Annotated in this window: 102 protein-coding genes (1 of these 102 running past the window's edge); 65 read left to right on the top strand and 37 right to left on the bottom strand. The window is 34.1% G+C overall.

Annotation, left to right across the window (positions count from 1 at the left end):
- The 7 genes from G3A47_RS16455 to G3A47_RS16425 form a co-directional block, all read right to left on the bottom strand.
- Positions 1-699: the 5' portion of a substrate-binding domain-containing protein gene (locus G3A47_RS16455; protein WP_166924302.1), read on the bottom strand. It extends 153 nt beyond the left edge of the window; 699 of the gene's 852 nt are visible here — the first part of the coding sequence; its start codon is at positions 697-699; its stop codon lies off the left edge, out of view.
- 61 nt (positions 700-760) lie between these two features.
- On the bottom strand, positions 761-1,234 hold the full coding sequence (locus tag G3A47_RS16450) for a DUF4265 domain-containing protein (RefSeq protein WP_166924300.1): 474 nt from the start codon (positions 1,232-1,234) through the stop codon (positions 761-763).
- Positions 1,234-1,626 (bottom strand): VOC family protein, encoded by a 393-nt coding sequence (locus G3A47_RS16445; RefSeq protein WP_166924298.1) that lies wholly within the window; start codon positions 1,624-1,626, stop codon positions 1,234-1,236. Before G3A47_RS16445 ends, G3A47_RS16450 begins: the two co-directional genes overlap by 1 nt.
- Before the next feature lie 38 nt (positions 1,627-1,664).
- Positions 1,665-2,105, bottom strand: a complete 441-nt coding sequence (locus tag G3A47_RS16440) for a DinB family protein (RefSeq protein ID WP_166924296.1) — start codon at positions 2,103-2,105, stop codon at positions 1,665-1,667.
- Complete coding sequence (locus G3A47_RS16435; RefSeq protein WP_166924294.1) at positions 2,106-2,978, bottom strand: nucleoside phosphorylase; 873 nt, start codon at positions 2,976-2,978, stop codon at positions 2,106-2,108.
- 157 nt (positions 2,979-3,135) lie between these two features.
- Positions 3,136-3,468, bottom strand: a complete 333-nt coding sequence (locus G3A47_RS16430; RefSeq protein WP_166924292.1) for a translation initiation factor — start codon at positions 3,466-3,468, stop codon at positions 3,136-3,138.
- Between the two features lie 112 nt (positions 3,469-3,580).
- Positions 3,581-4,531 (bottom strand): isopenicillin N synthase family dioxygenase, encoded by a 951-nt coding sequence (locus tag G3A47_RS16425; protein WP_166924290.1) that lies wholly within the window; start codon positions 4,529-4,531, stop codon positions 3,581-3,583.
- A gap of 690 nt (positions 4,532-5,221) precedes the next feature.
- Here G3A47_RS16425 and G3A47_RS16420 point away from each other — a divergent pair.
- From G3A47_RS16420 to G3A47_RS16390, 7 genes are all read left to right on the top strand, one after another.
- On the top strand, positions 5,222-5,971 hold the full coding sequence (locus G3A47_RS16420) for a 4-hydroxy-tetrahydrodipicolinate reductase (protein WP_166924288.1): 750 nt from the start codon (positions 5,222-5,224) through the stop codon (positions 5,969-5,971).
- Positions 5,972-6,164: 193 nt separating this feature from the next.
- Positions 6,165-8,141, top strand: a complete 1,977-nt coding sequence (locus G3A47_RS16415) for an alpha-ketoacid dehydrogenase subunit alpha/beta (RefSeq protein ID WP_166924286.1) — start codon at positions 6,165-6,167, stop codon at positions 8,139-8,141.
- A 47-nt stretch (positions 8,142-8,188) separates the two neighbouring features.
- On the top strand, positions 8,189-9,931 hold the full coding sequence (locus G3A47_RS16410) for a DUF885 domain-containing protein (RefSeq protein WP_166924284.1): 1,743 nt from the start codon (positions 8,189-8,191) through the stop codon (positions 9,929-9,931).
- Positions 9,932-10,396: 465 nt separating this feature from the next.
- Positions 10,397-10,966 carry a hypothetical protein gene (locus tag G3A47_RS16405; RefSeq protein WP_166924283.1) on the top strand — a complete coding sequence of 190 codons (570 nt, stop codon included), beginning with the start codon at positions 10,397-10,399 and terminating at the stop codon, positions 10,964-10,966.
- A 61-nt stretch (positions 10,967-11,027) separates the two neighbouring features.
- Positions 11,028-12,446 (top strand): hypothetical protein, encoded by a 1,419-nt coding sequence (locus G3A47_RS16400; RefSeq protein ID WP_166924281.1) that lies wholly within the window; start codon positions 11,028-11,030, stop codon positions 12,444-12,446.
- 78 nt (positions 12,447-12,524) lie between these two features.
- On the top strand, positions 12,525-13,562 hold the full coding sequence (locus G3A47_RS16395; protein WP_166924279.1) for a hypothetical protein: 1,038 nt from the start codon (positions 12,525-12,527) through the stop codon (positions 13,560-13,562).
- 141 nt (positions 13,563-13,703) lie between these two features.
- Positions 13,704-14,489, top strand: coding sequence for a hypothetical protein (locus G3A47_RS16390; RefSeq protein ID WP_166924277.1), 786 nt, complete (start codon positions 13,704-13,706; stop codon positions 14,487-14,489).
- A 146-nt stretch (positions 14,490-14,635) separates the two neighbouring features.
- Here G3A47_RS16390 and G3A47_RS16385 read toward each other — a convergent pair whose 3' ends face one another.
- A complete protein-coding gene (locus G3A47_RS16385; RefSeq protein ID WP_166924275.1) occupies positions 14,636-15,049 on the bottom strand; it encodes a thiol-disulfide oxidoreductase DCC family protein in 414 nt (137 codons plus the stop codon).
- A gap of 300 nt (positions 15,050-15,349) precedes the next feature.
- The gene (locus G3A47_RS16380; protein ID WP_166924273.1) at positions 15,350-17,515 is read right to left on the bottom strand and encodes an endonuclease MutS2; all 2,166 of its coding nucleotides are present in this window, start codon (positions 17,513-17,515) and stop codon (positions 15,350-15,352) included.
- Between the two features lie 111 nt (positions 17,516-17,626).
- On the opposite strand from G3A47_RS16380, the gene ung reads away from it, so the two are divergent.
- Entirely contained in the window at positions 17,627-18,298 is a 672-nt protein-coding gene (gene ung, locus G3A47_RS16375; protein ID WP_166924271.1) for a uracil-DNA glycosylase, read from the top strand.
- A gap of 203 nt (positions 18,299-18,501) precedes the next feature.
- Here ung and G3A47_RS16370 read toward each other — a convergent pair whose 3' ends face one another.
- The 14 genes from G3A47_RS16370 to G3A47_RS16305 all read right to left on the bottom strand — a co-directional run bounded on the left by G3A47_RS16370 (position 18,502) and on the right by G3A47_RS16305 (position 33,505).
- On the bottom strand, positions 18,502-18,876 hold the full coding sequence (locus G3A47_RS16370; protein ID WP_166924269.1) for a DUF4258 domain-containing protein: 375 nt from the start codon (positions 18,874-18,876) through the stop codon (positions 18,502-18,504).
- Between the two features lie 37 nt (positions 18,877-18,913).
- Positions 18,914-20,113, bottom strand: a complete 1,200-nt coding sequence (locus G3A47_RS16365; RefSeq protein WP_166924267.1) for an alanine dehydrogenase — start codon at positions 20,111-20,113, stop codon at positions 18,914-18,916.
- Positions 20,114-20,243: 130 nt separating this feature from the next.
- The gene (locus G3A47_RS16360; protein WP_166924265.1) at positions 20,244-20,717 is read right to left on the bottom strand and encodes a GNAT family N-acetyltransferase; all 474 of its coding nucleotides are present in this window, start codon (positions 20,715-20,717) and stop codon (positions 20,244-20,246) included.
- A gap of 7 nt (positions 20,718-20,724) precedes the next feature.
- Positions 20,725-21,132 carry a tRNA (adenosine(37)-N6)-threonylcarbamoyltransferase complex ATPase subunit type 1 TsaE gene (gene tsaE / locus G3A47_RS16355; protein ID WP_166924263.1) on the bottom strand — a complete coding sequence of 136 codons (408 nt, stop codon included), beginning with the start codon at positions 21,130-21,132 and terminating at the stop codon, positions 20,725-20,727.
- A gap of 96 nt (positions 21,133-21,228) precedes the next feature.
- A complete protein-coding gene (porX, locus tag G3A47_RS16350) occupies positions 21,229-22,782 on the bottom strand; it encodes a T9SS response regulator signal transducer PorX (RefSeq protein WP_166924254.1) in 1,554 nt (517 codons plus the stop codon).
- A 184-nt stretch (positions 22,783-22,966) separates the two neighbouring features.
- On the bottom strand, positions 22,967-23,530 hold the full coding sequence (locus tag G3A47_RS16345; protein ID WP_166924252.1) for a hypothetical protein: 564 nt from the start codon (positions 23,528-23,530) through the stop codon (positions 22,967-22,969).
- A 38-nt stretch (positions 23,531-23,568) separates the two neighbouring features.
- Positions 23,569-24,162: a hypothetical protein gene (locus G3A47_RS16340; protein ID WP_166924250.1), complete on the bottom strand. Its 594-nt coding sequence runs from the start codon at positions 24,160-24,162 to the stop codon at positions 23,569-23,571.
- A gap of 106 nt (positions 24,163-24,268) precedes the next feature.
- Positions 24,269-24,844, bottom strand: a complete 576-nt coding sequence (locus G3A47_RS16335) for a hypothetical protein (protein ID WP_166924248.1) — start codon at positions 24,842-24,844, stop codon at positions 24,269-24,271.
- A 276-nt stretch (positions 24,845-25,120) separates the two neighbouring features.
- Positions 25,121-25,705 (bottom strand): hypothetical protein, encoded by a 585-nt coding sequence (locus tag G3A47_RS16330; protein WP_166924247.1) that lies wholly within the window; start codon positions 25,703-25,705, stop codon positions 25,121-25,123.
- A 42-nt stretch (positions 25,706-25,747) separates the two neighbouring features.
- Positions 25,748-27,130: a type III secretion system effector protein gene (locus G3A47_RS16325; RefSeq protein ID WP_166924245.1), complete on the bottom strand. Its 1,383-nt coding sequence runs from the start codon at positions 27,128-27,130 to the stop codon at positions 25,748-25,750.
- A gap of 173 nt (positions 27,131-27,303) precedes the next feature.
- Positions 27,304-28,704 (bottom strand): efflux transporter outer membrane subunit, encoded by a 1,401-nt coding sequence (locus G3A47_RS16320; protein ID WP_166924243.1) that lies wholly within the window; start codon positions 28,702-28,704, stop codon positions 27,304-27,306.
- Positions 28,694-31,870, bottom strand: coding sequence for an efflux RND transporter permease subunit (locus G3A47_RS16315; protein WP_166924242.1), 3,177 nt, complete (start codon positions 31,868-31,870; stop codon positions 28,694-28,696). Before G3A47_RS16315 ends, G3A47_RS16320 begins: the two co-directional genes overlap by 11 nt.
- A gap of 8 nt (positions 31,871-31,878) precedes the next feature.
- On the bottom strand, positions 31,879-32,997 hold the full coding sequence (locus G3A47_RS16310) for an efflux RND transporter periplasmic adaptor subunit (protein WP_166924240.1): 1,119 nt from the start codon (positions 32,995-32,997) through the stop codon (positions 31,879-31,881).
- A gap of 16 nt (positions 32,998-33,013) precedes the next feature.
- On the bottom strand, positions 33,014-33,505 hold the full coding sequence (locus G3A47_RS16305) for a GbsR/MarR family transcriptional regulator (protein ID WP_166924238.1): 492 nt from the start codon (positions 33,503-33,505) through the stop codon (positions 33,014-33,016).
- 235 nt (positions 33,506-33,740) lie between these two features.
- Between G3A47_RS16305 and G3A47_RS16300 the strand changes: the two genes are divergently transcribed.
- The 20 genes from G3A47_RS16300 to G3A47_RS16205 all read left to right on the top strand — a co-directional run bounded on the left by G3A47_RS16300 (position 33,741) and on the right by G3A47_RS16205 (position 59,117).
- Positions 33,741-34,970, top strand: coding sequence for an HD domain-containing protein (locus G3A47_RS16300; RefSeq protein ID WP_166924236.1), 1,230 nt, complete (start codon positions 33,741-33,743; stop codon positions 34,968-34,970).
- A 40-nt stretch (positions 34,971-35,010) separates the two neighbouring features.
- Complete coding sequence (gene lpxD, locus G3A47_RS16295) at positions 35,011-36,054, top strand: UDP-3-O-(3-hydroxymyristoyl)glucosamine N-acyltransferase (protein WP_166924234.1); 1,044 nt, start codon at positions 35,011-35,013, stop codon at positions 36,052-36,054.
- The gene (locus G3A47_RS16290) at positions 36,047-37,435 is read left to right on the top strand and encodes a bifunctional UDP-3-O-[3-hydroxymyristoyl] N-acetylglucosamine deacetylase/3-hydroxyacyl-ACP dehydratase (protein WP_166924232.1); all 1,389 of its coding nucleotides are present in this window, start codon (positions 36,047-36,049) and stop codon (positions 37,433-37,435) included. The genes lpxD and G3A47_RS16290 overlap by 8 nt, the downstream gene beginning before the upstream one ends.
- Positions 37,436-37,509: 74 nt before the next feature.
- Positions 37,510-38,295 carry an acyl-ACP--UDP-N-acetylglucosamine O-acyltransferase gene (gene lpxA, locus G3A47_RS16285; RefSeq protein WP_166924230.1) on the top strand — a complete coding sequence of 262 codons (786 nt, stop codon included), beginning with the start codon at positions 37,510-37,512 and terminating at the stop codon, positions 38,293-38,295.
- 133 nt (positions 38,296-38,428) lie between these two features.
- Complete coding sequence (gene efp, locus G3A47_RS16280; protein WP_166924228.1) at positions 38,429-38,995, top strand: elongation factor P; 567 nt, start codon at positions 38,429-38,431, stop codon at positions 38,993-38,995.
- Between the two features lie 118 nt (positions 38,996-39,113).
- On the top strand, positions 39,114-40,043 hold the full coding sequence (locus tag G3A47_RS16275; protein WP_166924226.1) for a UDP-3-O-(3-hydroxymyristoyl)glucosamine N-acyltransferase: 930 nt from the start codon (positions 39,114-39,116) through the stop codon (positions 40,041-40,043).
- A gap of 1 nt (position 40,044) precedes the next feature.
- Positions 40,045-40,407, top strand: a complete 363-nt coding sequence (locus G3A47_RS16270) for a nuclear transport factor 2 family protein (RefSeq protein WP_166924224.1) — start codon at positions 40,045-40,047, stop codon at positions 40,405-40,407.
- 85 nt (positions 40,408-40,492) lie between these two features.
- Positions 40,493-41,365: a succinate--CoA ligase subunit alpha gene (gene sucD, locus G3A47_RS16265; RefSeq protein WP_017497509.1), complete on the top strand. Its 873-nt coding sequence runs from the start codon at positions 40,493-40,495 to the stop codon at positions 41,363-41,365.
- Between the two features lie 158 nt (positions 41,366-41,523).
- On the top strand, positions 41,524-41,952 hold the full coding sequence (locus G3A47_RS16260; protein ID WP_166924222.1) for a hypothetical protein: 429 nt from the start codon (positions 41,524-41,526) through the stop codon (positions 41,950-41,952).
- A gap of 782 nt (positions 41,953-42,734) precedes the next feature.
- Entirely contained in the window at positions 42,735-43,346 is a 612-nt protein-coding gene (locus G3A47_RS16255) for an RNA polymerase sigma factor (RefSeq protein ID WP_166924220.1), read from the top strand.
- 89 nt (positions 43,347-43,435) lie between these two features.
- Positions 43,436-44,548: a FecR family protein gene (locus G3A47_RS16250; protein WP_166924218.1), complete on the top strand. Its 1,113-nt coding sequence runs from the start codon at positions 43,436-43,438 to the stop codon at positions 44,546-44,548.
- A gap of 314 nt (positions 44,549-44,862) precedes the next feature.
- Positions 44,863-48,588: a SusC/RagA family TonB-linked outer membrane protein gene (locus G3A47_RS16245; RefSeq protein ID WP_166924216.1), complete on the top strand. Its 3,726-nt coding sequence runs from the start codon at positions 44,863-44,865 to the stop codon at positions 48,586-48,588.
- Between the two features lie 11 nt (positions 48,589-48,599).
- Positions 48,600-50,081, top strand: coding sequence for a RagB/SusD family nutrient uptake outer membrane protein (locus G3A47_RS16240; protein ID WP_166924214.1), 1,482 nt, complete (start codon positions 48,600-48,602; stop codon positions 50,079-50,081).
- A gap of 24 nt (positions 50,082-50,105) precedes the next feature.
- Positions 50,106-50,966, top strand: coding sequence for a zinc-binding metallopeptidase (locus tag G3A47_RS16235; RefSeq protein ID WP_166924212.1), 861 nt, complete (start codon positions 50,106-50,108; stop codon positions 50,964-50,966).
- A gap of 35 nt (positions 50,967-51,001) precedes the next feature.
- Positions 51,002-52,348 (top strand): DUF4302 domain-containing protein, encoded by a 1,347-nt coding sequence (locus G3A47_RS16230; protein ID WP_166924210.1) that lies wholly within the window; start codon positions 51,002-51,004, stop codon positions 52,346-52,348.
- Positions 52,349-52,976: 628 nt separating this feature from the next.
- The gene (gene fabG, locus G3A47_RS16225; RefSeq protein WP_166924208.1) at positions 52,977-53,723 is read left to right on the top strand and encodes a 3-oxoacyl-[acyl-carrier-protein] reductase; all 747 of its coding nucleotides are present in this window, start codon (positions 52,977-52,979) and stop codon (positions 53,721-53,723) included.
- Positions 53,724-53,788: 65 nt separating this feature from the next.
- Positions 53,789-55,816, top strand: coding sequence for a hypothetical protein (locus tag G3A47_RS16220; RefSeq protein WP_166924206.1), 2,028 nt, complete (start codon positions 53,789-53,791; stop codon positions 55,814-55,816).
- Between the two features lie 95 nt (positions 55,817-55,911).
- On the top strand, positions 55,912-56,808 hold the full coding sequence (locus G3A47_RS16215; protein WP_166924204.1) for a LysR family transcriptional regulator: 897 nt from the start codon (positions 55,912-55,914) through the stop codon (positions 56,806-56,808).
- 74 nt (positions 56,809-56,882) lie between these two features.
- Positions 56,883-57,848, top strand: coding sequence for a YeiH family protein (locus G3A47_RS16210; RefSeq protein WP_166924202.1), 966 nt, complete (start codon positions 56,883-56,885; stop codon positions 57,846-57,848).
- A 270-nt stretch (positions 57,849-58,118) separates the two neighbouring features.
- Positions 58,119-59,117 (top strand): zinc dependent phospholipase C family protein, encoded by a 999-nt coding sequence (locus G3A47_RS16205; protein ID WP_166924200.1) that lies wholly within the window; start codon positions 58,119-58,121, stop codon positions 59,115-59,117.
- A 123-nt stretch (positions 59,118-59,240) separates the two neighbouring features.
- Here the strand turns inward: G3A47_RS16205 and G3A47_RS16200 are convergent, their stop codons facing one another.
- Positions 59,241-61,331 carry an LTA synthase family protein gene (locus G3A47_RS16200; protein ID WP_166924198.1) on the bottom strand — a complete coding sequence of 697 codons (2,091 nt, stop codon included), beginning with the start codon at positions 61,329-61,331 and terminating at the stop codon, positions 59,241-59,243.
- Between the two features lie 210 nt (positions 61,332-61,541).
- Here G3A47_RS16200 and G3A47_RS16195 point away from each other — a divergent pair, with 210 nt between their 5' ends.
- From G3A47_RS16195 to hisIE, 10 genes are all read left to right on the top strand, one after another.
- A complete protein-coding gene (locus G3A47_RS16195; protein ID WP_166924196.1) occupies positions 61,542-62,204 on the top strand; it encodes a response regulator transcription factor in 663 nt (220 codons plus the stop codon).
- 3 nt (positions 62,205-62,207) lie between these two features.
- Positions 62,208-63,608 carry a sensor histidine kinase gene (locus G3A47_RS16190; RefSeq protein ID WP_166924194.1) on the top strand — a complete coding sequence of 467 codons (1,401 nt, stop codon included), beginning with the start codon at positions 62,208-62,210 and terminating at the stop codon, positions 63,606-63,608.
- A 310-nt stretch (positions 63,609-63,918) separates the two neighbouring features.
- Positions 63,919-64,776 (top strand): ATP phosphoribosyltransferase, encoded by an 858-nt coding sequence (gene hisG / locus G3A47_RS16185; protein WP_166924192.1) that lies wholly within the window; start codon positions 63,919-63,921, stop codon positions 64,774-64,776.
- Positions 64,777-64,897: 121 nt separating this feature from the next.
- Positions 64,898-66,187, top strand: coding sequence for a histidinol dehydrogenase (gene hisD, locus G3A47_RS16180; RefSeq protein ID WP_166924190.1), 1,290 nt, complete (start codon positions 64,898-64,900; stop codon positions 66,185-66,187).
- 99 nt (positions 66,188-66,286) lie between these two features.
- The gene (hisC, locus tag G3A47_RS16175; protein WP_166924188.1) at positions 66,287-67,333 is read left to right on the top strand and encodes a histidinol-phosphate transaminase; all 1,047 of its coding nucleotides are present in this window, start codon (positions 66,287-66,289) and stop codon (positions 67,331-67,333) included.
- Between the two features lie 251 nt (positions 67,334-67,584).
- Complete coding sequence (gene hisB, locus G3A47_RS16170; protein WP_166924186.1) at positions 67,585-68,721, top strand: bifunctional histidinol-phosphatase/imidazoleglycerol-phosphate dehydratase HisB; 1,137 nt, start codon at positions 67,585-67,587, stop codon at positions 68,719-68,721.
- A 107-nt stretch (positions 68,722-68,828) separates the two neighbouring features.
- Positions 68,829-69,410 carry an imidazole glycerol phosphate synthase subunit HisH gene (gene hisH / locus G3A47_RS16165; RefSeq protein ID WP_166924184.1) on the top strand — a complete coding sequence of 194 codons (582 nt, stop codon included), beginning with the start codon at positions 68,829-68,831 and terminating at the stop codon, positions 69,408-69,410.
- Positions 69,411-69,491: 81 nt separating this feature from the next.
- Complete coding sequence (gene hisA / locus G3A47_RS16160) at positions 69,492-70,238, top strand: 1-(5-phosphoribosyl)-5-[(5-phosphoribosylamino)methylideneamino]imidazole-4-carboxamide isomerase (RefSeq protein ID WP_166924182.1); 747 nt, start codon at positions 69,492-69,494, stop codon at positions 70,236-70,238.
- A gap of 109 nt (positions 70,239-70,347) precedes the next feature.
- Positions 70,348-71,103 (top strand): imidazole glycerol phosphate synthase subunit HisF, encoded by a 756-nt coding sequence (hisF, locus tag G3A47_RS16155; protein WP_166924180.1) that lies wholly within the window; start codon positions 70,348-70,350, stop codon positions 71,101-71,103.
- Positions 71,104-71,194: 91 nt separating this feature from the next.
- Complete coding sequence (gene hisIE, locus G3A47_RS16150; RefSeq protein ID WP_166924178.1) at positions 71,195-71,794, top strand: bifunctional phosphoribosyl-AMP cyclohydrolase/phosphoribosyl-ATP diphosphatase HisIE; 600 nt, start codon at positions 71,195-71,197, stop codon at positions 71,792-71,794.
- Between the two features lie 276 nt (positions 71,795-72,070).
- Here the strand turns inward: hisIE and G3A47_RS16145 are convergent, their stop codons facing one another.
- On the bottom strand, positions 72,071-72,769 hold the full coding sequence (locus G3A47_RS16145; protein WP_166924176.1) for a carbohydrate-binding family 9-like protein: 699 nt from the start codon (positions 72,767-72,769) through the stop codon (positions 72,071-72,073).
- A 169-nt stretch (positions 72,770-72,938) separates the two neighbouring features.
- Between G3A47_RS16145 and G3A47_RS16140 the strand changes: the two genes are divergently transcribed.
- A complete protein-coding gene (locus tag G3A47_RS16140) occupies positions 72,939-74,594 on the top strand; it encodes a M1 family metallopeptidase (protein ID WP_166924174.1) in 1,656 nt (551 codons plus the stop codon).
- A 118-nt stretch (positions 74,595-74,712) separates the two neighbouring features.
- Here G3A47_RS16140 and G3A47_RS16135 read toward each other — a convergent pair whose 3' ends face one another.
- On the bottom strand, positions 74,713-76,257 hold the full coding sequence (locus tag G3A47_RS16135) for a hypothetical protein (RefSeq protein WP_166924172.1): 1,545 nt from the start codon (positions 76,255-76,257) through the stop codon (positions 74,713-74,715).
- 156 nt (positions 76,258-76,413) lie between these two features.
- Here G3A47_RS16135 and G3A47_RS16130 point away from each other — a divergent pair, with 156 nt between their 5' ends.
- The 7 genes from G3A47_RS16130 to acs all read left to right on the top strand — a co-directional run bounded on the left by G3A47_RS16130 (position 76,414) and on the right by acs (position 87,026).
- Positions 76,414-77,589: a 2-isopropylmalate synthase gene (locus G3A47_RS16130; RefSeq protein ID WP_166924171.1), complete on the top strand. Its 1,176-nt coding sequence runs from the start codon at positions 76,414-76,416 to the stop codon at positions 77,587-77,589.
- Between the two features lie 39 nt (positions 77,590-77,628).
- Complete coding sequence (gene leuB, locus G3A47_RS16125) at positions 77,629-78,747, top strand: 3-isopropylmalate dehydrogenase (RefSeq protein WP_166924169.1); 1,119 nt, start codon at positions 77,629-77,631, stop codon at positions 78,745-78,747.
- Between the two features lie 267 nt (positions 78,748-79,014).
- Positions 79,015-80,688, top strand: a complete 1,674-nt coding sequence (gene ilvD / locus G3A47_RS16120) for a dihydroxy-acid dehydratase (protein ID WP_166924167.1) — start codon at positions 79,015-79,017, stop codon at positions 80,686-80,688.
- 168 nt (positions 80,689-80,856) lie between these two features.
- Positions 80,857-82,545 carry a biosynthetic-type acetolactate synthase large subunit gene (ilvB, locus tag G3A47_RS16115; RefSeq protein ID WP_166924165.1) on the top strand — a complete coding sequence of 563 codons (1,689 nt, stop codon included), beginning with the start codon at positions 80,857-80,859 and terminating at the stop codon, positions 82,543-82,545.
- 76 nt (positions 82,546-82,621) lie between these two features.
- Positions 82,622-83,143: an acetolactate synthase small subunit gene (gene ilvN, locus G3A47_RS16110; protein WP_166924163.1), complete on the top strand. Its 522-nt coding sequence runs from the start codon at positions 82,622-82,624 to the stop codon at positions 83,141-83,143.
- 43 nt (positions 83,144-83,186) lie between these two features.
- A complete protein-coding gene (ilvC, locus tag G3A47_RS16105; RefSeq protein WP_166924161.1) occupies positions 83,187-84,656 on the top strand; it encodes a ketol-acid reductoisomerase in 1,470 nt (489 codons plus the stop codon).
- A gap of 462 nt (positions 84,657-85,118) precedes the next feature.
- Positions 85,119-87,026, top strand: coding sequence for an acetate--CoA ligase (gene acs / locus G3A47_RS16100; RefSeq protein WP_166924159.1), 1,908 nt, complete (start codon positions 85,119-85,121; stop codon positions 87,024-87,026).
- Positions 87,027-87,077: 51 nt separating this feature from the next.
- Here the strand turns inward: acs and G3A47_RS16095 are convergent, their stop codons facing one another.
- Both G3A47_RS16095 and G3A47_RS16090 read right to left on the bottom strand, forming a co-directional pair.
- Positions 87,078-87,674: a 3'-5' exonuclease gene (locus tag G3A47_RS16095; protein ID WP_166924157.1), complete on the bottom strand. Its 597-nt coding sequence runs from the start codon at positions 87,672-87,674 to the stop codon at positions 87,078-87,080.
- A 3-nt stretch (positions 87,675-87,677) separates the two neighbouring features.
- A complete protein-coding gene (locus G3A47_RS16090) occupies positions 87,678-89,594 on the bottom strand; it encodes a DUF294 nucleotidyltransferase-like domain-containing protein (RefSeq protein ID WP_166924155.1) in 1,917 nt (638 codons plus the stop codon).
- 597 nt (positions 89,595-90,191) lie between these two features.
- Between G3A47_RS16090 and G3A47_RS16085 the strand changes: the two genes are divergently transcribed.
- From G3A47_RS16085 to G3A47_RS16045, 9 genes are all read left to right on the top strand, one after another.
- Positions 90,192-90,518 carry a hypothetical protein gene (locus G3A47_RS16085; protein ID WP_166924145.1) on the top strand — a complete coding sequence of 109 codons (327 nt, stop codon included), beginning with the start codon at positions 90,192-90,194 and terminating at the stop codon, positions 90,516-90,518.
- An 83-nt stretch (positions 90,519-90,601) separates the two neighbouring features.
- Positions 90,602-91,795, top strand: a complete 1,194-nt coding sequence (locus tag G3A47_RS16080; RefSeq protein ID WP_166924143.1) for a hypothetical protein — start codon at positions 90,602-90,604, stop codon at positions 91,793-91,795.
- 277 nt (positions 91,796-92,072) lie between these two features.
- Positions 92,073-92,792: a hypothetical protein gene (locus tag G3A47_RS16075; RefSeq protein ID WP_166924141.1), complete on the top strand. Its 720-nt coding sequence runs from the start codon at positions 92,073-92,075 to the stop codon at positions 92,790-92,792.
- A gap of 3 nt (positions 92,793-92,795) precedes the next feature.
- The gene (locus G3A47_RS16070) at positions 92,796-93,305 is read left to right on the top strand and encodes a hypothetical protein (RefSeq protein WP_166924139.1); all 510 of its coding nucleotides are present in this window, start codon (positions 92,796-92,798) and stop codon (positions 93,303-93,305) included.
- A gap of 111 nt (positions 93,306-93,416) precedes the next feature.
- Positions 93,417-93,809: a hypothetical protein gene (locus tag G3A47_RS16065; RefSeq protein ID WP_166924137.1), complete on the top strand. Its 393-nt coding sequence runs from the start codon at positions 93,417-93,419 to the stop codon at positions 93,807-93,809.
- Positions 93,810-93,912: 103 nt separating this feature from the next.
- A complete protein-coding gene (locus G3A47_RS16060; protein ID WP_166924136.1) occupies positions 93,913-94,089 on the top strand; it encodes a hypothetical protein in 177 nt (58 codons plus the stop codon).
- The gene (locus tag G3A47_RS16055) at positions 94,082-94,627 is read left to right on the top strand and encodes a hypothetical protein (protein WP_208328373.1); all 546 of its coding nucleotides are present in this window, start codon (positions 94,082-94,084) and stop codon (positions 94,625-94,627) included. The genes G3A47_RS16060 and G3A47_RS16055 overlap by 8 nt, the downstream gene beginning before the upstream one ends.
- A 157-nt stretch (positions 94,628-94,784) precedes the next feature.
- Positions 94,785-95,306: a hypothetical protein gene (locus G3A47_RS16050; protein WP_166924134.1), complete on the top strand. Its 522-nt coding sequence runs from the start codon at positions 94,785-94,787 to the stop codon at positions 95,304-95,306.
- A 6-nt stretch (positions 95,307-95,312) separates the two neighbouring features.
- Positions 95,313-96,164 carry a hypothetical protein gene (locus G3A47_RS16045; protein ID WP_166924132.1) on the top strand — a complete coding sequence of 284 codons (852 nt, stop codon included), beginning with the start codon at positions 95,313-95,315 and terminating at the stop codon, positions 96,162-96,164.
- Positions 96,165-96,401: 237 nt separating this feature from the next.
- Here G3A47_RS16045 and G3A47_RS16040 read toward each other — a convergent pair whose 3' ends face one another.
- The gene (locus G3A47_RS16040) at positions 96,402-96,623 is read right to left on the bottom strand and encodes a hypothetical protein (protein ID WP_166924131.1); all 222 of its coding nucleotides are present in this window, start codon (positions 96,621-96,623) and stop codon (positions 96,402-96,404) included.
- Positions 96,624-96,780: 157 nt separating this feature from the next.
- Between G3A47_RS16040 and G3A47_RS16035 the strand changes: the two genes are divergently transcribed.
- The gene (locus tag G3A47_RS16035) at positions 96,781-97,188 is read left to right on the top strand and encodes a hypothetical protein (protein WP_166924129.1); all 408 of its coding nucleotides are present in this window, start codon (positions 96,781-96,783) and stop codon (positions 97,186-97,188) included.
- A gap of 247 nt (positions 97,189-97,435) precedes the next feature.
- Here G3A47_RS16035 and G3A47_RS16030 read toward each other — a convergent pair whose 3' ends face one another.
- The 4 genes from G3A47_RS16030 to G3A47_RS16015 all read right to left on the bottom strand — a co-directional run bounded on the left by G3A47_RS16030 (position 97,436) and on the right by G3A47_RS16015 (position 100,682).
- The gene (locus tag G3A47_RS16030) at positions 97,436-98,008 is read right to left on the bottom strand and encodes a DUF5683 domain-containing protein (RefSeq protein WP_409994010.1); all 573 of its coding nucleotides are present in this window, start codon (positions 98,006-98,008) and stop codon (positions 97,436-97,438) included.
- Positions 98,009-98,066: 58 nt separating this feature from the next.
- Positions 98,067-99,101, bottom strand: coding sequence for a hypothetical protein (locus G3A47_RS16025; RefSeq protein ID WP_166924127.1), 1,035 nt, complete (start codon positions 99,099-99,101; stop codon positions 98,067-98,069).
- A gap of 685 nt (positions 99,102-99,786) precedes the next feature.
- Positions 99,787-100,170: a hypothetical protein gene (locus G3A47_RS16020; RefSeq protein WP_166924125.1), complete on the bottom strand. Its 384-nt coding sequence runs from the start codon at positions 100,168-100,170 to the stop codon at positions 99,787-99,789.
- Positions 100,171-100,268: 98 nt separating this feature from the next.
- A complete protein-coding gene (locus G3A47_RS16015) occupies positions 100,269-100,682 on the bottom strand; it encodes a hypothetical protein (RefSeq protein WP_166924123.1) in 414 nt (137 codons plus the stop codon).
- A 141-nt stretch (positions 100,683-100,823) separates the two neighbouring features.
- On the opposite strand from G3A47_RS16015, the gene G3A47_RS16010 reads away from it, so the two are divergent.
- The gene (locus G3A47_RS16010) at positions 100,824-102,053 is read left to right on the top strand and encodes a multidrug effflux MFS transporter (protein ID WP_166924121.1); all 1,230 of its coding nucleotides are present in this window, start codon (positions 100,824-100,826) and stop codon (positions 102,051-102,053) included.
- 230 nt (positions 102,054-102,283) lie between these two features.
- Here G3A47_RS16010 and G3A47_RS16005 read toward each other — a convergent pair whose 3' ends face one another.
- Both G3A47_RS16005 and menD read right to left on the bottom strand, forming a co-directional pair.
- Positions 102,284-102,625: a DUF2853 family protein gene (locus G3A47_RS16005; protein WP_166924119.1), complete on the bottom strand. Its 342-nt coding sequence runs from the start codon at positions 102,623-102,625 to the stop codon at positions 102,284-102,286.
- Between the two features lie 106 nt (positions 102,626-102,731).
- Positions 102,732-104,393: a 2-succinyl-5-enolpyruvyl-6-hydroxy-3-cyclohexene-1-carboxylic-acid synthase gene (menD, locus tag G3A47_RS16000; protein ID WP_166924117.1), complete on the bottom strand. Its 1,662-nt coding sequence runs from the start codon at positions 104,391-104,393 to the stop codon at positions 102,732-102,734.
- 278 nt (positions 104,394-104,671) lie between these two features.
- Between menD and G3A47_RS15995 the strand changes: the two genes are divergently transcribed.
- From G3A47_RS15995 to G3A47_RS15985, 3 genes are read left to right on the top strand one after another with little or no spacing between them, the layout of a single operon-like run.
- Positions 104,672-105,847 carry a thioredoxin family protein gene (locus G3A47_RS15995; protein WP_166924115.1) on the top strand — a complete coding sequence of 392 codons (1,176 nt, stop codon included), beginning with the start codon at positions 104,672-104,674 and terminating at the stop codon, positions 105,845-105,847.
- A 24-nt stretch (positions 105,848-105,871) separates the two neighbouring features.
- Complete coding sequence (locus G3A47_RS15990) at positions 105,872-106,369, top strand: GNAT family N-acetyltransferase (protein ID WP_166924113.1); 498 nt, start codon at positions 105,872-105,874, stop codon at positions 106,367-106,369.
- A gap of 55 nt (positions 106,370-106,424) precedes the next feature.
- Positions 106,425-106,865: a hypothetical protein gene (locus G3A47_RS15985; RefSeq protein ID WP_166924111.1), complete on the top strand. Its 441-nt coding sequence runs from the start codon at positions 106,425-106,427 to the stop codon at positions 106,863-106,865.
- Positions 106,866-107,151: 286 nt separating this feature from the next.
- Here G3A47_RS15985 and G3A47_RS15980 read toward each other — a convergent pair whose 3' ends face one another.
- A complete protein-coding gene (locus G3A47_RS15980) occupies positions 107,152-107,739 on the bottom strand; it encodes a glutathione peroxidase (RefSeq protein WP_166924109.1) in 588 nt (195 codons plus the stop codon).
- An 851-nt stretch (positions 107,740-108,590) separates the two neighbouring features.
- On the opposite strand from G3A47_RS15980, the gene G3A47_RS15975 reads away from it, so the two are divergent.
- The 3 genes from G3A47_RS15975 (at position 108,591) to G3A47_RS15965 (ending at position 110,386) form a co-directional block, all read left to right on the top strand.
- Positions 108,591-109,121 (top strand): RNA polymerase sigma factor, encoded by a 531-nt coding sequence (locus G3A47_RS15975; RefSeq protein WP_166924107.1) that lies wholly within the window; start codon positions 108,591-108,593, stop codon positions 109,119-109,121.
- The gene (locus G3A47_RS15970; protein ID WP_166924105.1) at positions 109,121-109,909 is read left to right on the top strand and encodes an anti-sigma factor; all 789 of its coding nucleotides are present in this window, start codon (positions 109,121-109,123) and stop codon (positions 109,907-109,909) included. The genes G3A47_RS15975 and G3A47_RS15970 overlap by 1 nt, the downstream gene beginning before the upstream one ends.
- 93 nt (positions 109,910-110,002) lie before the next feature.
- Entirely contained in the window at positions 110,003-110,386 is a 384-nt protein-coding gene (locus G3A47_RS15965) for a DoxX family protein (protein WP_166924103.1), read from the top strand.
- Positions 110,387-110,458: 72 nt separating this feature from the next.
- Here G3A47_RS15965 and ccsA read toward each other — a convergent pair whose 3' ends face one another.
- On the bottom strand, positions 110,459-113,668 hold the full coding sequence (ccsA, locus tag G3A47_RS15960; RefSeq protein WP_166924101.1) for a cytochrome c biogenesis protein CcsA: 3,210 nt from the start codon (positions 113,666-113,668) through the stop codon (positions 110,459-110,461).
- A gap of 323 nt (positions 113,669-113,991) precedes the next feature.
- Here ccsA and G3A47_RS15955 point away from each other — a divergent pair, with 323 nt between their 5' ends.
- Entirely contained in the window at positions 113,992-114,753 is a 762-nt protein-coding gene (locus tag G3A47_RS15955) for a Rossmann-like and DUF2520 domain-containing protein (protein WP_166924093.1), read from the top strand.
- The gene (locus G3A47_RS15950; RefSeq protein ID WP_166924091.1) at positions 114,737-115,264 is read left to right on the top strand and encodes a KdsC family phosphatase; all 528 of its coding nucleotides are present in this window, start codon (positions 114,737-114,739) and stop codon (positions 115,262-115,264) included. The genes G3A47_RS15955 and G3A47_RS15950 overlap by 17 nt, the downstream gene beginning before the upstream one ends.
- Positions 115,265-115,343: the final 79 nt, after the last annotated feature.

Below are 115,343 nucleotides of genomic sequence, written 5' to 3'. Positions count from 1 at the left end.
TTGATTAAAAAGCGATGATAGAGTTTGGTCTATACTCGGAATCTGTTTAAAATCGGAAGTCGTTCTATTTATGATTTCCAGTATTTTTTCAACGGTTTTTGTGTTCTCTTTCAAAAATTCATCGCGAACCGTAATTACAAAAGAAGGCCACGGAGTAGGGCAGTCACCAATTCTTCTGAAAATCCCTTGATCTACAAGAGGTTTTGTCATAAAATGTTCCCACATAAAGTAGTCCGCCGATCCGTTTGTTAAAGCTTCAACAGCACCATCGATTGTATTCACAATCTCAAATTTCAAATCATTGGTCTCCCAGCCTTGCTCATTTGCATTTACGTAGGCCATAAGCTGCGATCCCGAACCTAATCTGGAAATGGCCGCTTTTTTATTTTTAAGGTCTTTCAGGCTATGAAAATCGGACTTAGAAGCCACATGAATCCCCCAAATCAAAGGAGACTGTACATAAATCTGAACTATTTTAGAAGGATTACCGGCCGCAATATCTTTTACAATTCCTTCGGTCAGGATAACGGCAATATCAGCTTCTTCATTGCGAAGCATCTGACACATTTTGCCCGTGCCTTCCGGAATGTTTGTCCATTGCAAATCAATATTTTCTGCTTCAAACTCACCATTTTCAATACACAATTGCCATGGAAGGTTAAAATGTTCAGGGACACCTACTATTTTTACAGTTTTCATTATTCTCTAAGTTAAATTTGGTATGCGTATTCTAATTTTGTTGTTTCCGGGTTACGTTTTACTAGTTTTTTAGTAAATCAGCCCTGTGTTTCTCTGAAAGACAAGGTTCTGCAAACTCTATAACAGAAAGTGTTTCGTATTCGTTTAACAAACTTTTGACAATTGAGTAATCTACCTCTCTTACTATTTCAACTGAGAAAAATGTATCGTTTAAGCTTTCAGACAAACAATTCATTGCTTTTAATTTTTCTCTTATAATCTCTTTGTCAAAGTCTTTCTCTAAAACAATAACCTGCACAATTGAATTCCCGGAACTTTGTATTGTTTTTTTATAAATCAAGTGCCCTTCCTTTGCATCATATTCTGCATAGAAAAGATCATCTGTCGCAATTAATGGGCCGAAAAAAGGAATATTATCCAGTTTAAAGTACCCTTGCTCCAAATCAATGATTTCTGCCCACATCGTCTCTACAATCATATCTTCTAAATAATCACTGTAGTACCTGAACAAGATTTTTTTATGCGTATTTTCCATTATTCAATTTCGTTTATTTCTGCTTTTAAGGGTGAGATTACGATGCGATAGCCGTCGGGATCCTGATACATTTTACCATTCTCATTCCAAAACGGATTACTCGCCTTTATAGTTGATATACCATTATTTAAAAGTTTATCAGTTAATTCGATATAATCTATAATTCTTTCCGGATAGAGTACGATAACATCATCTTCATCAAAGACATGTTTGGCTTTGGTCTCGGATTGTGTAAATTCGAAATGCCAGTCTAAACCGGCCTTTCCGATAAAAACACCGTCATACTTATTGTGATTCTGAAAACCGCCCAAACGTTCAAAACCCAAGATATTGACATAAAAATGTTCTATTTTCTCCAGATTATCGGTATGTCGCGCTACTCGTAAAGTCATAATCTAAATTTAATTAATTCAAAACTTACATAAAAGATCTAATTTCTAATCTGTTTAATATGATGCTCTAAATGTTCCACATAATCTGTCATTAAAAACTTTAAATCAATGACAGACTGATCCGCCAATATAATTTTATAGTCTAAGGCTTCTTTACTTACACTTTTAAACAGTCTTATAATTTGTTTATTTAAAGAAAGCCAAAGCTGTATTAGCTCTCCAAAATCCATTTCCTGATACTGATTTAAAACAACCAAATCATTTTGATGATACGGTCGATGATGATATGGTTTTTCAAGATAATTAATTTCTGTAAAGCGAACCAGATTATGAATGGCAGAATCTGTCAAATGGCCTAAAATTTCTTTTTTTGACCATTTTCCAGTTTTCCTTGCTTCTAAAATTGAAGTGTCAATTGTTGGAAAATAAATCGCATTTTCGCAAAGTAATTGTTCAAATTTAAGAATCGCTTCCTGCATTTAGATTGTGCTTGAAAGTTTATTTAATGTATAAGTAATCAACTCATCTACCGCCTTGTAAGGATCTTCACTAAAAGTTCCCGAAGCACGATTGGCGATAATAGCATTCAACGATAAAGCATTATGTCCTAAAAGAGCCGAAAGCCCATAAATAGCTGCCGTTTCCATTTCTAAATTCGTGATTCTGCTGTCGTTAAAATTAAAATTATCCATTTTGGCATTTAATTGCTCATCCTGAATATTCAAACGTAAAACACGTCCCTGTGGACCATAAAAACCACCTGCAGTTGCTGTAATTCCTTTGAAGATGCGATCAGATTCAATCACTTTTTCTAATTTTTCAGAGCAGGCAATTACATAAGGTCTTCCTTTTCTGCTATCCCATTGCGTATGGGCTATAAAAGCATCCTCAAGTGCAACATTCGAAACTTCATCAATTAAATAGGAGCGAAGCATATTGTCTAAACCTAAACCGAATTTAGACATTACAAAACTGTCCACAGGAATATCAGCTTGTAAAGATCCCGAAGTTCCAATTCTGATAATATTCAGTGAAGTCAGATTCTTTTTTGGCTGACGCGTTTCCAGATCGATATTTACTAAAGCGTCTAATTCGTTCAGTACAATATCAATATTGTCCGGGCCGATTCCGGTTGACATTACAGTAATTCGTTTTCCTTTGTAGATCCCGGTTTGGGTTTTAAATTCTCTTTTTTGAGTTGAAAATTCAATTGAATCAAAAAACTGAGTGATTTTCTCGACTCTGTTTTGGTCTCCAACAAAAATGATGTCGTTGGCTATGTGTTCAGGACGAAGGTTTAAGTGGTAAACACTTCCATCCGGATTTAATATTAGTTCTGATGCTTGTATCATTCTTTTTTCTAGTTTCTAAGGTTTTGAGATTCTGAGGTTCTGAGGTTCTGAGTTTTTTTGTTTCAGGTTTCAAGTTTCAAGTTTCAAGTTATGAAAACCCAAAACAAATCTCGATTAGTTTGGAATTTGGAATTTAAAAAAAATTGGAATTTAAAATTTACCCCCCAACTCTCTTGGTTTTAAAGCCTTTTTCTTTTAAAATAGCCATAATCTTGTCGCGATAATCTCCCTGGATGATGATGGATGCATCTTTAAAAGTCCCGCCAACACTTAGTTTTGTTTTGATTTCTTTGGCCAGAATCTTAAAGTCTTCATCGCTTCCTTCGTAGCCTTCAATTATGGTGGTTGCTTTTCCTTTTCGCTTTTCAAACTTGCAGATCATAGGCTCTTTCTGAATGTAAAGCACATGATCCTGCTCCTGAACTTCTTCGGGCTCATTTGATTCGATATGATCAGGAAATAAATTCTTTAATTGATCGTGTAAATCCATAATATTTTATTCTAAAAAATAAATTCCAATTCTTTTTATTAAAAATTAAATTCCAAATTCCAAGTTTGATAATTTTGGAATTTGGAATTTAAAAAATGGAGATTTAAGTTTTTTATTTTTTTATTAAACCTAAATCTACCAGACGTTCATACAGGTAATCACCTGCTGTGATGTCTTCAAATTTCTTAGGATTCTCGGCATCAATACAGTTTTCTAAACAATCCAGACGCATATCGCTTACCGGGTGCATAAAAAACGGAATAGAAAAACGAGAAGTTCCCCATAATTCTCTCGGTGGGTTTACCACCTGATGAATTGTTGATTTTAGCTTGTTATTCGTATGTCTTGACAACATATCTCCAACGTTAATTACTAACTCATCGTCTTCAGCAATAGCATCAATCCATTCGCCATCGTGATTTTGAACTTGTAATCCTTTCCCCTGAGCCCCCATTAAAAGTGTAATCAGGTTAATATCACCATGAGCCGCTGCACGAATTGCATTTTCCGGTTCAGTAGTAATTGGCGGGTAATGGATAGGTCTTAAAATTGAATTTCCGTCTTTTGCGTACTGATCAAAATAAAATTCATCTAAACCTAAATGCAAAGCCAGTGCTCTCAACACATAAACGCCTGTTTTTTCAAGCATTTGATAAGCTTCTTTACCCACAACATTAAAACGTGGTAATTCTTTTACTTCTACGTTATCCGGATATTCCGAAGCGTATTTGGAATCTTTGTCAACATACTGACCAAAGTGCCAAAATTCTTTTAAATCTCCCTCTTTACGTCCTTTGGCATGTTCTTTTCCAAAAGAAACATAACCTCTTTGTCCGCCAATTCCGGGAATTTCATAATTATGCTTGGCTTCTAATGGTAAAGCGAAAAATTTTCGAATTTCACCATATAATTCGTCTACCAACTGATCATCAAGAAAATGACCTTTTAAGGCTACGAAGCCAATGTTTTCAAATGCACTGCCGATTTCATTTACAAATTTTTGTTTACGTTCCGGGTTGTCCGAAAGGAAATCACGTAAGTCTACACTAGGAATGTTTTGCATACTTTACATTTTTTATTAAAAGAGAAAAGACCATAGATAAGGTCTTTCAATAACAAAGGTATATAATATTTTATATTCGAATTTTAAATTTTAGTATAAAATTAGCCATTAGACCTAATTATTCTTTAACATCCGGAATTGTAAAGTTTTTTTATTCGCGCAGATTTAGCAGATTTAACAGATATTTTTGTTTCGTTATTTCGATAAAAAGAATCTGCTAAAGCTACGTGAGAAAATCTTTGAAGGTTTGGCTAATGCCCTTTTATACTTAATCAATTCCTGATCTCCAGTTAAAACTGAAGGCAATTGATTGAACATGTTACATGTTCAAAAAAAAACTAAATGAAGAAATCTAAATGATCCTAGAGACTACAGTTATAGAAGTATCTAGTTGAGTCCGAATTATTCGCATCCTCGTACGCTTAGCTATGTGAAAGAAATTTGTTTCTCTTCTACAACCTTTTTTTTTAAATAAAACCTATGTTTCTATGTGTTAAATATAATTTTGGCAGCTACCCACAAAGGAGTATAAAAATACTTTCAATATAATATTATGACTAACGGAACACCAAATTATTTTTTTGATTATACCACAATTTTCAGGCAATTATAGCACCCAATTATGTTAATTATTCTAAAAAACACTCTGATTACCAATAAAAAAAGCCTAAGTTTATAAAAAACAACATCATGAAAACAGGACTAATTGGATTTGGAAAAACAGGAAAAGCAGTAGCATCAGTAATTTTACAAAACAAAAATCTCTCTCTTTCATGGGTGATGAAAAAAAGCCATGCTCTCGAGAATCGGACTGCTGCAGAATATCTCGGAATTGATTCTGAGGAAACAGGAAAAATATATTCCAGCGCCTCTATTTCTATAGAGGAACTATTAGACAATCAACCCGTTGACGTTATAATTGATTTTTCGTCAAACTCGGGAATTTATACTTACGGAAAAGCGGCCGGAGAACGGAAAATAAAAATCATTTCGGCAATTTCACATTATACTGATAAGGAAAAAAAACTTCTAAAGTCACTTTCAAAAATCACAACCGTATTCTGGAGCCCCAATATTACGTTGGGTGTCAATTATTTACTTTTTGCCTCAAAATTTTTAAAGAAAATAACTCCTTGGGTAGATATCGAAATAATCGAAGAACATTTTAAAGGCAAAGACGGGATATCGGGAACGGCAATAAAAATTGCAGAAGCGCTTGATCTCGAAAAAGAAGATATTAATTCTGTTCGTGCAGGTGGAATAGTGGGCAAACACGAAGTCGTTTTTGGATTTCCGTTTCAGACCGTCAGACTTGTACACGAAAGTATCTCTCGTGAAGCATTTGGAAGCGGCGTTGTATTCGTAGCCGAAAATCTGGTCGACAAAAAGGAAGGCTTTTTTAATTTTGAAGATATACTTTCGCCTTATTTTGCTGTCTAAATCAACTTCAAATTATAGGGATAAATTCCAAAATTGACAGAATTCACTCTTTTTAACCAAATTGAATGTGATATTCCTATTTTTTTCTACTTTTAATGCTGCTAATTATTAATTTTCACTCTGTTAATTATCTAACAAATAATGTTAAAATTGTTATATTTTTATATATTTGAAAATTATAAAAAACAACCAAATGATCTTCAATAGACAAGAACTAACCGATTCACAGCTTTTAGATTTATATAAAAAATTATTAAAACCCCGTTTAATCGAAGAAAAGATGCTCATCTTGATTCGGCAGGGAAAAGTGTCCAAATGGTTCTCCGGAATAGGACAGGAAGCAATAGCCGTAGGTGTTACAGCCGTATTGGATGAATCAGAATACGTGCTGCCAATGCACCGAAATCTGGGTGTCTTCACCACAAGAAATATTCCATTGTATCGCTTATTTTCACAATGGCAAGGAAAAGCAAATGGCTTTACAAAAGGGAGAGACCGAAGTTTTCACTTTGGAACTCAGGAATACAATATTATTGGAATGATCTCACATCTGGGCCCTCAATTGGGAATTGCAGATGGAATTGCTCTGGCAGACAAACTTCAAAACAACAAAAAAATTACAGCTGTTTTTACGGGTGAAGGCGCTACAAGCGAAGGGGATTTTCACGAAGCTTTAAATATTGCCGCTGTTTGGAAATTGCCGGTAATGTTTGTTATAGAAAACAACGGTTATGGACTTTCGACCCCTACAAATGAGCAATATTTTTGCGAGAATCTTGCCGATAAAGGTATTGGTTACGGTATGGAAAGCCACATTATAGACGGTAACAATATATTGGAAGTATATACAAAACTGGCGCAGTTAAAAGCAGAAATGCAGGAGAATCCACATCCGGTTTTGTTAGAATTTAAGACCTTCAGAATGCGTGGCCATGAAGAGGCGAGTGGTACAAAATACGTTCCTCAGGAATTAATGGACGAATGGGCTGCTAAAGACCCTGTTGCGAATTACCGAAAATATTTAACAGAAACAGGTGTTCTAACAACCGAATTTGACGAAGCGCTACGCAGCGAAATAAAAAAAGAAATCGACGATAATTTAGCCATAGCAAATGCTGAACCTGAAATCGTTCCGACTTATAGTGGTGAATTAGATGATGTCTACAGACCTTATCAACACGAAGAGGTTAATCCAACTGCATCATCAGAAAATATTCGTTTTATTGACGCCATACGCAATGGTCTGAATGAATCTATGCAGCGTCATAAAAAACTAGTAATTATGGGACAGGACATTGCCGAATATGGTGGTGCCTTTAAAATTACAGATGGTTTTGTGGAACTTTATGGCAAAGACCGAGTTCGCAATACTCCAATCTGCGAAAGTGCCGTAGTTTCTGCCGGAATGGGATTATCGATAAATGGTTACAAAGCAATCGTGGAAATGCAATTCGCTGATTTTGTTTCGACAGGATTTAATCCAATTGTCAATTTATTGGCTAAATCGCATTATCGTTGGGGAGAAAATGCCGATGTTGTTGTTCGTATGCCTTGCGGCGGAGGGACACAGGCAGGGCCATTTCACTCTCAAACCAATGAAGCCTGGTTTACCAAAACTCCCGGATTAAAAGTGGTTTATCCGGCTTTCCCTTACGATGCTAAAGGATTATTGAACACCTCAATAAACGACCCGAATCCGGTATTGTTTTTTGAACACAAACAGTTGTATCGCAGCGTATATCAAGATGTTCCAACAGATTATTACACCATTCCATTTGGAAAAGCCGCTTTGTTAAAAGAAGGAAAAGCAGTAACGATCATTGCATTTGGAGCTGCCGTGCATTGGGCATTGGAGACATTAACTAAAAATCCGGAGATTGAAGCTGATCTGATCGATTTAAGAACGTTGCAGCCTTTAGATACCGAAACTATTTTTGCATCGGTTAGAAAAACTGGTAAGGTAATTATTTATCAGGAGGACACTTTGTTTGGAGGAATTGCAAGCGATATTTCGGCTCTGATTATGGAAGAATGTTTTGAATCTTTAGATGCTCCGGTGAAAAGAGTTGCGAGTTTAGACTCTCCAATTCCGTTTACAAAAGCCCTTGAAGATCAGTTTTTAGCTAAAAATCGTTTTGAAGAAGTTTTATTGGAATTATTAAAATATTAGACTTATTTTACCTTCATTAAACTTGTACTACCCAAAAACAATACATCATGAAAAAACTGTTTCTTTCTTTTTGCGCAGCTTCCTTACTGCTTTCCTGTAATAAAAGTGGTAAAACCACTGTCAATGCGTCTTTAGACAAAAAATTCGATCAATATAAAGAAGGTTTTGTTACCTCTTTATGGGAAATAAATCCGGACTGGGCTTCCAATGTCGGATACCATAAATTTGATAGCGTTTTAGTAATTCCGGACAGTAAAGAAGAAAAAAAACAACTTGATTTTGCTACAGCGCAATTAGATTCTTTAAAACAATATGATATTGACGAATTGTCTGATAAGAACAAAACTGATTTTTACATGATAAAAAATCATTTAGAAGACATTATTTTCAGTACTAAAGAACTAAAATCAGGAGAATGGAATCCTTCTGAATATAATGTTTGTGGTTCTTTTGCAGAAATTCTAAATGGAAATTATGATAGTTTGGAAGTTCGTTTAAAAGCTTTTAATACCAAAATGAACGGAATCCCGGCTTACTATGAAGCTGCAAAAAAGAACATTAAAAATCCAACTCTGGAACACACAGACCTTGCTATTGCTCAGAATTTAGGAGGATCAAGTGTATTTGAAGGAGAATTAAGCGACGCTTTGAAAAAAAGTAAGCTAACTGATGCAGAGAAAAAAGAAATTCTTGACAAAGCTAAAGTTTCGGTAAAAGCTATTGCAGATTATGCAGAATGGTTGAAAAAATTACCAAACAAAACACCTCGTTCTTTTAGATTGGGAGCTGAATTGTATGCTAAAAAATTCAATTTTGATATTCAATCAGGATACAATGTAGATCAAATTTATAAAATTGCGGTGGATCACAAAAAGGATCTTCATGACAAAATGTTTGTTATCGCAGGCAAACTTTGGACAAAATACAAAGGTACCGCTCCAAAACCGAATGATAAGCTAGATTTAATTAAGCAGGTTATTGATAAAATTTCACTACAACACACTACACCGGAAAAGTTTCAATCGGAAATCGAAAAACAAATTCCTGAACTGACCGCTTATGTTAAGGCAAAAGATTTGTTGTATATCGATCCGTCAAAACCACTTGTAGTGCGTAAAGAACCTGCTTATATGGCCGGAGTTGCCGGAGCTTCTATTTCTGCACCAGGCCCTTATGACAAAAATGGTAATACTTATTATAATGTAGGTAGTATGTCAGGTTGGACAGCAGAAAATGCTGAGAGTTATTTGCGTGAATACAATGATTATATTCTTCAGATTTTAAATATTCACGAAGCAGTTCCGGGACATTATACCCAATTGGTTTACAGCAATCAATCTCCAAGCATCATAAAATCTATTTTAGGAAATGGTGCCATGGTCGAAGGATGGGCAGTTTATGCTGAGAAAATGATGTTGGAAAGTGGCTATAAAAATTCTGATGAAATGTGGTTGATGTACTACAAATGGAATTTAAGAGCAACTTGTAATACTATTTTAGACATCAGCGTTCACACAAAGAATATGTCTAAAGTAGCGGCTCTTGACTTACTCATCAAAGAAGCTTTTCAACAACAAGCCGAAGCTGATGGAAAATGGAAACGTGTCACCTTATCTCAGGTTCAGCTATGTTCTTATTTTACCGGATATACAGAGATTTATAATCTAAGAGAAGAACTTAAAAAAGAACAAGGAAAAGATTTTAAACTGAAACAATTTCATGAAAAATTCTTAAGTTTTGGTAGTGCTCCCGTGAAGTACATTAAAGAACTGATGTTATCTAAAGAATAAAAAAAGGAGGCTTTTTCTAATATGAAAAAGCCTCCTTTTTTTTATAATCAGTCTTACAAATACCCCCAATAATATACTTTACTTTTGTTCGGTTCCGCAAAAGTAGTAGAGAATTAGTCAAATGTAAAGCACCATTCTAAGCCGTATTAAACTAAAGAGTTTAATACGGCTTTTTTTATGGATCTTATTTTAGTTAAGGTTTACAGTGGCATTTTTAGTCTCCGGTTTATTCTTCTCTCAAAATAGTTCAAAATATAAAGTCATCGATCTCAATATTTTGCGCTTTAAAAGTTAAATCTAACCGATTTTGTTATTCATGTAAAATCACTTGTACATAAAAACAAACACTTATTATTTTATTATAGACAGATATAACGATTGAGCTTTTGTCTGTAGTAGATAACACTATATTTATATGTAATCTATTACTTACAATATTAATTAACTAATAAAAAAATACAATTTATGATTGATATGTACAGAGAACCAGCTGCCGAATTAATTAAAGTGCCATGGCATGGAATTGTTTTAGACAGAGGCGTATTAAAAAAAGCAATTAAAAACTCTAGAGGAGAATATCTGTTCTCCGAAACAGGTGCGGGAGTACAGCCTTTGATAGTAATTGGAACTCTTCCGGAAATAGTGGACTTTTTTTACTCTCATAAAGAAACGATTATTTCAAATGAAATTAAATCCTTACCGGATATTTATATTGGTGTTTCAAAATTTTTAGAAAGGAGCAGGTACGATGGTACTTTTCCTATTCAAGGCGCCATAAATGCGCTAACGAAAAGCATTTTAGATTTTGTTCCCGGAAGTACCATTATTGATGTATTATCCAATGCTACAACATTTGGGACCATTCTAAAAGATATTCTAAATGGAAAATCGAAGATGAAACAGACAGATTTACTCTATTTAAAGATATCCTATATTAATGATTCTGAAAACAATGGAAAGAAAATAGGTACAGGTAAAACCTCTTTCGATGTAATATTCAGGTACTTATTAGATGTCAAAGAAACTCCGGTTTAATATTGAGTAACAGAATATAGAAGACGTTTTTTTTACTAAACCATTTAAATTACTTAAAATTATGACACAAGATCAGGAAAAAGAGCTTTTAAAAGCAATTTATGACAGAATGTTTGACGCTATTACGTATCAGCCATCAACAGGAACAAATCCGTTTAAAGAAACAGAAACTTTTATTCACTTTTCCAAAAACGCAGCAGTTGATGTTAAATCTTTTGCAAACCCCAGAACACCTTCAAACCCTTTAGGAGATTTAAAAAGTTCTGAAGAGTTTTCAAGAATGGTAGATCAGATTTCTCCAATGTCTTTGGAATGGTCTAATTCCAGTAATCCGCTTTCAAAAAATTACGAAGATATAGTACTAAGTGCAAACGCCAGTACAACTCCGGATCCTAAGCAGACGGAAATGTATGATAAAGCATATAATTATCTCCACCCCTTGAAAAATGAGAAGAATCCGTTTACAGGGGAAGAGGTGACTGCCCGAACAGATGGTGATGACTATGTCTTATACGAATCAAATCTTAATGATTATGTTGCAAGTGTAATAGCCTATAGAAGCGCCTATAATCTGTACTTGGATGATCTGGAGTCTAAAGATTCTTCTGTACAGGCTTCGGCAGACCGAAACTGGCAAACGAAAGCTCCTTTATTAGAAAACAATATCAAAGCCAGCTACAGAAAACTAACTGCCGGAAATGCGAAATATGTCGAACAGGCATTGGCTATTTTAAATACAACCATAAACGACGGTATTCGTCAGACCATTGTACGTGCAAGAGAAGCTGTAGGCGAGGATAATAAATTCAGTTCTTCTTTAGGTTTTTCTGATAAGTGGTTGTTTAGCTACTCGTCACCTGCAAACTGGACAGAGGAAGGAAATCTAAACTTTACTGAATTAAAAATCAGTGGAGGAAATACTAAAACCAGATCACAAGCAACAGAACATAGCTTTAGCGTAAGTACTGATGTCAATTATGGTCTATGGAAAGTAAAAGCAAGTGCAGAAGGGAGTTTCTCGCATTCCACCAGTAGTGCAGATAAGGATACTGTAGAAATTTCAGCAAAAATAGCTAAAGTAAACATCTTACGTCCATGGTTTTCAGAATCGTTGTTCCGTTTAGGCAGTTGGTCTACCAATATGTTGAAAAGCGGGGAAATATCCAATGGAAAGATTGATTCTACTAATGCCTCAAACTACATTCCAATGTATCCTGTTGCTTTTATTGTAGCAAAAGATATTTCAATAAAAGCTGCATTTAGTCATGAGGAAGAAGAGCATATTAAGGAATCTATGAAAACCAGCGCATCTGTAGGCTGGGGACCTATTTCTGTCAGCGGAAGCTATGGTTATGGGCACAGTGAAGATAAATTTGACTCTAATTTTCAAAATGGTGAGATTACAGTTCCGGGAATGCAAATCATAGGATGGGTCAGCAAGGTAATACCTTTTTCTCCAAAAGAAAATTCTTCCCAATAAGTACCTGAAAATTATCTGAAATATAAAAGTGATATAAGAAAAACCTATATCACTTTTATACAGTTACCAATAGTTTATATGAAAAATTTATGTGCCTTAATAGCTTCTGAGCTATCTGAAAAAGCGGATTGGGAAGCAACTACAGATAATAATCCAAAAGGTGATGCTGATGATACTGATGCTACTGTGAGTCAGGTACTTTTGCAGCTTACGGCTATTCCTATTATAATTGAAATCGATAAGTATAGAAATGCACAATCCAGCGCAAACCCTTCAGGTAGTTATCGGGCCGCATATCAATCTGCGTTATTATCGGATGCCGTTCCTTTGCTTAGTCCTGACTATATAGACAGCCTTAACTCTGTATCAAAAATATGGGGAAATATCGTTAATACAGCCAATACCTCTTCAGAATATACACAACAGCTTTTTGAAGAAGCAAAGAACACCTATAATTTGTCAAAACTTTCAGGTTTTGGCGGAATCCCTGAAAATTGGTTCAGTGTGCTCACAATACCTTATGATTGGTGTGATTTATTAGACAATGATGCTAACTTAACCGAAATTGAGATTGATGTAATTAACGGAGATACCGATTCTAAAGATTTTTTGGTTTTAAATGGAGATTCCAGTGTGTCATGGAAAATTTATGATTCCAATGAAACATGCACAGAAATACCATTGCATACAAATTCTATGATCACAAAAATTCACCTAAAAGTACTTCGCGTGGATTTCTATCGATCTTGGTTAAATATTGAAATTTTAAACACTCAGGAATGGAAAATTGACGGTTTAGAAAAAGGTCATTTTTCTAATGGAACTCTGATCGGGAATACAGGTAGTTTTCCGCTAATTCCACAGTCTGTTTTGATAGGATCAGAAGTTAAAATAACGGGGGATTTTCATCCTGAAGACCTGAATATTATAGCCGACAGTAAAGCCTCAGACGGTACTGTTTTTATGGAAACTTTTGCATTGAAAGATATGACAACCACTCCTTTCAATGCCGAAGGAGCAGATCAGAATACAGTCACATTAACATCAAATGTCAAACAAGTTTTAGGTTATATCAGTCGTTTAGTGCCCGAATGCCCTCCATTATCCGGAAACTAATCTTATAAAAATTGCCCTATATAATCATCGTGACAAATAACCATACAACGTAATAAATTTGATTTATCAAGAGAATTATAATACCAACTATCAAATCGAATAGGACGTCATAACTATTGCCTTACTATAAAAAACATAAAAATGAGAACTACAGACAACTCTGATGAAAAAAGCGTAAAGAATAATTTTGATACAGCTGCTTCAAGTGAACTTGGCATTTCTAAAGAAACCATAAATGAACTTAACGAAGGGATTAACAATATGATTTATTTTGCTGCACATAACGGTATACTGATTAATCCTGAAGTTAAAGACTTAATCCGAAACAGCTCTGTTGACGATTTACTTGAGGCCTATAATTTATTATCTAAAAACATCTCTCCCGCAACTCCGAAATCGATACTGTTTTATAAATCATTATCCAGCAAGTGGAACAATAAATATATGTTTAATCAAATGCCTCTCACGAGATATTTGTTTGCTGCAGCTTTTTTCTTTCTGATTTGTTTTATTTGCACAAGTCTGTCTTCTTATGTAAACATGAATTCGCTGGATGAAGGAATACTGAATAATAAAGGATTATCACTTTTAGTCAATCTGATCTATTTACTTTCCTTGTCAGGTTTAGGAGTTATGTTTTATTTTTTGAGATATATAAACAATTCAATCCGAAATGGCACAATTATCCCGGAAGATTCCATTAACTTTCCTATAGTCATTATTTTAGGACTCATTTCGGGTTTAATCATATCTGAAATCAATCTCTTCTCGTCTATCAATGATAAGGGAACCGGATTACTATTCAATAAAAGCGGGTTAGCACTCCTTGGCGGTTTTTCATCAGATGCCATTTTCAGTATTTTATATAGTGCAATTACAAAAATTAGAAAAAGTTTTGAGTTTCCCAAAGAAAGCACAGATCAATAGAATACTTTTTTGCAACACCTACTTTTCTTTCAAAATGCGCAAAGGCACATTCAGAGATAAGCAAATTTTTGAATGAAAAGGTAAAAGAATGACCAATATCCAGAACGCTTAACGTGATAGCCACTACTTGTAATCAAGTTAAGTTTTTAAAGAAACTTCTCCCTAATCTCAGCAGTAGGAATCATACAGCTTTCTTTTTTACCGTACCAGTTATATCGGTTTTTAGCAACATAATCATACACATAGTCACTTATAAAAATAGGAACAATTCTACATATAGAAATCAGTTTCCAGATTCCTCCAAAATTTCTCCCAATTTCAATAGCAGCAGAAGATTTATAAAAATAACTCACCCCGGGATTGTACAGAATAATACTGTCCATTTTAGAGAAACTTACACCAAGATGTTTGCAAATCGCAATGCCCAATTCCGATTGTAATGCCACAAATCTAAAAACGTCTTTTTTATCGTGTTTGATAATATATTGCACAGCAGAGTTGCATAAGTTACAAACACCGTCAAAAAGAATTATTTTTTTATTTTTTGGGAAATTGAGCATTGCTAAGTTTTATTTCAGATTTTTTGTTTTTTTTGTTTCAGGTTTCAAGTTTCAGGTTTCAGGTTTGGCGAATCTTACTATTAGTTTTAATTATCAAAAAAATAAATTTGATCGAAAATTTAAATTAAAAACAGCTTTCATAAATAAATTTTAAACCGCTTTTTAAAATATTCCATCTTCGTTACCCTCTTTTCAAAAATACGCTCTTAAAACGCTTTATTTGAATTTTCATTCTGTTTTTCTCCTTTTTTTAAATTTTCGAAACCAAAAACCGAGACTGAGACTGAAAGCTTAAAAAAATTACTTCTTCACAGCTTCAACCAACTCTAATTCATCTAAACTTACTTTCGAAGTAAAAATTCCATAATTTACGGTCGCCTTATTTTTTTCGATTGCATCAATACTTCCAACTGATCTTCCGTCTTGCATCCTTACGCGGTCTCCAACTTTTAGAATTGGCTTTGGTTTTTCGACAACCGGTTTCAGTTTCTTTTCCTTTTTCTCTTTTCTGATTTCTTCTACCCGCACCGTTACTTCAGCAATAACTTCTTTTTTCTTTTCAATTATAGCTTTGGTTTCTTTTGGAGTTGCTTTTTTGCGTTTGGAGTTTTCAATTTCCACAATTTTCAAAAATTCACCAATCAGTTCCTTTTTGTTTTTGTTATTGAAATATTTTTCCGAAATGTCCTCAATTTTTTGCCCAATGTAAATGGTCTTTTGGTTACTATCATACAATTCCTGATAACTCTCCAGTTTTTGTTTGATTTTTACATTGATGTTTTCCATTTTTTTACCTTCTTCACGCGCTCTCGTTTCTTCTTCTTTAAGGTTAAGAGATGTTTTTTCGAGTTTTGAACGCTCTTTTTGAAGGGTAGCAATGGTTTTATCAAAGCGAACTTTTCCAACTTCAATTTTCTTTTTCGCTCTGTTGATCAGTCCAAATGGGATTCCGTTTTTTAAAGCTACTTCAAAAGTAAATGAACTTCCGGCCTGTCCAAGAGCCAATTTGTACATCGGTTCTAATGTTTTCTCATCAAACATCATATTTGCATTGGTAGCAAAAGGCAATTCGTTGGCGAGAATTTTTAAATTAGAATAATGTGTGGTAATAATTCCGAACGCTTCACGATGGTAGAATTCTTCGAGGAAAATTTCCGCTAAAGCACCACCCAATTCAGGATCTGATCCGGTACCAAACTCATCAATCAGAAACATGGTTTTCTTGTTGCATTTTTTCAGGAAATAATTCATGTTTTTTAATCGATAACTATAGGTACTAAGGTGGTTTTCAATAGACTGATTATCACCAATATCTGTTAAAATCCGATCAAATAAGAACGTTTCACTTCTCTCATGAACCGGGATTAACATACCCGATTGCAACATCAATTGCAGCAATCCAACGGTTTTTAACGAAATTGTTTTTCCTCCTGCATTGGGTCCGGATATCACAATAATTCGGTTATCTTGCTTCAATTCAATGGTTTGCGGATGCGTAATTTCGTTTTTTTGCTTGTTATTCAAATACAAAATCGGATGATACGCTTCTCTAAAAAACAGCCTTCTTTCTTCGGTAATGGTTGGCAGAATTCCTTTAATTCTATTGGCATATTTTGCCTTCCCGGCAACAACATCAATATCACTCAAAAAGTCCTGATACTCAATCAAAAGAGGTAAGTAGGGACGTATTTCATTAGATAATTGCTTCAGAATTCGGGTAATTTCTTCTTTTTCTTCGTATTCTAAGTTGCTTAGTTCTCGCGAATATTGCAAAGTAGCTTCTGGCTCAATATAAGCGATGCTTCCGGTTTTTGAACTCCCTAAAATAGAGCCTTTTACTTTTCGGCGATACATGGCAAGAACAGCCAAAACCCTTCGGTTCTGAACAAAACTTTCTTTAATATCATCTAAGTAACCAAGACTGTTATTATGCGTAAGAGCCGCTCCAAAGCTTTGATTTACCTTGCCGCGAACAATATTCATACTCTGGCGAATGCTCAAAAGTGCCGGTGAAGCATTGTCTTTTATCTCACCGTATTTATCTACAATCGCATCAATTAGCGTAACTATATCCTTGGTATATTCAACTCTTGAAGCTCTGGCATTTAAATTTGGATAATAATCATCAAACTTCTGAAGGAAATTCAGCAAAAAGTTTGATGTTGAAGAAAGTGTAGCAATTTTTCTGAAACTGCCCACTTCAAGAAAACTATCCTCAATAGCCAGAAATTTGATTTCGTGCGTAATCGCATCAAAACCATGATTTGGAATAGCATTGTTATTCTCAAACGACGAAACGTATTCTGACGTCTGCATTAAAGCCTGCATCAATGTTTCTTTATCTCTAAATGGAGTTATTTCTAAAGCTTTTTGTTTTCCAATATCTGTATTACAGCCTGCTGAAATGGTTTCAAGCACCGTTGGAAATTGTAAATCTTGTAATGTTTTTTCGGTAATGGATATCATTATATATCGTAAGTTGTAAAGTTCAAAGTTACAAAGTTTTAAAACTAAATAGTAGTAATAATTGGTACTTTGCAAAAATCTTTACGAAATTTGTAATTAAATTTTATTTAAATGAAAATCAATCTTTCTTCAGAGTGGCAAACCGTTTTAGCAGACGAAATTCAAAAGACTTATTTTACGGAATTAACCGCAGCTTTAGCATTAGAATATCAAACGCAAATTTGCTATCCGCCGACAGAATTGATTTTTTCTGCTTTTAATACTTGTGATTTTAAAAACTTAAAAGTAGTGCTTATTGGCCAGGATCCTTACCATGGAGAAGGAGAAGCAAACGGTTTAAGCTTTTCGGTGAATGATACTGTCAAAATTCCGCCTTCTTTGCGCAATATCTACAGAGAGCTAAGCACTGATCTCGATTCGATTTTTATGCCAACTTCCGGAAATTTAGAAAAATGGGCAAAGCAGGGTGTCTTACTTTTAAATGCGTCATTAACGGTTCGAAAAGACAGTCCGAACAGTCATAAACATTTGAAATGGAATCTTTTTACCGATGCTGTAATTCAGGCTATTTCTGATCAAAAAGAAAATATTGTTTTTTTATTGTGGGGCGCTTTTGCTCAGAAAAAGGGATCCAAAATAGATCGCAACAAACATTTTGTTTTAGAATCCGGACATCCGTCACCAATGAGTGCTAATCAGGGAAAATGGTTTGGAAACAGACACTTTAGCAAAACTAATGCGTTTTTGAGAACTAAAGGAATTTCAGAAATTGAATGGCTCTAGGTTTAAACTACTTCAAATATTCGGCTAAAGCCTTTTTTATACTAATCAATTCTTTAACTCGAGCTAAAGCCGGAGCCAATTGATAAGAGCTTTATGAAGTTTATAATTTATTAAACTAATGTAGCTATGATAAAACCAATTTGTTATAAACCGAAGTTTACATCAATCAGACTACTATAACTATGATAAAATTAAACTGAAGTTTACTTTTTTGTAATTTCTTCCAAAACCGCTTTGTTCTCGTAATTGATTACTTTAAGAACAATTTCCTGATTTTTTACTGTCTTACCTTCAATCACATAAAGCTTTCCTTTTTTGAAAGGAACATTACTCTGATCAAAATCAACATCGCCATAAGTCAATGTATTTTTTACATCGGCCGTATCAACCCATTTTTCATTCAAAGTCTGAATTGCTTTATCGGAATATTGAAAAGGTTTGGTGCGCAAACTATTCAAAACCCTGGCATTTGGAAAGTAATTACATCGGGTATCTTTTCCACTAAAAACAAGGGCTACGAAAAAGCATCCCATAATCAAACCAATCAAATAATAAGCAAAACGATGTACAAACTTCATGAAATATTTTTTTTTGCAAAGGTACGCTAAAGTTCCCTTAAAATACAAGTAAATTAATATCGTTATCCGGCAAATCAAACCATTCGCCAATTGCTTTGTTGGTTAGAATTCCATGATACAAATAAACGCCGTTTTTTAAGCCTTTGTTACATCTGATAGAGCTTTCCAAACCACCCTCTTCGGCTATCTGAAGTAGGTAAGGAGTAAGCATATTACTTATTGAAAGTGAGGCCGTTTTAGAATATCTTGAAGGAATATTTGGTACACAATAATGCAGTACATTGCTTTTTATAAAGGTTGGTTTTTCATGCGTCGTAACCTCAGAGCTTTCAAAACAACCACCGGTATCGATGCTGACATCAACAATTACGGCTCCTTTTTTCATATGTTCCATCATCGTTTCTGTCACTACAATCGGACAACGTTCTTTACCACGCATGGCACCAATCGCTACATCACAACGTCTTAATGCTTTTAGCAACGCTTTCTGCTGAATGGTAGAAGTAAAGATTCGCTGATTTAAATTGTTTTGTAAACGACGTAATTTGGTAATCGAATTATCAAAAACTTTGACATTAGCTCCCAAACCTATAGCCGTTTTTGCTGCAAACTCACCAACAGTTCCGGCTCCTAAAATAACAACTTCAGTAGGAGGGACTCCGGTTATATTTCCAAATAAAAGTCCTTTTCCGAATTCATCGGTAATCATTAATTCTGCAGCAATGAGTATAGAAGCAGCTCCAGCAATTTCGCTTAAAGATTTTACGGCAGGGTAAGAGCCGTCTTCATCTTTAATGTATTCAAACGCAAGTGCGGTAATCTTTTTTAAGGCTAAAGCTTCAAAATAAGCTCTCTTTTTTGTTTTAAGCTGAATTGCAGAGATGATAATCGTTTCAGGATTAATCATTTCGATCTCTGCCAGGGTAGGCGGCTCTACCTTGAGAAGCATCGGACAGCCAAAAACTTTTTTGGTATCTTTTGTTACTTCAGCACCGGCATCAGCATACTCTTTGTCAGAGTAACTTGAACTTTCCCCAGCTCCCGACTCAATCATCACGCGGTGCCCTTCGTAGGTCAACGAATTTACGGCATCCGGTGTCAAACAAATACGACGTTCCTGATAACTTGTTTCTTTAGGAATCCCTATAAAAAGCTCTCTTTTAAATCGGCCAATTTCAAGTTTTTCTTCTTGTGGCAACAATTGTTGTTTCGTAAATGGAGTTAATGTAATTGACATGGGTAGTGGGAAAATTAAGAATACAATGGAGTTAAGGTAATCGACATGGGTTGAGGGAAAAATTAAGAGTACAAATTACGTAAAAAGTTTTAAAATCAATGCAAATATTCTGCTAATACTGCATTAATAATCAGGACAGTATTTTTTCCATTTTAATATTGGCTCTTTCATACACTCCGTCTTCTAACGGGATTTCGATAAAACCAAATTTTTCATACAGATGAATTGCCGGAAGGAGAATGCGGTTAGAGTACAAAATCAGTTTTTTAATTTGATTTTCTTCAGCCACAGCCATGCAATGAACCAACATTTTATTTCCAATTCCCAAGCCTTGTGCTTTCTCCGAAATTGCCATTTTTCCTAATTCAAATGTCGTGGCATCAATTTTAATCAGAGAAAAAGTTCCGATAACCTCATCATTATACAACGCATAAAAAATCATTCCACCTTTATCGATAATATATTCCTGTGGATTTGAAAGTACTATCTCGTCTTTTTCTTCCACTTTAAAATACTTTTGCAACCATTCTAAATTTAAGGTTTTGACAGGTTCTTTTAAATCAGGAGAGTAGGGGACTATTTTTACTTGATCTTGGATACTCATTTCTATTTTAAACTAAGTTTAGTTCTCTTTTGCCATCAGCCAATAATTCAATTGTAACAACGGAATGTTCATCAGGAATCAAACTTGCAATCTTTTCGGACCATTCAATAAAACACCAGTTTCCGGAATACAAATAATCATCAACCCCCATATCAAGCGCTTCGGTTTCTTTGTTTAAACGGTAAAAGTCGAAATGATACACTATTTTATGATCAGCAGTATCATACTCGTTAACTAAAGAAAATGTTGGGCTACTGGTAGCATCTTCAACCCCCAAGGCCTTACATAATTCCTTGATTAAAGTTGTTTTCCCAACGCCCATTTCCCCATTAAAAAGGATAATTTTCTTTGGATTTTGAGCCAAAATTTGCTCTGCTACTTCTTTAAGCTGATCTGCTGAAAAAACGATATTCATTTTTTGTTTTACTTTTTTTAATTAAAATTTCAGTCACAATTTTCGGTCTCAGTCTTAAACGAAAACTGAAAACCGTGACTAAAAACTCTTTCCTCTTTATTTAGGATTAAATACCAAGAACGGAATAATCATTTCTTCTAATGAAATTCCTCCGTGTTGGTAAGTATTTTTATAATAACTCACGTAATGATTGTAATTGTTTACATACGCCAAAAAGAAATCGTTTTTGGCAAAAATAAAAGAACTACTCATATTTATAGCAGGCAAACCAATTACTTTAGGTTCCTTAACCACATAAACGTCTTTTTGCTCGTAGGTCAAACTACGGCCGGTTTTATAACGCAAATTTAGACTTGTATTTTTATCTCCAACAACTTTTGAAGGGTTTTTTACATTAATTGTTCCGTGATCTGTTGTTAAAACCAATTTGAAGCCTAAAAGTTGCGCTTGCTGAATGATTTCCAACAACGGGGAATTTTTGAACCAGCTCAGTGTTAAAGAGCGATAGGCTTTATCATCAGAAGCCAGTTCTTTTACGACTTCCATTTCTGTTTTAGCATGCGAAAGCATGTCGACAAAGTTGTAGACAACCGTTACCAAATCATTACCCTTTAGAGCCTTAAAGTTTTCGGCAAGTTTTTTACCTCCTGCGTAATTGGTGATTTTAAAATAATCTTGTTTTATGTCTAGTCCCAGGCGTTTTAATTGTGCAGTCAAAAACTCGGCTTCGTAAAGGTTTTTTCCTCCGTCTTCAACGTCATTTTTCCAATATTGCGGAAACTGTTTTTCCATCTCTATAGGCAATAATCCCGAGAAAATAGCATTTCTGGCATATTGGGTAGCCGTAGGAAGAATCGAGAAATACGGCACTTCTTTTTCTAATTTATAGAAATTTGAAACTACAGTTTCAAAAGATTTCCATTGGTCATAACGCAAATTATCTATCACAACAAACAATATAGGTTTGTCCTTCTTTTTAATCTCCGGTACTACTAATTCTTTGAATAAATTATGCGATTGAATCGGTTTATCTGCTTTTGGCTCAAACCAATCTTCATAATTGCGTTCAATATATTTACCAAATTGAGAATTAGCCTCGACTTTTTGAGACTCTAAAATTTCAATCATCGCCTGATCGTTAATATTTTCGAGTTCTAATTCCCAGAATAAAAGTTTTTTATACAATTCAACCCAATCTTCATAGGAGTTGACCATTGCCAGTTCCATTGAGATTTTTCTAAATTCTTTCTGATAGTCCAGGGTTGTTTTTTCTGAAATCAATCTCGAATGGTCCAGATTCTTCTTCAAACTCAATAAAATCTGATTCGGATTTACCGGTTTGATCAAATAGTCGGCGATTTTAGAACCAATGGCTTCTTCCATTATATATTCTTCTTCGCTTTTGGTAATCATAATCATCGGTATGGCTGATTTTTTTTCTTTCATTTCCGAAAGTGTTTCCAAACCGCTCATTCCGGGCATATTTTCATCTAAAAAAACAATATCAAAATTATCTTCTTCAAAGAGGGAAATAGCATCCAAACCATTGTTGCAGGTTGTTACTGCATAATTTTTTTTCTCTAGAAATAATATATGTGGCTTTAAAAGGTCAATTTCATCATCAACCCAAAGTATTTTTATTTTATCCATAACTGTTTATCTATTCAAAAGTATTAAAATCTATTGGCAATTTACTCCTTTTTAAAACGGCTATTTATTAATATTATGATAATTTTTATTATAAAAAAACAAAAAAACCATCGGATATATTACACTCGATGGTTTTTGTTGAAATTAAGTTCCTGAGTTTTTTTATTGTTTCATCTTTTTGTGATTAAAAAAACACATCTGAACTTGAAATTCTATCTATTGTCCATTTGCCTTTTTCTTTTTTCATAAAAACAAGCTTTGCCATTCCTCCATCTCTACCATAAATGTCATACGTAAAAATTAAATATTCCCTATTATAATAATACATTGGCTCTGAAATATAAATCCAAAGTTGTGATCTCGAATATTCATTTATTGAATCATTTTTTATAGCCTGCTGTTTTTTAAGCACAAAGTTGAATTCTGAAAAATCCTCTTTTTTCCAATATCTTTTTAAAGTATTATTAATGTATTTATCATATGCTTTTTTATACGCTATATCATTCTGTAAAACAATTGGTTTAAAATCAACGTCAAAATAAGGGCTAGCCGATTTGTATTCCTTAAATTCAGATAATACTTTTTTGTAATCAACTTTCTCTTCTTGAAGAATATAGTTTTTTGAAGGATCAATATTTTCTTGCCTTAAGAATACTCTTACTGGCTCATAATTTTTAAGATATTTGCTAGTAGTACATGACAACATGAAAAAAGGGATAGCAAACAATATTATTTTAAATTGTTTCATAATTTTACTTTCACATTGTATTCTTAACAAATGAGCTCTTATAAACAGCCACTACAACTATAGTCGCCTATTCTTTCGACCAATACCCATTTCTTTCCCTCTTTTTTCATTACCACCACAATTTGAGGATCAGCACTATATAAATAATTATCAATACGATAAAAAAACATAACATATTTTTTATCCCAATAATAAATTGGCTCCGATAAAACGACAACATATTTGACATCTTTCAAGTCTGGGTTCTTTTTAGAAAAAGTATAGGTAAAAAGTTGTTCTCTTTTTCCCTCAACAAACTTGTATCCCTGAAAATCTTTATCACTCCAATATCTTGTAATAGTATCACTAGAATATTTTGCATATAATTTATTCCAATGTTTTTCATCAAATAATTTGCTTGTATAATCTATAGTATTTGGATTTACAATATGTTTAGCGCCTTCACCTCGGTTAAAAATTCTTAAAGTTTGATAATTACTTTCCTTCGTTCGTAAAATATAGTTTTTATCTCTGGAAACATTTTCTAATTCTAAAAAAGTATTTATTGGATCATAATTTTTAAGGTATGATGAACTACAAGAAAAAAAGGAAAACGAAACAACTATAGGTATTATTCTTTTTAATATTATCATAACATTTTTTTGAGTTAGGATTTCCTTTAGCATTTCAATCTTATGGAGGCAGTCCTATAAACACATTAATCAATGTCTAAAACAGATTTATTATCGATAATGACTATTATCCTCTATTGCTCACAACAATCCATTTACCTTTTTCTTTTTTCATAATCACAACCTTTGATTGTGAACTGCCAAAAAAAGGAAATATATTAAACGAAAACATAATATATTTCCTATCCATATAGAACATTGGTTCTGAAATTAAAATAACGGAATCAACTTCACTATTAAGATACTTATCGAGAAAAGTTGATCTCAAAACCAGCCCTCTTCCTTTCTCCAAAATAAAATTATATTCAGGAAAGTCTTCTTTCTTCCAATATTTTTTTACTGTATCATTGATATAGCTGTTGTACATTTCTCTCCAGTGTTTCTCTACAAACAAACCCTCTCTATAATCTAAAGGAACATTCATCTCTCTAAGGGGATCCGGACCTTCACCTCCATTAAATATATCTAATGCAATTATATTGGGTTCTTTATCCGCCTGTAAAACATACTTTCTCTTTTTATCTAATTTTAGAGTCTCTAAAAATACATTGATAGGCTCATAAGTTTCTACATATTGTGCACTGGCAGGTAATACAATACAAAAGAAAAGAACAAATTGGAGTCTGTTTTTTAATCGTTTCATAAGTTTTACTTTTCTATTACTGATCCCTTTTCTACAAAATATCTCTCGTGTACTCAAAAAACAAATTAATCGTCAACGATAAACGTAATCTCCAATTACTTTAATGACAGTCCATTTTCTTTTTTTACAATCACCGTTCGTGGTTCTTGATAGTTACCAAGATCTAACATGCTAAAATAAGACACAATATATTCGCTACAGACAAGCCTGGAGGACGATTTGAGCAGCATTCAAGTACTGATATACTACTTTTGTTTTATAAAACAAGATTCTGTTTTAATAATAAACGTAATCTCCAATCACCCTCACAACAACCCATTTTCCTTTTTCTTTTTTCATAATTACAACTTGTGGTTGTAAACTACCTAAGAAAGATGACATATTGAAATAAAACATAATGTATTCTTTATTCTTATAGTAAATCGGTTCGGATATACTTATTACTTGATCAACTCTACTATTCATATATCTTATCGAGAAATCATATTTCATTATCCCTTCACCATCCTCCAATATAAAATCATATCCAGGAAAATCTTCTTTCTTCCAATATTTTTTAACTGTGTCATTAATGTAGTTCTTATACATTTTTTGCCAATATTTTTCTGCAAACAAACCACCAGTATAATCTATATCATTTATTGAATCAATAGCATGATCTGGTCCTTCCCCTCCATTAAATATTCTCAAAACCGCTCTACTATATATCTTATCTCTTTGTAGAATGTATTTTTTGCTTTTATCTACTTTTTTAGTTTCCAGAAAAACATTTATCGGTTCATTATCTTTATTATGTAAACTACTGGCACATGACAAAACAAAGAAAGGAATTAGTATAAATATTTTTTTTAATTGTTTCATATAAGTAAAAGTTAGTTTTTATTGGATGTAATATTTCAAATGTTATTTTTTACATGATACGCCTTTTGGAGAATAAGTACCATATTGAGAACCATTTTTTTCAGCAGTCACTCGACCTGAAATCCTTACACGATCTTTATAATTTATCGATTGTGGATTATTTGGATATAATGTATTAAAATAAGTCGTGTCAAAAAGCCCCGACCATGCCAAATCAGTATATATCTGTGAAGCTGTTCCTAATGGCGTACTAATACCTGTGTGAAATTCCTGAATAGTAGCCGCTATAGTACTAACATACTTCTCAGCAATTAGCTCATGATGAGCAGCAGGAAGTATACTTTTATCATTTGTAATTTGGTATTGTACATAAGCTTCATAAACTGTCGGAAAATCATAAATTCCCGGAGCTCCATTAGCTTTATTTTGTTCTAACAAACTAATCAAATAAGCATGAACAACCTCATGCGCCATCGTAGTTGCTACAGACAAATCAGTAGGACGATTTGGATTACCACTACCATTGATGTAATCTTGATTGAAAACCATAGTAACATCAGTACTTGTACCTTTAGTTGGTATAGTATTTGCCCAGAGATTAGATTGGTTATCTTTAAATGATCCGGTTGACATATGTATTGTAAAAATGGAGCCGTCAGCATTAAAACGTCTTAACATTGACGCAATATCCCCATCATTCAGATTTTTTAATCTGTTAAGGATATCTTTGGTACAGGGATCAAGATTGGTATCATCAATATAGTCTTCAATGGCTTCTGCCGCATCTACCGAATCACCGCTTCCGCCGCCATCAGGAGGCGTTTGTTCCTCTTGGCCGGCTCCGCCACCGCCACCGGTACATTCCCACCAGTCCCGTATTAGTCGATCCTGACCGGTTTCGGGATTCACATAAAAAAGCCCCCAATGTATACATCTTCCCCTGGCTGTTAAGGAAGGTTTTTTATTTCTGATGATCGGTTTTTTACCGTTAACCGAAATTAAGTTATTTTTCGCATTGTACAGCTGAATCCAATTGATTTCTGTTCCTTCTAAGTCCTTAGAAAAAGAAACCTTTAGGTTATAATCAAAAACAGCCGTAGTACTGTTCTTTGTCACAATCAGAACCGGAAATAAATAGCTTGAAATTTTCTTGTTTTTAGTATCCTTATAATAAATCGGCTTTTGTGAAACCAGCGGAACAAATAAGGTATCGTTTTTAAAATCGGCTTTTGCCCAGTCCGGATTCCCGGTAAAGTAGCTGTTCTCTTTTATTTTTACCGGATTATGGCTGAAATAGTTTTGAGCCTGCTGTAGTACAGAAGTTGCATTGGTCTGTTCTTTACTGTTAGAGTCCTCCTGAGAGCAGGCGTTTAACAAAAAAAATACAGAACAGAAAAACAGTAATTGGGTATATCTTTTATTCATGGCTTTGTTTTTTATTGTCCTTATTTTTTTACAATACTATAATAAAATTCCTAAAAAAGCAATATACAAAAGCTATACTTTTCATATTTGAAGGCCATCGTTTTTTATCTGTACAAAAAAACCTGTTCGAAACAACGAACAGGTTTTTTAAGCATTTGTACTTCCAAATGATTTTATTGCCAGCCACCTCCAAGCGCTTTATACAATTGAATTACAGCATTATACTTAGCATTTTTATTCTCAATTAAGGTCAATTGAGCGCTCAATGCATCATCTTTAGCAGTTAATACTTCTAGGTAATTTACCAAACCATATTTCAGCAATTCATCTGAATAATCAGTCGCAACTTTTAAGGCCTCAACCTGTTTCTCGCGAACTGATATTTTATAAATCTCGTTGTTGTACTGTGCCAGCGCATCAGAAACCTCTCTTCCGGCAGTTAACAAAGACTGTTCAAATTGCAGATACGCTTTTTCCTGATTGGCTTTTGCTATCTCGTACTTTGTTCTGATCTGACGCTGATTGAAAATAGGCTGTGTCAAACCGGTTACTATGTTTGCGAAAATAGAATTAGCACTAAACCATTCTTTCAAATCAATACTCTGAAGTCCACCGGTCGCGGTGATTTTAAATGTTGGATAGAAATTACTTTTAGCCACATTGGTTTGCTCAAAATACGACATAAAATTGTACTCTGCTGCAATCACATCTGGTCTGTTTCTTAGCAATGTTGCAGGAACTCCAAGAGTAATTTCCGGAACTTCTTTTTGTGATTCAAAACTGCTTCTTTCAATTTTACCCGATGGCACACTCAAAAGAATACTCATTTTGTTTTCAAAAAGAAGCGCGCTTACTTTTAAATCAGCAATAATAATTTCGGTAGCGTATTTTTGAGACTCAGTTTGTTTAACTCCAACTTCCGTTACATTTCCGGCATCTTTTAGAGCTTTAATCGCTACAACACTTTCGTCTCTGTTGATTAATGTTTCTTCCGCAATTCTAATTTGCTCGTCTATCGACATCAACTGGTAATAAGTCGAAGCAATATCAGCTATTAACTGCGTTCTTACCGCCTGAGTTGCAGCAGTTGTTTGTAAATAAACAGCATTTGCAGCTCGGGAAGTACTTCTTATTTTCCCCCAAATATCAGCTTCCCAGCTTAAAGTCCCGGTCAATTGATATTGATTGGTACTTCTGTCAGGAAGGAAAGCACCAAACTGACTGTTTCTTGATAATTCCTGATGCGTCCAGTCGGTTCCGGCAGACAGAGTAGGGAAGTACCCTGTTTTTCCTTGTTTCATAGAAGCTTCGGCAGCGGCAATATTTTGCATTGCAATTCGGATATCCAGATTATTATCCAGTCCTTTTTTGATGTAACCTTGTAAAATTGGATCCGTAAAAATGTTATTCCACGCTATATTTGCTAAGGAAACACTGTCTTTTGCTGCCACTTCAGTTCGGTACAAATTCTCAGTTTTTATGTCCGGTCTTTTGTATTCCTTGGCAACGAAGCAGGATTGCATAACAGTTGCCGAGACGACAACTGTTACTATTTTATATACATTATTTTTCATATTCTTCGTCTAAAAGTGTAGTTTCAGATTCTTTATTTACTATTGATTTTCCTGAGATTCTTTCTTGTAAACTTTGGAAAATAATGAACAATATCGGAATTACAAACACTCCGAATACCGTTCCAATTAACATCCCTCCAACAGCTCCCATACCAATAGAACGGTTCCCTACAGCACCAACACCGGAAGCAAGAGCCAATGGCATTAAACCAAAGATAAACGCAAGTGATGTCATCAAAATCGGACGTAAACGTGCTTTTGAACCTTCGATAGCAGCCTGAACAAGATCCATTCCATCACGTCGCCTTTGTATGGCAAATTCCACAATCAGAATGGCATTTTTAGCCAAGAGTCCAATAAGCATGATCAGCGCGACTTGGAAATAGATGTTGTTTTCTAACCCCGCCAATCTCACAAAGCCAATGGCTCCGGCAATTCCGACAGGTAAAGAAAGAAGTACAGACAAGGGCACTAAATAACTCTCATACTGCGCACTTAATAAGAAGTATACAAATATCAAACTCAATAAGAATACACCCGCAGCTTGGCTTCCTGCAATGATTTCCTCACGGGTCATACCGGAAAATTCATAGCTGTACGTTTTTGGCAAATGCTGTGCAGCTACCTCCTGAATGGCTTTAATAGCATCTCCGGAACTGTAACCCGGTTTTGCTTTACCATTTACGTTTACTGCTTTTAACATATTAAAACGCGCCACCGCCTCAGGTCCGTAAATTCTCTTGAAATCAACAAACTGACTTATAGCTACCTGCTGTCCGGAATTATTTTTAACATAAACCGAATTGATCGATTCCAGATTAGCTCTGTCCGAAGGTTTTGCCTGAATCATGACACGGTATTGTTTTCCGAATTTATTAAAATCGGTTGTATAAAGACCTCCGTAATAACCTTGCATGGTATTGAAAATATCACTTACAGAAACTCCGGCATTCTTCGCTCTTTCTACATTAATATCCATTTGATATTGCGGGAAAGTAGGGTTGAAGTTCGTGATAGCATATTGAATCTCCGATCTTTTCATTAGTTCACCCAAAAACTCATTACTCACTTTACTTACTGTTGCCCAATCATCGTCTCCTTTGTCCTGAATTTTAAGCTCGAAACCATCCGCTGAACCAAATCCTTGTACACTTGGAGGAGTAAAGAATAAGGCTCTCGCATCTTTAAAGTGGGCTGTTTTGGCAAACAATTGCCCAACAATAGCTTCTACAGACTGATTGGCTTCCTTACGGTATTTCCAGTCTTTTAATTTAATAACCGTAAAGGCATATGAACCTCCGTTTACACTGTTTAATAAACTAAAACCAACTACACTCATTCTGGATTCCACTATATCCATTGAAGCTAGTATAGAATCTAATTCATTAACAGCTAATTGTGTTTTCTCCAGAGTTGTTCCCGGAGGCAACGTTAAATCTGCCATGATAATTCCCCTGTCTTCATTAGGAATAAATCCTGATGGAGTGCTTTGGAACAAAAAGATCGTAATAGCCGAGAAAATTGCCAGACCGCCAATTGCGATCCATTTTCTTTTCGCTAAAAATCCAAGAGATTTCACATATCTGTCATTCATACGGTCAAAACTGGTATTGAATGCGATAAAGAAACGGTCTTTAAAATTTTTATGTTCATGCCCATGATCTGAATCTGCATGCGGCTTTAATAACAAGGCACATAATGCAGGACTTAAGGTCAATGCATTCACGGCAGATATCAGGATCGCAATGGCCAAAGTAATTGCAAACTGCTGATAAAACACTCCTGAAGGCCCTTTTAAGAAAGAAACCGGAATAAATACCGCAGCCATTACTAAGGTAATCGAAACAATTGCCCCTGTAATTTCACTCATAGCAGAAAGAGTCGCTTCTTTTCCTGATTTCGCTCCCTCATCCAGTTTCGCATGGACAGCCTCGACGACTACAATCGCATCATCGACAACAATACCGATAGCCAGAATCATTGCAAATAAGGTCAACATATTGATCGAGAAACCAAATACTGACAAGAAGAAAAAGGTACCAATAATAGCCACCGGAACCGCTATAGCTGGAATCAAAGTAGATCTAAAATCCTGAAGGAATAAAAACACCACTATAAATACCAATATAAAAGCTTCCACTAAAGTGTGAATTACATTATCGATAGAAGCATCTAAGAACGTTTTGGTATTATATGGAATCACATAATCTACTCCTTTTGGAAAATCAGGTTTTGTTTCGTCAAGAATTTTTGTAACCTCTGTAATAATATCCTGAGCATTTGAACCCGAGGTCTGAAATACACCAACGGCAACACCTTGTTTACCCATAGCGATATTTTTTGTCCCGTAATTGAAACCGCCCAATTCAACAGTAGCCACATCCTTTAAATGAAGGAAATTCCCGTTTCCGGTTGACTTTATGACAATGTTTTCATAATCCTTAATTTCAGCCAGACGACCTTTGTATTTGATTACATATTCGTAAACCCCTGCTGCGTTTTCACCGAATTTACCCGGTGCAGCTTCTACGTTTTGCTCTTGCAATGCAGCCTGAATATCTTTAGGAGAAACACTGTATGAAGCCATTTTCTCCGGATCAATCCAGATTCTCATGGAGTAATCTTTAGCACCAAAAACGTTTACCTGTCCAACTCCTTTTACACGTTGTAATTTAGGTACAAGGTTGATTTTAGCATAATTCTGAATGTACGTTTCATCAAAATCCTTGTTATTGGAGTACAAAGCAAAAAACATCAAGGCACTGGTCTGACTCTTTAGGGTTGTAACCCCGGTCTGCACAACGGCTTGTGGCAATTTGCTGGTAGCACGTGAAACTCTGTTTTGTACGTTTACTGCGGCAATATCAGGATCAATTCCAAGTTCAAAATAAACAGATATTTTAGCAGAACCATCATTTGCAGCTGTTGAAGTCATATAGGTCATTCCTTCAACACCATTTATTTCTTCCTCTAAAGGAATCACGACACTATTAAGTACCGTTTCCGCATTAGCACCGGTATAGGTTGCAGTAACCTGTACGGTTGGCGGAGCAATTTCGGGATATTGTTCGACCGGCAAAGAAATCAATCCTAAGACACCTAGTATGGTGATTAGAATAGAAATTACCGTCGAGAGAACTGGTCTTTCGATAAAAGTTTTTAACATCTTAAATATTATTTTTTAGCTGAAGAATCTGTGTTTGCTGTTGTTACAGCCTCCTCTTTGGCTTGTTGTGGTACAATTTCTACATCGTCTTTTAATTTTGACGCTCCTTCGATTACAACCATTTCGCCCTCTTTAAGCCCTGAAGAAACAATATAGTTCAGATCAGAAGTTCCATTTGTTTCAATGATTCTCGATTTTACTTTGTTGCCTTTCTCTACTACGTAAATAGTTTGTTTTCCCTGAACTTCGAAAACGGCATTTTGAGGAACCAGAATCACATCTTTTTCTTCAATTGGTAAACGAATAAGTCCCGTACTACCACTTCTTAAGATACCTTCAGGATTAGCAAATTCTGCTCTGAATTGTGTTGTTCCGGTCTGTGCATTCACTAAACCGTTCATAGTAGCGATTCTTCCTTTTTGATCGTATTCCGAATTATCAACTAAAATCAAAGATACTGAAGGTGCAGATTTTAGTTTTTCGGCAGTAGTTGCTCCTTTAAATGTTTTATTAAAGAATAACAATTGTTTTTCATTCATAGAGAAATAGGCACGAACAATTTTAGTATCAGAGACTGTTGTCAGCGGCATTTCGTTGGTAGCGCTAACCAAACTTCCTTCTCTGAAAGGCAATCCTCCAATAACACCATTTACCGGGGAATAAATTGTTGCATAACCAATATTGGCCACAATACTACCATAGTTGCTTTTCGCCTGAGCGAGTTTTGCTTTTGCAGTTTCCAATTGAACAACACTAATGATTTTTCGATCCACCAAAGGTTTCAATCGGTCTACTTCAACCTGAGCAGCCTGAACAGCCGCTTTTGCCGCAGATGCATCCTCATTTAAAGTTTGCGTTTCCAGTTTAAAGAGCAGTTGTCCTTTTTTCACCACCTGCCCTTCATCAACATAAATTTTCTGAATAAATCCGTTTACTTTTGGCCGTATTTCCACATTCTGCTGACCTTCAAGATTTGCAGTATAGTCTTGATATACCGTTGCGTTTTGTATTGTAACCGTTTTTACCGGAAAAGGAGCAGGGCCCTGAGGCGGTGCTTGTTCTTCCTTTTTTTTGCATGATGCAAAAACTAGCATAATGGCTAATAAAGAGAATGAGATATTCTTCATATGGATTTAAATTAGATTAATTATTTGTCGGGTTTTCTATTTCTTTAAATTTAGATATAGTTTCTTTTATCAGTTCTTCGACCTTTATGACGTGACTTTTATAAGCCATTCCATTTTCCAGATTTATCAGTTCTTCCGGACTTGACATTGTTTTTTCACGGTATGAAATCATCTGGTCAATGATTTTCCTTTCGTAAGCAATAATTTTGAGATAACTTTTTAATCGCTCACTAAATGGCGAAGAGCGATAATATTTTTTTCTGTCGCCACTAATGGTATAGTAGGTGACTTTTTCCATTTTTAAGAGCAAATTGAGGTTGGTAGAAACAGAACTTTTACTGGCACCCGTTTTTTCGACCAATTGCTCAAATGTCAGGCCCGATTTTATACCGTCAACGATTAGCAATCCAAGGATTCTGGAACCTAGTGGTGACATGTGATAAAATGATTCGAAGTATACTCCAAAGGATTCTATGAGATTCTCTCTCTCTTTTTGAATCGATTTCATTTTTTTTGAGCAAAGATAGATTTTGGTTCGCTATTTACCGAACTAAACGAACTTAAATTTGTGTTAAATTTAGGTTACGTCAAAAATGCTCCGGTTTCACTTCAAAAAAACCTGACAATCTCCCAAATCAAAACACTTTGGTTATAGAAATAAAATTGTTTTATTTTTGAATACAAACGAAAACCGAATAAATAGTAATTTAGTTATATTTGTTGTCTTATAAAAAAACCAAATTGTGACTTCGATCAATAAGTTAAAAATATTCAATGATCCCATTTACGGTTTCATTTCAATACCGAATGAGCTCATATACGACTTAATTCAGCATCCTTATTTTCAGCGTTTGCGACGTATTTCGCAAATGGGACTCTCGTATTTGGTTTATCCCGGTGCCAATCACACCCGTTTTCATCATGCATTGGGCTGTATGCATTTAATGCAAAAGGCAGTAGAAACACTTCGTTTTAAAGGAGTTGTTGTTTCTCCCGAAGAAGAAAACGCACTGTATATCGCTATTTTGCTGCACGATATTGGTCATGGCCCGTTTTCGCATGCTATGGAGAAAAGTATCGTTGAAGATGTCAATCACGAAGCTATTTCATTACTCTTTATGAATCAGTTAAATGATGAGTTTGGAGGAAGACTTACTCTTGCAATTCAGGTTTTTAAGGGAGAATACCACAGAAAGTTCATGCTGCAATTGATTTCAAGTCAGCTGGACATGGACCGAATGGACTATTTAAAACGCGATAGTTTCTACACCGGAGTAGCAGAAGGAAATGTCAATTCGGAGCGATTGATTCAAATGATGAATGTCGTTGACGGTGTTTTGGTAATTGAAGAGAAAGGAATTTATTCTGTCGAAAAATTTCTGCTCTCAAGACGATTGATGTATTGGCAAGCCTACTTACATAAAACAAGTCTGGTAGCGGAACTCATCTTAATGAAAGTTTTAAAGAGAGCCAAAGAACTTGTCTTAAAAGGACAAGTACTACCTTGCAGTGAGCCCCTTTTGTATTTCATGAAAAACAAAATCACCTTAGAAAATTTTGATGCTGAAAAACTGGATCTATTTTCTCAATTGGATGATTTTGATATTATAAGTGCTTTAAAAGCCTGGCAGAAACAAGACGATTTTATACTGTCGACTTTGAGTAAAATGATTATTAACAGAGATTTATTAAAGATAAAACTCAGTGCCGATAAAATTCCAATGGAAGAATCTCAATCTTTGAAAGAGGAATTTGCGGCAGAACATCATGTTTCGTTATTAGAGGCAGGTTATTTTATTTTCAGAGGCAAAATAAAAAATCAGGCTTACAGTAAAGAAGCAGAGCCTATACGGATTTTGAAAAAAGATAAAACAATTGAAGATGTTGTTGAAGCTTCTGATCAGTTGAATTTGAAGTCGTTATCTAAATTGGTTACAAAATATTACATTTGCTTTCCAAAACAACTTATCTAAAATTAACATTTAAAATCTATTTTTTTATATTTTTGTCGCGATGAAATTTACAGCAGAACAAATAGCAGGAATTTTAGATGGAGAAGTTGTTGGGAATCCCCTCGCAGAAGTTTCCCGCTTATCTAAGATCGAAGAAGGTGAGGAAGGGTCGCTGACTTTTTTAGCTAATCCAAAGTATATCAACCACATATACACAACAAAAGCAACAGTAACAATTGTCAACGACAGTTTTACCCCCGATGCAGAAATCACTACAACTTTAATAAAAGTAGAAGATGCCTATGCCTCCTTTTCAAAATTATTGCAGTTTTACAATCAGGTAAAATTGAATAAAAACGGAATTGAACCAAATTCTTTTATCTCTGAAGGTACTAAATATGGCGAAAATTTATACTTAGGAAGTTTTAGTTATATAGGGCAAAATGTAGTCTTAGGTGATAATGTAAAAATTTACCCTAACAGTTTTATCGGCGATAATGTTGTTATCGGCGATAATGTGTATATTTTTGCAGGTGCTAAAATATATTCAGAAACAATAATCGGTAACCATTGTACTATACATTCAGGTACAATTATAGGCGCTGATGGTTTTGGATTCGTTCCGAATGAAGATGGAGTATATAGCAAAATACCACAAATTGGTAATGTTATCCTCGAAGATCATGTAGATGTTGGCGCTAATACCACCATCGACAGAGCTACACTGGGTTCTACCATTATCAGACAAGGAGTAAAATTAGACAATCAAATTCAGATTGCCCACAATGTTGAAGTTGGTAAAAATACCGTAATTGCAGCGCAGACCGGTGTTGCCGGCTCTACAAAAATTGGCGAAAATTGCATGATTGGCGGACAAGTAGGGATAGCAGGCCACTTAACTATTGGAAACAATGTTAGGGTTCAGGCGCAATCCGGAGTAGCCAGAAATATTAAGGACGACGAAGTATTACAAGGAAGTCCAACCTTTAGTTTAAGTGATTTTAGCAAATCGTATGTTCATTTTAAGAATTTACCTAAAATCGTTGCCGAACTGGAAGAATTAAAGAAACAAATAATAAACCCAAAAAATGGAAATAATGGTTAAACAGAAGACCATCAAAAATGAAATTTCACTAACAGGAGTTGGATTACACACTGGAAAAGAAGTTACAATGACTTTTAAACCAGCTCCAATTAATAATGGTTTCACTTTTGTAAGAGTAGATTTGCAAGGTCAACCAGTCATTGAGGCTGATGCTAATTATGTGGTTAACACACAAAGAGGTACTAATCTTGAAAAATTAGGAGTTAAAATTCAAACTCCGGAACATGTTTTAGCTGCTTTAGTTGGATGTGATTTGGATAATGTTATTATTGAATTAGATGCTTCAGAACTGCCTATTATGGATGGTTCTTCAAAATATTTTGTTCAGGCAATTGAAAAAGCAGGAATCGAAGAACAAGATGCTAAACGTAATGTTTATGTAGTAAAAGAAGTTATATCGTTTACTGACGAAGCTACAGGAAGCGAAATCCTGGTAATGCCAAGTGACGATTATCAGGTTACAGCAATGGTAGATTTTGGTACTAAAGTATTAGGTACTCAAAATGCAACTATGAAGAGCATTGCTGATTTTAAAGATGAAATTTCAAATTCAAGAACATTTAGTTTCTTACATGAATTAGAATCTTTATTAGAAAACGGATTAATTAAAGGTGGCGATTTAAACAATGCTATTGTATATGTAGATAAAGAAATCTCTGATGCTACAATGGAAAATTTAAAGAAAGCCTTTGGTAAAGATAAAATTTCGGTAAAACCGAATGGTGTTTTAGACAATCTTACTTTGCATTATCCTAATGAAGCGGCACGTCATAAATTACTAGATGTAGTAGGTGATTTGGCTTTAATTGGAGTTAGAATTCAAGGAAAGATTATCGCAAACAAACCAGGACATTATGTGAACACTCAGTTTGCTAAAAAAATTGGAAAAATCATTAAAATAGAACAAAGAAATCATGTTCCTGTTTATGATTTGAACAAAGAGCCTTTGATGGACATTCACAAAATCATGTCCATGTTGCCTCACCGACCTCCATTTTTATTGATTGACAGAATTATCGAAATGTCTGATCGTCATGTGGTAGGTTTGAAAAATGTTACCATGAATGAAAACTTTTTCGTTGGACATTTTCCGGAAGCACCGGTAATGCCTGGAGTTTTAATTGTTGAAGCAATGGCTCAAACGGGAGGGATTTTGGTTCTAAGTACCGTTCCGGATCCGGAAAATTACTTAACTTATTTCATGAAAATTGACAACGTTAAGTTCAAACACAAAGTACTGCCGGGTGATACCTTAATTTTCAAATGCGAATTGATTTCTCCTATCAGAAGAGGAATTTGTCATATGCAGGCAAATGCGTATGCAAACGGAAAATTAGTTACTGAGGCAGAATTAATGGCACAAATTGTAAAAAAACAATAATAGTTTAATCAAAATTATTGTTTACGTTTGTTGCCCCAATCAGACTATTTTAATTTAAAATATAAAACATACAGATGAATCAACCATTAGCTTATGTTCATCCTGGCGCTAAAATCGCTAAAAACGTTGTAATCGAGCCTTTTACAACAATCCATAATAATGTTATTATTGGAGACGGTACCTGGATCGGTTCAAATGTGACCATTATGGAAGGCGCTCGTATCGGAAAAAATTGTAATATTTTTCCGGGAGCTGTAATTTCTGCGGTGCCACAAGATTTAAAATTTGGTGGAGAAGATTCTTTGGCAATTATTGGTGACAATTGCACAATCAGAGAGTGTGTAACCATCAATAGAGGTACAGTTGCCTCAGGGCAAACGATTTTAGGCGATAACTGTCTGGTTATGGCTTATGCCCATATTGCTCACGATTGCGAAATTGGTAACAACGCTATTATTGTAAACGGAGTTGCTTTGGCAGGTCACGTTGTAGTTGGTAATCATGCTGTAATTGGAGGATTAGCTGCTATTCATCAATTTATCCACATTGGAGATCACGCTATGATTTCCGGTGGTTCTTTGGTTAGAAAAGACGTTCCACCTTATACAAAAGCAGCAAAAGAACCTTTATCTTACGTAGGAATCAATTCGGTTGGTTTAAGAAGAAGAGGTTTTAGTACCGATAAAATCAGAGAAATTCAGGAAATTTACCGAATTTTATACCAAAAAAATTACAATACAACTCAAGCTTTAAGCATTATTGAAGCCGAAATGGAAGCCACTCCTGAGAGAGATGAAATTCTTGATTTTATCAGAAATTCATCACGAGGAATCATGAAAGGTTATTCAGGGAACTATTAATTTTAGATTTTAGAGCGTAGATTTTAGATTATTGAAATCTGCAATCTAAAATCAGAAATCTAAAATAAAAAGATAGATTGATTCTTCTAAAAGAAGCTACAATCTAAAATCAGAAATCTAAAATATAAAAAAAATGGCATCTACATCAGATATTAGAAACGGATTGTGTATCAAATTCAATCACGATATTTATAAAATTATCGAATTTCTTCACGTAAAACCTGGAAAAGGACCAGCTTTCGTAAGAACAAAATTAAGAAGTTTAACAACCGGGAAAATATTAGACAATACGTTTTCTGCAGGTCATAAAATAGACGATGTACGTGTAGAAACACATACTTACCAATTTTTATATGCTGAAGGAGATGAATTTCACTTTATGAATGCTGAAACTTTCGAGCAAATCTCTTTAAACAAAAGCATTTTAGATGCTCCGGGATTATTAAAAGAAGGAACAAATGTAATGGTTCAGGTGAACACCGAAACAGATTTACCTTTATCAGTAGACATGCCAGCTTCTATTATTCTGGAAGTTACTTATGCTGAGCCGGGAGTAAAAGGAAATACCGCAACAAATGCAACTAAATCTGCTACAGTAGAAACAGGTGCAACTGTAAACGTTCCTTTGTTTATTAACGAAGGAGATAAAATTAAAATTGATACTGCTTCAGGTTCATACATGGAGCGTGTAAAAGAGTAGTTTATCAATTAGATAATTTGTCAATGAGTCAATTAGAAAATTCAGTTTCTGTACTTTCTAATTGATCCATTTTCTAACTGGCACATTTTCTAACTGACAAATTTTCTAACTAAAAAATATGAAATTTCCAAAAGTTCACTCTTTACAAGAAATTGCAAATTTGCTTGAGTGCGAATTTATAGGCGACCAAAACTTCCCCGTTTTAGGCATGAATGAAATTCATGTTGTTGAACCCGGAGATATTGTTTTTGTTGACCATCCAAAATATTACGATAAAGCTTTACAATCGGCTGCGACTATTGTTTTAATCAATAAAAAAGTAGATTGCCCGGAAGGAAAAGCACTTTTGATCTCTGATGATCCTTTTAGAGATTTTAATACCCTTACCAAACATTTTAAGCCTTTTCAATTTGCAAACGTAGCGATTTCCGCTACCGCAACTATTGGAGAAGGAACTCTTATTCAACCTAATAGTTTTATTGGAAATCACGTAAAAATTGGAAAGAATTGTTTGATTCATTCTAATGTTTCTATTTACGATCATACCGTTATTGGTGATAACGTAATTATTCATGCCGGAACCATTTTAGGAGCAGATGCCTTTTATTACAAAAAGCGTCCGGATGGTTTCGATCAGTTAATTTCAGGCGGTAGAGTAGTGATTGAAGACAATGTTGGTATTGGTGCTCTTTGTACAATTGACAAAGGAGTAACAGGAGATACTACCATCGGGGAAGGCACTAAAATTGACAATCAGGTGCATGTTGGACATGATACTGTAATTGGCAAAAAATGTCTGATCGCTTCACAAACCGGTATTGCCGGCTGCGTTGTTATCGAAGACGAAGTGACTATCTGGGGACAAGTAGGAACAACAAGTGGTGTCACAATAGGAGCTAAGGCTGTTATTATGGGACAAACAGGTGTTACAAAATCGGTTGAAGGCGGAAAATCCTATTTCGGAACTCCAATCGAAGAATCAAGAGAAAAGTTGAAGCAACTAGCTAATATCAAAAAAATTCCTGAAATTCTAAATAAATTGAAGTAATATGTCTATAAAAGAATTTGTTCAAAAATTTTATAAGTCCGATGCCTTGATTGATAGTGAAATCATGAAAATCTATCTGCATCCGGAAGTCTTGTTAGATTGGAATAGCAGTAAAGGGCTAATTATGATGAATTATGATTCTTTACTAGGAATGGCCAATGAATTGAGTCGCGCCTATGTGCGTTCGAAAGTCAGAATAAGCCATATTATTGCCGAAGATGATTTAGTATCAATACGTTATTCTCACTACGTTAAAACGATTGAAAACCCAAGAGAAGAGATGTTACTGGCTCATTTTTCTACCATTTGGCAGATTAAAGACGATAAATTATATCGCGGTTTCCAAATGAGTCAATTTTCTTAATATTTTTTGATGACAAAAAGAGTAAAATACATTACAAAACCTTATTTTTGCATCACAATTTTAAAAACTACATAAAATATATATCATGAGTGTTTTAGTTAATAAAGATTCCAAAATAATTGTTCAAGGATTTACAGGTAGCGAAGGAACTTTCCACGCTTCTCAAATGATCGAGTACGGTACTAATGTTGTTGGTGGTGTTACTCCGGGAAAAGGGGGAACCAGCCATTTAGATCGTCCGGTTTTTAATACCGTAAAAGATGCTGTAGAGCAAGCTGGAGCTGATACATCTATCATTTTTGTTCCACCAGCTTTTGCTGCTGATGCAATTATGGAAGCTGCTGATGCCGGAATTAAAGTAATTATCGCTATTACTGAAGGAATTCCTGTAGCAGACATGATTAAAGCAAATAATTATGTTAAAGAAAGAAATTCAAGATTAATCGGACCAAACTGTCCGGGTGTAATTACTCCGGGAGAAGCTAAAGTTGGTATTATGCCAGGTTTCGTTTTCAAAAAAGGAACAGTTGGTATCGTTTCTAAATCAGGAACTTTAACTTACGAAGCTGCTGATCAGGTTGTAAAACAAGGTTTAGGAATTACTACAGCTATCGGAATTGGTGGAGATCCAATTATTGGAACTACAACTAAAGAAGCTGTTGAATTATTAATGAACGATCCGGAGACTGAAATTATCATCATGATTGGTGAAATTGGAGGTCAATTAGAAGCTGACGCTGCTAAATGGGTAAGAGCTGATGGTAACCGTAAACCAGTTGTTGGTTTTATCGCAGGAGAAACTGCTCCAGCTGGTAGAACAATGGGTCACGCAGGTGCTATTGTTGGTGGTTCTGATGATACAGCTGCTGCTAAAAAACAAATTATGAGAGACAACGGAATCCACGTTGTTGATTCACCAGCTGAAATTGGTAAAAAAGTAAAAGAAGTATTGGGTTAATATCCAATGTTTTAAATAACAAATTCCAAAAGCTCCGTCTTGTTGAACAAACGAGATGGAGCTTTTTCTTCGTTTAGGTCGTTTAAACGAAATTAAGTAAAACGTAGCAACTCAGATTCTCAAAAACTTAGAACCTGAGGAGCTTTAAAGAAAAAAATATGAACAAAGAATTAGAAAAGTTTAAAGTAAGCAATAGCTTTACTTTTACTGTAGAAGATAGTTTAGAACAAGCTTGTAATGCTCCGGAATCAGGTGCAGGAGTTTTTGTTGTTTATGCTGTTGAAGGTGATGCAAAAGAGTTAATTATGGTTGGTTCTACCGGAACTGTTCAGAATGACGGAACGTTAAAAAGCAAAAATGGTGGTTTATACGATAAAATTGTAAACGGACACCAATTTGCAAAAACAGGAAGAAAATACTCTTGGCCTGCACAAATGAAATTAGAAAACATTAGCGCTCTTGAAGTAGTTTGGTACGAAACTTTTACTGCTGAAGTAAAAGGAATCCCAACAACTGTAGAAGGACAGGTTTTGCAAAATTTCTTAGATAAAAACGGAAGATTACCTAGATGGAATGTAGCTTTCTAGCATACTCTGCATTTAGCGCAATTTAACCTAAAGCCCTACTATTTGCTTAGTAGGGCTTTTTTTGCATTTATAAAACTGACTCTTACAGTGTAAAAATGCATCATAAATACAATGTAAAATGTGAAAAGCAAAATGTGAAAAGTAATAAGTTTTACTTAATTGATCACTATCTTACATTGTGCGAACATATAATTGTGTCAGATCACTGAAATACAGCAACTATATACTTAAATTCTAACGCTTCACTTCAAGGCAAGAAAATCCGTTAATTAAAACATTTGCCCTTTCAGACCAGCATATCACAATTTACATTTCACATTTTACTTTTCACATTTTACATTTTACATTATACATTTTACAACTAGCAACTTGAATTAATTATGATTTTATAAAATAGTTTAATCTCAGAAATTATCGACTAAAAAATCAGTACTATTCATGGTCATTGAAATCAATTGCTTTGTATGTTGCGGAAGTATAAAAAAGAAACTAACAAAGATCTGGTCAATCTTACAAACAAAAAATAGTTGTAGTAAAATCTCACAATTATAAAAAAATCAAAAATATTTTTCCTCTTCAAAAAATAGTTAAAACTTAGTTAAAATAAAGGCGTAGAGGCAGTTTTTCGGTATTAGGAAACTGTCTCTTTTTTGTAAAAAAATTGGTTTTAAATTTTTGCTTTTATACATTTAGAGCATTAAGTTAAAGGATAATGTTAATTGTATGAATTCTTTATATTAATAAAATACCATTTTCTATTAATTCGATGCCAAAACCAAGTTATGAAAACCAAAATTTTACAAACCCCACTTGATGACATTACACTTTGGACCAACCTAAAAGAAGGCGATGAAAAATCCTTTTCATTACTGTTTGAAAGGTATTACAGAGATTTGGTTAGTTATGGTAATTCACTTTCACCTTTTGCAGAGAAAGTTCAGGACTGCGTACAAGATGTATTTACAGATGTATGGGTCTACAGAAACTCATTGCAAAGTGCTGTTATTGTAAAAGCTTATTTATTATCAAGCGTTCGTAAAAGAATTGCGCGTCTGCACGAAAGAGATCATATTTTTCGTAAAGCGGCAAGTACGGATTCTGTTGCTTTTTTACTAAAATTTTCGGTGGAGCACGAACTTATCAACGAAGATGATGATTGTACAAGAGAAAGGGTAGCACATTTGAATAAACTATTAAATGATTTGCCGGTAAGACAAAAAGAAGCATTGTATCTCAGATACCATCAAGGACTTACGGTAGATCAAATCGCAGAAATGCTCAACGTTAATTATCAATCTGCAAGTAATCTATTATACCGCGGTTTACTTACGCTTCGTAAGGAATGGAAGGGTGCTTTTTCTATAATCACACTATTATCCTCAAGTACTTTTTAATTTTATTTTAAAAAATTAAAAAAAAATCACAATTTGGTGAGTATATAATAAGAGTGCTGTCCTCTATGTATTTGTAACCTCAAATACACATGCAAGAACTTAATACATATACCGAAATAGAAGATTTTTTATCTGACAAATCATTCCAGTCCTGGATCCTCTCTCAAATTGACGAGGACGGTTGGGAAGAGTGGACTTTAGAAAATCAGCAACGTGCCAAATTGGTCGAAGATGCAAGATTGTTTTTACTTGCAATGAAAGTACCCAATTCAGGATTATCAACTTCAGATATCCACAAAGCGTTACAGGATACCTGGAGCAAAATTGAAAAAAAAGAGAATCAAATTGATTCCAATCAAAACAATACATTTAGTTTTCTTAAAAAATATTTTTTAGCCGGCGTTGCCGCTACATTATTCTTTTGCTTAATGTCGGTTTGGTTTTATAAAAGCACATTAAATGTTACGCATCAAGTTGTAACATACAACGAACTAATCGATGACAATAAAGAAGGATTAGTAGAACAGACTAATAATTCTACTAAACCGCAAATTATCACATTGTCTGACGGAAGTTCTGTTTTATTGCAACCCAACAGTAAATTAAGTTACCCTAAAATCTTTACCGGAAGCGAAAGAAAGGTGTATTTGTCCGGCGAAGGTTTCTTTGAAATTAGTAAAAATCCTAAAAAACCTTTTTTCGTTTATGCAAACGAAATTGTTACAAAAGTGGTTGGAACCAGCTTTAGAGTTAAAGCTTATTCTGATCAGCCTGATGTAGAAGTTCTTGTTCGCACCGGTAAAGTTAAGGTAAAGTCAAATGAATTAGTATCCTCTTCAGATCGTGAAATGGTTTTGTTACCAAATCAGGCATTGCGATTTCAACGAAGTGATTTAACCTTTAACAAAATCACCAACATCACTCAGGACAAAACATTGGTAAGCAGTGTCGGGAACATTGAACAATTAAGTTTCGAATTTACGGACATACCGGTTTCTCAAATTTTTGAGACCATTGAACAAGCCTATCTAATTGATATTGATTACCCAAAAGACAAATTAAAAGAATGCCATCTCACCACTTCACTTAGTGATCAGCCTTTAACGGAGAAGTTAAGAATTGTCTGTAAAAGCATAGGAAATAACACCAGTTTTGAGATGAACGGAAATCAAATTATCATACAATCAGAAGGCTGTAATTAAGCTTTTTTTGTGTTAGGGTCTTCACGGCTTCCGCAAAATAAATTTTGATGTATAATCTCATTTAAAAATAATTTTATATAAAACATTTCTTTAAAAAATACAGCAAATTAAAAAAACAACCAAAACCAAAATAAAATAACCAAAAACCAACCAAAAACAAAAAAATGCCTATGTAAATAGTAGAATGCAAAAAAGTGTCGAAATGCTGTAACATTATCGACACTTCATTAAAGTTGAATTGTTCTCTGTAAAGAATAATTCAGTCGTTTCTTAGAATACGCACGAAACAGTATTAATCAAAACACACCAAAATTATGAAAAAACCAGTTGTTAAACAACGATTACTCCATCGAATCATGAAAATAACACTATTTCAGTTTGTCTTAGCACTTATATTTTCAAGTGTTGCTATGGCAAACGATATAAATGGACAAAAGAAACTAGACACCAAAGTTACAATTACAGTTGAAAATTTAACTTTGGATAACACTTTGTCTAAACTTGCTAAATCGGCACAGGTTAAGTTTTCTTATAATTCAAGAATAACGCAACTAAACCAGAGAGTTAGTATAGAGGCAAATGACGAGACTTTATCGGCAATTTTGTCGAGAATTCTGGAACCCTTAAATATTTCTTATGCTGAAATTAGCAATCAGATTATATTGCAAAAAAGCAGCAAAAATATTTTTTCGGGTGCAGAAAATCCGGTTTCCTTATTTGATGTTTTAGTTCCGGGACCAATCATTAAAGGTAAAGTTATAGATAACAATGGGCTTCCATTACCTGGAGCAACAGTCTTGGCTAAGGGAACAAAAATTGCTGTATTAACGGATTATGATGGTAATTTCTCTATTGAGATGCCAGCAAATAGCACGGCATTAGTAATTTCTTATGTTGGTATGGAGACTAAAGAAATTGGAATAGAGAATACTACCCCTACAATTGTTTTGAATGAGTCGGGACAAAACTTAAAAGAAGTTGTGGTAACTACCGGTTACGAAAAAACTTCAAAAAGAACATTTACTGGAGCCATCAGTAAAATTTCAGGCGCTGAGTTAAAAGTAGATGGTGTTGTAGATATCAGTAGAATGATCGAAGGAAAAGCGGCAGGGGTAACCGTTCAAAACGTTACAGGAACATTTGGTACTGCTCCTAAAATTACAGTTCGTGGATCTTCTTCTATTTTTGGTGATACAAAACCATTATGGGTAATTGATGGTGTAGTACAAGAAGATATTATCAATATTTCATTTGCAGATTTAGCTTCAGGAAATTCTGAAACTTTATTGAGTTCTGCTGTTGCAGGATTAAATTCAAATGACATACAAAGCATTGAAATTCTTAAAGATGCATCGGCTACATCTATCTACGGTTCAAGATCGTTAAACGGAGTTGTAGTTGTAACCACTAAACAAGGACGTAGAGATTCTCCTTTAAAAGTGAGTTATTCTGTTGAAAACACTGTTAGAACAGTTCCAAGTTATACACAATACGATATCTTAAATTCTCAGGAATCTATGAGTGTTTTTAAAGAAATGGAACAAAAAGGATTTCTTGATATGCCATCGACTCTTCAAGGCAGATATGGAGGAGCATATAATATTCTATCAAAAGAAATTAACCGTTACAACACATCAAACGGACAGTTTGGTGTTAAAAACGAACAACCTTATATAAATCAATTTTTGAAAAAATATGAATTAGCCAACACAGACTGGTTCAATGTTTTATTCAGACCATCTATTACACAAAATCACTCTTTAAGTTTTTCAGGCGGTGGAAAAAACAATACTCTTTATGCCTCATTGGGCTTCTATTCTGATCCGGGATGGACGCTTGCAGACAATGTAAAACAATTGTCTTCAAATATTAAAGGAACTTTTTATGTAAACGACAAATTAAATGTAACCTTATCTACTTTAGCTTCTGTTCGTGACCAAACGGCTCCGGGAAGTTACGAAAGCCAACAAGATGTTGTATTTGGTAACGTAACCAGAGATTTTGACATCAACCCGTTCAACTATGTTTTAAGTACCAGCAGAACACTTCGTCCTTACAATGACGCAGGAGGATTGGAGTACTACAGAAACAACTGGGCTCCAATGAACATTATTAACGAATTGCAAAATAATGTTTTAGAGATTAAAGTAAAAGACATCCGTTTCCAATTGGATTTAGATTACAAAATCAACAAAAATTTAAGCTACAATCTTACCGGTTCAGCACGTTATGCTAATACCTCAAGAGAGCACAAAATTTATGAGAATTCAAACGTAGTAGGAGCTTACAAAGCCGGTACAGAATATGGTGCAGATGGAGCAAACACCATTGTTAGAGATGCTAATATCTTTTTGTATAAAGATCCGAATGATTTAACAGCACAACCAATTTCAGTATTGCCTAATGGAGGATTTTTAAGAAAATTCACCAACGACCTGACTTCTTACAACATCAGAAACAGTGTGACGTATAGAAACACCTTGAACGAAAAACACGAGTTAGAAGGCTTTTTCGGTACGGAGTTAAGATCTTTGGATAGAAACAGTGATAATTTTACTGCTGCAGGTCTTCAATACGACAGAGGACTAACCGCTTTTACTGACCCAAAACTTATTGAAAAAATCATCAATGAAGGAAACTCTTACTATGGTTTAAATGCTGAAAGAGAGAGAACTGTAGGTTTCTTTGGTAAAGTAGGATATACGTATGACCGTCGTTATACGGGATCGATTACAGGTCGTTATGACGGATCAAACAGACAAGGAAATAGCGGCTCAGGAAGATGGCTTCCAACTTATACTTTTAGTGGAAAATGGAATGTTACTGAAGAAAAATTCATGAAAGATGTATCGTCAATTAACAACCTGGCGTTAAGAGCATCTTACGGTCTTACTGCAACAGCGGGTCCTGCTACTAACTCTTTAGCTATTTACAGAAGTTTTATTACAGACCGTTTAGGAATCCCGGACAGAGAAACCGGAATTGAAATTGATCAACTACAAAACTCTGATTTAACATGGGAGAAACAATACGAAACCAACATTGGTGTTGATTTAGGAATGTTTAACAACAGAGTTCAGTTTACAACAGACGTATATAGCCGTAAAGCATTTGACTTAGTTGATTTTGTAGTGACTTCAGCAATTGGAGGACAAAAAATCAAACAAGGAAATAATGCAAACATGGAAACAAAAGGTATTGAAATTGGTTTTACTACTCAAAACATAGCAACAAAAAATTTCAAATGGTCAACAACGCTTAATTTCTCTGTATTTAATCAAAAAATCACAAAATTAGAAAATCAACCAACAGCATTTGATTTAGTTGATGGAAATGGAGGAAATGCTATCGGACGTCCTAGAAACTCAATCTATTCTTACCAATTTACAGGGTTGAACAATCAAGGATTACCAACGTTCATTATGCAGGATGGCGAAGACGATAAAGTAACGGGAGCTAACTTCCAGGATACTGAAAATGTTACTAAATATTTGAAATATGAAGGTTCAATAGAGCCAAATAAATCAATTGGTTTAGCCAATACCTTTACTTACAAAAGCTGGTCGTTATATGTATTTTTCGTTGGATCAGGAGGAAATAAAGTTCGTTTGAATCCAGCTTTTAGCAGTCAATATGATGATTTAACTGTATTTACAAAGGATTTCACCAACCGTTGGATCAATCCTGGTGATGAAAATTCTACAAACGTTCCGGTTATTGCTGACAAACGTTTAATAACAAATTACGGAGGAACAAACACACTTGGACGCGCTTATAATACCTATAATTATTCTGATGTGAGAATTGCAGATGGTGATTTTGTAAGACTAAAAAATGTATCACTTAGCTGGGAATTTCCAAATGATTTCAAAAAGAAATTAGGTGTAAGTACTTTCACATTAAAAGGTTCAGCAGTTAACCCTTGGTTAATCTATTCTGATAAGAGGTTAAATGGGCAAGATCCTGAGTTCCGTAACACAGGAGGTGTAGCTTTCCCAATTACAACACAATACAGTTTTACTTTAAACCTTTCATTTTAATATAGTTGATTATGAAAAATATAAAATATATAAAAATAACCTTTGCGTTATTCCTACTCATAAGTGTTAGTAGCTGTGATGACTTTTTATCAGAGGTACCGGACAACAGAACTCAAATAGATACACCTGAAAAAATATCAGAGTTATTGGTAAATGCATACCCATTGGCTTCTTATATGGATTTGGGAGAAACAATGTCTGATAACGTTGCTGATGCTGAATTAAACAATGCTTCTGTAAAAAGCAGACAAAGTTACTATTGGGAAATGCAGGATGAAACCAATATCGACACTCAGGCTTTTTATTGGGATGCTTGCTACAGAGCTATTGCACATGCCAATCAGGCTTTAACTTCAATCAATCAATTAGGAAATCCGACTAGTTTGAATCCTCAGAAAGGAGAAGCGCTACTAGCAAGAGCCTACTCTCATTTTATGTTGGTTACATTTTGGTCAAACCGATACAACCCGGCTACTGCCGCTACAGATCTAGGAATACCTTACGTAACAGAACCTGAAACAGAGTTACTAAAAAGTTATAAAAGAAATAGTGTACAGGAAGTTTTTGATTTTATTCAAAAAGATATAGAAGAAGGGTTGAAATATGTGACGAATAATTATAAAGAACCAAAATTCCATTTCAATAAAGACGCTGCCAAAGCATTCGCCAGCCGTTTTTATTTGATAAAAGGAGATTGGGACAAAGTACTTGCTGTTTCAGAAGGATTAGGATCAAAACCGGTTGGAAAATTAAAAGATTATGCAACCTTATCAAGTTTAGCACCGGATGTTCAATTTATTGAATACGGAAAATCTTCTTACACAGCAAATTTATTGATTGGATCTCCAAATACATTAGTGGGAAGATCAGCTAGTGGTAGCAATTATTACCTGACTGATGAGAAACACAGAGCACTTTTTAACGGAACAAACCCGTTTGGAAAAGCATGGATTTTTGATTTTTATAGCTACAACAGCAGTAGTACTTTATTTACACCAAAATTTGAAGAGTATTTTAAATACACCAATCTAACAGCAAATATTGGAATTGCTTATTGCGGAATTGTACTTTTGTCTAATGATGAGTTCTACTTAAACCGTATCGAGGCGCTTGTAATGAAAAACAGAATTGCAGAAGCTAATACAGAATTAGAATACTTTTTAGGAACAAGAACAGCCGGATATAATCCTTCAACAGATAAACTAACTGAGGCCAGTGTAGTAGCCGGATACCCTGTAATTACAGATGAATTAACTCCATATTACACCATGACTCCGGTACAGACTTCTTATGTAAAAGCATTGACAGAAGCCCGCAGAAGAGACTTTGTTCATGAAGGACTTAGATGGTTTGATGTGAAACGTTTTAACATCGTTGTAACCCGTGACGACTTAGGTAAACCTCTCAACACTTTGGTTAAAGACGATAAACGAAGAGCATTGCAAATACCATTAAGCGCATCGAATTATGGTGTAGAAAAAAATCCTAGATAATTTTTTTAATAAATTTAAGATACTATGAAAATATTAAAACAATATAGAACAATGATACTTGTTGCAGGAGTTTTAACTTTTACAGCTTGTGCTCATGAAGATCAGCCAAAAGAAAGTCAGCTAGATTTTTCTCAACCTGCAAAAACAGAACTGGATAAATGGATATCAACCAATTACCTGAATCCTTATAATATTAATGCACAGTACAAATGGGATCAGAATAAAGTAGATAATAACAGATTTCTTTTTCCTCCATTGGTAGACAAAGTTCAGCCTGCGTTAAATATCGTGAAACAAATCTGGATCGATAGTTATACAGAAATTGGTGGTGCTGATTTTGTAAAACTTTTGGCCCCAAGGGAAATCCTTTTGGTTGGAGGAGTAAATTCAAACTCAAATGGAACAAGAACACTGGGGATTGCAGATTCCGGTCAAAGAATTACACTTTTTGAAGTAGATTATCTGGACAGAAAAGATCGTGCAAATGTAACCGAGTTTATTCACACCATTCAACACGAATATGTGCACATCCTAAATCAAAATAAACCTTTTGATGAACAGGCTTGGCAAAAAATCACTCCGGGGGATTATACCGGAACATGGCATTTAGAAGTGCTTCAAACTTCAAGAAATCTAGGTTTTGTTACAAACTACGCAAGAAACAATATCACCGAAGATTTTGCTGAAACTGCTTCTATTATATTAACCAGTTCAAAAGAGGAGTATGCAGCTCTTCTCGCCAGTATTACGAGTGCTGACGGAGTAGCAAAACTGCAAAGAAAAGAAGCAATCGTAGTACAGTATTACAGAGATGCTTTTGGAATTGACTTTTATGCTTTAAGAGATGCGGCACAGAGAAACACAACCAATGTCGTAAACAACTAAGTATTCGTTAATGTATAATTAAACATAGTAATATTATGAAACTAAAAAATATATTTAAGTATTCGATGTTTGCTTTTTTAGCAATGTCTTTGGGTGCTTGTACCAATAATACAGATGCGGAAAAATTGTTTGACAAAACTCCCGCCGAACGATTAAATGAACAGAAAAGTGAGTTGAGAACAGCATTGCTTTCTTCAGAATTTGGATGGAAAGCGGTGTATTTCACAGACGACACGCAATTAGGAGGTTTTACCCACTTGTTCAAATTTAAAGCTGACGGAAAAGTAGAAATGGCATCCGATTTTGATGCTGATACAAGTATCCACGAAAGCCAGTTCGATGTTGTGCTGGGAAGTACCGTAAGTGTTGTATTTACTACCAACAACAGAATACACCTTTTATCAGACTCTAACAATTACCCTACTGCTGCCTTAAGAGGTAAAGGGTACTTAGGCGATTTCCAGTTTTTATACTATGGACAAGAAAATGGAGAAATCCTTTTCAAAAGCAACAGATTGGTTAGAGATATTCGTTTTGTAAAAGCAACTGCACAGGATTGGGCTGACTTGTCTAAGAATACAATAACAGAAAAAAATCTGGTAGGGGGAATAACAAGTCCTTTATTTAGAGTACTTGAAGTGAATGACGGAACCACTGTTAAAAAGTATGATTTCGGTTTTAATCCTGCCTCTCGCTTCTCCTCTTCAGAGGCTATAGATCCGGGATCTTCAGAAGTTATTGATATGGGAATAGGATATACCCCAAATGGTATTGTGGTAAGCCCTCCATTAAAAGTAGGAAATCAACAATTAACAAATTTCGTATACAATAGCGCAAATGAAAGCTTTACTGCTACAGGAACTGGTGGAGTTACTGCATCTGTTAGATTTACAACCGTACCTCCAGTATTGACAGATGATTATAAAGATATATTGAACGGAAAGCCTCAAAAAGTGATAAGCTTTATTACAGCAAACTTATACACAGCTCCTACGACTTCAAATTATTTTAAATCTTTACTTGATCAGGCAAACGCAACATTACCTGCAAATCAAAGAATTACCAGAATACAGGTTTTCTTTAATTCTGCATTCGGAAATTATATAGAATACCGTTTTAGCGGCGGAAAACCAACTATATACCATAATTTTACACTAACTGAAGATGCAGCAAATAAAAAAGTAATTCTGCATCATACTTCTTGGGAAGACACAAGTTCATTTATCCCGGCTCCGGCATTTTTAAAAGCCATCGATGATGAATTTATGAATCCTGCAGGACTTTATCTTAAAAAAGAGAATTTTAGAATTACATTCAGTAATACTATCTACACCTTAACAAGTGCGGCTAGCAGTTTTAGAATGACAACTTATCAGTTGTAACAGTTATTATAAAGGCAGCTTCAATTGAGCTGCCTTTTTAAAGACCCATTTTTAGATCTAAATAAAATTGCTAAAAATCAATAAAATAAATTACGTGAACATAAAAAATATCCCAATATCTATTTATGAACCTAAAAACAATTTTAAACTTAGAAAAAACAGAAATGCTTTCTAACAAAGAGCAAAAAAGCATCATAGCCTGGAATGTAGCTCAACCAAAATGCATGCTTTTTAATACTGTTAAGTTTGTAATAATTAGGAATTAACCAATCTAAACCCTTAATTAAAATATACCACAATTATGAATGCTTTGATCCTATTTTGAAAAAGCAGATAAAATGCTTTTACAGATCAAGCACTATGTTTTTTTTTATTTTTTTTTATTTTGAATGGGCAACTCAATTTGAGTTGCTTTTTCAGTTTAAACAAAACAAGAAAGCTCTTTTTATATGATAGCTATAAATTATTCGATTGTTATTTTTTTAAAAAGGGAATTATCATATATTTGACAAGTCATTTATAGCTCCGGCAGAAATAAAAATTCTTTTTCTATTCCTCATCTTAAAAATAGGAACAAGAAATGCATTGCCGGGACAGCTACAAATAAATATTAAATTTAATTTTGAATATGAAATTACTAGAAGGAAAAGTAGCCATCATTACAGGCGCTAGCCGTGGAATTGGAAGAGGAATTGCAGAAGTTTTTGCTAAACATGGCGCAAATGTAGCCTTTACATACAGCTCATCTGTAGCTTCAGCAGAAGCTTTAGAAGCTGAATTGATCGGTTTAGGAGTGAAAGCCAAAGGATATCAATCTAATGCAGCTGATTTTAATGAGGCACAAGCTTTTGTTGAAGCCGTTTTGGCTGATTTCGGAACGGTAGATATTTTAATTAACAACGCCGGAATTACAAAAGATAATTTGTTAATGCGTATGTCTGAAGCTGATTTCGATCAGGTAATTGATGTTAATTTGAAATCTGTTTTTAATATGACAAAAGCAATTCAAAAAACATTCCTAAAACAACGTGCGGGTTCGATTATCAATATTAGTTCAGTAGTAGGAGTTTCCGGAAATGCGGGACAAACCAACTATGCCGCTTCAAAAGCTGGTGCCATTGGATTTACAAAATCGGTAGCACTTGAATTAGGTTCTCGTAACATTCGTTGCAATGCAATTGCTCCAGGATTCATCGAAACTGAAATGACTGCAAAATTAAACGAAGATGTAGTAAAAGGATGGAGAGAAGGAATTCCTTTAAAACGTGGCGGAACTACTGAAGATGTTGCCAATGCTTGTTTATTCCTGGCTTCAGATATGAGTGCTTATATCACAGGACAAGTATTAAATGTTTGTGGAGGAATGTTAACTTAAAAAAGTTCCGGTCTAGGTTTTCAGTTTGTACTGATCACTGAAAACGGTCACCGAATACTATAAATATGACTACAAACACTATTCTATTATTGTTGCTTTCTTTAGTAATAGCTGGTGCTTTGTCGTATTTTCAATATTTTTATAAAGCCAAAAGCTATTCCAAAGTGAATTTGTTTTTGGCTTTTTTGCGTTTTTCAGTCCTTTTTGCCTTGTTGCTTTTATTAATTAATCCGATCGTAACTAAAAATACGTTTGAAATAATTAAAACACCTTTGGCAATTGCAGTGGACAACTCCAGTTCGATTCCGATTTTAAAATCAGACAAAAAAGCAATCGAATTGTACCGCGATTTAGTTTCAAATCCTGCACTTCAGGAAAAGTTTGAAATACAATCCTATCAATTTGATGCGGACTTAAAACCTTCAAATCAATTTGATTTTAAAGGAAAGCAGACCAATTTAGATGCCATTGCCAAGAATCTGAAAAGTATCAATAGAAATGCTATCTTTCCAACCGTTATTATTACAGATGGTAATCAGACCACCGGAAATGATTATGTATACCGATTTGACCCAATAAACAAGGTATATCCTGTAATTGTAGGGGATACAACCACTTTTTTTGATTTAAAAATCAATCAGCTGAATGTAAATAAATACGCTTTTCATAAAAATAAATTCCCGGTTGAAGTTTTTCTTCAATATGCGGGGACTAAAAATACAACAGCCGATTTTTCTATTGTTCAGGGCAATAGTGTTGTAGCCAAAGAAAAAGTTACTTTTTCATCCTCAAAAAAAACAGCAACTCTAAATTTACTTTTACCCGCAGATAAAGTTGGACTGCAAATTTTTAAAGCAAGTATTTCTTCTAACGCAAAAGAGAAAAACAGCTACAATAATATCAAGAATTTTGCAGTCGAAGTAATTGATCAAAAGTCAACAATAGCAATTGTCTCGGCAATAAACCACCCTGATATTGCAGCTTTAAAACGTTCCATTGAATCCAATGCACAACGCAAAGTCATATTAATCAAACCTAATGATCTTAATTCATTGCAAGACATTTCTGTTTTGGTATTATATCAGCCAACAACAGCTTTTAAAGCAATTTTCGACAGTAATAAGTTAGCAGGTACAAATACCTTTATTATTACAGGAAACAACACCGACTTTAATTTTTTAAATCAGCAACAGCGCAATTTGGTTTTCAAAATGAGTGGTCAAAGAGAAGATTATCTCAATGAATATCAATCACAGTTTAACTTATTTGCCGTTGATAATATTGGTTTTGAAAATTTCCCGCCTTTACAAAACTTATTTGGCACCATAACAACTAATGGAAATGTATCTGTTTTACTCTCTTCTAAAATTAGAAATGTGAGTACAAATGCGCCATTGTTGGCTTTTACTGAAAACCAAGGCAAACGAACTGCCTATCTTTTAGGCGAAAACAGTTGGAAATGGCGCCTGCAAAGCCATATAGACAATCAGTCTTTTGAAAAATACGATGTTTTTATCGATAAAATAATCCAGTTTTTAGCTACTTCAACATCCAGAAAATCATTGGTTGTGACTCACGAAAGTTTCTATAATTCAGGTGAAGCGATTGCCATCAATGCGCAATATTTCAATAAAAATTATGAGTTCGATGAAAAAGCAAGACTTACCATAAGTGTGACAAACGCAGAAACAAAACAGTCCAAAAACTATGATTTATTAAAAGGAAACAATTCTTTTTCTGTAAATTTGGATGGATTAGCTGCAGGAAAGTATAATTTTTCGGTAAAAGAACTGAATACAAATACCAGTTATTCAAGTCATTTTGAAATTCTCGATTTTGATATTGAAAAGCAATTTGTAAATCCTGATGTTCTAAAATTAAAACAATTGGCATTGCAAACCAACGGAAAAGCCTTTTTTCAGGATCAGTCAGCAGAATTGATAAGAACACTTTTAGAAAATAAAGAATACAAATCAATCGAGAAAAATATTGCAACCAAAACACCTCTAATTGATTGGATTTGGTTATTGATTATAATTGCCGTTTTATTGACTACTGAGTGGTTTGTTAGAAAATATAACGGATTATTGTAGAAGAAGGTTCAGAGGTGCAAAGAGGCAAAGGTGCAAAGGTTTGTCTTAGCAAACTTGAAACTTGAAACAAAACTTAAACTAACACATCTCCACAAATGGACTTCAGGCTAAAAGTATTCTACACCGTTGCTCTCAGGCTTAACTTTACAAAGGCCGCAACTGAATTGTATATTACGCAGCCAGCAGTTTCTAAACATATTCAGGAACTCGAGGAAACCTATAAAACAAAGCTTTTTGAACGTAATGGCTCTAAAATTGCCTTAACTCCGGCTGGAGATATTCTATTACAACACACCAAAAGCATCTTTGAAATCTATCGCAAAATTGATTTCGATATGAGTATTTTTGCCAGTAAACGTCAGGGCTTATTGCGTTTAGGATCTAGTACAACAATTTCTCAATATATTATTTCTCCTGTACTGGCGCGTTTTCATCAAAAACAGCAAGAAATAAAAGTCAATTTGCTCAATGGTAATACCGAGCAAATAGAAAATGCTTTAATCAATAAAGAAATTGAAATCGGAATTGTAGAGGGACAATCAAAAAATCAGTCTATCAAATATATTCCGTTTTTAAAGGATGAGTTAGTTTTGGTTTGCAACAGTCAAAACCCGATGGCTCAACAAAGCGAAATTTCATTAAACGATTTAAAATCAATGAAATTCATCACTCGTGAGCGTGGCTCAGGAACACTTGAAGTTATAGAATACGCTTTAAGGCAAGTCAATCTAAAAATAACTGATTTGCAATTCGAAATGCAATTAGGCAGCACAGAAAGTATAAAGTCCTATCTGCTAAATTCTGATTGTTTTGCCTTTATGTCAATACACGCGGTAGGTAAGGAGCTTAAAAATAATGAGCTAATCGTTTTAGATGTGGAAAGTTTAACTATTGAAAGATACTTCTATATCATTACATTACTCGGAAAATCAGACCCTTTATCTGAGCTATTTGTTCAGAATATGGCAACTTACTATAACTTGAAGTTATAGTCGATTGTAATTTGCGATTGGCGATTTCCATATAATAGTCAGACCTTTGCTGAGTAATTATTAAGTATCTTATTTTGAAAACGCAACAACATTCCGCATCGCACTTATTAGAAGTTAGCATTTATATTCAACAGGCTGTTTTTGCCCTGGTGATTGTACTGTGTTTATTCTCTATCATTTCTCCACCAATTGCTTTGTTATTAGGAGTTCTTATTGTTAATGTTTTTGGAAATCCATTCTTAGCTTTCAACCACAAAGCCATTACATTTTTACTGCAATTTTCTGTTGTAGGTCTTGGCTTTGGCATGAATGCAGCCAGTGCCGTATCAGCAGGAAAAGAAGGATTCCTATTGACCATATTCTCGATCTTCAGCACTTTGATTTTCGGTATTCTTTTAGGAAAGTGGCTTAAAATCGAAAAGAAAACCTCCCATTTAATTTCTTGCGGAACCGCAATTTGTGGTGGTAGTGCCATTGCAGCAGTGGCCCCGGTCATTAAATCAAACGAAAACCAGACCTCAATTGCTTTAGGAGTCATCTTTATACTAAATTCTGTAGCCTTGTTTCTTTTCCCGTATATAGGACATCAACTTGATTTATCTCAAAAAGAATTCGGTCTGTGGTGCGCTATTGCCATTCATGATACCAGTTCTGTAGTTGGAGCAGCAAATAAATATGGTGCTGAAGCCTTGCAAATTGCGACAACAGTAAAACTGGCAAGAGCTTTATGGATTATTCCGATTTCTATTTTTACCGCAATTGCATTCAAGAACAAAAACAGTAAAATCAAAATCCCTTATTTCATCGGATTATTTATTGTAGCCATGCTGTTAAACACTTATGTACCTGCAACAGCCCTTGTAGCACCTCATATCGTAAGTTTTGCAAAAATTGGCCTAACGATGACTTTGTTTCTTATTGGCGCAACCTTAAACGTAAGAACATTAAAAGCAGTAGGAGTGAAGCCCTTACTACAAGGTATTCTCCTTTGGGTATTTATTGCTTTTCTAGGTTTGGCATTTATTTTATATCTGAACTAAACATAAACGTTAAGAGAAACGGCAACAAATGCCAATAACGAAAACAGAAGCAAACACCTAATAAAGAAGAAAAGAAAAAAATCCGTTTTTATCCGCGTCTTCACAAAGTGAACCCATCCAATCCACGTCAAAAAACGCCCCAAATTGACCACCCAAACACTTGAAACTTTAAAGGCAACTACAAAAAGTAAAATTAATCAACAATAATAGTTAGTTTTCTTTGTAATACGCATAAATCGGATAAATTTGCACTTCTAATAAAAATTGCAAATGAAAAACTTTAAAATGAAACCAAGACTAATTGCTATTTTAGTAGTAGGAATTGGATTTTTAACATTGTCATGGGGAATCGTAGGTCACGAACGTATCAACAAGGCGGCAGTAATGGCTTTACCACAACCATTGCAGATATTTTTTTACAACCATATTGATTTTATTACTCAGGAAGCTTCTGTACCGGACATCCGTAAGTATGCTTTAAACTATAAAGACGAAAACCCAAGACATTATTTTGATATGGAGAATTTTGGTCCAATAGACCAAATACCGCAAAATTTTGAAGATGTTAAAAAGAAATACGATGCAAAATTTTTAAATAACAATGGAATTTTACCTTGGTACATTGAAGACATGATGGTAAAATTGACCAAAGCATTTAAAGAAAAAAACAGAGCCGAAATTTTGTTTCTTGCAGCTGATCTGGGACACTATGTTGGCGACGCGCATATGCCATTGCATACTTCTGCCAATCATGACGGACAGTTAACCGATCAAAAAGGAATTCACTCTCTTTGGGAAAGCAGATTGCCGGAATTATTTGCTAAGAATTACAAACTAAATGTTCCTAAAGCACATTATTATGATGATGTTCACAAAGCAACTTGGGACATCATTAACGACACCCATAGTTTAGTTCAGCCATTATTGGATATAGACAAAAAACTAAGAACTTCAACACCTGAAAACAAAGTATTTGTGATGGATGCCAACGGAAAAGCGGTTAAAAACAAATACAATTCAGCTAAATTCTCTGACGATTACGCTGAAAAATTGCACAATGAACTTAACGGAATGGTGGAAAACCAAATGAAAAAAGCAATTATCGCCACTTCAAGTTATTGGTACACCGCCTGGGTAAATGCAGGAATGCCGGATTTAAGTGATTTAGATTCAGAAGAAGTGACACTTCGCAATAGCAATGCCTTGAAAGAAGATTTAAAAATGTTTCAAAAAGGAGATCTATTCGGAATGAAAAATCAGGACGACTAAAACATAATCTTGCTTCAAGTTTAAAAATCTAAAAAAAGTCTCAAATTCTAAATGAATTGAGACTTTTTTTATTCAATACAGCTGCAAACTTTGCGCAAATTACAAATATCTTTCTATTTTCTTTTACCTCTGATACTTCTTATGTTTAAGCAAATCAGAAGCCGTTTGATAAAAAGCTATGGTTTCATTCACCAAATCGGTTCTTTCCTTTTGCAGTGGTTTTTCTTCGTAGTAAATCTGGTATTCAGGAGCCACATTTTCTTTTGGGATCAAATTCAATTCGAATTGTTTTACTTTTTGTTTTGGTGATAAAATAGTCAGAACATTGTCTTTTATCAATCCCAAATCCTGATACGTTGCAATAAAAGCCCTTGGTTTGTAATCTGGTTTAAAAACATCCTGCCCAAAAAACTTAGTCTGATATTCAAAATGCAGTAAACCAAAAACAGTCGGCATAACATCAATCTGTGACATTAGCTGATTGAATTTCTCAGGTTTGGCTCCGGGTCTGTAAATAAAAGCAGGAATTCTGTATTTATCCATCGGCAATTCTGTTTTTCCTGCACTTGAAGCACAGTGGTCTGCTACAATTACAAAAACTGTATTATTAAACCACGATTGTTTACTGGCCATTGCGAAGAATCTTTTAAGCGAATAATCCGTATATTTTACACCTCCATCACGTGACTTTATATCTCCGGGAATATCAATTTTATTGTTAGGGTAGGTAAAAGGTCTGTGGTTACTTACAGTCATGATGTGATTAAAGAACGGTTTGTTCTCTTTTGCTTCAGCATTCATATCCTTTATCGCTTTGTTGTACATGTCTTCATCGCAAACACCCCACACGTTAGAGAATGTAATTTCATCAGGTGTAAAGCTAGATTTATCAACGATTTCATAACCATTTCCGGAATAAAAATCCTGCATATTATCAAAGAAAGCATCACCACCATACATGAATTTCACATTATATCCCTTTTGTTTAAAAACGGCGCCTGTAGAAAATTTATTTTTATTGTCCTCACGTTTCACTACACTCTCTCCGGCAGTGGGCGGCAAACATAAAGTAACCGCTTCGAGCCCTCGAACAGTACGATTTCCGGTGGCGTACAAATTCGTAAATTGAAGGCTTTTTTGCGCTAAACTATCCAAAAATGGTGTGATATTTTCTGTATTTCCATACATTTTCATGAATTCAGCACTATAACTTTCAATTGTAATCAAGACCACATTTTTGCGATTTACTGCTGAATCACTGACTATACTTCGCAATGTATTTCCATCGGAAATTGCCGGAAGTTGTTTCTTCAAAATGCCAAAAGCTTTTTCGTTTGGCAATGTTTTGTAAAATTTGGTGTAATCTAATTTATTATTTTTAAACGCTAAATAAAACTTATACAATCCGTTAGACTGCAATTCATTAACAAAAACATTTTTGGAATTTTCTGTCAAAGCTAAAGTCGGAATGGCAATTAAAGAAATTAAAAGGAGACTTATATAGAAAACTGAAATTTTCCCCTTTTCTTTAAATGTTGGTACAGCATCAATGTAAACCCGAGATCTTTTTAGAATGAAATAAGTAAAAATTCCGGTAATCACGAATAAACCGGTGAATATCGGAATTACAGGATAAGATTCCATTATATTTCCAATAACTTCATTGGTATAAATCAGATAGTTCACAGCAATAAAGTTATATTTTACTCCAAACTCATTCCAAAAGAAATATTCGCTTAAGCCATTCTGAAGAATCAGTAGAACGTATAAGAAAATTACAAAACCAAATAACCAAAATCGAATTTTATCTCTGTGTTTTGGAAGAAAAAGTAAAATAGCAAAAAGCGCTGTTTTAATTCCAACAAAAATCAAGACAATTCCGGGTAACGCACCACCATACTCATCAAATATACTTCTGCCGGACGCTATATACAAAAACAGAAGAACGAAAAGCCCCAGGATAATATAGCCCGTTGGCTTGTTGTATTTAGAATTGGAAATAAAAATCAAATAGAGCCATAGAAAAAAACCGGCCACAACAAATACAAAAAAATCAGAGATCAAACCTAAAACAAAGATTTTCAGACTCTCAGCAATACTAAATGCACTTTGTGTGATCGGGTGAAAAAACAAAACAACTCTCAGTATAAAACTTACAATAAAATAGAATAATGCAAGATTGTAGAACGGAGCAAGTTTCTTATAAAATGCCATAATTTCTTTTTTTACAAAAGTAATTTTGATTGATTAACGCCGGATTAAGTTATTCTTTTACCTTACTTAGAGTTAACTTAATATTTACTTAAGATGTTCGCTTCGTTACGTTGAGCATACTTTAAAATATCGTCTAATTCTTTAAATTCGTATCTTTGAGTTGCAAATTGATTATATTTGTAGTATATTTCCTAATTTAATATCTTGGAGATGCATATTTTAATAATTGAAGATGAATTAGGCATAGTTCAGTTCCTGCAACAAGGACTACAGGAAGAAGGCTATGAAATAACCACAGCAAATGATGGCGCAAAGGGCTTTGAGTTAATTCAGACCCAGCAATTTGATTTAATCTTACTGGATTGGATGTTACCTAAAATCAATGGCTTAGAACTTTGTAAAGCCATTAGAATAAAAGACCAAAACACTCCAATTATATTTCTGACTGCCAAGGATACTGTTCAAGAAACTATTGAAGGTTTAAAAGCGGGAGCCAACGACTATATCAAGAAGCCATTTAGTTTTGAAGAATTGGTAGAACGCATTAAAATTCATTTTCGAAAACACAAAAGAAAAGAGATCCTTTCACTCGGAACCATCAAAATTGATTTATTAAAATATATTGTTTTAAAAAACAATGAACCTGTTTCTCTCACACAAAGAGAGTTTGAATTACTGGCTTATCTGGTTCGCAATAAAGGAAAAGTATGCACCCGAAATGAAATTCTAAAAGATGTTTGGGAAATCAATTTCGAATATGATACCGGTGTTATTGATGTTTTCATGAATGCCATCAGAAAAAAGCTCAATCTAAAAATTGAAGAAGATTATATAAAAACAATTCGCGGTGTTGGTTACATTGCTAACGATTAACACATGGCTCAACTTTCCTTTAAAAACAGAATTGCTTTAAACTATATCATCACCACGGGTTTGCTGATCTTAGTCGTTTTTTTTACTATTTATGCTATTGTAAAACACTCCGTTTACAGCCATATCGATGAAGGCATAAATGTCGAAATACAAAATCATCTCAAAGAAATTAAAGAAGTAAATGGCGTTATTACCCTTGTAGATAAAGAAGAATGGGAAGAACGGGAGCACAATACCGTTGACATAAACCCTGTCTTTGTGCAATTCCTCGATACAGATAAAAAAATAACCGAGAAGTCTCCAAATCTAAAAACGCTAACATTGGTTTATCATGACAGTGTTGAAGATTATGAATTATTCGACGCCAAAATGGGCAATAATATTATCCGTCAGGTTCAGGTTCCGCTTATTGTAAAATCAAAAAATATCGGTTATCTGATGATAGCCATGTCACTCACTAATTCGCGAATGGTACTTAATAATCTATTCGAAATAATGTGTCTGGCTTTTCCGGTAATTTTATTAGTGTTGTTTTTTATAGCCCGTTTTTTTGCAGGTCGAAGCATCAAACCAATAAATGCCATTACCAATATATCTAAAAGTATTACCAGAGACAATCTAAAAACAAGAATCCCTCTTCCCAAAACCAAGGATGAACTATACACCCTTTCTAAAACCATCAATAACCTATTAAACCGAATTGAAGATGCAATCGAACGTGAAAAACAATTCACTTCAGACGCTTCGCATGAACTAAGAACACCGCTTACAGTGATTAAAGGAACACTTGAAGTGTTGATACGTAAACAAAGAGACAGTAGTGAATACGAAGAAAAGGTAAACTTTTGTATTGCAGAGGTTGATCATTTAAACAGACTAGTAGATCAACTCCTGCTAATGGCACGATCTGAGAATAAGAATGATAATGTAAAATACCAATCAGTGTATTTGAATGCTTTGATTTTAGATGTACTGACTTTAAATTCAGAAAAAATAAACAACAAAAAAATCAATATAAAATTTGAAGCTCAAGAAGATTATTATATTCTTTCAGACAACTATTTAGTGTTGACAATCCTGAGGAATATTATCTCAAATGCCATAAAGTACACCAATGAAGCCGGCGAAATCAGTATTTCATTAATGAAACAGGAAAATCACGTTGTCTGCACCATAACCGATAACGGAATCGGAATCGACAAAGAAGATCTGGACGCCATTTTCAATCCTTTTTACAGATCAAAATCATCCGAGCATCCGGAAATAAAAGGGACCGGTTTAGGACTTTCAATTGTAAAAAGAATTTCAGATTTACTGCATATTAAATTTAAAGTAAACAGTAATAAAGGAGAAGGAACTACTGTTATTTTAGATTTTAAAACGAAGATAAAAACAATATTATAAATCAAAAGAATGTAGCAAAAACGGCACTTGAGACATTTTTTAACAATAAAGTATCGTTAAGTTAAAATAAAATTTGCTGTTTTATGAAATTAACTAGTATATTTGCAACCGATTCAAAGAATTATAAAACAAACCCAATCATGATTTCTATTCAATTACATCATCATCATTTTCATTATTGCTCTCAGGCGATGTGTTAATGGTATGCGTGTAAATCATCATATTTTAAAACCCGTTTGAGTACATCAAACGGGTTTTTTTAATTCCAATTCTTTGTACTCAGACTATTTAATCCAAAAAACTAAAAAAAATGAGTACTTTAAAAATTGCAATTCAAAAATCAGGTCGTTTAAACGAAGACAGCATTCAAATTCTAAAAGATTGCGGCATTTCAATCAATAACGGCATTGATCAGTTAAAAGCTGAAGCCTCCAATTTTCCTCTTGAAGTCCTGTACTTGAGAAATTCCGACATTCCACAATACTTAATTGACGGGGTTGTTGATTTGGCTATCGTCGGAGACAATCTTTTGGTCGAAAAAGGAAAAGGGATCGAAGTAGTTCAGAAACTGGGCTTTTCTAAATGCAAGGTTTCTGTAGCAGTTCCTAAAGCCTTCGAATACAATTCGGTAAAAGACCTTGCCAATTTAAGAATTGCGACTTCCTACCCAAATACGGTAAATGAATACTTTAATTCTTTCGGAATAACAGTCGATATTCACCAAATTTCAGGTTCCGTAGAAATAGCACCCAATATTGGGCTTGCCGATGCCATCGTTGATATTGTTTCCAGCGGAAGTACTTTATTCAAAAACAATCTGAAGGAAGTCGAAGTAATTTTAAAAAGCGAAGCCGTTTTAGCAGTTTCACCAAAAGTTTCTCCTGAGATTCAGAAACACATTGATACTCTAAAATTTAGAATTCAGGCCGTTTTAAGAGCCCGAAATTCAAAATACATCCTAATGAACATTCCTAACAATAAAATCGAAGCCGTTGGAAAAATCCTTCCGGTTTTAAGAAGTCTTACCGTTCTGCCTTTGGCACAAGAAGGCTGGAGCAGTGTACACTCTGTAATCGACAAAGATACTTTCTGGGACGTAATTGATCAGTTAAAAGAAGCAGGAGCAGAAGGGATTTTAGTTTGCCCAATCGAAAAAATGGTACTATAGATAAAAATGGAAATTCCAAACTTCAAAATTCCAAATTCCAAAATCTAACGGAGATGTGTTCGAAGGAACTGGAATTTGGGATTTTGAAAAATTGGAATTTTATAACCAAATAATAATACAAATGAATAGAATAGACAATCCAAAACCGGAAACCTGGTCTGAAATATTAAAAAGACCCACCAAAACGATCGATGATATTGAAGTTACGGTTAAAGAAATTTTCAAAGAAGTACAAAAAAAAGGAGATGAAGCCATAGCAAAATACACTTCGATATTTGACGGAATCTCATTAGATAACTATGAAGTTTCCAATGAAGAAATTCAGGAAGCGATAAGTTTAGTTTCAACGGAGTTAAAAGAAGCAATTCAACTGGCAAAAGACAATATTTGCAAGTTTCATACAGCACAAAAAACAGAAAGAATTACCACCGAAACAACAGAAGGTGTAAAATGTTGGCAAGAAAAAAGACCCATTCAAAAGATCGGTTTGTATATTCCGGGCGGAACGGCACCTTTGTTTTCAACGGTTCTTATGCTAGCTGTACCGGCTGAAATTGCAGGTTGCAAAGAAATAGTTTTATGTTCCCCACCGGATAAAAAAGGAAAAATTAATCCGGCGATACTGTACGCAGCTACTCTATGCGGCGTAACCAAAATAGTAAAAGTAGGTGGTATTCAGGCTATTGCCGGAATGACGTTTGGTACAGCATCTATCCCAAAAGTATATAAAATTTTTGGCCCCGGAAATCAATTTGTGACAGTCGCCAAACAACTGGCAACTCAGTTTGGTGTTGCTATTGATATGCCTGCCGGACCTTCAGAATTATTAATTGTAGCCGATAATACAGCAGTTCCGGCTTTTGTGGCCTCTGATTTATTATCTCAGGCAGAACATGGAACGGATAGCCAGGTAATTTTAGTTTCTACGTCAAAAAAACTAATTGATGCTGTAGAGAAAGAAATTCAGATTCAGATTGAAGCACTGCCAAGAAAAGCAATTGCCAAAAAAGCGATTGAAAACTCAAAATTAATCTTAGTCGAAAATGACAAAATTGCGTTAGACTTGATCAATGATTATGGGCCCGAACACTTTATCATCTGTTCCGAATATGATGATTTTTATTGCAATGGTGTCCTGAATGCCGGTTCCGTTTTCATTGGAAATTACACCCCGGAAAGCGCCGGAGATTATGCCTCGGGTACAAATCACACGCTACCGACTAATGGATATGCCAAAAATTATAGTGGCGTAAACTTAGATAGTTTCATGAAATCAATGACCTTTCAAAAAATATCAGAAAAAGGAATTCAGAATATCGGAAAAGCTATTGAACTTATGGCACAAGCAGAAGGTTTACAAGCCCATAAAAATGCTGTAACGCTTCGATTGGAAAGTTTAAAAATAGAATAAGGAGTATAGAATAAAGAAAATAGAGCAAAGAATATAGAGAGAATGATACTTCTATTATACAATCCAATCTTTATTCAATATTCTTAAAAAAAAGCAAAAATGAAATTTGATATCAATACAATAACACGTGAAAATGTAAAAGTACTAAAGCCGTATTCGTCAGCGCGTGATGAATTTGAGGATTTTAGCACTGCCAATATGATTTTTTTGGATGCGAATGAAAACCCATTCCAAAATGGTGTCAATCGCTATCCGGATCCACAGCAAAATTCGGTGAAAGCAATTTTGGCTAAAAATAATAAAGTCAATAGCAATCAGATTCTACTTGGAAACGGTAGTGATGAAGTTTTAGATTTGCTGTTCAGAGCTTTTTGCGAACCGAAAACAGACAATATCATTTCGTTACCACCAACATATGGAATGTATGGCGTTTTGGCCGATATAAATGCTGTAGAAAACAGAGAAGTTTTACTTTCAACCGATTTTCAGCCACAAGTCGAAAAAATTCTGAATGCAGTTGACGACAATACCAAAATCATCTTTTTATGCTCGCCAAATAATCCAACCGGGAATTCTTTTTCGGATGAAAGCGTGGTAAAATTACTTCAGAATTTCAAAGGCTTGGTTGTAATTGATGAAGCTTATATCGATTTCTCTAACAAAGAAAGCTGGCTCACAGAAATGGACGAATATCCGAATTTGGTGATTACCCAAACACTTTCTAAAGCGTACGGACTGGCTGGAATTAGACTCGGGGTTTGTTATGCTTCAGAAACGGTAATCTCGATTTTGAATAAAATAAAACCGCCTTACAATGTAAATGAATTAACACAACAAAGAGCTATCGTTCGTCTGAATGATATTGATAGAATAAAATCAGAAATAGCTTCTATTATTGAACAAAGAGAAGAGTTAATTAAAGTTTTACTTCAAGTTCCGTTTGTAGAGAAAATATACCCTACAGAAGCTAATTTCGTTCTTGTAAAAGTAGACGATGCCAATAAAAGATACGATGAATTAATTGCAAAAGGAATTGTTATCCGAAATCGAACAACACAAGCCTTATGCGAAAACTGTCTCCGTTTCACAATTGGAATTCCGGAGGAAAATGCGGTCTTAATTAAGGAATTAAAGTTAATGAGCTAAGGAATTGTTTAACCGCAAAGTTCGCAAAGGAATACGCAAGGGACGCAAGGTTTTCTTCATTTGTCATTCCGAAGAATGAGGAATCACACAAGAAACTCCATGCAGTATGTCGCTAATCTTTGTCGAATTACGAGTGTGACTTCTCATTCTTCGGAATGACAAATAACACAAACAAAAAGTAAAAAAAAATACTCGCCCACAATTAAAAATTCGAAAAATTCGTGCAATTAGTGGCAAAAAAAACATAACCTATGAAAAAAGTACTTTTTATCGATCGTGACGGAACGATTGTATTAGAACCTGAAAACTACCAATTAGACAGTCTGGATAAGATAGAGTTTTACCCGAAAGCCTTTCAATATCTGGCAAAAATTGCCAGCGAATTAGACTACGAACTGGCAATGGTAACCAATCAGGACGGATTAGGAACCGATAGTTTTCCTGAAGACACCTTTTGGCCTACACAAAATTTCATTCTAAAAGCCTTTGAAAATGAAGGAGTAAAGTTTGATGCTATTTTCATTGATAAGACTTTTCCGGAAGAGAATGCACCAACACGCAAACCCAGAACCGGAATGTTGACTAAATATTTGAATAATCCCGAATATGATTTGGCAAATTCTTTTGTTTTAGGCGATCGCTTAACCGATGTTGAATTGGCTAAAAACTTAGGAGCAAAAGCCATTTTTATAAACGATACCGAAGGAATTGGCACCAATGAAATTACCACAAAACGAGAAGAATTAAACGATACCATTATTCTTCAGACAACAAGCTGGAAAACAATTTACGAGTTTCTGAAATTAGAAGCACGTTCCGCTTCAATTACAAGAAAAACAAACGAAACAGATATTTTTATTGCTTTAAACTTAGACGGAACCGGTAAAAGCAAAATAGAAACAGGAATTGCCTTTTTTGACCATATGTTAGATCAGATTGCTCGTCACGGTCAGATGGATTTGGAAATCGCCGTAAAAGGAGATCTGGAAGTCGATGAACACCACACAATTGAAGATACCGCAATTGCTTTAGGAGAGGTTTTCGCAAAAGCACTTGGCAATAAGTTAGGAATAGAACGTTATGGTTTCTGCCTTCCAATGGACGATTGTCTGGCGCAGGTTGCAATTGACTTTGGCGGAAGAAACTGGTTGGTATGGGAAGCTGAATTCAAAAGAGAAATGGTCGGAAAAATGCCAACAGAGATGTTTTATCACTTCTTTAAATCCTTTTCTGACGGAGCAAAAGCAAACCTCAACATAAAAGCCGAAGGAACAAACGAACATCACAAAATAGAAGCCATTTTTAAAGCCTTCGCGAAAGCTATAAAAGTAGCAGTTAAACGGGATACGGAAAAAATGATTTTGCCTTCAACGAAAGGGATGCTGTAAGATGTAAACTGTAAGATGCAGTAAACAAAAAGAAATCTTGCAAAAATGTTATAGGTAATAAGCTTTAAGCAATAAATAGCAAACCTAAAGCTCAAAAACTTTTTAAAATGAAAATAGTAATCATAAATTACGGAGCAGGAAATATTCAAAGCATAATGTTTGCCCTTGAAAGATTGGGGTATAAGGCGGTTTTGAGTGATGATCCGAAAGTAATACAAACTGCCGACAAAGTGATTTTCCCCGGAGTTGGTGAGGCAAGTTCTGCAATGAAAAAACTAATTGAAAGCGGTTTGGATAATTTGATTCCAAATCTAAAACAACCTGTTTTAGGAATTTGTTTAGGAATGCAACTGATGTGTCAGTCGTCTGAAGAAGGGAATACCAAAGGATTAGGTATATTTAATGTTGATGTGATTAAATTCACTTCAAACGTGAAAGTACCACAAATGGGTTGGAATCAGATCTACAATTTGAAATCGGATTTATTTAAAGGAATTCCGGAGAATGAGTTCATGTATCTCGTACATAGTTTTTACGCTCCAAATTGTCCGGAAGCGATTGCCACAACCCTTTATGATGTTGAATACTCATCGGCCCTGCATAAAAATAATTTTTACGGAACTCAGTTTCATCCTGAGAAAAGTGGAGATACAGGAGAAAGAATCCTTAAAAACTTTTTAAACATTTAACTTCCAATCTAATCAAAACCTCAACTTCAATAACAATTTTAGAATCTAAAATCTGAGATCTAAAATCTAAAATATTTAAAAATGAGAATAATACCTGCCATAGACATCATTGACGGAAAATGCGTTCGTTTGTCCAAAGGAGATTATGACACCAAAATAATTTATAATGAAAATCCGCTTGAAGTAGCAAAATCATTTGAAGCACATGGCATCGAGTATTTGCATTTAGTAGATCTCGATGGTGCTAAATCAAGTAAAATTGTCAATTATAAAATATTAGAGCAAATTGCAACAAAGACCAAACTGAAGATTGATTTCGGGGGTGGACTAAAAGCAGATTCCGATCTGAAAATTGCTTTTGAAAGCGGTGCCAACCAAATTACAGGTGGGAGTATTGCAGTTAAAAACAAAGAACTCTTCCAAAAATGGATTTCGGAGTACGGCTCCGATAAAATTATTTTAGGAGCAGACGCCAAAGACGAAAAAGTGGCTGTTTCAGGTTGGTTAGAAGACTCTAACGAAGATTTGATTCCGTTTATTCAAGATTACCAAAGCAAAGGAATTCAATACGTTATTTGCACCGATATTGCCAAAGACGGAATGCTTGAAGGCCCGAGTTTTGCTCTGTACACCAAGATATTAGAGAATTGCAATGTCCCATCGGACGAAGTCGGAATAAAATTGATCGCTTCCGGAGGCATTTCAACCTTTGAAGAGTTACCCAAATTGGCCGAATTGGGCTGTGAAGGAACCATTATAGGAAAAGCCATTTACGAAGGCCGAATTTCGATGAAACAATTAGAGAATTATATTATTGGTAAAATGTAATTTGTGAAATGTGAAATGTAAAATATCGTAGAGACGCACTGCTGTGCGTCTCTACTATGCGTCTCTACACGGAACGCAAACGTAAATGTAAACGCAAAACAAACAAAAAATGTTAGCAAAAAGAATCATACCCTGTTTAGATATAAAAAACGGAAGAACTGTAAAAGGTGTTAATTTTGTTGATTTACGCGATGCCGGTGATCCTGTGGAACTGGCTGCATTGTATTCAGCTGAAGGCGCAGATGAATTGGTTTTTCTCGATATTTCCGCAACCGAAGAACGCAGAAAAACGTTAGTGAATATGGTACGTCATGTTGCCGAAAAAATCAATATCCCGTTTACAGTTGGCGGTGGAATCTCCTCAGTCGAAGATGTTGAAATTCTATTGAATAATGGAGCTGATAAGGTCTCCATTAATTCATCAGCCGTAAAAAATCCTCAATTGATTAATGATTTGGCTCAGAAATTCGGGAGTCAATGCGTAGTCGTAGCAATCGATGCCAAACAAATAAACGGACAATGGATGGTACATTTAGTGGGAGGCAAAGTACCTACTGAATTAAATTTATTCGATTGGGCTGTAGAAGTTGCAGCACGTGGAGCAGGTGAAATCTTGTTTACTTCAATGGACAATGACGGAACCAAAAACGGATTTGCAAATGAAGCTCTGGCAAAGCTTTCCGAACTGGTAAACATTCCGATAATTGCTTCGGGCGGTGCCGGAAATATACAGCATTTTATTGACTCTTTTAAAATAGGAAAAGCTGATGCTGCCTTAGCTGCCAGCGTTTTCCATTTTAAAGAAATAGAAATTAAAGCCTTAAAGGAAGAACTGATTAAAAATAATATAGAAGTGAGAAATTAAATTCCAATTTTTTTAAAATTTTAAATTCCAAATATTCCAAAATAACCAGAATTCAGAAATCTAAAATCTGAAGTCTAAAATCATAAATCAAATGAACATCGATTTTACAAAAAATACGGACGGTTTAATTCCGGCAATAATACAGGATTCAGAAACGAAAGCCGTTTTAATGCTGGGTTATATGAACAAAGAATCGCTTCAAAAAACGATAGAGACTCAAAAAGTTACTTTTTTTAGCCGATCCAAGCAAAGACTTTGGACTAAAGGGGAGGAGAGTGGTCACTTTTTAAACTTAGTAGACATTAAAAACGACTGTGATGGTGATACGCTTTTAATTCAGGCAAAACCTGTCGGACCAACCTGTCACACAGGAGCAGATACCTGCTGGCAGGCAGAAAACAAAGAGACTTACGGTTTTATTTCCAGTTTAGAGGATACAATCAAAATTCGCAGAGAAAATGCGAACTCCGAAAAAAGTTATGTAGCATCCCTATTTGAAAAAGGGATCAATAAAATTGCCCAGAAAGTAGGCGAAGAAGCTGTAGAAGTAGTCATAGAAGCCAAAGACAACAACGATGATTTGTTCCTGAGCGAAAGTGCCGATTTACTTTTTCATTATCTGATTTTATTGCAGGCTAAAGGTTTTCAACTCAACGATGTGGTGAATGTATTGAAAAAGCGTCAGAAATAAGTTTAATGGGGTTGAGTTGTGAGATGTGAGATGTGAGATGGCAAACACAATCCTGTCATTTCATTTCGATGGGAGAGCAAGCGACAGCAAATAAACAAAGTTAATCACCGCTTCGCTTGTCATTTCGAGGCACTAGAAATCACACCAGTAGCTCGACAAAGATTAGCAACATGCTGTACGGAGTTTCTAGTATGATTTCTCGTGTCTCGAAATGACAGGATCACAAAGGATCACAAAAAAAAACCTGAAACCTGAAACAATTCAAACAACTCTTTTTCATTCCACAAACTCTAAAACAGCAAATTCTTTTGGTTGATGAAAGCCGAAAGCGGAGCTCTTATAAGCTTGTAAAGCAAGATATTCAGCAACATTACCGTAATCAATTCTAAAAACATTTCCTTTCCATTTTGTACCTATTTTTGGTTTATTAAAATTGCCATTCTGAATGGTCTCCAGAGCAGAAAACGGAATTTTTACTTCAGTACAAAAACCTCCCGAAGTTATTTTACTGACCGCTTCCATACCGGAAAGATTAAAAAATAAAGAGGTATTCCAACCACCACAAGTAGGTGAGATACACTTTATAAGCATATCATAATTAGTTGAAAAGGCATTAACTCCGACTTCCAGATAATTTTGTCCATCTCCGTCAGGATCTATAAAAATTTCAACCAGATCATCACTATTAAATATTGGTGAATCATTTTGCTGCTTTGATCCCACAATTTTAGAGTCTTCAGCGCGATAGGCTATATAAAGGTTTTCGTCATCCCAGGAAAAAGAAACAAATGTTTGCTGAGCAGCTTTTTCTCCTGAGTTATGAATGACAAATGGACCTTGAAAAGGCACTTTCCAATCAGACAAATCCCCATCGATACTTACTTTTTGATTTGTTTTGCGAATTGGAAAGGTTTGGGAGTAAGTTGTTATCGAAAAAACAAAAGATAAAACAAATAGTACTAAATTGGATTTCATAAAGTTAGTTGTGTTTTTTAGAAAAGCTAAAATAGAGAAGAATAATGAATTTTAACATTAAATATTTAGAAGAGAAATCATAAAATTTAAGATAACTTAAACTGAATGTTTACATTTGTTAAAGATTAAACTGGCCTAAATACCTTATTTATTACAAATTTCTAATTCTATGAAAAATTATTTTGGAGGCTTTGTCATAGCCTTTCTGATTAGTTTCGCTACCAATGCACAAGGACTTCTAAATAAGTCTGAAACTACATTTACACATCAGGATACCTTACGCGGAAGCATTACAAAAGAAAGAGCCTGGTGGGACTTGAAATATTACCATCTGAACGTTAAAGTCAATCCTTCTAAAAAAACAATAACAGGATCTAACACTATTCGTTATACCGTTTTGTCAGCAGGTACTAAAATGCAGATTGATCTACAGGAGCCTATGCAGATCTACAAAGTAACACAAGACGGCAAAGAGCAAAAATTTGTGAGAGATGGTAATGCTTTTTTCATTGAATTGACTGCAGCCCAAAAAGTAGGGGACAAGAAAGAAATTATTGTTTCTTTTGGCGGAAAACCTAAAGAAGCTATTAACCCACCTTGGGACGGAGGAATTACCTGGAAAAAAGATAAAAACGGAAAAGATTTCATCGCTTCCTCTTGTCAGGGTCTAGGCGCCAGTGTTTGGTGGCCAAATAAAGACCATATGTACGATGAAGTAGAAAACATGTTAATTAGTGTGAATGTACCGGGAGATTTGACGGATGTTTCTAACGGAAGATTACAAGGCGTTAAAAAAGAAAAAGACGGCACAAGAACCTTTAACTGGTATGTGGCGAATCCAATTAACAATTATGGTGTAAACATTAATATTGGTGATTATGTTCATTTTTCTGAGAAATACAAAGGAGAAAAAGGAGATCTTGATTGCAGTTACTACGTTTTAAGAGATAATTTAGACAAAGCTAAAGAACACTTTAAAGACGCACCGAAAATGCTAAAAGCATTCGAGAACTGGTTTGGACCTTATCCGTTTTATGAAGACAGTTATAAATTAGTGGAAGCCCCATATTTAGGTATGGAACACCAAAGTTCTGTTACTTATGGTAATGAATATAAAAACGGTTATCTGGGGAATGATTTAAGTGGTACCGGCTGGGGAATGAAATTTGACTTTATTATTATTCACGAATCCGGCCATGAATGGTTTGCTAACAACATTACCTATAAAGATATTGCTGATATGTGGATTCACGAAAGTTTTACCAATTATTCAGAGAGTCTTTTTGTGGAATACTATTATGGTAAAGAAGCCGGAGCGGAGTATGTTATTGGATGCAGAAGAAACATTCAAAACGACAAACCGATCATAGGCAATTATGAAGTAAATAATGAAGGCTCGGGAGATATGTATCCAAAAGGAGCCAATATGCTTCATACTATTCGTCAGATTGTAAATGATGACGCCAAATGGAAATCAATTTTGAGAGGTTTAAACAGTACTTTTTATCACCAAACTGTGACTACCAAACAGATTGAAGACTATATGAATACACAGAGCGGAATTGATTTGAGTAAAATTTTTAATCAATATTTAAGAAGCACCAAAATTCCGGTTTTTGAATATATGTTTAAAGACGGGCAATTAGGATACCACTGGACAAATTGTGTAAATAAGTTTGACATGCCGGTAAAAGTAACCGTAGACGGTAAAGAAATCTGGCTAAAACCAACTCAGGAGTGGAAATCAGAAAAGATTGAAAGCAAAGATCCTAAACTGGTAGTAGATAAAAACTTTTATGTTACTACTTCTAATATAGTGGATTAAATTCAAAATTTTTAAAATTCCAAATTCCAATAAATATCAAACCCGACAGGTTTTTAAAACCTGTCGGGTTTAGTTTTTTTAGTTAAATTGGAATTTTAAAAATATTGGAATTTCGCCCTTAACGACTATTAAGTCGTGCCTTTTCCTTTATTATATCTGCAATTTTCCTGTTTTCTATTTTGCTCTCGAGCCAGGAAATAATGTCTAAATACAGAAAAGCTCTTTTTTCATAGGTGTTTTTTTCCAGTTCTATAAAACGAGCCCTCATTTTAATGAACTCCTTTTTAATATCTGCCGGATAAAAGTTGTTCAGGTTTTTCAAAAACTTAATAATCTCCTTTTGAACTTCATGCAGATCATTCATTTTCAATAGAAACTTATAGGTATTTTTAAGATGATTCTCCAAGTAATAATCTTTTCCTAACTCATAATGTACAATTAAAGACAAAATGCGGGCAAAACACATTAAATCCTCGCGCATTGTTAGATTTTTATTGTTTATGATCTTATCTAAATACAATATAGTTTCATTGTACTTTTCATTTCCAAAATAAATACAGGCAATTTTATAATAGAACAACATCTCGTGATGCTCATCAAGATGTTCGTTGTGCAACTTTATTTTATCCAGAATCTCAGGAATAAGGTATTCGCTTTCCGCAAAAGTACCTTCCAGAATATGTAGATTTAGCTTGTTATTATAAACATACAGAAAAGATAATGATGCAATATTATCATTTACAGGAAACTTAGGATCCTGAATAGTCTCTTCTAAAAGCGCTAAATACTTCTTGAAATTCGATTTATGCTTTAGCATATAAAGCGACTCTAAAAAATAATGATTCCCTTTTAGAAAAAATACAGGATTCAGATAAATCATATTGGGATTATCGTAGAACAAGGTTACCCATTTATAAGCATACTTGTAACTGGCAAGAAAATCCTGTACCAGGAAACTACGCCAAAGATTGGCATTATAAAACCAATACTTTTCACGGAAACCAAACTTAGACTCGTCTAACTTAGCAATATGTTTATTAAAGTAATCGTCTATATATTTATACTCTTCATCACTTTTTACGTAACCCGTTTTAAGCATGATTCCGTATAATTGCAGCGATAAATTCGATAATTTGCTTGAAATCGTATTGCGATAGTTTAATTCTTTGGCCTGCACAACCAATTCATCTGCACGTCCCTGAATACTTCTGGTGATATACTGTGATTCTATAAGTTTTTCGAATTCAACAATCTCATACGCCATATATTTTTCGTCATTCTCCAGTGCCAGAATTTTTGTTTTGTCTAAAATCTTTAAACTCTGTTTATAAAGCCCTTTATTATAAAGAATAACAGCAAAATCAATCTGTTCACGCAACTGGTAACGAATGTTCTGACTTGGAATATTCAATCGTATACTCACCAGTATCTGCTTGTATAAATATGATTTTAAGTTAGATAACTGCACCTTTTTTATGATTCCGCTCTTGAGAATGAGTTTTTCATCATAGGTCTCAGACTTGTCTAAAATATTAAACAATTCAATAAATTTTGTATTTGAACTCGTTTCCAAACGACTTGCAAAAATTTTAAACTGTCTTTTTTCAGATTTTGAAAGTGATTTGATCAGAACAAATAAGAAATCTTTTTGATGGTTAGCCATTGTAAAATATAATAATGTAACTTATTGATTTTTAATTATTTAAAAGCATATAGATTGTTTTATAAACAGTATAATCTCATTAAAATGAATTTCATACAGAAGTAGTACAACATATATTTGTTATCAAGATGTGAAATTACATTAAATAAATGAATTATGAATAGAGAGAAAGTTCAAATTTTTGACACCACTTTGCGTGATGGTGAGCAGGTCCCGGGATGTAAGTTAGATACGAAACAAAAATTAGTTATCGCAGAAAGACTTGATAAGATGGGAGTTGACATCATTGAAGCAGGTTTTCCTGTGTCAAGTCCGGGCGATTTTTTATCGGTCTCTGAGATTTGTAAAATTGTAGAAAATGCTACCGTCTGCGGACTAACAAGAGCCGTAAAAAACGACATTGATGTTGCTGCAGCTGCCTTAAAACATGCTAAAAAACCAAGAATCCATACCGGAATCGGAACATCAGAATCTCACATACTCCATAAATTAAATACAACCAGAGAAGATATTATAGCGAGAGCGAAATATGCCGTAGCACATGCAAAATCTTATGTTGAAGATGTAGAATTTTATGCTGAAGATGCAGGTAGAACAGATAACGCTTTCCTTGCAAAAGTTTGCGAAGAAGTTATAAAATCGGGAGCAACTGTATTAAACATTCCGGACACTACAGGTTATTGTTTACCTGAAGAGTACGGTGCAAAAATCAAATATTTAAAAGAAAATGTAAAAGGAATCGAAAACGTAATCCTTTCCTGCCACTGTCATAATGATTTAGGAATGGCCACTGCAAACTCAATTGCAGGAGCAATAAATGGAGCAAGACAAATTGAATGTACTATAAATGGTATCGGAGAAAGAGCGGGTAATACAGCATTAGAAGAAGTAGTTATGATCTTCAAACAGCATCCGTACCTGAATTTAGATACCAATATCAATACCAGAGAGCTAAACGAAATGAGCCGTTTAGTTTCTGAAAGCATGGGAATGATCGTTCAGCCTAATAAGGCCATCGTTGGTGCTAACGCTTTTGCTCACAGTTCCGGTATTCACCAGGATGGAGTAATCAAAAACAGAGCAACTTATGAAATCATGGACCCACTTGATGTTGGCGTTAATGAATCCTCTATCATATTAACAGCAAGAAGCGGTAGAGCAGCATTGGCTTATCGTGCTAAAAAAGTTGGTTATGAACTTACTAAAACACAATTAGATATTGTATATGTTGAGTTTTTAAAATTTGCCGATATCAAAAAAGAAGTATTAGATATCGATATTCATCAAATCATTGAAGCTTCTAAGATTGAGGGAGACTTAATCAGAAATTAAAGAAAAGAAAAAATTTAAATACATAAAGAACGAGACGTTATGAATTTGAAAATAGCAGTTTTACCGGGAGATGGTATCGGACCAGAAGTAATTTTACAAGCCAAAAAAGCTTTACACGCCATAGGCGAGGTGTATAATCATGAATTTGTTTTTGAAGAAGCGCTTATGGGAGCAATCGCTATCGACAAAACAGGAAATCCTTTGCCAGAACAAACACTCAATCTGTGTCTGAATACAGATGCCGTTTTGTTTGGAGCAATTGGAGATCCAAAATATGATAATAATCCAAATGCAAAAGTACGTCCGGAGCAGGGATTATTGAAACTGCGTAAAGAACTGGGGTTGTTTGCCAATATCCGTCCGATTAAACCTTATAAATCATTGGTTGATGCTTCTCCTTTAAAAAGAGAAATTATCGAAGGCGCTGATTTTACTATTTTCAGAGAATTAACAGGTGGAGCTTATTTTGGAGCAAAAACGTTAAATGAAGAAGGAACACACGCTTCCGATTTATGCGAATATTCAGAAGAAGAAATCACCCGAATTGCACATTTAGCTTTTAAAGCAGCACAAAATCGTCGCAAAAAACTAACAATGGTTGACAAAGCAAATGTTTTGGAGACCTCAAGATTGTGGAGAAAAGTCGTTCAGAAAATTGGAGGAAGTTATCCGGATGTGGCTTTAGACTTCTTATTTGTAGATAATGCTGCAATGCAGATTATTTTAAATCCAAAACAATTTGATGTGATTTTGACAGAGAATTTGTTCGGTGATATTTTATCTGATGAAGCAAGCGTTATTACAGGTTCTATTGGTTTATTGGCTTCGGCTTCTTTAGGTGAAAAAAATGCACTGTTTGAGCCTATTCACGGTTCTTACCCACAGGCAAAAGGAAAAAATATTGCCAATCCAATCGCCTCTATTTTATCGGCTGCAATGTTATTAGAACATTTCGGATTGTATAAAGAAGCCAATGTGGTATATCAGGCGGTTGAGAAAGCAATTGAATTTAAAGTAGTCACAACAGATCTAAAAGCAGATTCAAAATTCGGTACAAACGAAGTAGGGGAGTTTGTTTCCAATTTTATTTTAAGCAAAGACGACTTGCTTTATTTCAATAATGACAACGTTCATATAGGGCAATCGACAATTGTTTAGTATTTCTATTAAAACAATATAAAAAACAACAATAAGCATTAAAATTGTTGAGATTTTATTTTTTTAGTTCTTTAAGTTTTTATAGTTTTGTGAAACTAAAAAAAGAAAAGATGCAAATCTCAATTATTATTATTTCTATTGTTGCTGTCAATGTGATTAACACATCTGCAGGAGGAATGGTATAGATATAATTGAAAAAATATATTAGAAACCTTCCAAATACTGGAAGGTTTTTTTTTGGATAAAATTTAAATAAAAATTACATAAATGGAATTAAATAAGTACAGCAAAACCATCACTCAAGATCAGACACAACCTGCAGCGCAAGCCATGTTGTACGGTATTGGTTTAACTGAAGAAGATTTAAAAAAAGCACAAGTGGGTATTGTGAGTATGGGTTACGATGGTAATACATGCAACATGCACTTGAATGATTTAGCAAAAGATGTTAAAAAAGGTGTTTGGGATGCAAATCTGGTCGGACTTATTTTTAATACCATTGGTGTAAGTGACGGAATTTCTAACGGTACTGACGGTATGCGTTTTTCTTTAGTTTCCCGTGATGTAATTGCAGATTCTATTGAAACTGTTATGGGAGCGCAATGGTACGACAGCTTAATTGCAATTCCGGGTTGTGATAAAAATATGCCGGGAGCTCTGATCGCAATGGGTAGAGTAAATCGTCCTGCGATTATGGTTTATGGCGGAACAATTCATTCCGGAAAATGGAAAGGTGAATCTCTGAATATTGTTTCTGCTTTTGAAGCGCTAGGAAAAAAATTCAATAATACTATTTCTCCGGAAGATTATAAAGGTGTTATTCAAAATGCATGTCCGGGAGCCGGTGCTTGTGGCGGAATGTATACAGCAAACACCATGTCATCGGCAATTGAAGCTTTAGGAATGAGCTTACCATACAGTTCCTCAAATCCGGCTTTAAGCGAAGAGAAAAAGCAAGAATGTCTAGATGCAGGAAAAGCTATTAGAGTTTTGTTAGAGAAAGATATCAAACCAAGAGATATCATGACACGTGAAGCTTTTGAAAATGCAATTACACTAGTAGCAGTTTTGGGAGGTTCGACAAACGCAGTAATGCACTTAATTGCCATGGCGCATTCGGTTGATGTTGAAATTACTTTAACTGATTTTCAAAAAATTAGCGACAGAACACCGGTATTGGCAGATTTAAAGCCAAGTGGTAAATATATGATGGAAGATTTACATGCAGTTGGAGGAGTTCCCGCTGTTTTAAAATACCTGCTTAAAGAAGGATTAATTCATGGCGAATGTTTAACCGTAACAGGAAAAACAGTAGCAGAAAACTTAGCTGGCGTCCCGGATTTACACGACGGACAAGAAGTTATTCATGAAATTCAGAAAGCGCTGAAACCAACCGGAAATATTCAGATTTTGTACGGAAATCTTGCTGCTGAAGGTTGTGTTGCCAAAATAAGTGGGAAAGAAGGAGAGTTTTTTCAAGGAACAGCAGTTGTTTTTGAAAGCGAATTTGATGTAATTCCTGGTATTCAGGCCGGAAAAGTAAAACCGGGAGATGTAGTCGTCATTAGGTATTGTGGACCAAAAGGTGGTCCGGGAATGCCCGAAATGCTAAAACCTACCTCTGCTATTATTGGAGCCGGACTAGGAAATAGCGTTGCTCTGATTACAGACGGTAGATTCTCCGGAGGTTCACATGGCTTTGTGGTAGGACACATAACACCGGAAGCATATGATGGTGGCGGTATTGCACTGGTTAATGATGGTGATTTAATTGCCATTGATGCAGTAAAAAACACCATCGATCTCAAAATATCCGATGCCGAATTTGCAGCCAGAAAAGCGAGTTGGATTCAACCGCCTCTAAAAGCTTCAAAAGGAGTATTACTGAAATACGCAAGATCGGTTTCAAGCGCCTCAACAGGTTGCGTTACCGATAAATAATTATTCAATAACAATATCAAAAAAGACATTTCAATACCAAAAAAAAGTCTCAATAACAATAAAAATAGTAAAAACAAATTTCAACCAGAAAATTGAAATTGTTTTTTTGACATTGTAATTGAGCTTGCTTTCCAGAATTGAAACCGATTTTTGAAAAAAAGATACACGATGAGAATATCAGGGGCAGAAGCCGTTATAAGATGTTTATTAGAAGAAGGAGTAGACTTAATTTATGGATATCCGGGAGGAGCTATAATGCCGGTTTACGATGAATTATACAAATACCAAGATCAATTGCACCATGTTCTGGTGCGTCACGAACAAGGTGCAACACATGCAGCTCAAGGATATGCAAGAGCTACAGGAAAAGTAGGAGTGGCAATTGCTACTTCAGGGCCAGGAGCAACCAATTTGGTTACCGGAATTGCCGATGCACAAATTGATTCAACACCAATGATCTGTATCACGGGTCAGGTGGGAAAACATTTATTGGGTTCTGATGCTTTTCAGGAAACCGATATTATCGGAATTTCAACTCCGGTAACAAAATGGAATTATCAGATTACAGAAGCCTCAGAAATTCCTGAGATCATAGCAAAAGCCTTTTTCATTGCGCGTTCGGGTCGTCCCGGACCAGTTTTGATCGATATTACTAAAAACGCTCAATTTGATGAGTTTGAATTTAGCTATGAGAAATGTACAGGCATCAGAAGTTACACACCGGTTCCAAAATTAAAATTGGAAAAAGTCGCTGAAGCTGCCGCTTTAATCAATAGCGCTAAAAAACCGTTTATTGTTTTTGGACAAGGGATTATTCTTGGAGAGGCTGAAGCACAGTTAAAAGCATTCATCGAAAAGTCCGGAATTCCTGCAGGATGGACCATTTTAGGGCTTTCAGCTTTGCCTACCGACCATCCTTTAAATGTTGGAATGTTAGGAATGCACGGAAATTATGGTCCTAACTTATTGACTAACGAATGTGATGTTTTAATTGCATTGGGAATGCGCTTTGACGACCGTGTAACAGGAGATTTGAAAACCTATGCCAAACAGGCAAAAGTGATTCATTTTGAAATTGATCCGGCAGAAGTAGATAAAAATGTAAAAACAGAAGTTGCCGTTTTAGGAAATGTAAAAGAAGCACTAAATGCTTTATTGCCTTTAATCGATGAAAAAGCACATGATGCTTGGCATAACGTATTCAAAGAAAAATACAAAATCGAATTTGATTCGGTTATTGATGAGGAACTAAAACCAACAAACAACAAGGGAATTTCTATGGGAGAAACCATTGAAATGATTAACAAACACTCGAAAGGGGATGCGATTATCGTTTCAGATGTTGGACAACATCAAATGTTTGCCTGTCGTTATGCCAAATTTAATTCGACAAAAAGTAATATTACTTCCGGAGGTCTGGGAACAATGGGCTTTGCTTTGCCAGCCGCAATTGGTGCCAAAATGGGAAAGCCGGAGCGTGAAGTTGTTGCTATTATTGGTGATGGTGGTTTCCAGATGAACATTCAGGAATTAGGAACCATTTTTCAGACACAAGTTCCTGTGAAAATTGTTGTGTTAAATAACGAATTCCTCGGAATGGTACGCCAGTGGCAGGAATTGTTTTTTGATAACAGATACGCATCAACAAAAATGATCAATCCAAATTTTGTAGCAATTGCTGAAGGATATCATATTAAATCTAAAAAAGTCACCGAACGTGAAGATTTAGATGCAGCTATAGCCGAAATGCTGGCTTCAAAGAATTCTTACTTTTTAGAAGTTATGGTAGAGAAAGAAAATAATGTATTTCCAATGATTCCAACGGGAGCATGTGTTTCTCATATTAGATTAAGCTAAAAAAAAGTTTCAGGTTTCAAGTTTCAGGTTTAACAACAGGAGACTTGAAAGAAAGAAAAACTTTAAACAAAACAAAATGGAAGATAAAACATTTACCATATCGGTATACTCGGAAAATAACGTGGGCTTGTTAAACAGAATCTCTGGAATATTCTTAAAGCGTCACATTAACATATTAAGCTTAAATGTTTCAGAATCAGAAATTGAGAATGTTTCAAGATTCATAATTGTGGTGAACACAACCGAAAAATGGGTTCGAAATATTGTCGGACAAATCGAAAAACAAATTGAGGTTATTAAAGCATTTTATCACACCGATGAAGAAACCATCTATTTAGAAAATGCTTTGTTTAAAATAGCTTCCAATCTGCTATTTGATGAAAAGCAAATTCAGAATATCATCAAAGAAAGTCAAGCAACAATTGTAACAGTATCCCGTGACTTCTTTGTGATTTCAAAATCAGGAAGACGTTCTGAAATTGAAGAACTATATGAAAAAATCAAGCCTTACGGTATAATGCAGTTTGTACGTTCGGGCAGAATATCCGTTTCTAAAGAGAAAATGGAAATATCAACAATGTTAGAAGCACTTAAATAGTATCAATTATTAAATTACACATTCATTAAATATTATTAAAAAAATGGCAAATTATTTCAATACACTACCACTTAGATTACAATTAGAACAATTAGGCGTTTGCGAATTTATGGAGCAATCAGAATTTGCTGATGGAATTGCAGCATTGGCCGGAAAAAAAGTTGTAATTGTGGGTTGTGGTGCACAAGGTTTAAATCAAGGTTTAAACATGAGAGATTCCGGATTAGATATTTCATACGCCCTTCGTGCTGATGCAATCGCTGAAAAAAGAGCTTCTTACAAAAATGCTACAGAAAATGGTTTTAAAGTAGGGACTTATGAGGAATTAATTCCAACTGCCGATTTAGTTTGTAACCTTACTCCGGATAAACAACATACCGCTGTTGTTACAGCAATTATGCCCTTAATGAAAAATGGTTCTACTTTATCTTACTCTCACGGATTCAATATTGTAGAAGAAGGAATGCAAATTCGTAAGGATATCACTGTAATTATGTGTGCCCCTAAATGTCCCGGTTCTGAAGTTCGTGAAGAATACAAAAGAGGTTTTGGTGTACCAACCCTTATTGCTGTTCACCCTGAAAATGATCCAAATGGTGTTGGTTTAGATCAGGCAAAAGCATATGCAGTAGGTACAGGTGGTCATAAAGCGGGAGTCTTAAAATCATCATTCGTGGCTGAAGTAAAATCAGATTTAATGGGAGAACAAACCATTCTTTGCGGTTTGTTGCAAACCGGTTCTATTTTATGTTTTGATAAAATGGTTGAAAAAGGAATTGATGCCGCATACGCTTCAAAACTAATTCAATACGGCTGGGAAACAATCACAGAAGCCTTGAAACATGGAGGAATCACCAATATGATGGACCGCCTTTCTAATCCTGCAAAAATCGAAGCTTACGAATTGGCTGAAGAATTAAAAGACATTATGCGTCCATTGTTCCAAAAACATCAGGACGATATTATTTCAGGAGAATTCTCCAGAACGATGATGGCAGACTGGGCTAATGACGATGTTAACTTGTTGAAATGGAGAGCCGCAACCGGAGAAACTAATTTTGAAAAAACAGCTCCACAAGAGGCTCCAATTGCTGAACAAGAATATTTTGATAATGGAGTATTAATGATTGCAATGGTAAAAGCGGGAGTAGAACTTGCTTTCGAAACCATGACAGAAGCTGGTATTATCGAAGAATCTGCTTACTACGAATCATTACACGAATTGCCATTAATTGCGAATACTATTGCAAGAAAAAAATTATTCGAAATGAATCGTGTTATTTCAGACACAGCAGAATACGGTTGTTATTTATTTGACCACGCCTGTAAACCATTGTTGACTGAATTTATGAAAAAAGTTGAAACAAACATAATTGGAAAACCATTCTCAACTTCAAACGGAGTAGATAATGCTGTTCTAATTGCGGTAAATAGAGAAATTCGCCAACACCCTATTGAAGAAGTAGGAGCATGGTTGAGAGAATCTATGACGGCAATGAAAAAAATTGGATAATAAATTGGGGTTTTGCACTGTATCTCTGTTTTACGTAATATTTTGAATTAGTAAGCATTTATTAAGATAATATGGATATAGATGCATATTGTACTTACTCAACTCAGGTTAGGTAAAAGTAATCCCAATTAATGGGGTATGTTTAGCAATAAATATACTTGTATCGATTTCTATATTAATTAATCAGGATGCTGCTATTTTCAAAACAGAAAAAAGCATTGTAATGCAGAATTACAAAAAAATTAATTGTTATTGAAATTGTTAAAACGAAAAGGCATGATATTAATTTATTGTGCCTTTTTTATGGCGTAGTTTTGCCATAAAACCTATATTTTTAAATAAAACCTATAAAAAAGCAGTATTTTTTTCACTATGTGTTTTTTTATACTAGAATTTATAAATTAAATAATTTTAAGAATACGTACAGATTTAATACATTTATAAAAAAAAATTCCATCAAACATGAGTTATTATAAAATTGAAAATTTAGAACAATATTTTAAGCATTACAATAAGTCAATAAGAGAACCAAGAAAATTTTGGGGTAAAATTGCCGAAGAAAATTTTACTTGGTACCAACAATGGGAAAAAGTAGTTGATTTTAATATGGGCGAAGCAGAAGTAAAATGGTTTACCGGAGCTAAGGTCAATATTACAAAAAACTGTATCGACAGACACTTAAGTAAAAGAGGCGAAAAAACAGCGATCATTTTTGAACCAAACGATCCATCAGAAAACGCTATACATATAACCTATAATGAATTATACGAACGTGTATCTAAAATGACAAACGTGTTGCGTGAGCAAGGCGTTCGCAAAGGAGACCGTGTTTGTATCTATTTACCAATGATTCCTGAACTAGCCGTTGCAGTGTTAGCATGTGCCAGAATTGGAGCTATACATTCGGTAATTTTTGCAGGATTTTCAGCATCAGCGGTAGCAGCAAGAATTAATGATTGTGAATGTAAAATGGTCATTACTTCAGACGGTGGTTACAGAGGAAACAAAACAATTGACCTAAAAGGAATTGTTGATGAAGCCCTGGAAACTTGCCCATCTGTTGAAAAAGTTTTAGTTGCCAAAAGAACACAGACAGATATTAAAATGAAGGAAAGACGCGACATCTGGTTACAACCTTTATTAGATGCCGCCTTAGACAATAGTGTTGCTGAAATCATGGATGCCGAAGATCCTTTGTTTATCCTTTATACTTCGGGATCAACAGGAAAACCAAAAGGGATGGTGCATACGACAGCCGGTTACATGGTTTATACTGCCTATACTTTTAAAAACGTATTCAATCACGAAGAAAATGATATTTTCTGGTGTACCGCAGATATCGGTTGGATTACAGGACACTCGTACATCTTATATGGACCATTATTAAACGGTGGAACAACAGTCATTTTTGAAGGTGTACCATCATATCCTGATTTCAGTCGTTTTTGGGATACTATCGAGAAGCACAAAGTAACTCAGTTTTATACTGCACCAACAGCAATTCGTGCCTTAGCAAAAGAAAGCTTAGATTACATTCAAAAATACCCGTTAAAATCACTTAAGGTAATCGGGTCAGTTGGAGAGCCAATAAATGAAGAAGCTTGGCACTGGTTTAATGACCACGTTGGAGACAAGAGATGTCCGGTTGTTGATACCTGGTGGCAAACAGAAACTGGTGGAATTATGATTTCGCCAATTGCCTTTGTGACCCCTACAAAACCAACTTATGCCACTTTACCATTACCGGGAATTCAACCTGTTTTGATGGACGAAAAACGCAATGAGATTGAAGGCAATCAGGTAGTGGGCAGTTTATGTATTAAATTTCCTTGGCCAGGAATTGCCAGAACGATCTGGGGAGATCACCAACGTTATAAAGACACTTATTTCTCTGCTTTTCCAGGGAAATATTTTACCGGAGACGGAGCTTTAAGAGACGAGGTAGGTTACTACAGAATCACAGGTAGAGTAGATGATGTTGTGATTGTTTCCGGTCATAATTTAGGAACAGCTCCAATTGAAGATGCAATTAATGAGCATCCTGCAGTGGCAGAATCTGCTATTGTTGGATTCCCACATGATATCAAAGGAAATGCTTTATATGGTTTTGTTATCTTAAAAGAAACCGGAGAATACAGAGACAGAGCCAATTTAAGCAAGGAAATCAATCAGTATATTTCAGATCATATTGGACCAATTGCTAAATTAGACAAAATTCAATTTGTTTCCGGTTTACCAAAAACACGTTCAGGAAAAATTATGCGTAGAATTTTACGTAAAATTGCAGAAGGAGATTTCTCTAGTTTTGGAGACACTTCAACACTATTAAATCCGGAAATCGTAGATGAAATTACAAAAGAAAAAGTATAACAATCTCAGAAATAGATAAAAAAATGCCTCTTAAAATTAAGAGGCATTTTTTTATTTAATTCCCAATCTGGATTTTAATTTTAAAAACAATAATGAAATCCGATAAGCATCTTCTGCAGAAGAGTTTCTGTCACTTTTTGGAATTTTATAGATATCGCATAAATCATCTAACGAAAACTGTTTGTCATTGATATCCATTAATTTTCTGTACATCATATCTACATCTAATGCTTCGTTTTTAAGTCTTCCACAATCTAAACGTTCTAGGGCACTGTTTAGCATTTCCAAATCAAAATTAATATGATGCCCAACCAAAACGGCATTGCCCAGAAAATTGATAAAAGCTTCAATGGCTTCAGGCTCGGGCATTTTAATCATTTTACTTTCAATGATAAATTCATTTGAAAGCCCATTATCCTGTAAAAATTTATACTGCAATAAAACAGATTCAAAGTTATCCTTAATATGAATACTGTCGTCGACTACAGAAAAAGCTCCTAAAGACAAAATCACATCCTTATTCGGATTCAAGCCGGACGTTTCTGTAGACAAAACTACAAACCGGTTTGGTTTGGTTTCGAATTTAATCAGATACTCTTTCCAGAATTCAGGATACTCTTTATTAATATTTTTAAGCCAGTCTAACATATATTAAGAGAATTGTGTAAGTTGAAATTTACTTTTAATTAATTCTTCAAGATCTTTCATTGGCGACAAAGCATTTTTCATTTTTTCTTTATCGGTTTTAGACATTTCTTTTAAATTGATATATTGCCCGGAATCATCATTACGTAACCCTTCAACTGTTCTGAATTTTGATAGTATTAAAAACGCTTCAGCACAGCTCAAGTAAATCTCAGCATTTTTTGAATCCGTTATAGCCAATTGTTTAAATCTTAAATACGTATTTTGAATTCCTTTTATATTTGAATTCAAAATTAATAAACGTGCTCCATCAATCAAAGGCATTAACGCACGGGTTTTTATATCAAACATTCCTTTATGCGGACCATCTTCTTCTATAAGGAATTTTTTGAAAAAACTCAGAGGAGAGTTTCTTTTCAAAGCATCATTCCCTAAGAAATCAAAAAACAAGGTATTGTTTACTGCATTTTTAAAAATAACATTTTCTATAGCCTCCTCAATTTTTGGTTCACCAAAAACAATCTCATAATCAAAGAAAATGCTACTAAGATCATTACTGTTTTCACCTGGAGTATTCATCCAACTGTTGTACTGTTTTGTCCAGTCTGTCAGTGACTTACACCAAAGCATATTACTCCCCATATGTCCATTTGGACAAAGTTCATAACCTACTTTTTCTAAGATAGCCGTAGTTCTTTTTGCTAATCTTAAAAAGTAATCTTTTACATCTCTGTATTTATCGGCTGTCACATCTTCAAATATCAAAATACTATCCTGATCTGTAAGCAAAAGTTGCTCCTTACGTCCCTGACTACCAATACTTAACCATGCAAATCGAGCAGGAGGTGAGCCTAAATCTAAAATCGACAATTCAACTGATCGCTTGATAATGGCCAAATTAATTTCACTTGCAATATTACTAACATGCGAAATCGGAATATTCTTCTGAATCGAATTCTGAATAAGATCAGACAAACGATCTCGTATTTGTTTTAAATCTTTTGGAAGCTGTGAACGCTTAATTTCCTTGATTAACACTCCAGGATTACTAGCCTGAGCCACAATTAAATCGTGTTCAGAAATAATTCCACGAACAGCAGATTTACTTGTACCATCTTTTGTTACACACAAATGAGTAACATTATGTTTTAACATTAATAATTGCGCTTCAGCCAAAGAAACATTTTCTAATACCGTCACAACCGGTGATGACATGATTTTGTCAATAGTTTCTGTAATAGGAAAGCGGCCTGTTGCAATTTTAGAAGACAAATCAGCATCAGTTACAATACCAATCGGGTGATTCTTTTCACAAACTACGATATTATCAACCATTGATTCCGTCATTAAAATTGCAACATCTTTTACAATATGATGCGCCTCTGTTTTTAATGGCGAATTATTATAGGTAAGAGATTGAATATATTGCATTTCCGACTGCTGATCTACATAAAAAGAAGTGTCAGAAATCGCTTTTCCGTTAGAACTAACGTTGTCTTTGGTATGCCTTGAATTGGTTGCAAAACTTTCCAACAAAAAGTTCAAAACATCCGAATTGTTAGCAACAAAAGGTCTGAAAACAGCAATTGGTATCGCATAAACAATACTTTCTTCGCGCGCTTTGGCAGACATCATATAGTTATTTTTGGCAAAAAAAGGACGCAAGCCAAAAATATCACCTTCATTACATTTATTTATAATTGTTTCCTCAGCATCTGCAATGGTTGTTAAATTTATAACACCCGAAGCAACCACATAAAAACTATCGTGCAGCACATCATTATTTTGAAATAATACTGCGTGTTTTTCTAAATTAATAACACGAATATTGATCGCAATATCTGATAGTTCCTGAAAAGTCAGATTTTTAAACGGCTGATATTCTTTTAAAAAATCTGCAATATGCTCAGCAATTGTATTCATAAGTTTGATAGTTTTTTTAAAGTATCGAATGTAAAAATAATAAAATAAACTCTTACAACGAAAGCAACTTCATGATTTTAAATAAATCTACCGATATCTGATTTGATAGCCCTGATTTTTCTTATTTTTTATTTTAAAGCGATGACAGTGAAGTATATCATTATGCAGGTCAAAATCTTTTCACGATCAATCTGTAAACAAGATGTTGAGAAGAGTTCTCAAAAATTCTATTTTACATAATATAAATTATAGTTCATTTGTGATATAACTTATTAACTATATCAAATGGCTTTAAAACGATCTTCTTTAGAGAATTACACGCTATTACTTGTAGAATTAAACAAGATGCGCCACACAAACTTTAATGCAAAAACATTTTTGAAAAAAATGCGACCATTTTGCAAAACTTCACATTTAAAGTTTAAAACATTATTTCTAAGAATCCGTGGTTCAAATATAGGAATTACAATTAAAGTTTGTACGGATTGCTTTATAGTAACTCAATCTTTTTGCGTTCACGAATTTATTTTTTACTGCAATTCTCAGAAAACGCTTATTTCAAAACTGCTTAAACATAATCTTCTAGTACCTTAATATATGTCTACAATTTTACTTTTAATCCAAAAACGAGAAAATTTGCTTTTGGAATTGTCGGGATTAAATCATGATTTAAATGAGTATTCAAAAAATCCTGTAGAGACTGTCGATTTACTTGGACTAAAGTATCAGCATGATTTTACAATGAGAGAAATTAAAAATGTTGGTCAGCAGATTAATGTTTTTTTTAATTCTCAGATTTCAAATTATCAGCAGAAATTTTTTGAAGTCGAAAAGAAAATAACTGAGGCAATATCAAAGAAAGAATTTACAATACATGATTTACCAAAAAATCATTATTCACTTTGGCAGGATTCGGAAAATTAATTTTTTGCTACTCCCCTTTCGATTTTTCAATTGTTGCCGTAGGGTATAACGGCAACTAACTCACTCAAAACCTACTAAAAACAATGATTTCATATAGAGAAAGGCATCAAGCCCAAACCAAATTTAAAAACAATAATTTAAAACCTACTCTTATAAATATAGACTACTTAATTATCAATTTAGAGGGTCAGCCGTTTGGAGAATTTCCTGAACATTCAAAGTTTCGTTTAAAACCTTATGAATACGGAACTAAGATTTTTGAGCTAAGAGCAGACCTATATTATGAAGATTTAAAAATCGGTATTTATACAGCAAAACCACGTTCTGCAATTATGAGCGAACAATTTGCACAGCTTCAGTTTGAAAACAATCTATTTTATACATTATCTAACGACGCTTTAAAAGGTGTCATAAATGCTTTTTGCGATGAAACGAACTACTTATTTAAGTCTGTTAATAGACTGGATATATGCCTTGACAAGTCTGATATCAACAATTCTTACCGTAATTTATATAGTAATGTGGTTGCAGGCAACTACCTTATTTCAGGTCGTCCGAAAAATTTACAAAGCTATTTTGAAACGTACAAAGGAAAATCAATACTTAACGGTTTCCAAATAGGAAAAAGAACATCAGACAAAATAATACGATGCTATAATAAAACGCTGTCTTTGCAATTAACTGAAAAGCCATATATAAACGAATATTACGCAAATAATGGTTTGAAAAACGACAATGTTTGGCGTTTTGAATATCAGTTAAATTCAGCGTTTTTTAGAGGATTAAACGAACATTCGAAAGGAGATATAAATATCAGTCAAGCAATGACTTGGGGTGTTTTTGATAAAGCAAATCTTTATGAGTTGTTGAAAATTGCAAATAAAGGTTTTTTTGAACTTCGTGAGAACACTGGCAAAAGTCAAATCAATAAAGAAAAGCAAATAGTTTTGTTTGATTTTGATTTTTTACAATCCCAAATTACCAAGTTTAATCCTATAATCAAACGCTTGAAAAAGGTTGTTCTTTCTTCCACAACCATTAAAAAACGTCTTGCAAAATCTCTATTTAGAGAATATTACGCAAACAATCAGGATATATCTTATATCGTTGCTCTAAATCTTTTACTTGAGGATTTAGACATGATTACTGAAAAACCACTTATAAATTGGTTCAGAAACAAGTTACATTTCTATATGCATGAGTTTAGAACAAAGGAAAAATTAGTAAATGATTTTGACTTTGAATTATTCCACGAACACCAACTTTTATTTTTATAAGCCATGAAAACACAGAATGCAAGCCAAAAAGTAACTAAAACCCAGTTAATGCATATTCTTGAATTAAGCTATAAAACTGCTTGCAAAGAATATCAAACAATTATTGATTCTCTTGCTTTAAAAAGGAACTATTTAACGGTTCAAGACCTAATAAACTATGGCATATTATAGGGAAAATTAGGGAAAAATAGGGAAAAATAGGGAATTTTAGGGAACGTCAAATAATAGTTGCAATAACCTTTGTGAAAGAAATTTAAACAAATAAAATTTATAACAAATGAAAATTGCAACTATTACAGGCGTTACAAAATCGCCAGAATTACAAGTAACAAAAGCAATCGGTGCTTTGATTCTTTCGAGTGATGTGGCTTTATCAGCCTTAACTACTGAAAAAATCAGTATTTACATTGAACGTGGAAACGGTTCGAATGTCATTTTAGCAAATAAAGTTTTGCTTAAAGATTTCATTTTAGCAAGTACTTACGGAACAGAAAACACTCAATCCGATGCTGATAATGCCATGATTGCATTGTGTGAATTAGCAGACGAAGGCTCAATTTATCTTGCAGATAAAGAGAGTATTAAAATTACTCTTGAAGATTTGATTGCAGGTAAACGCTATGATTTGCACGGTATTGAAGAACCACAGCAAACAAACAATTTGTATTTCTTCGAACAAAAATCTGTTGCTTCTGAGGAGTTCAACAAAAAAATTGATGTTCAAGGGTTTGACTTGGCTGTCATGACTGTTGATAATTCAGTAAGTGATTTGTCTTACCAATACTCAAACGGTCAAGTGGTTAAGTATCTTCCTTTTGAATTGCAGACTTTAAGCCGTGATATTGACCCTATCCAAGCTGTGCTTTCAGATGGAAAAGTTGTTCAGGGGTTAACGGATAGATTAACCTTGCCTTTAGTGGCTGTTGTTGGTATCGAAATCAATAAGTCGCAAGGCTCAATTATTAATTTCGTCGTAAGATGTTTAAAAACTGTGTAAAATATGGGATTCTTTAAAAAAATTGGTCAATCCATTAAGAAAAATGTCTCGTTTAAAAACTTGGTAAAAGTTGCGACTACTGCCGTTGGTTTTGTTCCAGGCGTTGGTGAAATTGCACAGCAAGTAATTGGAAAAGTTACTGATGCTGTCGAAGCGAAAAAACTTGCTAAGAAAGCGGAAGCAGAAGGAAAACAAGCGGAAGCTGATTATTGGAATGCTCAAACAAAAGCTTTAGAACAAAGTTCAGCAAATACGGTTGGTGCTGTCGCTGGTGCAGGCGCTAATATTTTTGCAAAAGCTGTAACAACTGGAATTAATGACGGTTTAAGTACTGGTTTTGTTCAGGGTTCAGGTCAGGTTGGTGCTACTGTAGTGAGTTCAACTATTAAGGTTTGGTTTGAGAGAAACTGGAAAATTGTCTTAGGTGCTGTCGCTGGTCTTATTGCATTGATTTGGTTTTTAAGACGTGATAGCAATAATTCAGGAAGAAGAGTTGCTCGAAAAAGATCGTAAGCCGAAAAATTACTATCGAATCTATCTTATTGTATTTCTGATAGATTCGGCAGTAATCATAGTAAAAAAACTGGCTGAAATCATATTATTAATTAAACACATTATAAAGTAATGGCACAAAATAGAAAGAATTCTAATAATCAGAATTACAACAATAATAAACAACAAAGCGTGAAGCATTCAGGCGCAAAGTACACTACTTATATGCCAGTTTCAGGGCCTAATAAAGGTGTTGAACAACACTTAACAACAGGTTGGAGATTGTCTAAAGGAGAATTGATTGCAATCAAATGTGTAACCACGACAAAATCAAATCTTTCAGAAAAAGGTTGGTTTGGTTCTGTAGCATGCACGTTTACTAATACTAAAACTGGTGTTCAATCATTTCATTGGGGAACAATGCAGAAAAACGGCGGTAAAGTGGTAATTGACAGCATGGCGTTTGTAATTAATCCACGTGCGAAAAATGGCGGTTACGCAGGTACATTTATTCGTTCGAACTAATGTTTAAGTTCATATTAAAGTTCCTCCCTCTTATACTACATGAGGGGGTCGATTTACTCAAAGAGCATTTAGAAAAAAGAAAACAATTAAAACAAAATAAGTCATGAAAAATTTGAAAGGAATTGTTTCGATAATTGGTATTATCGTAAAGTACGGTGCGGTTGTAACCGCTATTTTAAAAGGTATTCAGGTTGTATCGGATGAATTAAGCAAGTTAGATTTCGGAAAAGATGAACCTGAAACCCCTGCGAAACCTTTAACTATAGAAGAAAATGAGTAGTTATTTAGGCAGAAAAGAGTTAACACGAGGTATTCGAAATAACAATCCGGGTAACTTGGTTTTGACAAATATCGCTTGGCAGGGAAAAATACCAAATGCACAAAATACAGACAAACATTTTGAGCAGTTTACAGAAGTAAAATATGGTATTCGTGCCATGTTGCGAGATTTGACAAACGATATTGATAAGGGAAAAAATACCGTAAGAAAGCTTATAACCGAATATGCACCCCCATTTGAAAATGATACGCAAAAGTATATTGAGGTTATTTCAAAAGCTGTCGGTTTAGACCCTGACCAAACAATCAAAATTGTAGATGCAAAGTTTTACATGATTATTGCAAGGGCAATTATTAAGCACGAATGCGCTCCCGATCATAATTTAATTTACGATTCAGACATTCAGGATGCTATTGATATTATGGGAGATTATAATCTTGCAAGTGTTACTGTAACGGCTAAAAAGAAATTCAGATTCAATTATTTGATTATTCCAGTACTACTTTTTTTTTATACTGTTTACAGCGTTACAGTCTAAACAAACGCCCAAAACGATAGAAATTATTAATTCAAAATTTAAACAAGATGTTAGATAAAATCAAACTTTTTTACGCAAACAATAAGACTATTGCAAATGTTGTATTAGTTGCTTTAGCAGGATTTTTAGCTTATAAATTATTCAAGAAAAAATAATTATGGCTCAAAGAGAGATAGTTAATAGAACAAAGAGCCAAGCCAATACTGTTTGGCTCTTTGATTTTCTGCAAAAATACTGGCTTTTGTGTGTTGGTATCATTGTGTGTTATCCATTATTGAAAAAATGGTATGCTAAATTCACACAAGATGCTGAGGAAAAAGCTTTAGAAGATGCAGAAAAAGATTTAAAAATTGCTGTTTCTAACCCAATGACAAAAGAAATCGAATTGAACAAAATTACACCTCGTAAAGAAGTTCATAACATAGCAGAATCTTTAGCGGTTTGGTTAGGAACAAATAAGCAGACAAAAGACGCTCCTTGGTACACTTGGATAACTGAACCAATGTCTAATTTCGAAAATGAAAAAGAGACAATTAACGAGTTATTAAAAGTAAGACAAGTTACAACTGTTCCTTTAGTGATTGGCTGTTATTACGTTATAACAAGACGTGATTTAAAAGCCGATTTGAAAAAATATTTATCAACCTCGGACTTGAAAAAAGTTCCGTTATTTAATTAATCCAGTATGAACTTTATTCAATATATAGACGACACTTACGCAGTCAAGGTTAAAGAGATTAATTCATCAGAAGGTTTTTATGTGAATGGTATTCAAACACCATTTTTCATTTTATCAGTATTTATAGATAATAAGCGTGTTAGCGGTGTCGAATTTAGCAATTACGATAGTTTACCTATGCTGTCTGTTATAAATGATTTAGGCAATGTCGATTTAAATGTGATTCCTGAAAATTATTTTGCTACAGCTTTTACAGAAATTTATTTTAATATTCCTTTTGGTGGCGATTCTGCAAGTGTGGAGATTTCAAATTTTAGCGATTTTCAAAAAAAGCCGTTACGGTATTTAAAAAAATATAAATTACCTCAATTTAGATTAGATGGTAGATTTTCGCAGGGTTCAGGTGTCCAATTTGATACTAGGGTGTATTCTATGCTTAGTATTGGAACTGTTCAGGGTGATAACAAATTTTATGTAAATAGTTATACTACTTATTTAAATCATACTCATTTAGATACGGTTTATTATGAAGGGCAAACGGTTAATTATCTTCAAGATGGTTATGATTTGGTTAATAGTTTTCCAGTTCAGAATAATTCTAATATTATTCAATTTGGTGATTTTTATTTGAAAATGAAGACAGACAAAACTTCCTACCCTTATGGTTTGAGGATTGATATTATAACAGATATTCGAACAAATGAGTTTTGGATTACTTTGACTTATGTCGAGCAAGGCACAAGTTTAATCAAAAAAGCAGAATTTGATATTTCAACATTTGTTTGTGTAAACGGTGGTTTTAAAATTAAAAATCTTCTTCAAGATGTAGAGATTCAAATTAGCAACGTTTATGGCTAATACCACACCAACTCCTTACAGCTGTACTATCTTTAATAAAGATAAAAGCATAAGACCAATAAAAGTTGAGTTTTGCAAGTCGATATATTATCTGCATAACTGGTGTAAAAATGTCGGATTTGATTATCACTACATTAATATTTACAACCGAAAAACTGGAAAATACATTTCTCGACAATATTTTAACGAGTATATAATAGATAAGCCTTTGTATTAGTTTACAAAGGCTTATTATGTTTAGTGAATATAATATACACTTTCTAGAGTTTTTAGTAATTCATCATTACTAATAGCTATTATAATTTCTAATCCGCAGTTTAATCTGATTAAAGAATGATCTGGATTTTCTGATGAAGTGCCCGCAGAAAGTATCGCTGTAATGTTGTCTATAAAAATAGTCATTCTTATTTCGTCCCTAGTTCCTCTGATTCTTGCTGAACCGAATGTAATATTTTTCATCTTTTTTATTTTATTAATTATTTACGAATGTACTTAATATTTTTTTTTGAAAGGTATAATTATTTATTCTTTTATAGCAATTGACAAAGTGAAATTAAAATTATTGGCATTATATTTGGATATCTTTAATAATTATAAACTCACAAAAATAAACTACATGAAAAAAATTACTTTATTATTGCTTTTAGCTTTTTCTTTCTCTTATTCGCAAACTACTTTAGAGGAATATAATTATGTTACTAAAGGTTATGCGGAAACAATTTCTAAAGGTTTAGATTTTAAAAAGGGTTACTCTTTAAGTGAAATTTACCATTATACTGATGCTAATTATGATTTTCTGTTTCAGTCTCTAACTAATGATAAAACAAAAAAAACGTCTTGTATAATGGTTATTGCTCATTCTCGTGTTTGGGGTAATAAGTATTATTTGTGTATGCCTATTGGAAATGGTGATTTGGAGAAAAGATATAAAGAGCAGTTGTCACTTTGGGATGCTCCTATATTGTCAGCTTATTCGTTGGCTTTGTCTCAGATATTGACTTATTCTGTTGCATCGGTCGAATAAAACTAAATTTAAGAATAATAAATAAGTCCCAATAAAACGGGACTTTTTTTATGTTCCAAATTTATCTATATTAGATTTCTTCAAAAATAGGGGTTAAAAATGCTGTTGATAAAGTTGTTAACATCTTCTTGGACATACTGCAAATCATACTATAAATTATGAATCAAAATACATCCATTCAAAAAAAAAGCAAAAAAAACTTCTTTCAGACAATGCTGACTACAACGAAAATTTACAAATCAACTACTTAAAAAAATGTATAAGTACAAGTTACGGCAAACTTTTGGTTTGAAATACTTGATTGATTTTCAATTATAGGTTTGAAAGATAACGTCTGATTTACATTAAATTGTGAAATAGCTGCATCAACATTTGCATCAACAATATTTAAAACATAAAATCCAACAATAAATAAAGCCGATAAATCTCTATTTCTTTGAAACTGCTTTTGAGCATTGATTAGCTGATTGTCATTTAAGTTTCTTAAATAATCATCATTATTTAATTTACCCTCTAGTCTATTTTTATATTCATCCCTGTAAGTATTATATTTTTTTTGGCTATCAATACAGAAATAAGCACTTGTACCAATTGCTCCATAAACTAGAGGGATCTTCCAATATTTTTTATTGCAAATTTGACCCAAGCCAGGCAAAATAGTAGAGTAAAAAGCTGCTTTTGCAGGCTTAAGAGGATCGATTTCGGACGATTTTATAGTGTCTTTTAAAGGCATTACACTGGTTTGCCCATAGGTATGAAATAGCCCAAAATACAATAATATCCAAAAAATATATTTTTTTATCACCATTTTAATTTTCAATAAAATACGTTAAAAAAAAAATCTGCTTCGCAAAATATTTTGCGAAGCAGACTCTCGATTATTGTTCTTTGTAAGTCAAATCACAACTCATTTCTCTATGTATTCCTCCAATAGTGGTACTGAAAGTCGCTTTTAATTTACCTCCAACAGGCACATAAGCATTGTTTATTTTTCCTCCTACATATCTAACAGAAACACCTGAACCTGATACATATGGATAGGTAAAAGAATAGTCTCCAATAGCAACAGTATTACTTAGTGCGAAACCAGCAACAGAACTTGGGTCAACAGTAAAAGTACTAGGGCATTCAACAAAACTTCCTGGCATAACAACATGGCCGGTAAATGTTTTTAATTCGGTAAAATATCTAAAAAACTTAACTCCGAAATCATTTCTATGAATTTCTCTTCCAGCAGAATAAAAAGCTTTATATTCTGCATCTACAGCAGCGATTGATCCGGCTACAGATTCGTCACGAATATATTTTCTAGTACCAATATTTTCTCCAGGAACAGAAAAATATTGATCGTAATCCATTTTCTTTCCATTGATTAAAACAATACCTTTTACATTCAACACATTTGATGTTCTGCGATCGAAAATAGTACTAACTACACCAATTTCAGGGTCTTTGATAAGTAAATTTTTATACGTTTTAGTTAAATAAGCAGCCTTCTCAGGATCTACAGCATTTAAAGAGTTTATTTCATCAGCAATACTTTGAATACTAGTGAAATTTAATTGTTTTCTTAACTCATAAATGCTTGAAAGAACTAAGTTATGATAAACTTTTAAACTGTTATAAATCGCTTCGTTTTGTTTTTTAACATCTGATTTATTAGTACTCTTATTAGTGACATTATATCCTTTTAGAGCTTCTTGTCTATTGAAAACAACTAAGACGTTTTTTTCACTTTCAGATTTAATTGCAACAATTTCATCTATTTTTTCTTCCATTTTTATCTCAGAAGAAAAACTCATAACATTTGTCTCTTTTTCAGTTAGTGATTTTGATTCGGCAGATACTTGTTCTTCATTACTACAAGAAACCAAAGCCATGCATAACATAGCCGTAAAATAAATTCTTTTCATTTTTAAAATTCTTATTAATTTAATCTGCCTTTTTTACGTCGAGACAGATTTTTCGACTTAGCTGTAGATCTAAAGTTTAAGGTTAAACGTAATACAGCAGGTTACTAAAATGAATGAAGTTAAATTTGGCGCCAACCTTTAAAATCAGCAGCAAATAAACAACTAAATTTAGTTATATGGAGATATTTTCTCTCAAATATTTTCATATTTTTAGAAAAACACACGTAAAATACTGTAAATTAAAATATTAATTCTTACAAAAATTTCAACTAAATTATTAAGAATTTTATTGTGTGTATAAACAAAGAATACTTACAAAAAAGAAAGGTTAATTTTTAGAGTAAAAACGTATAGAAAAGTTTAAATAATATATTGAGACATTTCGCTAAAAAAGAATCAATAATTAGCTTTAGGGAAACATATTTTAACAAGAAAATACCATGTAATTTAGTACGAAAAATATGTATATATACAGAAGTCTGCGATCTGCCCAATAAAAAATATGCTATTATTGCCAACAACATTACTTAATATTGTTTCTAATTTAGAAGCAAACGGATGTTTTATTAGATTAAGCTGTAGAATTAAAATAAAACTCCTACACCTCATGAAACACTAATAACTAATATAACAATATACGCGTAAATTTTGTTGCGTCAATAACCATTGTACAGATTTACTTATCTTAATCATACAATTTAGTCAACATTGATTCTGACGGAATCAGATCTGAACCGCCTCTTTTGTCAAGCTGAATACGATTATCACTTACATAAAGGATAATACTTGCGGCAATACCATTTTTGCCTTTAAGCTTTACAACCGCTTTCTCACCAAGCGCATATACAAATCCGGTCACGTCCATGATGCCGGTGTTTCGTTTTTCATCACTGTTTATTATTTCAGCAGTACCAAAAATATTAGAATTAGATTGGGCCAGAGTGAGATTAAAAACATATTTTTTGTTGCAGTCCTTGCAATTTTCATTGCTCCAAGCTCCGGTAAACCTATTGGTTTGGGAATAAGTCACACAAGAAATAAATAAAAAAAGTAGACTAATTTTCTTCATTGAAATGGTTCTATAACTAATAACTTTTCAAATATACATCAAAAAAAACCTCTGTAAAATGAATCTACAGAGGTTTTTAAAATGCTTTTTGTATTCGTTTATTTTTTAACGTAAACTGATTTTCCGTTTACAAACAATTCAAATTCTTTTTTATCGTCATAGTAAATAGTCTTGTAATAATCTCCATCAAAAAGAGTTACATCACCGTGGGATTTACCATCTGCTTTTGTAGTGTAATTAAAGGTAACTCTTTTATTATATGGCCCAAGTCCTAAGCTGTACGCTGAAAACGGCGTGCCTCTTAGGTCAAATTCCTGTTTGGAATCAATAATTTTACCATCTGCATAAAAATTTGTGATTTGCTTTGTTAGCGGAATATCAGAATAATATTCGCTGACTTTTTTAAGAAATTCATACTGCTCGGGACTTGTAGTCTCTATTTTTGAAGTAATAGTCTGAGCAAATGAAATTGATGTACAAACAAGCGATAATAATAAAACGTACTTTTTCATAATTTTTAATTTTAGATTAATAATCACATTGCAACTTAACCAGGTTTAAAAATTCGGTCTTTCTATTAAAAAGACTTTAATTACTTAGAAAGATATGAAATCTTTACCTTTGCAAAAAATTTAAAGCCATTTTTTAATATAATGACAACAAAAAAATACATCCAACTGATCCTGATTTTAGGTTCTTTGACAGCTCTTGGCCCATTTTCAATAGACATGTACTTGCCCGGATTCTCAAAAATAGCGGCAGATTTACATACAACTGTGGCTAAGGTTTCTATGAGCTTGTCCAGTTATTTTGTTGGAATTTCTGCAGGACAACTACTTTATGGGCCATTATTAGATCGATTCGGACGAAAAAAACCTTTGTTTGTTGGTTTGATGGTTTATATTTTAGCTTCTCTGGGTTGTGCTTATGTTTCAGATATTGATTCGTTTATTTTTTTAAGATTTATTCAGGCTATCGGAAGCTGTGCCGCAACAGTTGCATCAGTTGCTATGGTTCGTGATTTATTTCCTGCAAAAGACATTCCCAAAGTATTTTCTATGTTAATGCTTGTTGTTGGACTTTCGCCAATGTTAGCGCCTACAATTGGCGGTTATGTAACGGAAGATTACGGATGGCACATGGTATTTCTTATTTTGATGTGCATGGGAATCCTTATTTTAATCGCCTCACAAATTGGTTTGCCAAATTCGTATAAACCAGATGCTTCAATTTCACTAAAACCAAAGCCCATAATTGCAAACTTTTTGATGGTTTTAAAAGAACCACAGTTCTATACTTATGCTTTTACAGGTGCTATCGCATTTTCCGGCTTATTTTCATATGTAGCGGCCTCCCCTATCGTTTTTATGGATATTTACCATGTTGACGCTAAAACATATGGATGGATCTTCGCCTTTATGTCACTTAGTTTTATTGGTTCCAGCCAACTAAATTCTATTTTACTAAAGAAGTTTTCAAGTGAACAAATGATTTTTGGAGCTTTAATTACACAATCTGTTATAAGCATTATATTTCTAATCCTTTCTTTGCAAAACCTCTTGGGGTTGTATGAAACAATTGGAATACTCTTTATCTATCTGGCTTGCTTAGGAATATCGAATCCAAATACTGCCGGACTTACCATGGCGCCTTTCGCAAAAAATGCCGGAAGTGCTTCTGCCTTAATGGGTGCTATTCAGCTTGGTTTAGGCGCATTGGCTTCATTTGCCATAGGGGTTTTTGTAAAAGATTCTATTACTCCGATGGTAGCCATTATGACTACAACAACAATCACGGCTTTTATTGTTTTAAATATCGGAAAACGTTTTATCAAAGAAAAGGTGATACTTTCTGATAAAAATGATATTGTGATTGGGCACTAGGGGGTAAATTCCAAATTTCTAATTTCCAAATTCCAATTTGATCTTAAAGAGTAGCTGTTTCCCGTTGGAGACAGCTACTTTTTGTTTTAACAATAAAGTCTATTCTATTTAAAATGATAGTATCATTGGACACTAGGGGGTAAATTCCAATTTTTTAAATTTCAAATTCCAAGTGCTTTGTCTGTTTACTATCGCTCAAATCTAAATTCCAATATGATTTTAAAGAGAGCTTATTGATAAACACTCTCTTTTTTGAAATGTAAAGTCAAGAGATAATAAACTACCACTCTGTATTTGTTTGTATTCGATTTGCCGTATTTTTCGAAAACGGCATCAATACCTTCGTCTAAGGCCTGACTTTTGGTCAAGCCCAATTTCTTGATTAAAAAATTATTTTTTACCGTTTCCAGTTCTGATAGTTGCGTTCCGGCAATTGTAGCGGAATCATCATTATAAATTGCGGGTCCACAACCTTTTGCGATTTTTGTCAATAATTCCATGTTGGCAACAATACCACATTTCTTTTTTAAATCTTCAGCGTACTTTACAATTAATTCGTCTCTTGTATTCATAATAAAGTTTATAAAAGTTCTGCATTATTCAACAGTACAAAAATACATCTTTATCTTACAAAATAAAAACAATTCCTATTATTTAACACTTATTACCTTATAATACTTAAATCAATTCTTTAAAAAATTGCTTTAAAATACTATCATTTTCAAAAGTTGGCGTAAAAATTTCAAGAAGTACAGGAGCTTCTTGCTCAGCGTAAAGCAATTCAAGACTTTTTGCTAACGAATTTAAATCTGTAGCAGTATGATAACGTAACTTGTACATTTTAGCTAAATGCTCCGCTGTTAGTTGATGTGAAGTTTCGAAATAAGTATTAAAAACCGGTTTCTCCTCATGTCCGGGCAGAATTCTGAAGATCCCTCCTCCTCCATTATTAATCAGGATAATTTTAAAGTTTTTAGGAATATAAGAGTTCCAAAAGGCATTACTGTCGTATAAAAAGCTAATATCTCCTGTGATAAAAATATTTTGTTTTCCACTTCCTACTGCAGCACCAATGGCAGTTGACGTACTTCCGTCAATTCCGCTCGTACCTCTATTACAGAAGACTTCTATAGTAGAATCAATTTCTATTAATTGTGCATATCGAATAGCAGAACTGTTACTAATCTGTAGTTGACTGTTTTTAGGCAAGGATTTTATTACTTTCTCAAAAACTTTAAAATCTGAAAACGGAATCTTATCTAAATACTCTTGTTTTCTTATTTTTCTTAAATCGTATATGTCTTTTATCGTATCAAAATAATCACTTTCCGGATTTTGAGCTTTGGGCAATAAATCTTTGAAAAAATCATTTGGTTCCATTACAAAATGATTCGTTAAAGCATTAAAGGTGTCATAAGCTCTTAAAGTATCAATATGCCAATGGTGTTTGGGTTTGTATTTTCTTAAGAATCCTTTGATTCTTTTTGAAACAATCATACCTCCAAAAGTCACTAACAGATCAGGATGAAAGTCCTTAAATTCAGCATCATCAAAAGGAGTAATTAAAGTATCAATGCTATTAATAAAACTCGAATGATGAAGATTCGAAGTTGTTTCTGTCAATACCACAACCGAAGGGTCATTGGCCAGATTTTCAATTACTTCCTTTTCAATTGTGTTGGTTTCATTTACACCAACCATAATTAATTTTCGTTTGGTTGAATTCCAAATCGAAACAATTTCTTCCGCGTTTTCTATGTTTTTAGTCGCTGTTAAAGGCTCCGGATTTGTGATTTCAGAGTGTACCGAAAGTACGTCAACGGTTTCGTACAAAGGCTCTTCAAAAGGGGCATTGATATGTGCAGGTCCTTTTTGGGAAATGGCAGTATCAATGGCGGTATTGATTTTTAAATCGTTTTCAACCGAAGCTTCTTCTGTCAAATTAGCATTAAAAACCGAATGATTTTCAAACACATTTTGTTGTCTGATGGTTTGCCCGTCTCCGATATCAATCTTGCTTTGCGGACGGTCAGCCGAAATTACAATTAAGGGGATCTGACTGTAAAAAGCTTCTGCAACTGCCGGATAATAATTTAGTAATGCCGATCCTGAAGTACAAACAATTGCAGTTGGCTTTTTAGTTTGCTGTGCTATTCCCAAAGCAAAAAAAGCTGCACATCGCTCATCTGCAATACTGTAACAGGTAAAATTAGGGTTTTGGGCAAATCCAATTGTTAAAGGAGCGTTTCTTGATCCCGGAGAAATTATAATATTGGTGATTCCTTTTAGCAAAAAAATCTCAATGATGCTTTGAGCAAGCGGTATTTTGGGGTAAATCATTCTTATAACGTATTATTTTTTTTAAGAAAATCAGTAACTTTCTATACTACAAAGTTACAAACTTCAACCTTCATACAACTTATAAAGAATAAGATATTAAGACAAGTTTTAGAAAAAGAGGATATATTTGTAAAAGCGAACCTATTGGATGCAATTATTTTTTGAACTATAAAATCGTAGTTTTAAAAACGAAATTATGTTTCTATCATACTTGGTATACTTTTTACCAATTGCATTACACAATTTAAAAGCTTTTTTTGACTAAAACCAGACTCTTTATGCGAACTCTATATTGGCTTTTTCTTTTTATTACACTTCAAACTGTAAATTCACAGAATCAGTTTGTTCCGGATGATATTACTTACAAAACAGGTCTCGAGAATGCTAAAAAAGAAAACAAGTCTCTTTTTGTAATGCTTTATGCGGATTGGTGTCCACATTGCAACCAAATGAAAAAAGAGGTCTTTAGTGATCCGACGGTAATGGACTTTTTAAAAAAGAATTATGTATGCGTTTGGTTAAATATTGAAAAAGAAGAAGGGAAAATTCTTCAGAAAAAATTCAACACCAAATCATTACCTACCTTTTTGTTTTTAGATACTAATGAAACTCTTCTTTACAATTTAAAAGGCGAAATGAAAACAGCAGCATTTATGACAGATGCTCATAATGCTTTAAATCCGAAGCTGCAATTGCCTTACTTAGAGCAAGATTTTTTAGCTGACCCGAGCAATTCAACAAAATTCTTTGCTTATTTGTACACATTAAGAAAAGGAAAAGACAGAACCGATCTGTCTCCGGCTACACATACGTATCTCAATACACAATCGGATGCGCAGTTGGTTAGTGAAACCAACTGGCGTGTTATCGCCAATGGGGTTACGGATATTAACTCCAGAGAATTTCAATATGTTTTAAATCATCAGAAAGAATTTGCTGCTGTAGCTTCGCAAAACCGTATTGATCGTAAAGTGGTGAGTATTGTCAGTGAATTACTGCGTCCTCTGGTTGATAATTTAGATACGGTAAATTATTACAAACAAAGGGAAGTTGCCAAGTCGATCCGATTGCAAAAAACCGATTCTTTGGTCTTTAAATTTGATCTGACTTTGGCTGAACGAACTGAAAAATGGCAATTTTATAAAAAAGTGACACTGGAAGACACACAAAAACTGGTTTGGAATGATGCTTCTTTTCTTAAAGATATTGGACAAACCTATCTCAAACATATAAACGATAGTGATGCTTTAAAAAAAGCTATTTTCTGGGTAAATCATTCTTTAGAACTCAATGATTCTTATGATGGGAACTTACTCGTAGCCCGGCTTTACAATAAAATAAAAGATAAAAAATCAGCTCTGAAATACGCAAAAAAGGCAAAAATAATCTGTTCTGAAATGACCTGGAGCACAAAAGATGTTGATGCTTTGCTGGCTGAATTAGGTACGAAATAGTACTTAAAAATTCAAAAAACAACTATGGATGTACTACTTAGACCTGCTACAAGAAACGATTTAAAGGAAATTCTCGATATTGTAAATTATTCAATTTTGAATACCACTGCTAATTATAGCTATGATGTGCAAACATTAGAAGAACAAACAAAATGGTTTGAGAACAAACAAACAAAAAATCTTCCGGTCATTGTTGCTGATCTCGATGGAAAAGTTGTTGGATTTGGAAGTTACGGTCCTTTTAGAGAAAAAATTGGATACCAATATACAATTGAACATTCTGTTTATGTTGTTGACAACGTGATTGGAAAAGGAATTGGTTCTAAATTGCTAACTGAAATTATTCAATTAGCAAAAGAACAAGGGTATCACGTCATGATTGGGGCTATTGATGCTGATAATGCGGGAAGTATTGCTTTTCATGAAAGATTTGGCTTTGTGGTAACTGGAACGATTCGAGAAGTTGGTTACAAATTTGATCACTGGCTTGACTTGGTTTTTATGCAATTGCTCTTAAAGTAATTTTTTTGTTTCACGCAGATTTAGGGGATTTTCATTAAATATAATTTCAATATATATGAAACAAATACTACTGCTTATTTTTATTTTTAGCTCAATCACTGTCCATTCACAAATAAATTCAAAAAGAATCATACTAACTCCTAAAGAGTTGACTGTAAAACAATTTATCCAACTTTTTACTAAAAAATATAATCCAAATAGTCCCTTAAATTTTATAACATTGTCTGGTGATTTTCCAGAAAACTGGGTGAAACCTGATGATATAGCCTATTTAATAAGTATTCTTGATTCTAAGAAAAAATGTTGTGGTTATATGAATGTTTTTTCTTCCTTTATTTCTTCTGATAATGCCGAAGTTGGGGGTTTCGCTTTATTATTTTTAAAATCGTATAAAACAAACACAAGGATTAATTTAGGCTTAAATTCAAATCCAAAGGCAGATAAGGTAGAAGCAAAAATGTATAAAGATTGGTACTATAAGAGTATTAAATTGTAAACTTCTCATGATATAAAATAAACAATCATTTGTATTTCTTTCACGTAGATTTAGGGGATTTAGCTGATTTTTAGAGGGTCCCTTTGTGTTTGTTTTAACCGCAAGGCACGCAAGGATTTTGTTTGTAGTGAACGCAAGGTTCGCAAAGTTATACGTTGTTTTTAATCTTTGCGAACCTTGCGCAAAACCTTTGTGTACCTTGTGGTTAAAACAAACTGTGCATAAAAAAATCCACAAACTCACAGCAATGCAAACTTATGGATTTTTAGTGAAAAATTATTTTTTCTTAGCTTTTTATCCAATTGATGATTTCAGGATCTGTAGGTAAGGTTCTTGGTTTGATCACTTTTACCAGTTCTCCCTTTTCGTTGATTAGGTATTTTTGAAAATTCCATTCCACTTCTGAATCTTCTACACCGTTTTTAGCTTTTTGTGTTAAGAATTTATATACCGCACACATATCATCCCCTTTTACAGAAACTTTATCCATCATTGGAAAAGTTACTCCGTAATTTTGCTGACAAAAAGCACCTATTTCTTCGTTTGTACCCGGCTCCTGTGAAGCAAAATTATTTGCAGGGAAGCCTACAATCACAAAGCCTTTGTCTTTGTATTCTTTGTAAATGGCTTCAAGATCTTTGTACTGAGGCGTTAATCCGCATTTTGAAGCAGTATTTACAATCATTATTTTTTTTCCTTTTAAAGAGGCGAAATCAAAAGGATTACCTGATAAATCTTCTACTTTAAACTGATAAATAGTTTCTTTTGCCATAACATGATCCGTTTTAGGAGTTTTTGTTTTATTTGTTTGTGCCTGATTTTGGCAGCTAAATAAAAATAGCGCGCCATAAACCATAAATAATACTTTTTTCATCGTTGTAATTTTTTATAAAATTAATCAAAAACAGTTTTATTGGTACTTATATTTTGTATTAAACATAAGTTAAATAAAAAAACGAAGCCTAACGTTAATCAGGCGTTAGGCTTCTCCCCATACAAACAAATCAAACCATGAAATTTGAATCTTTTTCTCTTTTAATAAAATCAGGCGCCATCGTAGTGTAATTTTCTCCTTCGGAAACATCTTCACCTTTAATGGCTTATAATCGGCGCCTAATTTTCGGAAGTTATAACAGTACAATCATCCTTAAAATGCAGACTGTTTGACTTCCGCCCCAAATACTACTTAGTTACTAATTCAAAGTATTTTCTCTTAGTTTATTACTTTCTTTGCTTTTACACTACAACGGAAAAATTTAAATCCATCACCTGATAATGCATCTTCACTTGCTTAAAATGACTCTTACTAAAATTTGCAAGTGCCAAAACACTTGTTAATCCTACAATCAATATCTTTAGATTATTCCATTTTGTCATAGCTTATAATTTTATAAGATTTAACCCGTAATTTAATACGTTAAAAATGCACGTTTAATTCTCTTTTCAATAAACAAAAACAATCAAGCCTAATAAATTTTGCAAGAAATCTCAATCTCTTTGCTATATGACGTGATATTTTTTACATGTCATATTAGCATTTACGTAATTGGTTTGCTTTTGGTTTTAAAAAAAGTAAAAAAAAATAATATTTTTTCCAGAAACTTTATTTTACTAAGGATAAGCCTGTTAAAATAATTATCATTTGCAAAAAAAAATAAATTATCTTTATCTCAGGTAATAGAAAGATTTTCAAAAAATTTTGTTTAAGCTTAAAAATCCCATCCTATGAGTCAAGAAGAATTATTAGTTTTAATTTACAAGAAAGACGAAAGAGCCTTTACCCATCTCTACGATATGTATTCGAAAAGTTTATTTTCGGTCATTAACGTTCTAATTAAAAATCGTGAAGAAGCTGAAGATGTTTTGCAGGAGGTTTTTGTCAAAATCTGGAAAAACATCGATTCGTATAATGAAAGCAAAGGTCGTTTTTACACCTGGATCCTTAATATTGCAAGGAATACGTCTATCGATAAGCTGAGATCCAAAAATTTTAATAACAGCAAAAAAAACCTTTCTTCCGATAATTTCGTAAATCTGTTAGATGACAGTAATAAGTTAATCAACAAAATTGATACAATTGGTATTCAGGAATTTGTAAAAAAATTAAAGCCAAAATGTATTGAAATAATTGATTTACTATTTTTTAAAGGATACACCCAACAAGAAGCATCAGAAGAATTGGCGATGCCGCTGGGGACTATCAAAACGCAAAACAGAAACTGTATTAACGATTTACGTAATTATTTAAAAATATAATGGAAGCACAAGAGTATATTGAATCAGGAATTCTGGAATTATACGTTTACGGTTTATTAACCGAAAAGGAAAATCTGGAAATAGCCGAACTGGCTAAAAGTAACTCCGAAGTAGATCAGGAAATTCTTTCCATTGAGAAAGCTATTGTGGCTTTATCATCTAGTTTTTCTCCTTTTCATTCGGTATCTAATTTTGAAGAAATTAAAGCTCGTCTAGAGCTTAAGCACAGCAAAGTTGTCGACATCAAACCAGCAGCAAACTGGTCCCAATATGTGGGGTGGGCAGCAGCTGTCTTACTGCTTTTAGGCCTTGGATACCAAACTTTGGAATTGACCAAAACTAAAGAAGCGATCTCTACTGTTGGCAATGAAAAAAACAAAATTGAAAGAGAATTTGCTTATTTAGATCAGCAAAACAAAGAAACAGAAAAGAGTTTAACTATTGTAAGAGATATTAAAAACACCGGTGTTACACTTGGTGGTCAGGCCGTTTCTCCAACGTCGTTTGCAAAAGTATACTGGAATAAGGATACCAAAACAACTTATATTGACGCTGCAGGGTTACCAAAACCCCCAAAAGGAATGGTATATCAGGTATGGGCTCTGAAATTAAGTCCCGTACTAACGCCTACCAGCATTGGTCTATTGAGTGATTTTGAAGGCAATAACCAAAAAATATTTGCTGTGGATCAAACCGTCTCAGCAGAAGCCTTTGGTATAACACTTGAACCTGCGGGAGGAAGTTTAACCCCAACAATGACACAATTGTATACTTTAGGAAAAGTTTAAAAAGTTAACTTACTATTCATCAAACGCATATTAATCAGTTTAATATGCGTTTATTTATTATTTTAGATTGTAATTAATCAAAAAAACTAAATCATGAATGGAAATTTACTTTTAAGAATTGCAGTAGCTATTATTCTCCTCACTCATTCTGTGTTCGGAATGTTTAATAATGGTATTAATGATTTTGGCAATTTATATCTCAATCAAATTGGTTTTGCGCCTTTTGGTGTAGCGCTGGCCTGGTCTATTAAACTATCGCATGTCATTGCTGCGGTGTTATTGCTTTTAAATAAATATATAAAATTAGCCGGATTTGTGACTATACTAATTCTTGTTATGGGAATTATTTTAATACACTTTCAGGAAGGCTGGTTTGTAGTTGGTGGCGGAAGAAATGGTATGGAATATAATTTTTTACTCATTGTGGTGCTTCTGGCTATTATGTGTCCGAATGGTATTAAGAAGGATAAAGCTTAAAACAAGATTTGTTCTAAGCTTTATTCAACTATAAATAAAAAGGGTTCAACGTAATAATTGAACCCTTTTTTATTATTTATTTTTATAATACTTGCGATACTTTGGATAGGTCACAGCACCAATCAATGTAATCACGCCTAAAGAATACCAAATCCAACTTAGCGAATGGGCTTCTCCACTTGCGTAAGAGTGTAAACCAACTAAGTGGAAATTAACTCCGTAATACGTAAACAATATCGAAACGAAAGCATACATACTCATCAAATTAAAGATCCATTTTCCTCTTAGTGCAGGTACAAAACGGGCATGAATCACAAAGGCATATAACATAATTGAGATTAAAGCCCAGGTTTCTTTAGGATCCCATCCCCAATAACGTCCCCAGCTTTCATTGGCCCATTGTCCTCCAAGGAAGTTTCCGATTGTTAACATAATCAAGCCAATGGTTAAAGCCATTTCGTTGATATAGGTAATTTCTTTGATGTTTAAACTCATTTTTGCTTTGTTCTTTTCTGTAGTAAAGAAAATCAACACTAGAGCCACAAAACCTAAGATCATTGCTAATGCGGTAGGACCATAACTTCCTACAATTACTGCAACGTGAATCATTAACCAATAAGAGTTAAGAACAGGCTGTAAATTGGCAATTTCCGGATCGATCCAATTCATATAAGCGGCCATCAAAATCATGGCGGTAACAAAAGCAGAAGAAGCAACTGTTAATTTTGATTTTCTATCAAAAGCCAATCCAAAGAACATCGTTGACCATGCTACATATATAATCGATTCATAAGCATTACTCCATGGTGCGTGACCGGAAATATACCAACGCGCAATTAATCCTAAGGTATGAAGTGCAAATAGCAGTCCTACCATAACATGAAAAGCATTTACGGTAATACGAAGCCATTTTTTCTCAAAAAAGATATTTACAATTGTAAAAAAGAACATCAATAAAGAAACTGTTATATACCAGTACGGAAGCTTTTTGAAAACATCGTATTTGTTATAGGCAATTTCGGCATCAATTTTTTGCTCGGTTGGACGTACTTTACTACCAAACTTCTTTTGAAAACCATTAATACTTTCAACCAGCTGATCTGCCGTAGAAAAATTCCTCGAAATAGAGCCGTTATTTAAGGCACTAAAATACATTGGAACAATTTGGCTAACATAGGTAGAATCCATTCCTTTAAATCCTCCTTGCTGTCTTTCTAAATACGAAACCCATTTATGATTTGGATCATTAGGAATTGGAAATATTTTCAGAATACTGCCACTTAAAGCAGATTCCATTAAATTAACCCTTTTATCTGTTTCTATAAAATCTTTCTCAAACTGATTCGGGTTTGCGGCTTTGTAAGCTGCATCCAGATAGGGTGAAAGTTTATAATTTCCGTTAGCGTCAAAAAACTGTACAAACGCAGCACGTTTGGCTTCTTTTTCAACACCGATAATTTTACGAATACTGTCATTTCCGGATCTTAGATGAATAAGAGGAACCTGAATCCATACCTGAGCATATTGTGTTATTGACAGGAATACCTGATCCGAATTCATTCCGTTATACGTATCGCTCTGACTTACTTTTCTCAATAACTCAGATGAAAAAGTATTAACGGGTTTCATTCTTCCTCCTGCGTCCTGAATGATCAGACGACCAAATTTAGCAGCGTGAGCTTCAGGTGCTTTATATATGGTCAGCAAAGAATCTAATTGCTTCTGACTTGGTGGGGCTGTGACATGATTAGCGTGATCATTTGGATCTTTGCTATGAGCGTGTTCGTGTTGGTGTCCCGGAGTATGAACATGTGGTGCTTCTTGTGCAAAACCATTCAGACTCAATAATAGAATTAAAACAGTAATCAGTTTCTCTTTTTTCTTTTTTACCGACTCTAATTTACGTTTCAAGTCTCCAAAACGAGAGTGCTTGGTAAACATAATAGCCATTAAGCCTATATATAACATAAAATATCCGAAATAGGTAATATTTGTTCCCCAAAAATCATGATTTACAGACAATACAGTTCCTTTTTCGTCAGGATCAAATGAAGACTGAAAGAAACGGTATCCTTTATGATCTAAAACGTGATTCATATAAATAGCAGCATCAAATGTTTCTGCAGAGTCCTGAACAGTTACTTTACTTTCAAATGCAGAATAACTTTTCTCTGTCCCTGGATATTTTGTTGCGATAAAATCGTTTAATTTTACTTTGAAAGGCAAAACATAAGCTTTACTTCCGTAAAACAACGAATACTCAATATTGCCGATCTTAACCGTTTTTGGTTCTCCAACACTTCCTTTAGAGCCTAAAAGTGTAACTTCTTTCTCCTGCCCATCTGCTTTTACTTTTACAATTAAAGCATCATGATGACTTTTGGCTTTATAATCATTATTTGATTCATAAGCAATAGTTCCCTTCATAGCAGGATCCGGAAATACAATTCTGATATCACCAATACTGTATAACGAACGCATCATCAAAGGCTGTACGTTGTCTTTGGTAACTTTTCCTTGCAATTTATCTGCCATTCGCATAAAATTACCTTCGAATGGAGTCTGAATGGTATATTTCTCACCGGTAGTATTAATGTTGATTGCTCCTGCTGTAGGTTTATTCAAAGCAAACAAAACGTTGTGAATGTTCTGAACTTCTCCTTCTTTAAGGTAATGCTCTTCACGTCCTCCCGATCCGGCTTCAACCATTTTGATGTATAAAATTCCTTTTGGATCCGGTTTTACAACCTCTTTTGCTCCCATAATGTAGTTTTCGTAAGTAACTTCAAAAGGAGTTTCATCAAACTTACCTGAAATAGAGAAATCATTATTGGTAGCAGGAGATAATAAAAGGCTTTTTTCAAAAACTCTTCGTCTCATTTCTCCTTTGTACTCTCCGTCAGCAAAAACGGTTAAGAACGTTTTGTCAGAGTAAATTTGGTTCTCGGCAGCCCCTTCACGAATGGGCATCATTCCTTCATAACTGATATAACGGGTTATAAAGGCACCTAAAAGAATAAAAATAAAGGCAATATGAAGCAATAAAGTAGCCCATTTTTCCTTTTTTAAAAGTTGGTAACGTTTAATGTTTCCGATAAAGTTGATCATAAAAAAGACCATTATCGCTTCAAACCACCAGGTATTGTAAATTAAAATTCGGGCTGTGTCAGTATTGTACTTACTTTCAATAAAAGTTCCGGTACCCATTGCTATAGCAAATGTTAAAAAAAGAACAGCCATTAATCGTGTAGAAAACAAAAAAGAGAATATTTTTTTATCCATTTTTAAGGAATTACATTGTATAAAAGTGCCACAAAAGTACTTAAAAATGTTGATTTGAGTAACTGTTAATTGTTAATAAAAACCAAATATGAAACGGTAAATTCAATCAATTTAACAAAAAGCAGAGACTAAATTTCACAAAATGATACGAACTCTTATTTTGTACCATTTTTTCAGGGCTGTGGCTTATACTGATTAATCAAAAATCTCAGACAAATACAAAGTTTAAAAAATTAATAACAAAACTTGGCAACTTGGCGGCTTCACGAGAAATACTCCCCTTTTTCAAAATCATAATAAAAAAATAATGCTAATTTTGCGGCATGATTCGAATAACAATAATTGGTTCGGGAAATGTTGCCCAGCATTTGATAAAGGCTTTTACTAAAAGTGACCTTGTTGAGATAGTACAGGTATTTTCCAGAAAAAAAGAAGTTTTGTCTTCTTTAATTGATTTTGACAAAATTGTAAATGATTTTGAAAGTTTAAAAGAAGCCGATTTATATATCATTGCTGTTTCAGATAAAGCCATTGCTGATGTTTCAAAGCAATTGCCTTTTCAAAACCGCATTGTCGTTCACACTTCGGGGACGGCTTCACTTGATGTTTTAGACGTTAAAAACAGAAAAGGTGTCTTTTATCCGCTACAGACATTTTCTAAAACTAAAGAGCTTGATTTTTCGACTGTTCCGGTATGCCTGGAAGCTGAGAATTCTTATGATTACAAGGTATTAGAAAGGGTTGCCAAAAGTATTTCAACAGCAGTTTTCTTAATTAATTCAGAACAGCGAAAAGCGCTGCATGTTTCAGCTGTTTTTGTCAATAATTTTACCAATCATTTATATCAAATCGGACAGGAAATTTGTGAAGAACACCATGTCCCTTTTGCCATCTTAAAGCCTTTGATTCAGGAAACTGCCGAAAAAATAAAAACATTAAACCCGATCGATGCTCAAACGGGGCCTGCAAAACGTCATGACTCCAATACAATTGACGCACATTTAGCCTATTTAACCAACGAGAAACAAAAAAACATTTATACTATAATAACACAATCTATACAGAATAATGACAAAAAATTATAAAGAAATAATGAATGACATCACTACGTTTGTTTTTGATGTTGATGGTGTACTTACTGACAGTTCGGTTTTTGTTACCAATGAAGGAGAAATGCTTCGTACCATGAACATTCGTGATGGTTATGCCATGAAAGCGGCAGTAGAAAGTGGCTATAATGTTTGCATTATTTCCGGCGGAAGCAATGAAGGCGTTCGTGTTCGTTTACGTAATTTAGGCATCAAAGACATTCATTTAGGAACTCCGGATAAAGTAGAAACTTTCAAAGAATATACTGACACTTACAACATTAAACCTGAACAGGTATTGTACATGGGAGATGATATTCCTGATTTCCATGTAATGAAATTAGTAGCATTACCTACCTGCCCTCAGGATGCAAGCCCGGAGATCAAAAACATTTGCCGTTATGTGTCTCATGTAAAAGGAGGAAAAGGTGCTGTCCGTGATGTTATCGAGCAAGTAATGAAAGTACAAGGAAAATGGACACAACATTTTAGTGGCAAACACGATTAAGGAGATTTTAGATTTTAGATTTTAGATTTTAGATTTTAGATTTTAGATTTTAGATTTTAGATTTTAGATTTTAGATTTT

The sequence above is a fragment of the Flavobacterium poyangense genome (genome assembly GCF_011751075.1).
In the GTDB taxonomy this organism is placed as follows: domain Bacteria; phylum Bacteroidota; class Bacteroidia; order Flavobacteriales; family Flavobacteriaceae; genus Flavobacterium; species Flavobacterium poyangense.
This window is presented reverse-complemented; position numbering and strand designations above follow the sequence as displayed.

What these genes read in the sequence shown, in the direction of transcription:
- G3A47_RS16195 (WP_166924196.1), top strand. Translation starts at nt 61,542, where the DNA reads ATGCATATTTTAATAATTGAAGATGAATTAGGCATAGTTCAGTTCCTG.
- G3A47_RS16445 (WP_166924298.1), bottom strand. Translation starts at nt 1,626, where the DNA reads ATGACTTTACGAGTAGCGCGACATACCGATAATCTGGAGAAAATAGAA.
- G3A47_RS15980 (WP_166924109.1), bottom strand. Translation starts at nt 107,739, where the DNA reads ATGAAAAAAGTATTATTTATGGTTTATGGCGCGCTATTTTTATTTAGC.
- G3A47_RS16060 (WP_166924136.1), top strand. Translation starts at nt 93,913, where the DNA reads ATGAAAAATTTGAAAGGAATTGTTTCGATAATTGGTATTATCGTAAAG.
- G3A47_RS16045 (WP_166924132.1), top strand. Translation starts at nt 95,313, where the DNA reads ATGAACTTTATTCAATATATAGACGACACTTACGCAGTCAAGGTTAAA.
- G3A47_RS16205 (WP_166924200.1), top strand. Translation starts at nt 58,119, where the DNA reads ATGAAAAACTTTAAAATGAAACCAAGACTAATTGCTATTTTAGTAGTA.
- G3A47_RS16080 (WP_166924143.1), top strand. Translation starts at nt 90,602, where the DNA reads ATGATTTCATATAGAGAAAGGCATCAAGCCCAAACCAAATTTAAAAAC.
- G3A47_RS16370 (WP_166924269.1), bottom strand. Translation starts at nt 18,876, where the DNA reads ATGAAGTTTGTACATCGTTTTGCTTATTATTTGATTGGTTTGATTATG.
- G3A47_RS16065 (WP_166924137.1), top strand. Translation starts at nt 93,417, where the DNA reads ATGGCACAAAATAGAAAGAATTCTAATAATCAGAATTACAACAATAAT.
- G3A47_RS16385 (WP_166924275.1), bottom strand. Translation starts at nt 15,049, where the DNA reads ATGCTCAATTTCCCAAAAAATAAAAAAATAATTCTTTTTGACGGTGTT.
- G3A47_RS16245 (WP_166924216.1), top strand. Translation starts at nt 44,863, where the DNA reads ATGAAAAAACCAGTTGTTAAACAACGATTACTCCATCGAATCATGAAA.
- G3A47_RS16025 (WP_166924127.1), bottom strand. Translation starts at nt 99,101, where the DNA reads ATGAAAAGAATTTATTTTACGGCTATGTTATGCATGGCTTTGGTTTCT.
- G3A47_RS16020 (WP_166924125.1), bottom strand. Translation starts at nt 100,170, where the DNA reads ATGAAGAAAATTAGTCTACTTTTTTTATTTATTTCTTGTGTGACTTAT.
- tsaE (WP_166924263.1), bottom strand. Translation starts at nt 21,132, where the DNA reads ATGAATATCGTTTTTTCAGCAGATCAGCTTAAAGAAGTAGCAGAGCAA.
- G3A47_RS16005 (WP_166924119.1), bottom strand. Translation starts at nt 102,625, where the DNA reads ATGAATACAAGAGACGAATTAATTGTAAAGTACGCTGAAGATTTAAAA.
- G3A47_RS16360 (WP_166924265.1), bottom strand. Translation starts at nt 20,717, where the DNA reads ATGAGTATCCAAGATCAAGTAAAAATAGTCCCCTACTCTCCTGATTTA.
- G3A47_RS16085 (WP_166924145.1), top strand. Translation starts at nt 90,192, where the DNA reads ATGTCTACAATTTTACTTTTAATCCAAAAACGAGAAAATTTGCTTTTG.
- G3A47_RS16315 (WP_166924242.1), bottom strand. Translation starts at nt 31,870, where the DNA reads ATGTTAAAAACTTTTATCGAAAGACCAGTTCTCTCGACGGTAATTTCT.
- G3A47_RS16010 (WP_166924121.1), top strand. Translation starts at nt 100,824, where the DNA reads ATGACAACAAAAAAATACATCCAACTGATCCTGATTTTAGGTTCTTTG.
- G3A47_RS16310 (WP_166924240.1), bottom strand. Translation starts at nt 32,997, where the DNA reads ATGAAGAATATCTCATTCTCTTTATTAGCCATTATGCTAGTTTTTGCA.
- G3A47_RS16200 (WP_166924198.1), bottom strand. Translation starts at nt 61,331, where the DNA reads ATGGCATTTTATAAGAAACTTGCTCCGTTCTACAATCTTGCATTATTC.
- G3A47_RS16335 (WP_166924248.1), bottom strand. Translation starts at nt 24,844, where the DNA reads ATGAAACGATTAAAAAACAGACTCCAATTTGTTCTTTTCTTTTGTATT.
- G3A47_RS16405 (WP_166924283.1), top strand. Translation starts at nt 10,397, where the DNA reads ATGATTGATATGTACAGAGAACCAGCTGCCGAATTAATTAAAGTGCCA.
- G3A47_RS16270 (WP_166924224.1), top strand. Translation starts at nt 40,045, where the DNA reads ATGTCTATAAAAGAATTTGTTCAAAAATTTTATAAGTCCGATGCCTTG.
- G3A47_RS16340 (WP_166924250.1), bottom strand. Translation starts at nt 24,162, where the DNA reads ATGATAATATTAAAAAGAATAATACCTATAGTTGTTTCGTTTTCCTTT.
- G3A47_RS16050 (WP_166924134.1), top strand. Translation starts at nt 94,785, where the DNA reads ATGGCTCAAAGAGAGATAGTTAATAGAACAAAGAGCCAAGCCAATACT.
- G3A47_RS16260 (WP_166924222.1), top strand. Translation starts at nt 41,524, where the DNA reads ATGAACAAAGAATTAGAAAAGTTTAAAGTAAGCAATAGCTTTACTTTT.
- G3A47_RS15985 (WP_166924111.1), top strand. Translation starts at nt 106,425, where the DNA reads ATGAAACAAATACTACTGCTTATTTTTATTTTTAGCTCAATCACTGTC.
- G3A47_RS16320 (WP_166924243.1), bottom strand. Translation starts at nt 28,704, where the DNA reads ATGAAAAATAATGTATATAAAATAGTAACAGTTGTCGTCTCGGCAACT.
- G3A47_RS16430 (WP_166924292.1), bottom strand. Translation starts at nt 3,468, where the DNA reads ATGGATTTACACGATCAATTAAAGAATTTATTTCCTGATCATATCGAA.
- ilvN (WP_166924163.1), top strand. Translation starts at nt 82,622, where the DNA reads ATGGAAGATAAAACATTTACCATATCGGTATACTCGGAAAATAACGTG.
- G3A47_RS16250 (WP_166924218.1), top strand. Translation starts at nt 43,436, where the DNA reads ATGCAAGAACTTAATACATATACCGAAATAGAAGATTTTTTATCTGAC.
- hisH (WP_166924184.1), top strand. Translation starts at nt 68,829, where the DNA reads ATGAAAATAGTAATCATAAATTACGGAGCAGGAAATATTCAAAGCATA.
- G3A47_RS16055 (WP_208328373.1), top strand. Translation starts at nt 94,082, where the DNA reads ATGAGTAGTTATTTAGGCAGAAAAGAGTTAACACGAGGTATTCGAAAT.
- G3A47_RS15950 (WP_166924091.1), top strand. Translation starts at nt 114,737, where the DNA reads ATGACAAAAAATTATAAAGAAATAATGAATGACATCACTACGTTTGTT.
- porX (WP_166924254.1), bottom strand. Translation starts at nt 22,782, where the DNA reads ATGGATAAAATAAAAATACTTTGGGTTGATGATGAAATTGACCTTTTA.
- G3A47_RS15955 (WP_166924093.1), top strand. Translation starts at nt 113,992, where the DNA reads ATGATTCGAATAACAATAATTGGTTCGGGAAATGTTGCCCAGCATTTG.
- hisD (WP_166924190.1), top strand. Translation starts at nt 64,898, where the DNA reads ATGAATAGAATAGACAATCCAAAACCGGAAACCTGGTCTGAAATATTA.
- hisG (WP_166924192.1), top strand. Translation starts at nt 63,919, where the DNA reads ATGAGTACTTTAAAAATTGCAATTCAAAAATCAGGTCGTTTAAACGAA.
- G3A47_RS16075 (WP_166924141.1), top strand. Translation starts at nt 92,073, where the DNA reads ATGAAAATTGCAACTATTACAGGCGTTACAAAATCGCCAGAATTACAA.
- G3A47_RS16275 (WP_166924226.1), top strand. Translation starts at nt 39,114, where the DNA reads ATGAAATTTCCAAAAGTTCACTCTTTACAAGAAATTGCAAATTTGCTT.
- G3A47_RS16190 (WP_166924194.1), top strand. Translation starts at nt 62,208, where the DNA reads ATGGCTCAACTTTCCTTTAAAAACAGAATTGCTTTAAACTATATCATC.
- G3A47_RS15995 (WP_166924115.1), top strand. Translation starts at nt 104,672, where the DNA reads ATGCGAACTCTATATTGGCTTTTTCTTTTTATTACACTTCAAACTGTA.
- G3A47_RS16330 (WP_166924247.1), bottom strand. Translation starts at nt 25,705, where the DNA reads ATGAAACAATTAAAAAAAATATTTATACTAATTCCTTTCTTTGTTTTG.
- G3A47_RS15990 (WP_166924113.1), top strand. Translation starts at nt 105,872, where the DNA reads ATGGATGTACTACTTAGACCTGCTACAAGAAACGATTTAAAGGAAATT.
- G3A47_RS16425 (WP_166924290.1), bottom strand. Translation starts at nt 4,531, where the DNA reads ATGCAAAACATTCCTAGTGTAGACTTACGTGATTTCCTTTCGGACAAC.
- G3A47_RS16420 (WP_166924288.1), top strand. Translation starts at nt 5,222, where the DNA reads ATGAAAACAGGACTAATTGGATTTGGAAAAACAGGAAAAGCAGTAGCA.
- G3A47_RS16395 (WP_166924279.1), top strand. Translation starts at nt 12,525, where the DNA reads ATGAAAAATTTATGTGCCTTAATAGCTTCTGAGCTATCTGAAAAAGCG.
- menD (WP_166924117.1), bottom strand. Translation starts at nt 104,393, where the DNA reads ATGATTTACCCCAAAATACCGCTTGCTCAAAGCATCATTGAGATTTTT.
- hisA (WP_166924182.1), top strand. Translation starts at nt 69,492, where the DNA reads ATGAGAATAATACCTGCCATAGACATCATTGACGGAAAATGCGTTCGT.
- G3A47_RS15965 (WP_166924103.1), top strand. Translation starts at nt 110,003, where the DNA reads ATGAATGGAAATTTACTTTTAAGAATTGCAGTAGCTATTATTCTCCTC.
- hisIE (WP_166924178.1), top strand. Translation starts at nt 71,195, where the DNA reads ATGAACATCGATTTTACAAAAAATACGGACGGTTTAATTCCGGCAATA.
- G3A47_RS16290 (WP_166924232.1), top strand. Translation starts at nt 36,047, where the DNA reads ATGGTTAAACAGAAGACCATCAAAAATGAAATTTCACTAACAGGAGTT.
- G3A47_RS16145 (WP_166924176.1), bottom strand. Translation starts at nt 72,769, where the DNA reads ATGAAATCCAATTTAGTACTATTTGTTTTATCTTTTGTTTTTTCGATA.
- G3A47_RS16230 (WP_166924210.1), top strand. Translation starts at nt 51,002, where the DNA reads ATGAAACTAAAAAATATATTTAAGTATTCGATGTTTGCTTTTTTAGCA.
- G3A47_RS16440 (WP_166924296.1), bottom strand. Translation starts at nt 2,105, where the DNA reads ATGCAGGAAGCGATTCTTAAATTTGAACAATTACTTTGCGAAAATGCG.
- fabG (WP_166924208.1), top strand. Translation starts at nt 52,977, where the DNA reads ATGAAATTACTAGAAGGAAAAGTAGCCATCATTACAGGCGCTAGCCGT.
- G3A47_RS16390 (WP_166924277.1), top strand. Translation starts at nt 13,704, where the DNA reads ATGAGAACTACAGACAACTCTGATGAAAAAAGCGTAAAGAATAATTTT.
- G3A47_RS16090 (WP_166924155.1), bottom strand. Translation starts at nt 89,594, where the DNA reads ATGAATACAATTGCTGAGCATATTGCAGATTTTTTAAAAGAATATCAG.
- leuB (WP_166924169.1), top strand. Translation starts at nt 77,629, where the DNA reads ATGAATTTGAAAATAGCAGTTTTACCGGGAGATGGTATCGGACCAGAA.
- sucD (WP_017497509.1), top strand. Translation starts at nt 40,493, where the DNA reads ATGAGTGTTTTAGTTAATAAAGATTCCAAAATAATTGTTCAAGGATTT.
- G3A47_RS16135 (WP_166924172.1), bottom strand. Translation starts at nt 76,257, where the DNA reads ATGGCTAACCATCAAAAAGATTTCTTATTTGTTCTGATCAAATCACTT.
- lpxD (WP_166924234.1), top strand. Translation starts at nt 35,011, where the DNA reads ATGAAATTTACAGCAGAACAAATAGCAGGAATTTTAGATGGAGAAGTT.
- G3A47_RS16235 (WP_166924212.1), top strand. Translation starts at nt 50,106, where the DNA reads ATGAAAATATTAAAACAATATAGAACAATGATACTTGTTGCAGGAGTT.
- G3A47_RS15970 (WP_166924105.1), top strand. Translation starts at nt 109,121, where the DNA reads ATGGAAGCACAAGAGTATATTGAATCAGGAATTCTGGAATTATACGTT.
- G3A47_RS16345 (WP_166924252.1), bottom strand. Translation starts at nt 23,530, where the DNA reads ATGAAACAATTTAAAATAATATTGTTTGCTATCCCTTTTTTCATGTTG.
- G3A47_RS16220 (WP_166924206.1), top strand. Translation starts at nt 53,789, where the DNA reads ATGACTACAAACACTATTCTATTATTGTTGCTTTCTTTAGTAATAGCT.
- G3A47_RS16400 (WP_166924281.1), top strand. Translation starts at nt 11,028, where the DNA reads ATGACACAAGATCAGGAAAAAGAGCTTTTAAAAGCAATTTATGACAGA.
- G3A47_RS16410 (WP_166924284.1), top strand. Translation starts at nt 8,189, where the DNA reads ATGAAAAAACTGTTTCTTTCTTTTTGCGCAGCTTCCTTACTGCTTTCC.
- G3A47_RS16215 (WP_166924204.1), top strand. Translation starts at nt 55,912, where the DNA reads ATGGACTTCAGGCTAAAAGTATTCTACACCGTTGCTCTCAGGCTTAAC.
- hisC (WP_166924188.1), top strand. Translation starts at nt 66,287, where the DNA reads ATGAAATTTGATATCAATACAATAACACGTGAAAATGTAAAAGTACTA.
- G3A47_RS16365 (WP_166924267.1), bottom strand. Translation starts at nt 20,113, where the DNA reads ATGTCAATTACATTAACTCCATTTACGAAACAACAATTGTTGCCACAA.
- G3A47_RS16095 (WP_166924157.1), bottom strand. Translation starts at nt 87,674, where the DNA reads ATGTTAGACTGGCTTAAAAATATTAATAAAGAGTATCCTGAATTCTGG.
- G3A47_RS16380 (WP_166924273.1), bottom strand. Translation starts at nt 17,515, where the DNA reads ATGATATCCATTACCGAAAAAACATTACAAGATTTACAATTTCCAACG.
- hisF (WP_166924180.1), top strand. Translation starts at nt 70,348, where the DNA reads ATGTTAGCAAAAAGAATCATACCCTGTTTAGATATAAAAAACGGAAGA.
- acs (WP_166924159.1), top strand. Translation starts at nt 85,119, where the DNA reads ATGAGTTATTATAAAATTGAAAATTTAGAACAATATTTTAAGCATTAC.
- G3A47_RS16035 (WP_166924129.1), top strand. Translation starts at nt 96,781, where the DNA reads ATGAAAAAAATTACTTTATTATTGCTTTTAGCTTTTTCTTTCTCTTAT.
- ilvC (WP_166924161.1), top strand. Translation starts at nt 83,187, where the DNA reads ATGGCAAATTATTTCAATACACTACCACTTAGATTACAATTAGAACAA.
- G3A47_RS16450 (WP_166924300.1), bottom strand. Translation starts at nt 1,234, where the DNA reads ATGGAAAATACGCATAAAAAAATCTTGTTCAGGTACTACAGTGATTAT.
- ilvB (WP_166924165.1), top strand. Translation starts at nt 80,857, where the DNA reads ATGAGAATATCAGGGGCAGAAGCCGTTATAAGATGTTTATTAGAAGAA.
- G3A47_RS16040 (WP_166924131.1), bottom strand. Translation starts at nt 96,623, where the DNA reads ATGAAAAATATTACATTCGGTTCAGCAAGAATCAGAGGAACTAGGGAC.
- ung (WP_166924271.1), top strand. Translation starts at nt 17,627, where the DNA reads ATGAAAATCAATCTTTCTTCAGAGTGGCAAACCGTTTTAGCAGACGAA.
- G3A47_RS16140 (WP_166924174.1), top strand. Translation starts at nt 72,939, where the DNA reads ATGAAAAATTATTTTGGAGGCTTTGTCATAGCCTTTCTGATTAGTTTC.
- G3A47_RS15975 (WP_166924107.1), top strand. Translation starts at nt 108,591, where the DNA reads ATGAGTCAAGAAGAATTATTAGTTTTAATTTACAAGAAAGACGAAAGA.
- lpxA (WP_166924230.1), top strand. Translation starts at nt 37,510, where the DNA reads ATGAATCAACCATTAGCTTATGTTCATCCTGGCGCTAAAATCGCTAAA.
- G3A47_RS16255 (WP_166924220.1), top strand. Translation starts at nt 42,735, where the DNA reads ATGAAAACCAAAATTTTACAAACCCCACTTGATGACATTACACTTTGG.
- G3A47_RS16015 (WP_166924123.1), bottom strand. Translation starts at nt 100,682, where the DNA reads ATGAAAAAGTACGTTTTATTATTATCGCTTGTTTGTACATCAATTTCA.
- G3A47_RS16415 (WP_166924286.1), top strand. Translation starts at nt 6,165, where the DNA reads ATGATCTTCAATAGACAAGAACTAACCGATTCACAGCTTTTAGATTTA.
- G3A47_RS16325 (WP_166924245.1), bottom strand. Translation starts at nt 27,130, where the DNA reads ATGAATAAAAGATATACCCAATTACTGTTTTTCTGTTCTGTATTTTTT.
- ilvD (WP_166924167.1), top strand. Translation starts at nt 79,015, where the DNA reads ATGGAATTAAATAAGTACAGCAAAACCATCACTCAAGATCAGACACAA.
- G3A47_RS16305 (WP_166924238.1), bottom strand. Translation starts at nt 33,505, where the DNA reads ATGAAATCGATTCAAAAAGAGAGAGAGAATCTCATAGAATCCTTTGGA.
- G3A47_RS16240 (WP_166924214.1), top strand. Translation starts at nt 48,600, where the DNA reads ATGAAAAATATAAAATATATAAAAATAACCTTTGCGTTATTCCTACTC.
- G3A47_RS16435 (WP_166924294.1), bottom strand. Translation starts at nt 2,978, where the DNA reads ATGATACAAGCATCAGAACTAATATTAAATCCGGATGGAAGTGTTTAC.
- G3A47_RS16070 (WP_166924139.1), top strand. Translation starts at nt 92,796, where the DNA reads ATGGGATTCTTTAAAAAAATTGGTCAATCCATTAAGAAAAATGTCTCG.
- efp (WP_166924228.1), top strand. Translation starts at nt 38,429, where the DNA reads ATGGCATCTACATCAGATATTAGAAACGGATTGTGTATCAAATTCAAT.
- ccsA (WP_166924101.1), bottom strand. Translation starts at nt 113,668, where the DNA reads ATGGATAAAAAAATATTCTCTTTTTTGTTTTCTACACGATTAATGGCT.
- G3A47_RS16130 (WP_166924171.1), top strand. Translation starts at nt 76,414, where the DNA reads ATGAATAGAGAGAAAGTTCAAATTTTTGACACCACTTTGCGTGATGGT.
- hisB (WP_166924186.1), top strand. Translation starts at nt 67,585, where the DNA reads ATGAAAAAAGTACTTTTTATCGATCGTGACGGAACGATTGTATTAGAA.